This is a genomic window from Peijinzhouia sedimentorum (assembly GCF_049340005.1).
GTDB lineage: Bacteria > Bacteroidota > Bacteroidia > Cytophagales > Cyclobacteriaceae > CAXBDP01.
Window position 1 is genome coordinate 173,015 of record NZ_JBMPIY010000003.1, and the last position, 115,343, is coordinate 288,357.

A 115,343-nucleotide genomic window follows, 5' to 3' on the forward strand; every position below is an offset into this window, starting at 1 on the left:
GTGTATTTATTATTGCCGTCCTTATCCTGCCAAGTGTCTGTTTTCAATTTCCCTTCGATATATACTTTATCTCCTTTTTTCAGGTATTGTTCGGCAATTCCGGCCAAACCTTCCCATAGCTCAAGGCGATGCCATTCTGTAGTTTCCTTTTTTTCACCATTGCGGTCTTTATAACGTTCGGTGGTAGCGATGTTAAAATTTGCAACCTTGGTGCCAGTGTCCAATGTTCTTACTTCTGGGTCTGCTCCCAAATTCCCAATTAGGATTACTTTGTTTACTGCCATGATGGTTTAGATTTAAGTTAAAAATTGATTTAAAAAATTTTTGATCAATACAGGTTTTGGCAGAGATTCTATTTCATCTGTTGAAAAGAAGCCTGCATCTCCTAAAGGTTCCTTTAAAAGAGTTTCTTCATTTTCTATATCAACCAAAAAGAATTTGGCATAAATTACCTGATGTGACAAAACATGCTTTACCTCAGGCATTTCAGATTTAAATATAATGGAATTTTTAAATAAATCAGAGTTATTAGCATAGTTTTTTAAAGATTCTAAATCCATCCTATTATTTGCCTCTATCATTGGTAAGTCATATAACCCTTCCCAAATATCTCCCTTAGGTCTTTTATTCATATAAATATGACTCCCCTTCTGCCAAATAAAATAATGAAAATACCTATTTTTTACTTTCACTTTGTTTCGTTTCACAGGCAATTCCTTTTGCGCTAAGTTTTCATATGCAAAGCATCCTCCCGCAAAAGGGCATATGCCACAGAGTGGCTGATTAGGTTTACAATGCAGAGCACCAAACTCCATTATCGCTTGGTTAAAAAGGTCAGGATGTTCAGTTGAAATCAATCTTTTACATATCTCTCTAATCGTAGTTTGCGTACTATTTTCAGCTATATCATCGTAGATACCGAAAAATCTAGCAATCACCCTCATTACATTTCCATCAACTACAGCTACTGGTTCTTTAAAGGCAAAGGAAGCAATTGCAGCTGCAGTGTATGGACCAACACCTTTGAGTTTTATTAGCTCTTGATAGTTTTCAGGAAAATTATTCTTCAACTCATGGTGGATATGCTTTGCGCAGGCATGCAAATTTCTCGCTCTACTGTAATAACCTAATCCTTGCCATAGCCTCAGAACCTCATTTTCATCAGCTGTAGCCAATTTATCTATCGAGGGAAATTTTTCGACAAAGGCTTCATAGTAAGGCAAGCCTTGAGCAACACGTGTTTGTTGAAGAATAATTTCAGAAAGCCAAATTTTATATGGGTCTTTTGTGTTTCGCCAAGGTAAATCACGCTTATTTGCTAAATACCAGCCAATAAAAATGTCGGCAAAATCATTTTCTGCGATTTTTTTCATGCACGTTTTTAAATATATCTAGTGCTTCAAAGCTACATTTTTATCAAATAGTTTTTTAAAAAGCAAGCTTCATTGTACCTTTGCCCTCCCAAAATCCTTGGGTTTTAGTTTATTAGGAAATTTCAAACGAATAAAAGAAGTGACTAAAGCAGAAGTAATCGCAGAAATCGCAGAGAAAACAGGTGTAGACAAATCAGATGTTAGTACTACCGTAGAAGCATTTTTCTCTGTTGTAAAATCCTCTCTATCAAAAGGTGAAAACATTTATGTTAGAGGATTTGGTAGCTTTGTTAACAAGAAAAGAGCTAAGAAAATCGCTAGAAACATCTCCAAAAACACGGCAATTGTAATAGACGAACATTATGTTCCAAGTTTCAAGCCTTCAAAGGTTTTTGTTGAAAAAATCAAAAGCAGCAAATTGGTAAATTCTAACGGGAAGTAATTTTTTCGTCAGACGCTTAAAATCAAATGTCAAAATTTCAGCTAATTCTAATTGTCGCTTCAGTCGTTTTGGTGGCTATTATTTATAGTTTGCCAAAAGTAGTTGTTGACAACAAAGAAGATGCGGGAGGTAGACAAGCGAATGCTGTTGACCAAGAATTGGACATGGAGGCAGGTCTTAACATGCCTGCTCACATGTCGGATTTTACTGAAGAGGAAAAAGCAGAAATTGCAAAACTTCGCAATGAAGTTAGCAGTAGTGCTATAGCTTCAGAGATTAATAATGCTGCAAATCAATTGGCTGTTTTATATCAAAAGTATAGTCGTTTTGATAGTGCAGCTCATTATGCAGGAATCTTGGCTAACAATCAACCAACGGATGCAAATATAAAGCAGGCTGCCTTTTTGTATTTCGATGCATACAGCTTTTCTGTAGCACCCGAAAAAGTTAGATCAAATGCCGACAGGGCATCAGACTTATTAGGCAAAGTGCTTGAAAAAAATCCAGAGGACTTGGAATCAAAAACTAGACTTGGTCTTATACTCGTTAATTCGCCGCAGCCTATGCAGGGAATTATGATGGTAAGGGAAGTGTTAGAACAAGAGCCTGAGAATGAATTTGCTCTATTCAATATGGGATTACTTTCTATAGAATCGAGGCAATTTCCAAGGGCAGTGGAATACTTTGAGCGCTACCAAGCAGTGAATCCGGAAAATGAAGAAGGCCAACTTTATCTGGCAATTAGTTATCTTGAGTCCGGAAACAATGCAAAAGCCCTGGAAACCTTCAGCAGATTGAGGGAGAGGGTTTCTGACCCAGAAATGATCAGAACAATCGATCAATACACAGAGAGATTAAAATAATTTTTTAACAAAAACATTAATATTATGCCTTGCGGTAAAAAAAGAAAAAGACATAAGATTGCTACTCACAAAAGAAAGAAGCGTCTAAGAAAGAACAGACATAAGAAAAAATAATGCCTGATTTCGGGTATAAAACCGTGCTTTTTCTAAAGGCACGGTTTTACTGTTTTGCTCCAATTGGAGCACATATTTTTTCTATGTATCAATAAACCTTTACGACATTGAGTAGCGAACTAATAATTAATTCCGCTCAAGATGGATGTCGTATAGCCCTTTTAAAAGACAAAAGCTTAATTGAGTATCACTACGATAAAGACGAGGATCGTTTTACAGTAGGTGATATTTACCTTGGAACAGTCCGGAAAATAGTACCGGGACTAAATGCTGCCTTTATTGATATTGGATACGAAAAGGATGCCTTCCTCCATTATCAGGATTTAGGACCGCAGTTTAAGTCTTTGGTAAAATACACCAAATATGTACAAGGAAATAAAGATGCTACAGGCAAGCTAAATGGTTTCAAGACAGACCAAGACATAGATAAGCTGGGAAAAATTTCCCAAGTTTTATCAAAAGGTATGAGAATACCTGTTCAGGTAGTAAAAGAACCCATTTCAACAAAAGGACCACGACTTTCATGTGAGTTATCATTAGCGGGCAGGTACATGGTACTTGTGCCCTTTTCATCTGCTGTAAATATTTCAAAGAAAATATCGGAGCAGGCAGAAAGAAAAAGATTATCGCGCCTCATTTCATCCATTAAGCCAGAAGGCTTTGGTGTCATAATTAGAACTGTAGCTGAAAAAAAGGAGGTTGCTTTACTTGATAAAGACCTCAGACAACTACTTGAAAATTGGAACGAAGGTGTCGCTAAATTAAAAAAAGCACAGCCTAAGGATAAAATTATAGGCGAAATGGGACGTACATCCTCATTGCTGAGAGATGTATTGAACGAATCATTTGATAGTATTACTACAGATGATCAAAAAATTTATGATGAAGTAAAAGGGTTTATCCACAAAATTGCTCCTGACAAAGAAAAAATTGTCAAGATGTATACTGGAAAGACCAAAATTTTCGAACACCTCGGTGTCGAGAAACAACTCAAAACACTATTTGGTCAGACGGTAAGTTTGGCGGGAGGTGGGTATCTCATTATAGAACATACCGAAGCTCTCCATGTAATTGACGTCAATAGTGGAAATAAGTCAAACGCCGAAGCAGATCAGGAAGCAAATGCCTTGGCTATAAATATGCAAGCGGCCAATGAAGTCGCAAGGCAATTACGTCTAAGAGATATCGGCGGTATTATCGTTATCGATTTCATTGACATGAAGAAGCCTGAGAATAAGCGTAAGCTCTATGATCAGATGAAATTGGAGATGGAATCAGACAGGTCTAAGTTTACCATCCTCCCACTTACTAAGTTTGGGTTGATGCAGATTACTCGCCAAAGAGTAAGGCCTGAAATGAATATTACCACAAAAGAGCTTTGCGCTGCTTGTGGTGGTACTGGCAAAGTATCGGCAACTTTAGGAATTGCTGATCAACTTGAGCAACATTTAGAATACTTACTTCTCAAGCAAAATGAAAAGTCTGTTTCTGTAATTGTTCACCCTTATTTGTATTCATATTTTACCAAAGGTTTTCCTTCAAAAAGAACCCGTTGGTTTTTGAAATACAACAGATGGATACGAATAGTACAAGATTCATCGTTAGGCCTATCAGAATACAAATTCATCAACAAGTTTGGTGAAGAAGTTGAAATGCAGCTAGAGTCTGCTGAATAATGCGCAAAAATCTATTACTTTTTTTAATCATTGGAATGTCAGTTTCGGTTGCTTGCACTACCGAAACTGACCCCATTGATACCAGCAATGTAAGTCTCGATGTAGAAATAACGCGGTTGGAGAAAGATTTTTTTCAGCTTGAAACCCAAGAAGATATTCTCAATTTCCTTGTTACACACGAAGATGTCGCTACCCAATTTTTAGGATATACCCCAGATGACATCGAGTTAATTGAGCAATTACACAAGATGAGGTACGATCCTGCAATCGCTGAACTCTATGACGAAACCCAACGTGTTTTTGCAGACATGGATGGTTTTGAAAGCCAACTTGAAGAAGCTTTTAAGAGAATTAAAGTATTGTATCCCACATTTGAGCCACCAAAGGTATATACTATGATTACCGGAATGGGAAGTGACTTATTGGTTACAGACAGTTTGGTAGTTATAGGTCTTGATTTTTTCTTAGGCGAAGATGCCAAATTCCGCCCAATTGATGTCCCCAACTATATTCTCCAACGCTACAATAAGGAATATATCATTCCTGCCATTATCACGCTTATATCGGATAGATTCAATGAACTTGATCTCACTGAGAATACAATGCTCAGCGAAATGATTTCTTATGGAAAGGCATATTATTTCACTAAGCTGATATTACCAGCAGAACCTGATGCAAATATTATTGCCTACACCAGCGAGCAAGTAGCGGATATTAAAGAGAATGAAGGAGTAATCTGGGCACATTTTATTGATAAGCAGCTTCTGTATGAATCAAGCCATTTTGAGAAAAATAAATATATGGGCGAAAGACCTTTTGTTGCTGAAATAGGCAGAAGATGCCCTGGTAGAATTGGTGCTTGGCTTGGCTGGAAAATCGTAAATGCATACATGGCCAAAAACGAGACAGTCACTGTGCAAGAGTTGATGAATACTGAAAATAGCGAGTCAATATTTTCGAATTCTTCCTATCGTCCTGGCAAGTTTTGAATAAACTGTATACTTGCTTCTATTTGAAGCCTTCTATCAAATTTCTCTACTGCTAATCTTCTTGCATTCCTTTGTACCTCTTCAAGTCTGTTTGAGCTATTTAAGAATGGTTCAATCTTCTCAAAAAACTCTTCTGGGTGTTCGGAATTGTAGGCAAACCCACAATCATTTGCTTCTACTAAATCTTTCATCCAGCCATTGAAATTTAGGATAATTAATTTTGCAGCTGCCAACCCATCAAAAAGCTTATTGGGACTGCCAGTAGTTAAAATTGAATATGGCGCATATGAAACAAATGCGGCATCCGAAGCTTCCAAAAGCTCTTTTGCTCGCCATTTTGAGCTATGATCTATGAATTCGACATTATTTAGATTGAGTGATTTTGTTTTCTCCATCAGCTCTACTCTCTCAGATCCTTCTCCCATCAAAACAAACCTTATTTTGTCTGCCTTTTCCATAGCTATTGCAGCAACATCCAAAAGCATTTCCAAGCCATTAGCCCGACCCATAGCACCAATATAACCTATTTGAAAAATATCCACCTCGTCCTTTTTAACCTCCCGCTTACAATTAAAATATTCTACATCAGCAAAATTTGTAATCGTCGTTAATGGCTTTTTAATAGCGCCAAGTTTTTTGTGAATTGCCTCTTCAATTGATGAAGAAAGAGCTATTATACCAGCGGAATTTGTATAAATTCTTCTTTCTAAATTATACAACAAAGACTTTAAGACGGGATTTCGAATATAACCTAGTTCAATTGGTGCATCTGGCCATAAATCACCCACCTCCACGAGGAATGGTTTTTTCAATAACAAGCCCAATGCAGGCACAGAAAGTGGGGTAGTAATTAAATAAAATAAATCTGTTTTTGGAGAAAGTGATTTTGCAGTGGAATATGCTTTTCTGGCAAATATTCCAAATGACTTTACACGTCGCCAAAATTTAAATTGATTGTGATAGGGAACAGGCAAATAGATAACTTTGATACCATCAATAAAGAGCTCTTGATATTCAGGTTTATTCCAAGAGCTAATTACAGTGACTTCAAATTCTCTTTCAACAAGGCCTTTTGCTAAATACCATGAACGAATACCACCACCATCTTCAGGTGTTTTAAAATACTGATGGATAATGGTAATTCTCTTCATGTGCGAAAGATAAAAACAAAAAAGCGGGAGGTTATGCTAAAGTCCTCTGTTGCTTTTCGAAATACTTGCACATAAAACTCAACTTACAAGCCTTGCAATTGGGAGTCCGAGCTAAGCAGATATATCGGCCATGCAATATTAACCAATGGTGAGCTTTGGGAACGAGCTCTTTTGGTATATGCTTTACTAATTGCTTTTCTACTTCCAGGGGAGTTTTAGCTGTAAGTGGTACAAGCCCCATTCGTCGCGAAACACGATATACATGCGTATCTACAGCCATGGTTGGCTGATTATAAATAACAGATAAAATCACATTGGCGGTTTTGCGACCAACACCGGGCAATCGGATGAGATCTTCCATTCTACCGGGGACTTCACTTCCAAATTCGTCCACCAATAGTTTGGCCATTCCGATAATGTGCTTGGTCTTATTATTCGGGTAGCTAATAGACCGAATATAAGGAAACACCTCATCGAAGTGAGCAACAGCAAGAGACTCTGGGGTTGGAAATCTTTCTATTAAGGCTGGAGTGACCATATTCACTCGCTTGTCTGTACACTGAGCACTTAAAATTACGGCAATAAGGAGCTGATAAGAGTTGGCATAGACCAACTCTGTTTCAGGTTCCGGCATTTCGTTGGAAAAGTACTCGATCAGTGCTTTGTACCGATCTGATTTTCGCATTCTAATTCGTTTTTAAACCGAATGCAAGTTAGTATTTTTTGAATACGCTAAAATCGATTCCACACATCTATCAGACGGACTTGCGCTAAAATTTCTCAGACTACTCACAGCTGAAAGAGTTTCATTGTACTGATCGATCACCTCGTGATCAACCAATAGAGAAAGCTCTATTTGCTGGTTCTCCTCTGAGTTTGTTTCATCATAAATGTATCTGACAATGTCATTTTGGGTAGATGTTTTGATCATACGCTATATTATGTTTAACCATTTTTTTCTTTAAGTTAATCAGTGCATAGCGCATTCTTCCCAAGGCAGTGTTAATACTAACACCTGTGGATTCGGCAATTTCATGAAAGCTCATTTCCATATAATGGCGCATTACCAATACCTCCCGCTGCGTATCAGGCAACTCTTTGATAAAGCGTTTCAACATTGCATTAGTGTCATTTCGAATCTGAACATTCTCCCATGATTCCTCAGTAAATTCAAGTGTATTGAATACTGAAGAACCGTCCTCCATAATAATGGTAGGATAGCGTTTCGCTTTTCTAAAATGATCTATCGCAAGATTGTGAGCAATTCTTTGAACCCACGGCAAAAACTTGCCTTCTTCATTGTACCTTCCAGACTTAATGGTGTTAATCACCTTAATGAAGGTTTCCTGAAATAAATCTTCCGCTATGTACTGATCTTTTACAATCAGATAGATGGTGGTGAAAATTTTGTTCTTGTGGCGTTCAACCAGCTGAGCAAAAGCATCTTCGTTACCATTCTTGTAAAGCGCCAGCAGTTGGCTGTCGCTCAAACCATAATCTCTCATGTGTTTGTACTTTTAGTAAACGTAGAGCTTTATATCATATTGTCTGGTTTAGAGTGAGAAGTAAAAAAATTAAATAGGCTCAAATGTATCCTTTCAATGCATACTTGCAAAATTTTTTAAATGTTTTTTTGGAATACTTAATAAAAAAAATGCTTCTATACTGATTTCTGCAACATTATTAAGCAGTGGAAATCGGCGATACGCAAAAACTCTGCTGCAAAAAATGTGAAATAATATCCGAAACCATTTGCTAAAACGTATTTTTGTATCACAGTATGCTCGATTCAAAATTGGAACTAAAACCATTCGACCCGGAAGTAATAGACCCGAAAGAGTTTATTATTATCCATAAGGCTCGTGTCAATAATCTTAAAAATCTTTCTGTTGCCATTCCACGCAATAAGCTTGTGGTAATTACCGGGCTTTCGGGCTCAGGAAAATCCTCCTTGGCCTTTGATACGCTTTTTGCAGAAGGACAAAGAATGTATGTAGAAAGCCTAAGTGCCTATTCGAGACAATTCTTGGGCAGAATGCAAAAACCTGAAGTGGACTTTATAAGGGGTGTTTCACCTGCAATTGCTATTGAACAAAAGGTAAGTAATCGTAATCCTAGATCTACAGTGGGTACAAGCACGGAGATTTATGATTACCTCAAACTTCTTTTTGCACGAATTGGGATTACTTATTCTCCGAAATCTGGAGAGATAGTCAAAAAAGACTCCGTTGCAGATGTTGTCAATTTCCTACTGGAACATGAGCTTGGAACAAAGTTTTTGGTGCTTTGCGAATTAAAGCTTAGTAAGGAAAGAACCCTCAAAAAAGAACTTGAATTGCTTTTGCAAAAGGGCTTCTCTAGGGTGATGGTGAATGGAGAAGTTTCCTTTGTCGAAGATTTGCTTAATGAAAATCTAAAATTAGGCAAGAAGGATAGAATTGAAATTCTGATTGATAGAGGTGTTGTAAATAAGGAGGATGAAGATGCTATTTTTAGAACTTCGGATTCAATCCAAACAGCATTTTTCGAAGGAGAAGGTACATGCATCATCCTAATAGTTGATGGCAAGCAAAGAGTATTTTCAGACAAATTTGAGCTGGACGGAATTGTGTTTGAAGAACCAAGCGTAAATTTCTTTAGCTTCAACAATCCATATGGTGCATGCCAAACTTGCGAAGGTTTTGGTAAGGTGCTGGGAATAGATGAAGATTTGGTGATACCAGATAAGAGCCTAAGTATATATGAAGGCGCTGTATTGCCGTGGCGATCTGAATCATTTGCAAACTGGCAACAACCCTTAGTGAAGAATGGGATTCATTTTGACTTCCCAATTCATAGGCCATACAATGAGCTCACTTTGGAGCAACAAAGACTTGTATGGGATGGCAATAAGTATTTCGATGGTATAAATGCTTTCTTTGCCCATTTGGAGTCAAAAACACATAAGATCCAATATCGAGTATTGCTATCTAGATACAGAGGCCGAACTGTCTGCCCTGATTGTAGAGGAAGTAGGTTGAGAAAAGATGCTGCATTTGTTAAAATTGATGGGTATTCGATTACCGACTTGGTATTAAAGCCAATCGATAAGCTTGCAGAAATTTTTGACTCCTTAAATATCAACAAATTTCAAGAAAAGGTCGCGAAGAGAATTCTAACTGAAATAAAGAACCGTATTGGGTTTCTGGAGCAAGTTGGTTTGGGCTATCTTACATTAAATAGACTTACCTCCACTTTGTCTGGTGGAGAGTTTCAGCGTATTAAATTATCGACTTCCTTGGGTAGCGCACTTGTAGGATCCATGTATATTTTGGATGAGCCAAGCATTGGACTGCACCCTAGAGATACTGATAGACTTATTGGGGTCTTGAAGTCGCTAAGGGATATTGGCAATACGGTGATTGTGGTGGAGCATGAAGAAAAAGTAATGCATGCTGCGGATCAGATTATAGATATTGGGCCTGATGCCGGAAATCATGGTGGGAATTTGGTGTTTCAAGGGACAATGGATGAACTTAAAGCTTCATCCGCTTCATGGACTGCCAAATATCTAAATGGAACCGAGAAGATCCTCCCGCCATCCTCCCGCCGTCAATGGAAAGACGCTGTTATAATAAGAGGCGCTCGCGAGAATAATCTCAAAAGTATCGACGTTCAGTTTCCTTTAGACATCCTCACAGTGATTACTGGTGTAAGTGGTTCGGGCAAATCTACTTTGATCAAAAAGATCTTGCACCCTTCTATTGCTAAAATACTAGGTGTCGGAGCAGAAGCTACAGGCAAGTTTGATAAGCTGGAAGGTGATTATAAAAGAGTAAGTCAGATCGAATTTGTAGATCAAAACCCAATTGGCAAATCTTCCAGATCCAATCCTGTAACATATGTAAAAGCTTATGACGCAATTCGACAACTTTATGCTGAGCTACCTTTGAGCAAACAAAGAGCATATAAGCCTGCATTTTTCTCATTCAATGTAGATGGAGGGCGCTGTGAAGATTGCCAAGGTGAGGGAACAGTGAAAATCGAAATGCAATTCATGGCAGATATTTACCTCACATGCGAAAGTTGCAAGGGTAAGCGATTCAAATCCGAGATTTTGGATGTGGTGTATAATAACAAGAATATTTCTGAAGTATTGGAAATGACTGTTGATGAAGCACTCATCTTTTTTGTAGCTCAGCAGTCAATTATCAATAAACTGAAACCACTTCAAGATGTAGGTTTAGGGTATATTCGCTTGGGTCAATCTTCAAATTCTCTTTCTGGTGGTGAAGCCCAACGAGTGAAATTGGCTTCTTTCCTTGGCCGAAGTGGTAAAACAAGCAAAGATCATATACTATTTATATTCGATGAGCCAACTACCGGGCTGCATTTCCATGATATCAAAAAGCTATTGGGCGCTATAAATGCCTTAGTAGATCAGGGAAATTCAGCTATCATAATTGAACACAATATGGAGGTAATAAAATCTGCAGATTGGATAATAGACCTCGGCCCTGAAGGTGGGGAAGCGGGAGGGTATGTGGTTTTCGAAGGCACTCCCGACGAAATGATCAAAAGCGATAAGGGCTATACCTCAAGCTACCTTGCTGAAAATTGGCTATAAAAAAGGCTGTCCCAAATAGAGACAGCCCAAATATTTTCATCTTTTTAACCCCTTACTTTGTTAATTCTTTCCTACGAAGAATTGTTTCTACAAATTTTCTTTCATTGTCTGTATTGAAAATTCGAAAGGGCAAATAGATAAATTGTGCTTTAGATAAAACGAATAGAAAAGCATCCTTTTTGATTTCAGCTTTTTTGATTTTATCCCAAGTCACCGGCATCCCTTGTTTGGTATTCACCCAAATGATAATATCCTTACTGGTGATCTGATAGCTCAGTTTCTCAAATAGCATTTTGGTTTGCTCCATTTGGGTAACTCCGGCAAACTGAATAAGCCAAAACAACCAATAAAGCGCTAAAGCGATAAGAGCACCTATCCACCACCAATTAGATGGAACAACGAAAGTCATCGCGCAAATGGCGATAAAGATGAGCCATACCCACCATTGCTCTTTTAGAATATTCTTGAGACCTAATTTTATAAATGTGCTGGTTTCCAGCTTATATTTTTTCGTTTTAACGATCATTACAATTGTATTTAATTTCTTGCTCTTAAAAAGGCTTGCAAATATCCGATTTTAAAAGGAATTCAAGAAATAAATATTCGATTAAGAACCAACTGCTTTGAGGCTTAAATCTAAGCTCTTATATGAATGAGTAAGAGCACCAACCGAAATATAATCTACACCCGTTTCGGCTACTGCTTTAATATTGGCTTCGGTAATTCCACCAGATGCCTCGGTTTCAAACCTACCTCTTATCAATCCAACAGCCTCTAAAAGCATCTCAGGCTTCATATTATCTAAAAGGATTCTATGAACTCCACCCTCATCTAGCACTTCTTTTACTTCATTAATTGATCGAGTTTCAATTTCAATCCTTAAATCTTTGCCATGTTCTTTGAGGTAGGTCTTGGTAGCTCGTATAGCTTTTGATATCCCACCACAAAAATCAACATGATTATCTTTCAACAGTATCATATCAAATAAACCGAATCGGTGATTTACACCTCCACCAATAGCAACTGCCCACTTTTCAATCATTCTGAATCCAGGCGTAGTTTTGCGTGTATCCAAAAGCCTGGCTTTTGTATGATTTATCAATCGATTCAATTTGTAAGTATACGTGGCAATTGCACTCATTCTTTGCATGCAATTGAGCACCAATCGCTCTCCCGTTAAAATACTAGCGGCAGGACCTTCTACTAGAAATATCACTTCACCTTTACTCATTCTAGAGCCATCCTTTTTTAGGATTTGCACATTAAGTCTTGTGTCTAGTCTCTTAAAAATCATTTCGGCCAAATCTACCCCAGCCACGACGCCATCATCCTTGCAAAGTAAGCGAGCCATTTCATTGGCTCCTGGTGGTATAGAGGCTAAAGAAGTATGATCACCATCACCAATATCTTCCTTTAGAGCTAATTCGATAAAATCATTGATACCTTCTTGCGAAAGGTAAGGGAGTGTTTTCCAGTTCATTTACTTATTCTCGGCTGAAGTCTAAATTATAAATTTTATATATATCATTAACCTTACGCACTCGTACCAAAACTCTAAAATTCCCATTGGTCGAAGCATACTTTCCTATCACATATTGAAGACCATCTTTTGGGCCACCTTCGTGAATTATTTGAAAGCTAATTGGAGGATTCTTTTGAAAAAAATCTTTTAGGACGAACTCCGCTTGGGCGCTGCTGAAAGTCTGCTGATCCTTGTCAATGGTAATATCTACCCTATCATGGAGCATTTTAACCAATTCTTTGGAGTTGCCACTTTTTATCAGATTGCCCGCTTGAGTTAACACAGCATTTTGACCAATTGCATTTTGGGTGAATAGAAAACTTATGAGCAAAAAACTTGTTAGATATACTAAACTTCTATTGTGTAAATGCATAATTATGAGGTTTTTAAAATAATCATTTGTCTAAAACTGTGCCATTTGCAAAAAATGTCCTTAGAATCGAAAAACGAGCTATAAGTCAAATTTAATAAACGAGCTGTATCTTTGAAACATGAATAGGAAAGTATTACTTATGATTCTCGATGGCTGGGGAATAGCCAGCAATAAAAGTGTCTCCGCAATAGATGCAGCCAATACTCCATTTATAGATGGTCTATATGAAAAATACCCCAATAGCAAATTACAAGCTTCGGGATTATTCGTGGGCTTGCCAGATGGACAAATGGGAAATTCTGAGGTAGGTCACATGAATATTGGTGCTGGTCGCATAGTATATCAGGATCTGGTAAAAATAAATAAGTCTATTCAAGAAGGTGAAATTAGAAGTAATGCTGTACTGATAGATGCATTACATGAAGCGAAAAAACCTGGAAGAGCTTTACATCTGATGGGATTACTTTCCGATGGAGGCGTTCATTCGCATATAGACCATTTGATAGGGCTATGTAAAATTGCCGTTGAAAATCATATTGATCAAATTTTTATACATGCATTCACTGATGGGCGAGATACTGACCCAAAAGGCGGCTTACACTATATTCAAGAACTTGAACAAGCCATTGAAGGGACTCAGGTAAAAATTGCCTCGGTAGTAGGGCGCTACTATGCCATGGATAGAGACAAGCGCTGGGAAAGAGTGAAAATTGCATTCGATGCATTGTGCTTGTCCAATCCGCCCAAAGAAGAAGCTGTACTCAATTTGCAGCAAGCCATACAAGAGCAATATAATAAAGGAGTAACTGATGAATTTTTACCTGCTTTAATTCCTGTAGATATTAAAGGAAATCGAGTGGGTAATATAAGAGAGAATGATGTAGTGATATGCTTCAATTTCCGAACTGATAGAGGTAGGGAAATAACTGAAGTGCTCACGCAGAAAGATTTTCCAGAATTTGGAATGAAAACCCTCCCGCTACATTATGTTACCCTCACCCAGTACGATCATAGTTTTCGAAATGTCCATTCAATTTTCACTAAAGACGATCTGAAAAATACCTTGGGAGAAGTAGTAAGCAAAGCAGGAAGAAATCAAATTAGGATAGCAGAGACAGAAAAATATCCGCATGTGACCTTTTTCTTTTCTGGAGGTCGAGAAGTGCCTTTTGAAGGAGAAGAAAGAATAATGTGTCCTTCCCCAAAAGTAGCCACTTACGATCTGAAACCCGAAATGAGTGCAATGGATATTCGAGATGCAATCATTCCGAAATTGGAGCGGGAGGAAACAGATTTTATTTGCTTAAACTTTGCAAATCCAGATATGGTAGGGCATACAGGTGTATTTGAAGCTGCGGTAAAAGCTTGTGAGGTAGTGGACGCTTGCGCACAATCTGTGGTCGAAACTGCATTGGAACATAATTACTCAATCGTCATTATTGCAGACCATGGCAATTCTGACATGATGATAAACCCTGATGGCTCTCCAAATACAGCCCATACCACCAACCCCGTTCCATGCATTTTGCTTGATCGTGAATTCAATGGTAAATTGAATGATGGTAAATTGGGAGATTTGGCGCCAACTATACTTACCTTGATGGGTATTGAAATTCCCAATGAAATGACAGGAACCTGCTTGATATGATAAAATCCTTCTCTCTTATATTATTGTTTACTTTGGCGTTTCTGGCTTGCCAATCGCCTGATCCAAAAATCTCTTCTGCGGAAAAGGATTATCCAGATGTGCCAAACGCTATCCGAATAGCTATCCAAAACAACTTGGAAGAGCGAATGAAATTGGTGAAAAAAGTAAACACCAATGGAAGTATTGAAGAACAAATCATCCAAGCTGACAGTGCGACGTTCTATGAGGAAATGAGTCTTTTACTTCAGTATGATTTGAATAAACCTGCTTATCGTGGAGTTTTTAATATAGAAAAACACAATGATAGGGAAGGAAATAAAATAGTTGCCCTCACAGCAAAAGAATCAGAATCACCAAATATTATAAGTGCAGAGTTTACCTCCCGCAATAAGCAGCTCTTGCATGCCAAATGGATTGTCAAGGATCAAAACTATGTATATCATTCTGAGAGAGTGTTTGACATTTCCTTTGCTGAACTTAACAGCAAAATCATACTTGATAACTTTCAAATAGCTATTGGTCAAAAAATAATTGCGCAGGATAGTGTTTGGTACACAGTGGACTCCAAATTCTCAAAAGACTAGCTTATATCTTAAAAAAAGCTTCCAAAAAGCTCATATTCTCACCTTCGCCTTTTAGGATCATAATAGCACTGTTTGGTTGGAAAGTAAGCAACCTTTCGGCAACTGAACCAAGCAATACAGAAGCCGCACCAGATCTGCCTTTGGAGCCAAGAATTATCAAGTCAATGTTTTCTTCATTTGCCAACTCAGTAATTTTATCTGAAGGTCTTTTATCATCATCCAGAGTAAATATCTTATGTATTTTTACTCCTGAATTACTGTACGGTTTTAACATTTTTTCCATGTCCTTTTCGGCATGTCCTCGCATTATTTCAGAGAATTCTTCATAGGATTTTCCAGTTTTGTAGAAACCCTTTGGCACTATGAATACATTTTGGCAAAATAGTTCTGCTTTGGCCCTATCTGCTAAGTAAACTGCCTCTTTCACTGCCATCTCTGAGTGCTTAGAAAAATCTACCGCTACTTGAATTTTAGAAATCGATAGTCTACAATCTTCTGGCACAAATAACACAGAGAATTGAGATTTGTGGGTAAGCTGTCTAGCTGCATGTCCAGTACCTCTCAATGAATTTTTTCGACCTACAATCGTAAGATTGATGTTCTTTAGCTTACCAAGTTTTAGCAGTTCATCAGCCTTAGTTCCTTCCCTCACTAAAATTTGGCTATTAACTTCTTTCAAATTGAAATCAGACTTGGCAATCAGCTCTTCCATCTCCTTTTTGATGACTTCATCCACTGGCACATTCAAATCAGGATAGCGCGTTCTCACCTCATCAGAAACCTCGAGATTTTCAGCAATATTCACAAAATACATTGCTTCCACAGGAATTAGCTTAGTTAATAGGCTAGCATATTTGATAAGCACCTTATCCATTTTAGAAAAATCAAGTGCTATTAATATTCGTTTATTCTGACTCATGAGTTTGATTATTGAGCTAACAATTTTCTTCAAGTTAAGGAGAATTCCAAGTTCAATAAATGAATTTGGCGATTAAATACCTTAAATGGCAAAAGGATTATGTAATAATTGTGAATGAATGAGTATTGTAGGTAAATTTGCCTGAGCTAAGGAATTCTCAATTCATGGAAAACACAAAGGAAAACGGCGGGAGGGATTCCATTCTAACAAAGCTCCAAAGCAAATGGAAGTTGAAAAGCATTTTTCAAGTGGTGCTCGTGCTAATTGTATTTGCACTGACTGGACTAACTACTGTGACTGTGAAAGTATGGATTTACAATTTCTTTAATTTAAGTGATAATATGAGTTTAATTGGCCGAATTGGTTTTTTTATTCTCATCACTTTACCCACTTACCAAACTCTATTGCTATTGTACGGGTTTGTTTTTGGTCAATTCTCATTTTTCTGGCAAAAGGAAAAGTTGATGTTGGCTCAAATTAAATCTGCCTTTTCAAAAAATTAAGTAGCCTCAATGGCAAAAAAATCAAATAAGCTGTCCGATTCTGAAAAGCGCCCTGTAAATAAAGCTGCTTTAGGTAAATTAAGTAGGATATTCAATTACATGAAACCCTACATGGGTAAATTTGTCCTTGGGCTAGTTTTTCTACTTCTATCAAGTCTTACCTTACTAGCATTTCCAGAATTGGCAGGCAGGCTGGTGGATGCGGCTTCGGGTAATTCGGATTGGTACATAAATGATGTCAATCAAATTGCCCTTTTGTTATTGGGAGTTTTATTGGTGCAGAGTTTCTTTTCCTTTTTTCGAGTGTATTTGTTCGCCAGAGTGAGCGAAAGATCTATGGCCGATATAAGACTCGATTTGTACTCTCGTCTACTTTCCCTCCCACTTGGTTTTTATGATAAACGCAGGACTGGTGAACTATTTAGTAGAATTACTTCTGATGTTTCTCAACTTCAGGATACTTTTTCTATCACCTTAGCCGAGTTCCTCAGACAAATATTAACTCTCCTTGTTGGTGTATTTATTATTTTTTACACAACCCCTCAGCTTACTTTATTTATGTTGGCTACATTTCCAGTTATAGTAATTGTAGCATTCGTCTTCGGGAAGTTTATCCGATCTCTTTCTAAAAAGACGCAGGATGAATTGGCCGCAGCTAATGTGATTGTAGAGGAAACTTTAGTAAGCATACAAACGGTGAAGGCTTTCACAAGTGAGCTGTTTGAAACACGAAGGTACGATTCTGCATTGACCAAAGTGGTTAAAATCGCATTAAAAGCGGCAAACTATAGAGGAGCATTTATTTCATTTATCATTTTTGCGCTATTTGGTGGAATCGTTGGTGTGATGTGGTACGGGGCTTCATTAGTTTCGACTGGCGAGATAAGTGTGGGCAACCTATTGTCATTTATTCTATACACAACCTTTATTGGTGGCTCAATAGCTGGATTGGGAGATTTGTATGGTCAAATCCAAAAAGCCATTGGCGCATCGGAAAGAGTAATTGAGATTTTGGATGAAGAAGGCGAGGAGCTTGAGAAATCAGGTATGGAGGAAATAATTCCTTTGGAGGGTCGCATTCAATTCAATAATGTCAGGTTTACATACCCGACCAGAATGGATATAGAAGTACTTAAGGGCGTGGATTTGACGATTAACCAAGGGCAAAAAGTCGCCTTAGTTGGGCAAAGTGGAGCTGGCAAGTCAACCATAATGCAATTGTTGATGAAGTTTTATGTTCCCACATCAGGTGAAATTACTATAGATGGACATCAAATTAATGATTTACCAGTTTCTGCATACCGAAAAAACATTGGAATAGTGCCGCAGGAGGTATTGCTATTTGGAGGGAGCATCGGTGAAAATATTGCTTATGGAAAACCCGGTTCGAGTAAAGAGGAAATTGAAAAGGCAGCTGAAAAAGCATACGCTTTAGATTTTATCAATTCATTTCCTGAGGGCATGGACACCTTGGTAGGTGAGCGGGGGGTGAAATTGAGTGGGGGGCAGAGACAAAGAATTGCAATTGCCCGAGCTATTTTAAAAAATCCAAAAATATTAATCTTAGATGAAGCGACAAGTTCATTGGATGCAGAATCAGAATTTTTGGTTCAAAAGGCATTAGATGAATTGATGAAAAATAGAACAACCCTGATAATCGCCCATCGATTGGCAACTATCAGAAAAGTTGATAAAATCTATGTATTAGCCGATGGACAAGTAATTGAGGCAGGAACTCATGAAGAATTATCAAGAAATGATGAAGGTACATATAGCAATCTAGTGAGACTACAATTGCAATTAGACTGAAAATGCGTACCTTCAATACAGTATTTATATAGAAAATAAAATCAACTTAAACCCATTGAAGGAATTTTACTTCTTATTAAATTTGTCCAAAAGGTTTGTTTAAGTTGCATTTTGATTTAATTTTAACCTTTTAATACGTAACATCACAAATCACCATATTACTATGAGAAAAATTGCTACCACTTTTTTGGTTTTGATGGGTTTCTTGCAGGCCTATTCGCAAAACGTGCAATGGGCCAGCACCGTAATGGAAGCATCTTCTGAAAGGTCACTCGATTTTCAGAAAGATTATGCTCTAGGCAGACCCGGAATGATCCCTGACGGCAACACAGAACCAGTTTTCTGGAGCCCCGCAGGTGACAATAGCAAAGAATTTATTAAAGTTGGATTTGAAACTCCATTAGTTGTAAAACAAGTAATCATCAGCGAAACCATGAACGGCGGTTCTATTTCTGAGATTTACGGTTACGATGCTAATGGTAGAGAATACCCTTTAAGAAAGTATAATGCAATGTCACAAAATGGAAAGAAAATGACTGCGGCAACTATGCCAAGCGGTAGTTCTTTCGAAGTTTCTGCCATCAAGGTTGTTCTTGACGGCTCGAAAGTATCAGGCCAAAAAGGCATTGATGGCATTGGTATTACAAACTCTGCTAAAATAAGCTTTGCTCCAACTATGTTAGGTGACGGCGTAAATACTACAGATTACCACGAAATCAACCCAATCCTTACTCCTGACGGAAACAGACTTTACTTCAGTAGAAGAAACCACCCAGAAAACATTGGTGGTGTTACTGACCGTGTGGACATTTGGTATGCAGATCGTCAAGGTGATGACTGGGGACAAGCTGTTAACATTGGTGAACCAATGAACAACCCTGGCTTTAACTTTATCGCAGACGTAACTGTAGATGGCGAAGAAGTAATTCTTGGTAACGTTTATGGCAAAAAAGGTAACATGAAGTTTGGTGTTTCTCAAGGCGTGAAGTCTGAAGACGGAACTTATGGAGAACCTACAAAACTTGATATCATCAATTTCCATAACTATGATGAAGAATTTAACTTCACCATTAGCAAGAACAAGGAAACGATGATTATTTCATCTGACATGGACGAAACATTTGGAGGAAGAGATCTATACGTTTCGTTCTTGAAAGACAGAGAAAAAGGTACTTGGACTTATCCGATGAATTTAGATAGTGTTATTAACACTGAAGGTGATGAGGTAACTCCATATTTAGCTCAAGATAACGTTACTCTATATTTCACTTCTAATGGCCATGAAGGTTACGGAAATGGTGACGTTTACAAAACTACTAGACTTGATGATACTTGGACGAACTGGTCAGAACCAGAAAACTTAGGTCCATTTGTAAACAACCACCAAGAAAATGCATACTACATTCACCCAGAGTGGTCTGAGTATGGGTTCCTTGCAATCGGTGAAGATGGAGTAAATGCAGATATTTACACATTGAGACCAGAAGTTGCTGAAGATATTGCAATGGTTGAGGTTAAAGGTCGTGTATTGTCAAACTGTGATGCTAGCAAACCGCTTGGTGCGACTGTAACACTAACTGCAAATGGCAAAACTTACACTGCTCAGTCAGACGCTAACACTGGTGCTTATTCAGTATTAGTTGAGTCAGGTCATAACTATACTATCTCAACAAATGCTGAAGGTCATAAAGCATTCTCTGAAAGCTTAAATATTGAAGCTTCTGAAGTATTCAAAGAGATTAACAAAGATCTTTGCCCAGAACCTGAAATCATTATACTAAGCACTACTAAGATCCTATTCGACTTCGATAGATCTACTTTACGTCCTGAATCAAAAGAAGAACTTGACAGAACTTATGAGTACCTACAAGAAGCTAATGTATCTTACATAATCCTTGCTGGACATACTGATAGCACTGGTCCTGAAGTTTACAACATGGGCTTATCTGAAAGAAGAGCTAAAGCTGTTGTGGATTACTTAATTAGCAAAGGATTCTCTGCTGATAAGATCAGACCAGAATGGTATGGCGAAACTAAGCCAGTTGATACTAACGATACAAGAGAAGGTCGTCAGAACAACCGTAGAACTGAGATTACTATCTACAGATAATAAAGTAGAACTAAATATCATAATTAAAAAAGGAGGCTTCGGTCTCCTTTTTTATTTTTAGGTGAATGAAAATATTCTAAATTTGGTTAGTCATCTGAATTATATAATGCCCATTTACATGTCAAATCTAGCAGCAGAAGGATTATTGAAGAGTTTTAAATTAAGATTGACGCCTTGTAGACAAGAAGTGATATCCCTTTTTATCAATGTAGATTATGCATTGTCCAATTCTACTTTAGAAGATAAAGTTGGTAAAGATTATGACAGGGTAACTATTTATAGAACGCTCAGAACTTTTCTAGACAAAGGCATCATACATAAAGTCTTGGATGATGAAGGCACTCCAAAATACGCTCTTTGTAGGGAAGCTTGCGATACACATGATCATAATCATGATCACGTCCATTTCAAGTGCTTGGAATGTGGCGAAACTAATTGTATTGAGTCAGTTGTAATTCCAAAGTTAAATCTTCCAGAAGGATACCAATACAATGAGGCTAATGTATTGTTACAAGGTATTTGTAAGGACTGTAATTCATAGAGATCAAAAGAGAATTTCCTCAGGTTCTTCAAGTTTTGTAGCTGGGCTGCCTGGCCAAACCACCCCTGGCGGGAGGTCAATTTTTGGCCTATTTGGTAATTTTATGCCCCCATCTCCATCATCTGATCTACCATTCCCATTTGAGCCTCTTTTACGCATAAGCAAAAACATAAAGTACACCAGAATAAGGTAAACTACTCCACACAAAACCATATCGACAAAATACAGTGCCATACTCAATTATCAATTTCCCAAAAGATATAAAATTTCACCTAGTTAGAAAACGGCCTTAACTGAATTGTGTTCGAGCTAGTGCTGAAAGGCAAAGAAAATCAACCATACGACAACCAATATTGGTAGAAGTATAGGAATAGAAAATCTCAGTATGTAGCCAAAAAACGATGGCATTTTCACACCAACTTGTTCAGCTATGGATTTCACCATAAAGTTAGGGCCATTACCAATGTATGTCATTGCGCCAAAAAACACTGCCGCAATTGATATTGCTTTGAGCGAAAGAATACTATCCGGATATGCTCCTCCCGCAAAACCTCTTACTTGTGAAATCATATTGATATCGGCACCTTCGGCAGCCATTGATGCAGCTAAAAAGTTAAGATAAGTTGGTGCATTATCAAGAAAGCCTGACAATAAGCCCGTACCCCAATAAAGTGTATTGTGCGTTATTAGCGCCGCTCCACCTTCTGATTTTGCAAAATTTCCCACTAACTCCAAAGCTGGAAGCATTGTGGCAAATATTCCAATAAATATAAAAGCTACCTCACGAATTGGTTCGAAATTGAACTCATTGCCTTTATGAGCTTCCTTATTGGCATATTTCCATGAGAAGAATGCCACTGAAAGCATGATTATCTCTCTCAGAAAGGAGAATTTTTGTCCGTCATAGGCTATATAAGGAACCCCCTCAATAACATTTGGATCAAGGAAAACAGCTGCGATTACCACTGCAAGCCAAATGAAATTCCTCAGACCAATAATGGTTATTTTGTTGGTGAATTCTTCTACATCTTCTTCATCTTCCAGAGAAGCGGCCTTATTTCTCTTATCTATGAAATAGAAGATTCCTGCTAAGAAAAGACATACAAAAATCCAAGGAAATAAGTTATGCTCCAGAGTCCAGAAGAATGGAACACCCTTAAGAAAGCCTAGGAACAACGGAGGGTCACCGATCGGAGTTAATGAACCACCCACATTGGAAACCATGAAAATAAAGAAGATGATGTGATACGCTTGTATTCGTCCTTTGTTTAATCGAATAAAGGGTCTAATCAAAAGCATAGAAGCTCCGGTAGTACCAATCAAATTAGAAATAAGAGCCCCAATGAGTAATAGAGCAGTATTTGTAAGTGCTGTGGACTTTTTATCAACTTTAATGAGAATCCCTCCAGATGCTATAAACAAGGATGCTAATAGTGCTATAAACTGAACATATTCGGCAAGTGCATGAACGGGTCCGTGCGTATTATGAAGCCCATATAGATAATATATAATAACAATAGCACCTAACGAAACCGCAACAATAGGGTAGTTTTTGTGCCAGAAATGCTCATAAAATAAAGGCCCTGTGGCAATCATCAATAGCAGAATTACAAAAGGCAATACTGACCATAGTGGAGCTGAAGGATGCTCTGCCTCGTGGGGCTCAGCATGTACCTCAACAGCCTCCTGTTCTTGCGAATTAGAATCAATATTCTCAATAGTTACCATTGCGCTATTTGTATCCAAATCCGCAGCAAAGACGGAATTTGATATACCGAGTACGCAAATCAAAAATACTGTATAGATATATATGTGTAGATGATGCTTCAAAGGCATGAGGGTATCAGATTTAGTTTACCTGGTGCTTAATTTCAATTTCATGGTTAATATTATCAATTTCGATTAAAATCAGAATTAATATTTGATAATCTGATACCCTATTATACCAACTGCGATAAAGCTGATTCCAAAGAAGTCTTGATTAGTCCTTTATTCTCAGAATTTATAGAGTTTACTTTAGACAATGCAATAAAAACCGTTTGGCTCACATCCCTAAATATTGCTTCATCAGTAATTTCTATATCAGTATCTCCACTCATAAGATAAGCGAATACACGAGCCATACCACAATTGGCTATGAAATCTGGAATTACTGCTACGTGTTCATCAGCATATGAAGCAATAGGTCCAAAGAAAATTTCTTCATCATTAAACGGCACATTTGCTCCCGCGGATATTAATTCTAAACCTCCTGCAATAAGCTTGTTTAGATCATCCTTGCGAACAAGGCGGGAAGCAGCGGCTGGCACAAAAATTTGAGCCCCTAATTCCCAAGCCAACGAATTCATTTCATCAAAAGGAATCATCTTGTCCGCTCTCAACTTATTGCCATCACGATTCAAGAATAAGTTTGTAATTTCCTCAGCTGAAAATCCATCCTTATTAACCAAACCACCTTCTCTATCTATAATGCCTATGATTTTAACACCCGCCCTTGCTAAGTAATAAGCTGCTGCTGCTCCCACATTTCCCCAGCCTTGGATAAGAGCTGTTTTACCTTTATGATCATTTTCCCACAATTTATAATAGTGGAATATGGATTCAGCCACGCCGTATCCAGTTATCATATCGGCGATGGTATATTTGCGCTTTTGGTCTGGAGTAAAATTAGCATCTTCAATTACCTTTGAAACACCCTGTCTTAATTGTCCAATTTTATGGATTTTTAATCTCTCACTTGGGTTGAAGTGGCCATTTACTATTCCCTCTTGTGGATGCCAAAGTCCAAAATCTTCTGTAATTGGAATTACATCATGAATCTCGTCCACATTCATATCTCCACCAGTGCCGTAGTAATTCTTGAGCAGTGGAATTACAGCTTTGTACCAGCGAACTAAAACATCTCTTTTTCGTGGATCGGATGGATCGAAATTGATACCTGATTTTGCTCCTCCTATTGGTGGACCCGACACAGTGAATTTCACTTCCATGGTTTTAGCAAGTGCTTCAACCTCTTTACGATCAAGGCCTTTACGCATTCTAGTTCCGCCGCCAGCAGCACCACCACGTAGGGAATTTATTACAACCCAACCTACGGCCTCAGTTTCTGCATCGTGCCATTCAAATACAATTTCAGGACTTTTATTCTCAAATTTCTTTAATAGGTCTTTCATGGATTTTCTTTTCAAACCCGAAAATACTAAAATTAAAATAGAAGATTCCCGCAAATTTGACCTGATGAAGAATCGTTTTTGGCTCCCGTCACACTTGCCAAAGTATTGATCTGATTTTCAGCTCTCAACAATCCAAGGAAAGCAAAAATTAAGGCCTCCTTAAAATCTACTATTTCGGCAGACGGTATTTCTAAGGTGAAATTTTCACCTAAATAACCTTGAAGGGTAGTAATAAAAAATGCGTTATGCGTACCTCCTCCAGTTGAAAGAATTTTTCCTCCCGCTGCTTTCAGGTTCAGCAAGCCTTGAGCAATTTGATATGCACTATGATGCACCAAAGTATGCAATGTATCACTAGGGTTTGTTGGATAGGACTCAATCAAAGGCAATATTTGCTGTTCAAACCACTCTGATCCAAGACTTTTAGGATAGTCTTGTGAGTAGAAAGGCAAATTATTTAGCTGCTCAAATAAAGATTCGATTAGTTTTCCAGATTTTGCAATTTTTCCGTTTTCATCATACGTTTTTTTTGCCCATGAGCTCACATAGTTCAGCCCCATATTACATGGAGTCAAATCATAGGCTATTCTCCGTTCATTTACTTCGGTAGAGACGTTCGCAATACCGCCTAAGTTGAGGCAAAAGTCATATTCACCAAATAACAACTGATCTCCAATTGGCACTAACGGTGCTCCTTGGCCACCTTTTGCAACGTCCATAGAGCGAAAATCCGAAATTACAGGCAAACCCGACTCAACTGACAAATGGCTTGCAGAACCAATTTGCAAAGTAAGCCCTCGATTTGGCTGATGGAAAACTGTATGACCATGTGAGGCAACAAAATCTGCCTGCCTAGCTATGGATTGAGAAAATGCTGAGACTTGTTGCCCCATCCATTTTCCAAAATCAACATCAGCAATAGCAAGTTCAAAACCCGAAAGCTCTTTAGCCTTGCTTAAAAGATTTTTCCAACTTTCGGAATATGGAATAGTCTCAGCCTTTTCGATTTCAAAGTTCCATTTTCTATTTTCCTTCCAAAAATTACAACAGGCAACATCAAGCCCATCTAGAGAAGTGCCTGACATCAGTCCGATTATTTTCCAATGCTTGTTCATTTTAATGTTTTGAAGTTTTGTCTAAAAGGAACATATAAGAATTGCCAATATGTCGAAAAATAGGTCATAGATTAAGGATTGTTCTATATTTGAAATGATTTCCAAGTTTAAAATAAAAGCATTGATATGCAATTTGCCATTGATATTGGTAACACCCTTATTAAGATTGCAGCTTTTGAAGGCAAAGAATTAAGAAAGCGGGAGGAATATGGTTCGATTGAAGAATTAATTTCCTCGCTACCATCAAACTTCTCAACCTTTCCGAGCATCATAAGTAGCGTTAAGCAAATTCAACTTCATCCAATTTTTGAAAATTCATTACGTTTAAGCTATCAAACAGCGTTGCCGTTTGTGAATCTCTACCAAACTCGCGAAACATTGGGAATGGATCGAGTAGCTGCTATGGCTGGAGCTTTGGAATTGTTTCCAAACGAAAATGTTTTGGCAATTGATATTGGTACTTGCATTACATATGATATCTTGAATGAAGCTGGCGAATATATGGGAGGAATAATAAGTCCTGGATTGGAAATGCGGCTTAAGGCAATGAATAAATTTACAAGCTCCCTCCCGCTTGTTTCAAGTGATGACAATGCTGAATTCATTGGAAAAACAACCAAGACTTGCTTGCAAGCTGGCGCAAAGTTTGGTGTGGAGGCTGAGATTGAAGGCTTAATTAGCCGATTTAAAGAAGATTATCCTGATTTAAAGACAATTATATGTGGAGGTGGTGGTAAATTTTTTGAAAGAAGAAAGCAATCGTCCATCTTTGTGCTCCCAAATCTTGTGCTATTGGGATTGAACTGCATTTTATTATACAATGAATCTACGAAAAAGAGTTAACCTACTAGTTGTCCTCCTCTGCTCTATCACTTTGAGTTCACTTGCCCAAGGCTCCCGTTCTCCATATACTAATTTGGGAATTGGTGATATCCAAAAGGGGGCATTAATGAATAATGCTGGCATGGGAATGAAAGGCACAGCCAATGGTAGTTTCTTGTTTTTGAATACAGCTAACCCTGCCTTATTACCTTTGAATAATATTTTCACATTCGAATTTGGTGGCTTCATTGAAACTCGTTCAATCATGCAAGATACCTTGAGCGAAAATTACACTTCAGGAACATTCTCTCATGTTGCATTTGGCTTGCCAATAATACCTAGTAGGTGGACGATGAGTTTTGGTTTAAATCCCTATAGCACCGTAAATCATCGTGTTCGCAGAATTGGCTCCTTGGAAGGTTCATCTTTTCAGATAATCAATGATACGGAGTTGAAAGGCGGACTTAACGAAGTATATATTTCCAATGGAGTAAGAATAAATAAATATGTGTCCTTAGGGATTAAAGGCTCTTATCTATTTGGTACTAGACTTGAGGAAACTGAAACTAGGATTGCAGATGAGAACTCTCCGCTTTCTAATGTGACTACCAAGTTTTACGATCGCATCACCTATTCTGATGTTAATTTAACAGGAGCAGCAGCGTTTACTATTCCATTAGAAAATCAAAAGCAGATCATCATTGCTGGTACATATTCCTTTGATTCCGACGTAAATACCAATAAATTCACAAAGCTAGATCAAGTTCGTAGCAATGACGGGATAGTAATAAGTAGTGATACTATACTAACCAAACAGCCTGGCCATTTTGTGCTGCCTTCATCTATGAGCATTGGTGCTACATTTAGTAAGAGAGTTAACTATTTGGTGGGAGCTGAGTATCATGTATCAGATTGGTCACAGTATGCTACCGATAATCTATCCGCAGGAACTCTTGCACGCAGTTCATCCTTCGCCGTAGGAGGAGAGTACACTCCAAATGCAACAGCACTCAACAATTATTTGCTCCAAATGACCTACAGAGCTGGTTTTTCCTATGAGAATACGCCCTACATAGTGAATGGAAACCAGGTTCAGGAAGTTGGCATTAATTTTGGCTTATCTGCACCATTAAGATACAACAACCTAAGTCTTTCAATGAAAGTAGGTTCCCGCGGAAATACTGGGGGAAACATGATTTCTGAGAGGTTCTTTAAAATCGGACTTGGCATCACAGTAGGTGATGAAAGCTGGTTCTACAGAAGTAGGTTTAACTAATGGAAAGGAGACCTTTATGAACTTATTTGGAAAAATGTGGATGGCCATCATTGTATTGGCAATCTCAAACAACTTTGCCCAAGCGCAACAAGGCTGGAACTGGCCTGAGGATCCTAAGTTACGCGAACTTTCAAAAGAGAAATACATAGTTTCGAATGACTACAGAAAGTCAGGACAATATGATTTGGCAGTGCCGCCATTACATTGGCTATTGAAAAACACGCCAGATTTAAATAAATCCATTTATATAAGTGGAGTAAATATTTACTCAGAATTGGCAGATGTAGAAACTGATTCAGCTAGAAGACTTGTCTTGGCAGACTCAGTACTTATCCTTTACGATCTTAGAATTCAATATTATGGAGAAGAAGCGAGTGTTATAGATAGAAAAGCTATGGATGGATATAAGTACTTTAGAGAAGTACCCTCCCGCTATGCTTCCCTTATTGCTGATTTCGAAAGATCAATTGAGCTCAATGGTATAAATATGAATGATGGTAATACCTTCGCATATTTTGATATTGTGAAAAGAGCCAAAACTGAAAATGACCAATTTAGTGACGAAGAAATTATCGAAAAGTATGATTTTGTTACCTCTCTTATCAATGAGAAAATAGAGGCTGGTTACGATGCCGAAAAACTAGAAATGTTTAAAAATCAAATTGATGGTTTTCTAAACGATTTGATAACGATTGACTGCAATTTTATCCAAAATACCCTTGGACCAAAATTCGCTGCTAATCCAGATGATATCAAAACAGCTAAGCAGATTGTAATTTTCTCTTTACAAAACAAATGTGCGAGCGGTGAATTATTTATGACAGCTTCTCAGGCAGTGTTTGAAAAACAACCTGACTATGGAATTGCTAGGTTGCTCGCTGCAAAAAGCAAGCAAGATGGAGACTTTGAAACTGCCTCTAAGTTTTTTGCAGAAGCAGCAGGCTTAACAGAAGATAATTCTAAAAAAGCTGATAGCTATCTTGAGTTAGGTGACATCGCAGCACGTAGAGGAAGAAAACCTCAAGCAAGAGCTCATTATTACAAGGCACTTGAGCTAGATCCATCAAAAAGAGAGGCCTATACTTTTATAGGGAGTTTATACTATAGCAGTTTCAATCAGTGTGCAGGTAAAGTTGATTGGGTAGCAGATAGAGCAGTATATATTGCAGCCTATGAGATGTTCAAAAAAGGCGGTAATTCTAAGATGATGGCTATTATGCAAGAGCAATTTCCTTCTGCCGAGGAGTTATTTACTGGAGGATACTCAGTTGGAGATGAATTTAAAGTTGGCTGTTGGATCAACGAGACAGTAACATTACAGAAAAGATAATTTTTAAAATAATTACAAAAAGCGGTTAAATCTCCATTGATTTAACCGCCTTTTTTATATGAACAACCGCAACCTTACCCTTTTATTAGTATTCCTTATGGCTGTACTTTCGATTGCCTGCGAAAGAGAAGCAGTAAATATGGATGAGGTTGAGCCTTATGATGGCCCATGGCTTATTTCATACAATACCACTACATATTATAGCGATTCTGCGAAGGTTAGAGTCAAAATTACCTCCGATACCCAAGTGCAATTCGAAAATGGAGATGCAGAATATCCAGACGGCTTATTTCTAATATTTTATGAAAAAGACGGCACCCAATCCTCAACATTAAAAGCCAATAAAGGTTATTTCAACAAAAAAGAAGCTTTATATACAGTGGAAGATGATGTTGTAATAAACAGTATGGTAAAAAAGCAGATATTAAATACTGAATTGTTAAATTGGTTACCAAACGAACGAAGAATCTATACGGATCAATTTGTAACTATAGAAACAGAGGATGAAATACTGAAAGGAGAAGGCCTTGAAGCCCCGGAAGATTTCTCAACGTATAGAATATTAAGACCAACAGGTAGCTTTGCTGTAAAAAACTAATAATGAAACTTTTAGATGTTGTTATCTTTTCTCTCTGTGTAGTGCTTTTTATTATTGGTGTATGGGAAACAATCACTTTAGGACTAGGAAGTTCCTATTGGTTGTTTATGTTCTCCGTAGGTTTACTATTTTTGTATCAATTAAGAAAAATGAAACAACCTAAGAATACTGAAGACCCTCCTCCCAGTAAAAGCGGGAGGATAAAATCCAAAGGAGCTAAAAAGTAAGACTATGGCTACAATACCTTTGGTGATTATAATCCTTTGTCTACTATTATCCGCTCTTTTCTCGGGTATGGAAATAGCCTTTTTATCTGCTGATAAATTCAGAATCGAATTAGATAAAAAACAAGGCTCCTACTCCGCTAAAATTCTTTCGACATTCTATAAAGGCCCATCCAAATTCATCATTACCCTATTGGTGGGTAATAACATTACTATAGTAATCTATGGTATCTTCATGGCTTTAGTACTTGAGCCGGTGATCGTAGATTGGTTTTCATTCATGGATGATTCAGTAATGGTTGTTTTAATAATGCAAACAGCCATTTCAACAATTGTGGTATTGATATTTGGAGAATTCTTGCCAAAGAGCATTTCCTTAATCAACCCAAATGCAATACTTCAGGCATTTTCCATTCCACTTATGGCGATTGCTTTTCTGCTATATCCCATAGTGCAAACCATTAATTTTATCTCAAAAATCATCATTCAGAAAATCCTTCGCTCCGAATACTCAGAAGATCAACCTGTATTTGGACTTACTGACCTTAACAATTTTCTAAAACGCCACATTACCTCGACTGATACTGATAATAATGTGGAAGTAAGTACCAAGATTTTTAACAATGCGCTAGAGTTTAAAAAGATACGCGTGAGGGAATGTATGATCCCACGTACGGACATTGTAGCGATAGATATAGAAGATGGCATGCCGGCGCTTAAAAACGCCTTCTTCGATAGTGGTCATACTAAGATCGTCATTTTCAAAGAATCCATAGATGATATTATTGGTTTTTGTCATGCTTTGGCACTTTACAAAAAACCAACAGAAATTGAGGACATTCTTTCTCCAATTCTAATTGTACCTGAAACCATGCTTGCCAGTGAATTACTTATCCAATTTACAGCCGAACGCAAAAGTATTGCTTTGGTGGTAGATGAATTTGGTGGTACAGCAGGCTTGGTTACAATAGAAGATGTGATTGAGCAAATACTCGGTGAGATTCAAGATGAACATGATGCTGAAGACTGGATTGAAGAAAGAATTGACTTCAACAAATTTTTACTTAGTGCTCGTCATGAGATCGATTACCTCAATGAAAATTACAAATGGAACATCCCCGAAGGAGATTACGAAACCCTAGGTGGATTTATTTTAGCAATCACGGAAAATATTCCAACCCTTGGTGAAGTCATAATATCGCCTCCTTTTACCTTCACAATCATGGGAATGAACGATGCAAGGATTGATACAGTGAAGGTTACAATCGATGATAATTCATTAAAAGAGGATTAATAAAAAATCCATTTCCATTAAGTTTTGATTTTCAGTTATTCTCTACCTATTTTTGCGGTTCTTTAAAGAATAGAAGATGGGTTTAATCAACAAGATTCGCGAAAAGTCCGGTATAGCGGTAGGTATCATTGCCATAGGCTTAGGCCTGTTTGTAGTAGGTGGTGATATACTTTCACCTAATTCAACACTATTAGGTGGTGATCAAATGGTAGTTGGAGAAATTGCAGGCCGAGAAATCAGCTATCAAGAGTACGTCAACGAAATTGAGGAATACAAGTATAACTTCTCTGCTAATACAGGTAGAACACCTAGCGAGATTGATATGTACACTGTAAGGGAGCAAGCATGGCTTTCTCTCATTGCGAAGTATGCATTCCAAAAAGAATATGACAAATTAGGAATAGAAGTTACTGATGAAGAAATCATCGATATGGTTCAAGGCAATAATATCAGCCCTGAATTAATGCAGATGGCTACTAATCCAGAAACTGGCGAATTTGATAAAAGTTTTATCACAGGTTACCTTCAGAACCTCGCAAGCATGCCAGTAGATGCTCAAATGGCTTGGTATAATTTCGAAAGAAACTTAGGGCCTGGTAGACTCAGAGTAAAATACGACAAACTTTTAACTGATACTTACTTCGTTACTTCAGCAGAAGCTCGTAGAGAACACGTACTGCAAAATACTATTGCTGACGTAAAGTATCTTTATATCCCATATTATTCTGTAAGTGACTCTTTAGTATCGGTAACTGATGCTGAGCTTACTGCTTACATGAATGATAATCCTGAGAGATACAAAACTCCAGAAACAAGATCAATCGACTTTGTAACCTTCCCATTAGTAGCAAGTGCAAAAGATACTGCTATCTACCGTGAAGATATTATCGCTCTTCGTGACGAGTTAGCTACAACGGCAAATGACTCGACTTTTGCAAGAATAAACTCAGAAGGTTCATTGAATTATGGTAGCTACACTGAAGCTCAAGTACCTCAAACTCTTGTAGGTCTCGAACTTCAAGAAGGCGAGGTATACGGACCTTTTATATCAAACGGCTTTTTAGAAGTTCATAAAGTTTCAGAAGTTCAAACTGACGGAACCAAATCTGCGAAAGCTAGTCACATCCTTTTCAGAACAAACAATGGAGAAGATGCTGAAGCAAAACGTAGCGAAGCTGAAGAAGTGCTATCTCAATTAAGAGGCGGTGCTGATTTCGCAACATTGGCTAGAGAGTATTCAGATGATACATCTGGAGCACAAGGTGGAGATCTTGGATGGTTTAATGATGGTGGCATGATTGCACCTTTCAATGATGCTGTATTTGCTCAGTCAACCACTGGTCTAATACCAAGATTGATCGAAAGCGAATTCGGATTCCACATTATCAATGTAACTGAAGCTCCAACATCACTTAACTACAAAATAGCAAGTATACAAATCTCTATTGAGCCAACTGACGAAACTAGAGACAATGCTTTCCGTGATGCAGGTAGATTTACTGCCAACGTAGGAAACTATGATCAATTCAAGTCAATTGCTCAAGAAAACAATTATGCAGTTTATGAAGCTTTCGATATTACAAACTCTGATCGTAGTATTAATATCTTGAACAATGCTAGGGAGATTGTAAGATGGCTTTTCAATGACGCAAAAATTGGATCAATAAGTGAAGTATTCGAATTGGACAACCAATATGTAGTTGCTATCATGACAGGTAGAACAGACGAAGGTATTGTTCCATTAGAGTATGCTAGAGCAGATGTTGAGCAAAGAGTGAAGAATGAAAAGAAAACGAAAATCATCCAAGACAGACTTGCTAGCCTTTCTGGTACTTTGGAAGAAATTAGAGATACTTACGGTTCAGACGCTAGAACTGAAAGTAATGCTTCTTTAACCTTAAACGGAAATACATTAGGTCTATTTGGTTCAGCTCCTACTGCAATAGGTAAAGCCTTTGGACTAGATGCTGGCGAAAGAACAGCTCCTATCGGTGAAAGTAGTGGCGTATTTGTAATCGAAGTAAATAGCATAACAAATGCTCCTGAAATTACAGAATTGGGAATCTATGGTGACATACTTAGACAGAGATATCCAGATAGAGCTGGCTTTGCAATAAACGAAGCCATTCGAGAGTTCGCCGAGATCAAAGACTATAGATACAAATTCTTTTAATCATTCAAATCGGCCTTAGGGCCGATTTTTTTTTACCCCAAATTTCTGGTTATGCAAAGGCCCAAACCGTCCTTGGAAAGCTTAAAAGCCAAACTCGATGAACAAAGCTCCTTCCCAAGCCTTTACATGTTCAAATTCATCGTACCTAAAGAAAAGCTGAGTGAAGTGAAAATGCTTTTTCCAATGCACGATGTTTCCACAAAACCCTCATCAAAAGGTGCTTACGTAAGTCTTACCGTAAAAATAATGGCCAAATCCAGTGATGAAATCATATCAGTTTACAAAGAAGCTTGGAAAATTGAAGGAATTATTTCACTTTAAGGAAAAACCAAAAGACTATGTGGAAAGAAAAAGATAATAAACTGACAAGGACATTTGAATTTGAAAACTTTGTTGAAGCATTTGCCTTTATGACTAAAGTAGCATTTGCAGCTGAAGCACTTGGCCATCACCCTAACTGGAACAATGTGTATAATAAAGTTACGATTGAACTCACAACGCATGATGAAGGCAATACGATTACCGAAAAAGATCGTAAACTAGCCAAAGCAATTGACAAATTGTAAAATAGCAAATGTCAGAATCTAAAACTGCTTTATATCTTGTCCCTACACCTATAGGGAATATGGAAGATATCACCCTTCGCGCGATAAGAATTTTGCGGGAGGTTGATTTGATTTTGGCAGAAGACACACGCACCACAGGATTGCTCCTTCAAAAGCTTGAAATCAAAAATAAGCTTCATAGCTATCATAATTTCAATGAACATAAAGTCGTTCAAGGCATTGTCCAAAGGCTATTGAATGGAGAAGTCATGGCATTGGTTTCTGATGCTGGAACTCCCGCTATATCGGATCCTGGCTTTTTGTTAGTGCGCGAATGCCTCAAGAGCGATGTGAAGATTGAATGCCTTCCCGGCCCTACAGCATTTGTACCGGCACTAGTGAAATCCGGCTTAGCAGTAGATCGATTTACATTTGAAGGTTTCCTCCCGCATAAGAAAGGCCGTCAAACAAGGCTCAAGGAATTAGCTGATGAAAAGCGTACAATGATTTTTTACGAATCTCCACATCGTATTATCAAAAGTCTCGAGCAATTTACTGAGTATTTTGGTGAAGACCGACTTTGTTCTATTTCTCGAGAAATCAGTAAGTATTACGAGGAAACCGTGAATGGGACGGTAAAGGAAGTATTAGAGCATTTCAAAAACCATGACCCAAAGGGTGAGTTTGTGATGGTGATACAAGGCAAAAATTGATGCGTGCATTTATAAAATCCCTTTCCTTCAGTCCTTTTTACTTTGGCAAAATCAAAGGCATAGGATCCCTATTGATGATAAGTGCAGTCATTCTATTGCTCCTCTCTCTCTGGATGCATCCTTATTTTCTGTTTATCACTTTGGTGCCATTACTATTTTTTATCCTTTCTGAACGCACACCACTCAATAGTCTAAAAGAAGCTATACCGATGATGCTTCCCTTAGCTATTATATTCCTGATTTGGGCATTTTTCTTTAAAAAGTACTTTGACCTTCCTTGGTTAGCCTTTCCTATCAATTTCTTGGGAATGACGCTCGTTGTCTACTTTTCACACATTTCCTGGCGTATTGGAAAAAATACATCCGGCTACTTTGGGTTCGTGTTTTATTGGCTTGCATTTGAATACTTAATGCACAGCTACCTCCCGCAATATGCACAGCCTACTTTAGGCGAATTACTCGCAATTGAGACACAATTTCTCGGCTGGTATGTAGAGACTGGGACAATGGGTGGCACATTGTGGCTATTGGTTTCTAATCTATTGGCCTTCAAATTTTTTCAAGGCGATTTAAGCCTTTCACATCAAAAGCAAAAGAAGCTTTACGGCATATTGTTCATCCTAATTATCGCCATTCCTATAAGCATTGCGTATTTGTATTATTCTGAAAGTGGAGTAAGCTATTTGATCGCCGAAAGCCAAGATTTTGGTCAAGTAATAATCCCATCCGAGTGGAATGGGCAAGCAAGCAAATACAGTGAAAATGGCGATTTTATAGGGCTCATTGGCGCATGGATGGCGCTTTTTCTGGCAGCATCCATTTTGGTAAAAGAAAAGACTCGTCTAAAAATTCATGGAAAAAAATCTAAATGAAATCCTTGACCAAAGCTTAGTGGTAATTGAGCAAGCTGCTGATTTTATTTCGGCAGAATTCAAAACCATAAGCAAAGATCAAATTGAATACAAAGGCTTTAATGATTTGGTGTCTTATGTAGATAAAGGGGCCGAAAAGATATTGGTAGAAGGGCTCCGAAAAGTATTGCCTGAAGCAGGGATTTTGGCTGAGGAAGGTACAGGAAAGCAAGCAAACGAAAAATATACTTGGATAATCGATCCGGTAGATGGTACAACCAATTACCTCCACGGATTACCCATTTTTGCCATTAGTGTGGCATTAATGGAAAACGATCAGCCGATTATAGGAGTAGTCTATGAAATCAATAGGCGGGAGGTATTTACAGCAATCCTTGGTGGTGGTGCCTTTTGCAATGACAAACCTATTCATGTATCAAGCGCAAAGAATTTGGGTGAAAGTTTAATCGCCACAGGATTTCCATACTACGATTTCGGCAAAATGGAAAACTACCTGAGCATCCTCCATTCACTAATGAAAACTTCCCATGGATTGAGAAGACTTGGCAGCGCAGCAGTGGATTTGGTTTATGTTGCCTGTGGTAGATTCGAGGGCTTTTTCGAGTACAATCTCAAACCTTGGGACGTAGCCGCTGGGACATTAATCGTAAGAGAAGCGGGAGGAATGGTTACGGAGTTTGAAGGCGGAGATAATCCAATATTTGGCAAAGAAATCCTCGCTTCGAATGGCACCATTCATCAATCAATAATCGAAACTATCGCCCAACATTGGTAGTTAGGCCCATACTTTGGTGCCTTCCGTGCAGTTTTTGCACATTTCTATTTCAGTGCGCGAGCGAATAAGTGATTTGCGGAAATTATCATAAGCTGCGCTATGCCATATAGCTTTGAAGCTTTGGCCATCTACATTTCCCATTTCATGCTCAGCGTCCTTATCGAAACAGCAAGGCACTACTTTGCCATCCCAAGTAATGACACTCGAATGCCACATCTTCCAACAGTGGTTTAAAAGCTTGTTCTTTACTTCCCATTTGCCATTGGGTTTCTGCTTGTAGCGAGAATACTTATCAATTGTCGGAATTAAGTCAGAGCCATTTTCATAGTCATAAATCTGTGCGGTTTTGAATCCCACTTCATCCACTCCCAACTCTTTCGCCAATCGTTTCACATCTTCAATTTGATGCTCATTGGGTTTCACCACCAAAAACTGAAAAATGATATGAGGAGTAGTCGATTTCAACTCCTTTTTCCATTTAATTACATTTTTAGTGCCTTCAATCACTTTCTCCAATTTTCCTCCTACCCGATAGCTCTCATAGGTTTCCTGAGTTGTGCCATCGATGGATATAATCAATCTATCCAGTCCTGATTCCACTGTCTTCTTAGCCAAATGATCTTTGAGGTAATGAGCATTGGTGGATGTAGCAGTATAAATTCCTTTATCAGAAGCATATTTCACATTATCCAAAAACTTTGGATTGAGATATGGCTCTCCTTGAAAATATAAGATAAGGTAAATTAGTCTCGGCGCGAGCTCATCAATGGTCTTTTGAAAAAGCTCTTCTTGCGCCATGCCTGTGGGACGGGTAAAATTGCGCAATCCACTAGGGCATTCTGGGCATCTCAAATTACACGAGGTGGTCGGCTCGAATGACAAACTTATAGGCATTCCCATCGGCACAGGATTGCGTGTAATACGGCTATAAAAATAGCTTAGCAATACCTGAGCCGCGTTCCAAAGTCGGAGTATTGTCAGCTTTCTAGTAAAATTTAACCCGTCCTTTAAATTATTATTCACAATGAAAGTTATACTTGCAATGGTTCAAATCAAACTAATCTATTTCTTTCCGCCTCAATTGAGAATTATTTGTAATTTCATGCCTCTATGAATACACTATTAGGCTCCATTTTACTTCTATTCAGTTTCTTCCAAGGGGCATTGCCCCAGCTCACAACGGAGGCAACTGTAAGTGTAATCACTTGTGGCCCTGGTAATGAAGAAGCCTTTACAGCATATGGCCACACAGCCCTACGTATCAAAGATCCAAGATTGGGCTTCGATCGAGTGTACAATTACGGCACATTCGATTTTAATACACCAAACTTCTATGGAAAATTCGCCACAGGACGCTTAAATTATATGCTAAGCGTAAGTTCATTCGATCGATTTATAGCGGAATATCTCTATGAGGAAAGGTGGGTGAAGGAGCAAGTACTAGATCTCGATATCAATAAAAAGCAAGCTGTTTTTGCATTTTTGGAAAAAAACTACCTGCCAGAAAATAAGTTCTACCGATACGACTTCTTCTATGACAATTGCGCCACACGAGTAATCGACGCATTGATCGAAATATATGGCGATGGCTTAGTGCTAGACAGTGCCAATTATGAAGATATTACATTTCGGGAAATGATAGATCGCTATCAAGCTCCATTCCCTTGGGCAGACTTTGGTGTGGACTTGGCACTTGGTTCGGTAATCGATACCAAAATGAATTACATGGAATTCCGCTTTTTACCAGATTATGTTTTTAGCATGCTGGCAAATGGAACATACAATGGTGAGCCTTTAGTATTGCAAACCAAGGAATTGGGCTATCAAAAAGAAGATTTTCATTATCAAGCTTGGTTTAGCCCAGCTTTAATGATCGGTTTATTATTGGTAATAAGTATCCTATTTTCAATCAGAGATCTTCGTAGAAGAAAAACTTCCAAAGGATTTGATATTGCTTTATTCACAATCACAGGATTATTGGGGATACTTGTATTATGGCTATGGTTTGGCACTGCACATTCTGCTACTGCCAAAAATTACAATCTGCTATGGGCAAATCCATTTCATTTGATTGGTGCAATATTCCTCATTTTTAGCAAAAAGCTGAAAGATTGGGTTGCGAGCTACTTTTTGGGAATTACTTTACTTACGGCTATGACCTTAATTGGGGCAATTTTTATTCGTCAGCAATTTCACATATTGTTTTTTCCTTTGATGGTGATAGTAATGCTTAGGTCTTGGCTTATTTATTATCTTAAATCAAAGTCGGTAAAAGTTTAAGCTAATTCTCAACCATTTTCAGAAGTAAAGTCCCCATCCTCCCGCAATATTTGCCAGATTAACTCACTCTCAAAGCCTTTAGTTTGGGCAAAGCGTGCTGCCAGATTTCTCCGCTCATAATCACTTTTTCCTCTCAGCTTATCCCATTTCGATTGCAAAATCAATTTCAAACTTTCTAAGTACTTTTCCTCATCTATTGCTTGCATAGCCTTTTTCATACAGTAGTCTGAAATTTTATGCTGCTGCAATGCATGCTTTATTTTAATCCTCCCCCAAGACTTTACCCTAAATTTTCCTCCCGCAAAAGCTATTGCAAATCGCTCCTCATTTATGAAGCCTTCAACTATCAACTCACTGATAATTTCTTCAATATCAGAACTATATAAACCATGTTCAAACAATTTCTGCCGCACTTCATGTTGAGATCGCTCTTGATAGGCACAATATTTCATCATTTTTACCAAAGCTTGCCTGGGTGTGAGCTTCTTCTTTTTTCTTATTTCGTCGTCGTCAGAAAAACTTCCTATTGCCATTATTCTTCTACCTTTAAGCGGAATGCATTAATTTAGCTCAATATTCACAAAATAACCTATGCGCACCAAAATTATAGCCGGAAACTGGAAAATGAATAATGACTTCGACGCTGGATTGAAGCTGGCATCAGAAGTTTTTTATATGGTAAATGATGAAATAATCGACCCGAATATCAAAGTGATAATGGCTCCTCCATATATTCATTTAGAAGCTCTAAGTCGAAGAAAACCTATCAACCGAAAGCTGGCAATTGCCGCACAAAATTGCAGTGAACATAGTCATGGTGCATATACAGGTGAGGTATCTGCCGGGATGATTAAATCTACAGGGGCGGAGTATATAATTATAGGTCACAGCGAACGGAGAGCCTATCACAATGAAAGTAGTGGGCAATTGGCCAATAAAGTGAATCAAGCTCTAGGGCAAGAACTTACACCCATATTCTGCTGCGGAGAAGAATTATCCATCCGAGAAGCAAATACACATATAGAATTTGTGAAAAAGCAGATTGAAGAAGGGCTTTTTCATTTAGATGCTGAAAGCTTCAAACAAGTGGTAATTGCCTACGAACCTGTCTGGGCCATTGGCACTGGAAAAACAGCGAGCTCGGCACAAGCGCAGGAAATGCACGCCAATATTCGCGAGTGCATTGCCAAAAAATACGGTAAAGAAATAGCGGGAGGAATTTCCATACTTTATGGCGGCAGTTGCAATCCCGGCAATGCTGCAGAACTATTCGCACAAGCAGATGTAGATGGAGGGCTTATTGGCGGGGCTTCTCTCAAAAGCCGTGATTTTCTATCCATTGCCAAAGCCTTACAAAACTCATAATTCAAGATTAGCCCATTTAATCAGCCTATATGTACACCGAACTTACCTGCGATTGCAAAGAAGAGTATAAAGAAATAATCATGGCTGAACTGGCCGAAATAGGCTTCGATTCCTTTATGGACGATGAATTGGAAAGCTTCTTTTATGCCTATATCGAAACGGCAAATTATGATAAAAAAGCAGTAGAAGAGCTTTCACTTCGATACGCTCAGGCTGGTTTTGTATATACTTCCAAAGAAATAGCTAAGGAAAACTGGAACAGCGAATGGGAAAAAAACTATGATCCAATAGCTGTAGAAGATCAGGTTTTTATTCGTGCGCATTTCCATGAAGCGCAACCAAACTTCACACATGAAATTGTAATTACACCCAAAATGTCTTTCGGCACAGGGCACCATGCAACCACCTGGCAAATGGTGAAATTGCAATTGGATATCGACCACAAAGACAAAAGTGTACTAGATGTTGGCTGCGGAACGGGAATATTATCGATTATGGCGGCCAAATTAGGCGCTACGAAGGTTCGCGGCTTCGATATTGAAGAATGGGCCATTGAGAACAGTATTGAAAACGCAGAGAATAATGGCTTTCCAAGTATTCAATTCGAAATTGGGACTATGGAATCGCTAAATATTGATGGCATATACGACATCATTTTGGCAAATATCAATAAGCATGTACTCACCGCAGAAATACCAAGCTATGTGGATCATTTGAAGGCGGGAGGATATTTGTTGCTAAGTGGCATTTATGAGCATGATATTGCCGATATCGAAGCCATTTGCCATTCGGTGGGCTTGACCAAAGAGCAGCAAATTGTGAAAACCAATTGGGCGGCTTTGGTCTTTCGTAAATAATTGACAGATAATAATATCCTTGTCAGGATTAAGGTTGAATTGAAACCACTTACCTATCATTTGTCGTTGTGAGTTTGACTATCTTAGGTAATATGTCAAAAAGGATTTTCATAACGGTTTTATGCTCCCTCTTACTATCATTTTCTGGTTTCACTCAAGAAATCAAATTTGAGATAGTAGAAGGAGATACGGTATTTCTACCTCGTTTTGAATCCGAAAGAGATTCCTTATTCTTCTATTTTCCTGAGACATTTTCCCGCTTCATGGGCATGGCTCAACATCCCGCAGCAAGCCAAGCGGCTCGCGATCTCAATCGCCACTGGGATGCAGAGTTTGGAAAATTTACAGACGAGCAAAAGGAAATTCTCTTTGATATGACCTATTTAGCATGGAGCAAAAACTTCGAAGCTGCACCGGATTTGAGTGGATTTTTCAATCTCTTTTCAAGAATTCTTGATGAAGAATTTATCACCGAAGAACAGAGAGAAAATTTACTTTCCGTATCCTCCCGCCTTATTCAGCATAGCGATAGATACAAATGGAATCAATTTATCAATAGAGTTACTTCCTTTTTAGACGAACACGCACTCTTTTCTAGCACAGCAAATAGTCTTTACGTTTTTGAGCCGGAATTTACCATCCAATGGCAGGATGCAGGAATTGCCATGCTCGAACGTGATTTTGAAACCAATCCGCGCAATTTGCCCAACATTAAAAGTTGGACTGAGGAAAAACAAAAACTTTTAGGTGCAGCTGGCTCTCCAGTGATTAAAATCTTGCCAACCGATATGCTGATTGTGAAAGGCCAAGATTCTCTTCAAATATCAGAAACGGAAGGTACTTGGTATATTTTGGAAGATCTCTGGCATGGCAAAAATGGCGCTATTGACTGGCAAATAGCCGGCTATGAGCCTGAAATGGTTGTGAGCGAATTGATTACCTATGCTATGCGTACCAATTATCCGGAAATAATTGCTGAGAATACGCTCCTTCACTATCCTGAAAAATTACCGAAGACCGTGGAGGGTTCCTTTGTTTTCAGAACACTACGAACTCCAGAAGGCAGATTAGATTATCCACGATTTACCAGCTATGCAGATGACATCGAACTGATTATCCGCGCAGAAACAGATTTTATATATCGTGGTGGAATTGCCCTCAAAGCAAAGGAATTAAAAAGTAGCCTAGAGCCGGGTGAAAATGCAGAAGTGCTCATTTTTCGAGGTGCGGAATTAAGATTAAGAGCAACTTTGGGGGATGTAGTTTTCGAGGACTCTTTAGTCAATTCAACTAGTGGTAGAATGGTGATTTACCACTCTGGAGATTCTATTTATCATAACTCCATTCAGTTTCGCTACAAGCCATATCATTCTGAACTTACACTTGTAAAAGATCGCTCGGCATTCCAGCATTCGCCATTTGTTTCAAGCCATTTCAAAGTGGATGTTTTTGCTGATATGCTAAAGTGGAATACTGCTGAAGACAAGATTCATTTTCAAATATTGAGCGGGCGAGATGTAGTCCCAGCTGTAATCGAATCTCATGATTATTTTGATATAGCTACCTATAATAATCTAGGTGAGTTTTATCAATTCAATCCCTTGTTGGTAGCTGTTGGTCATGCTAGGGAAATCAACAATGCCACCGTTTCCATTTACGATCTAATTGCTAAAACTGGCCGAAGCAAAGAAGTAATCCACAATGCTATGATGAATTTGGCTACGGCCAACTTTGTAGAATATGACACTGAACTTGAACGAATCACTATTCTGCGCAAAGGTTTCCACTATGTCCTTTCTAGCCGACAACAAAAGGATTTTGATCGGATTTTGATCAAATCTATCACCAATGCAGGCTCAAATGTGATTCTGAATATTGGCACCAATGCAATGGATATTAATGGAGTTGAGAAGTTCTTTATCAGTGAGCAAAAGGGCATTTTCATCAAACCAAAGAACCAATCAGTATCAATTGCGGGCAATCGTGATATAGAATTCGATGGCGCCATGAATGCAGGGAACTATGAATTCAATGGCGAGGGAATCAAATTTAGCTACGATGAATTCAAAGTAGATTTACCTAAAATTGATTCTATAAACCTAACCGTAGCACAAGCACAAAATCCGAACGACTCAATTCCAGGACCGAAAACTGCGAGGGTAAATAATCAGCTAAGGCAGACTTCTGGCTCAATAATATTGGATAATCCCAAAAACAAGTCTGCCAGAAGTGGGTCGCCAGAATTTCCAGCTTTCTCGTCTGACGAAGGTTCTGTCATATACTTTTCTAATCCCGAGGTGCTCGGTGGCGCCTATGACGAAAGCATATATTTCGAAGTGCCTCCTTTCCGCATCGATAGTGCAAATAGCACTGATGCAAGTAATATGAAATTCGATGGCAGATTTATTGGTGGCAATATCATCGAAGATTTTGACGTAACTGTGGCTGTGCAGGCAGATAAATCTTTTGGCTTTATAAAAGATCTTGGTGCTGAAGGTTTAGCAATTTTCAATGGCAAAGCCAAAGTACTTGATCAGCTGAAAATGAGTAGTCTAGGTTTACAATCTGCTGGCAAAATGGATATATTCAATGGTGTGATGGCCTCCGATACATTCACAATCTTTATGGATTCAGTGATTGCCAACAACGTAAATTTCGATTTACCTTCTTATAAAAATGATGGTTTCTCTATTCCTGCAATAAAAGGATTGACCCAAAAAATGCTTTGGAATACAAGTGGAGATACATTGAGTATGGCAACAGATTCACTCAATTCCTTTTCGCTATTTGCTGATAAGGTGCAATTTGAAGGTGAAGTGGATATTACCAATCGTGGAACTTTTGCGGGAGGATTTTTGAAGATATCAGAAGGTGAAATTCTCTCAAGCTCTATGAGTATGGGTAGCGATTTTATCCGTGCTGATAGCGCTTCATTAGTGATAAATTCTGATGAAATAGATTTTCCACTTATGCGAGGAAACAACCTACAAGCTACTTTCCAAAATGGGAATAATGAGGTTGTTTTAAAACCAATGAATGGGATCTCAGAAATATTGGATTTCCCATTTACAGAAATGAAAACAGAAATGTCGGAAGCTGTATGGAATATTGATGACAATACAATTGATATTAAAAGTCCACTTGGCTTAGATGGAACCTCCCGCTTTGTTGCCTCACGTGCGGATGGTGATGATTTAGTAATTGATGCTGCTGGAGCCATTTATGACTTGAATACCAAGAAGATCCTTATTAGCGGAATAGCCAAAATACCTGTAGCAGATGCTTTTTTGATTCCTGAAGGCGGACTACTTTCCGTTGGTGATGGAGCAGATATCCGTACGTTCAAAAATGCCACCTTACTTCTTGATACTATTAACGAGTACCATAAAATCGTAAATGCAGATGTTACCATTCTTTCAAAAACCCGATTTGATGGTTCGGGATTTTATGAATATAAAAATGAAACTGGCAAAACTTTCAACATTAGATTCGACAATTTCGAATGGCGTAGCCAAAAGGATCAAAGAGGGGATCCTTCATTCTCTTACACCTTTGGCGCAGGCTATGTGAATGAAAAAGATGCCATGGAAATATCGCCGAAGGTTTTCTACAAAGGTGATGTGTTTATGTATGCATTCAAACCAGCCTTGGAAATGGACGGCTTCATCAAACTCGATTTGCAAACCTTCCCAGATAATAAGTCATGGATTGAGTATAAGTCGGATGGAGAAATGGCGGGAATTCAGATTGATCTTGATAAAAGCGTAACAGAATTTGGTACGCCCGTTTCCGCCGGCTTACATTTCGGGTTATCCAATATGTACGGCACTTTCATATCAGATAAGAAGGATCAGTTCGACCATGATTTGTTTAAGCCTAAAGGCCAAATGAGTTTTGATACCAAAACCAATGAATATGTCATTCGAGACGAAATGGCCTTTAACTCGATGGCATTAGCACAAACCTATTTTGCATTAAATGACCAAACAGCAGATATCCGCTGGGAAGGCCTCCATAACTTCACTGAAAAGGCCACTCCTATAAGTGTAATAGGCGCCGGAAAAGGAAAAGGAAATCTGAAAAATAATGAATACGAGCTGGAAGCTATGCTGCACCTCAACCTAAAAACACCAAAGACACTTTTGGATACTTTGGGCTTTGCGTTCAAGAGTGTGACTGAGTCGCAAGGATTACCTCCCGCTCTTTTGGATAGGACGGGTATATCTTACCAAGTGGCGCATCTTATTGGAGAGGTGGCAGCCAATAAATGGGAGCAAGGTTCTATTTTACAAGCTACTCCACTTTATGATGCTTCAGAGAAAATTGCTAGCGGAATGGTGCTCTCCAATGTGGAATTACGCTGGTCAGCGGATAAAAAGGCCTTTTACAGCTCCGGCCCAGTTGGTATTTCCCATTTCAATAGGCGTGAAATCAATGCTGAAGCTGAGGCTTATATTGAAATCAAAAAATCTGGATTTGGCGACATTGTAAATGTCTTAGTGCGATTGACTAATAATACTTGGGCATATTTCCGATTGGAGGACAATAGCTTGGTGGTGTATTCCTCTATACAAACTACCAATGAATATCTAGAGCATAATAGCAATTTGTATTCAGCAGCAGCGGGTGAACTAATATTTCAGCCAGGTGAGCTGAGAGATGCTAAAGCTTTTGTTGAATACTTTTTCAAAACTTATCGTGGTGGTGAAGAGCTGCCCACTTTGGATATGGATACCGCTGCCATCAAATCCGAAAAGAAGAAGAGTGGGTTTTGATTGATCGTGAGGAAAAGTCTGAAGCTGAATTTACAGAATTAGAAAATTTGCAAAATTGAAAAGGGCAAACTATACTCCCGAATTACCTAACAATGGAATAGCTTTCTAATATTTCCTTATCCTTATATTAATTAAATTGATAGAATTTTTGATTTTATGTAAAATATAAACTCATTCTGGTAATTCGTAAACTCCAACCTCTGGTCGGCATGATTTCCGGCAATTTAAAAATGAAAACCAACAATCCTCGCGCCACCTCTATCCTCCCACAATATTGATTGAGGGTTCCAATTAACTTATCTTTGTATTCTTCGTTGAAAAATTCTTATGCTTATATATATTTTTTGTGTTTTAGCTGCATACTTATTAGGCTCTATTCCAACATCCGTTTGGGTAGGCCGTATTTGGTTTGGTTTGGATATTCGAGAGCATGGTAGTGGCAATGCCGGTGCTACGAATACATTCCGCGTTTTAGGCAAAAAAGCAGGCATTTTTGTGATGCTGGTAGATATACTCAAAGGCTTGCTCGCAGCCACAGTTGCCTTAATTTTACTGAGACAAGGTATTATCGAAAGCGAAATGCTCATTTTGTGGAAACTAATTTTAGGTATTATTGCTATTATTGGACATATATTACCTGTATTTGCAGGCTTTAGAGGCGGTAAAGGTGTAGCAACTTTAGCAGGAATGATGATGGGCGTGCAATGGGAAATTACACTCATTTGCGTATTTATATTCCTTATTACACTTTTACTCAGCAATTACGTTTCGCTTAGCTCAATGGTGGCAAGTTTGAGTTTTCCACTACTTGTGGTGCTTGTTCCCGGCTTTCAGCAGGACAATCTAATACTACCTATATTTGGTTTTGCTTTATTTGTTGCGGTAGTTTTTACCCACAGAAAGAATATAAAACGCCTCATTCGAGGTGATGAAAATAAAACATATCTAATCAAAAAATAGCTTTTCACATGTCGGATCAAATCAAAAATTATATAGAAAGCAATCAAGACCGCTTTTTGGATGAACTTTTCGAATTGCTCAGAATTCCTTCTGTAAGTGCCGATGGCGCCTACAAAAATGACGTCATAAGAGCTGCTAAATTTGTAGAAAAAAGTTTATTGAAAGCCGGTGTAGATCATGTGGAAATATGTGAAACGGCTGGTTTTCCGATAGTATATGGTGAAAAAATAGTGGATCCTAACTTGCCAACCGTACTTGTATATGGCCACTATGATGTGCAACCTGCCGATCCACTTCACTTATGGGATACACCAGCATTTGAGCCTGAAATCCGAAATGGAAAAATCTTCGCTCGTGGCGCATGCGACGACAAAGGGCAGTTTTATATTCACATAAAAGCCTTTGAAACACTCTTGAAAAATGGCGGCCTTCCTTGCAATGTTAAGTTTATGATCGAAGGCGAGGAAGAAGTTGGCTCAAATAATCTCAACATATTTGTCAAAGAGAATAAAGAAAAGCTCAAAGCAGATGTAATTCTGATTTCTGACACGAGTATTTTTGCTATTGATTGCCCGTCGATTACAGTTGGCTTGCGCGGAATGAGTTACATCGAAGTAGAAGTTACTGGCCCAAATCGCGACCTTCATTCAGGTGTATATGGTGGCGCTGTGGCCAATCCAATCAATGTATTGGCTAGAATGATTGCCAGCTTGCAAGATGATGATAAGCGAATTACAATCCCAGGCTTTTACGACAAAGTAGTAGAGCTAACCAAAAGCGAAAGAGCGGCTCTCAATGCTGCACCAAGGGATGAAGAAGCCTACAAAAAAGAATTGAACGTAACTGCACTGGAAGGTGAAGCAGGCTATACAACACTAGAAAGAACCGGCGTAAGACCAACTTTGGATGTTAATGGCATTTGGGGCGGATATATCGGCGAAGGTGCCAAAACGGTTTTGCCATCGAAAGCGCATGCTAAAATTTCAATGAGATTGGTACCAAACCAAAGTCCAGAAGAGATTACAGAATTATTTATCAAGCATTTTAATGCCATTGCGCCTGATAGTGTAAAGGTAAAAGTCACTCCTCATCATGGTGGTGAACCCGCAGTAGTTTCTACCGATTCTAATGCTTACCGTGCGGCAAGTGCGGCATTTGCTGAGGCTTGGGGCAAAGAGCCAATTCCTACTAGAGAGGGTGGCAGCATTCCAATCGTTGCCTTATTCCAGCAGGAATTGGGACTCGATTCAATCCTGATGGGCTTTGGTTTAGACTCTGACGCAATACATTCACCAAATGAAAATTTTGGAGTGTATAATTTTGTGAAAGGAATTGAAACGGTAGCTTTATTCCACAAGCGATTTGCTGAAATGAATAAGTAATTCTCCGAACTTTTTCTTCCATAAATCCATTTATCTCAATATGTCACACTTACGGGTAGTTTTTTCCTCCTTATTGGTACTTCTTGCGCTAAGCAGTTTTGGACAAATCCAGCCTCCACCAAAATGGACGTATTCTTTTGATGCAAGTGAAGCCAAAGTTGGTGATGAAGTAGAGCTAATTTTCAAAGCAGATATTCCCCAAAATTGGTATATCTATTCTAATGACTTTGATAAGGACTTAGGGCCAACACTTACTACAGTGAAGCTGGAGTCACATCCTTCCTTCGAAATAATTGGTGAGCTTACTCCAATAGATCCAAGTCGCAAATATGACGAAGTATGGGCTGGTGAAATTAGCTATTTTATGGGCACTGGGGAGTTTCGCCAACGAATTCGGATCCTGCAAAGTGACGTAAAAATCAAAGGCAATATCGATTATCAGATGTGCATAGAAATGCCGAATGACAGTCGCTGTATTCCTTTCGATGAAGATTTTACCTTTCCAGCAATTAGCATTTCTGGAAGTGCCAGTGAGGAAACAGCTAGGGCGGGTGAAGCTGATTCTACAGAAAGTGAAGAGCAAATTACACCACCAGTAGTAGAAGAAAATTCACCAACTGAAGCCCGCCAAGCCATTCCGCTTGAGCCGATTGATGCAAATGGAAATACTGGTGAAATGAGCCTTTGGGCATTTATGGTTTTATGTTTTTTGGGTGGTATAGCCGCTTTACTCACTCCATGCGTCTATCCGATGATTCCGCTTACGGTGAGCTTTTTTACAGGCAAATCCAAATCACGCAGACAAGCACTGATTCAAGCATTTTTCTATGGCTTTTCTATTATTGCAATTTATACCATATCCGGTACCATTGTAGCCAAAGTGAGTGGGCCTGAGTTTGCGAATTGGCTCAGTACGCATTGGGTTCCAAATGTAGCCTTCTTCGCTATTTTCATCTTTTTTGCATTAGCATTTTTGGGAATGTTTGAAATAACGCTGCCAAGTAGCTGGGTAAATAATGCCGATAAGCAAGCAGATAAAGGTGGATATTATGGAACATTCTTTATGGCCTTCACTTTGGTATTGGTTTCCTTCTCGTGCACGGGACCTATCGTGGGCACTATCTTAGTAGAATCAGCGGGAGGGCTAGTCCTAAAGCCAATTTTAGGCATGTTTGCCTTCTCGATGGCCTTTGCTATTCCATTCACTTTATTTGCCATATTTCCAGAGTGGCTCAATAGCCTACCAAGGTCCGGTGGCTGGATGAACACCGTAAAAGTGGTACTTGGCTTCCTCGAGCTGGCTTTAGCATTTAAGTTTTTGAGTATTGCGGATCAGGTGTACCATTGGGGCATTTTGGATAGGGATATTTTCTTGGTTATTTGGATTGCTGTTTTTATTGGGCTTACTATTTATTTGTTTGGCTTTATACGCATGCCTCATGACGATAAAGTGGAAAAACTTGGCGTACCTAGACTATTATTAGCACTGACCAGCCTTGGTTTTGTTATCTACTTGATGCCAGGCTTATGGGGAGCACCACTCAAAGGATTGGCAGGTTACCTCCCGCCAATGAAAAGTAATATGTTTACTTTCGCAGGTGGAAATACCGCCTATACAGATGGCGAAAACCAGCTTTGCGATATTCCAAAATATGCTGATTTGTTTGAATTGCCACATGGACTGCAAGGCTATTTCGATTACGAACAAGCATTAGCTTGCGCCAGAACACAAGGCAAACCACTCTTTATTGACTTTACAGGACATGGCTGTGTAAACTGCCGTGAAATGGAAGCGCGCGTATGGTCCGATCCAGCAGTGCTCCAGAGACTGCGGGAGGATTTTGTGATTGTGGCATTGTATGTAGATGATAAAAGTACCTTGCCAGAAAACCAGTGGTACATAAGCGAATACGACAACAAAGAGAAGAAAACCATCGGCAAGCAAAATGCTGATTTCCAGATTACTCAGTTCAACAATAATGCGCAGCCTTATTACGTAATTCTCAACCACCAAGAAGAATTACTCATACAACCCAAAGCCTACGATTTGAATCCAGCCAATTTTGTGGCCTTCCTTGATCAGGCTAAAGCAAGTTTTGAATCGGGTAAATAGGGTTTTAATATTCTTTAAAATTATTTTATTGATCAAGCTAATTGATTTATATTTTCAGTATTAATAACGTAATAAGATCCTTAAGCACTTTACATCGAAATCAAATTATGTAGACCTCTTTGATATAAGAGATGCTTGGTGTTTTTATTTGGTAAAAGGTTTGGTTAAATTTTACTTAACAACTTGTCCAAGTTACTTTAAAACTCGAAGTGCGACTCCAATTGTATTCTAAAATTCTACGTATATACTTTTCGGGATCATGTCTAGCTAAACTTGAATAAAAAAGAGGACTATTTATTTCGAAGGTCATTTCATCGTGGCCATCAGATATTATGGCTACAAGGTAAATTTATACTTGTACCATGATTTTTATGTGGAGGTATTTTACAACCACAAGGAGGACAGGATAGAGAAAGTTTTAATCTTAGACCACAGCTGCACACGGATGAAATTTTATGCAGATCAGATTTCTCTTGGGAAAATAAGTCTAGAGAAGGGCTGATTTGAGCAATTGCTTGTGAAGGGAGATTACTTGAGGGATGACCAATCGCTGATCGTCATTTACAATTACAGCATGTGCCTTTTTCTTCTTTTCTTCATCGGGCATTTGGCGGGCAATTATGTTTTTCACATCTTCTGAGCTTCTATTCAGGTCACGCAAAAGCACTCTTCTTATACGGATTCGTTCTGGCGCATACACTGCCACAATGAAATCTAATTCTTTGTAGCTTCCCGATTCGTACATAAGTGCGGCTTCTTTCACCAAATATGGATGATTCGCATTTGCAGCTATCCATTGCTTACCATCTTCACCCACCCGCGGATGTACCAAACTGTTGATTAGCTCAGTCTTCTCAGGATTGGAAAAAACTTCGCTTGCAAGCCAAGGGCGATTCAATTTTCCATTTTCCAAATAAGCCTTATCTGAAAATGCATCTTTTATAGAATGGATCAATTCTGCGTCATTCTCCATCAACCATTTGGCGCGAGAATCGGCATCGTAAATGGGAACTCCCAGGAGGGAAAATATTTTGGTGACGATAGATTTACCAGAACCTATTCCGCCGGTGATGCCTACCAAGTATGGTTTACTCATTTCTTTCAAAAATTACTTCAATCTCGATAGGATCAATTTCAATTTCTCTGGCAAATCCAGGATAAGCAATCAGATATGGCCGTAATGTTGAATCTTCTTGATTTAAACGATCATAATCTAAACCAACTTCCCAAGGGAAAATAAGTGCTGATGGAAAGGAGTCTTTTGGCGCCTTATACTTCAGTTTCACAAATGTTCTACGAGGAAATATGGCAGGATTATCAGGGAAATTCAGCAAAGTTAACTTTACTTCTTGATCGAATATGCCAAATTCTATTAGCTCAATAGTTACTGTAACGGCTGAAGGTGAAAGCTGATAAAGATTACTCCCCAATGAACCCACCGAAACCTCCGTAACCAAATCTTTAGAAATATTCCTTTCAGAAATATCCAGCATCAATTCATCTGGAAGGGCATTTACATACGATAGAGGGCCAGTTACTTCAATCGAATCGGGCTCAATAAGAATTGGATTATTTACTTTGAAATTCTCGGCAAGAGATAATCTTAGTGTATCAACCGCCAATTTTAGCTTACGAGTACTAATTCGCTCTATATTGAGCATGATCGTATCTCTAAGCACCAAATTCAGTCGAGTTTCTCCAAGCCTTTCTGTAAGATCCGGATTCAAGCTTGAGCCCAAAATATACTTAGCCTCAACTGGATTACTTACTGGCACCACAATAGGATTCATCTCGAAGCCGAATGACTTACGCAGCAAGTCCCAACCACCGCCAGTTACCTCAATTGGGATTTCTTTTGGCAAAGGCTTGATCGGAACATAAAGACTATCATCAAAGGTAATTTGGAATGGATAGTTGATTCTTGTGGTGTAATTGCTTTTGTTCAAAGCATTAAAAAACCAAAAGGTGGTTGCCACTACTAAACATAGCACAATCACCTTCCAGCTATCCGTCTTTTTAGGAGTAAGAAGGCTACCTAGGAATTTCCAAAATGACCTTAGTACTCCCATGTATTATTTCTTTGCAGTATCCATGTATTGTTTACTTGAATCAAGCGAAATGGCTGATTTCTCAAACACCATTCTAGTTCCCTTATCTACTTCAAGTGTTACTGTTGTATCTTCAACAGTAAGGACTTTCCCATGTAGGCCGCCAATAGTCACTACCATTGCGCCTTTAGTCAGACTCTCAGAGAAGCTCTTTTGATCCTTTTGTTTTTTCTGCTGTGGGCGGATCATAAAGAAGTAAAATACTAGGATGATACCACCCCAAAGGAGTAATTGTCCCATCCAATCACCCCCACCCGCTTGCGCTAAAATAAATGCGTTCATTATAGATAGTTTATGCTCTTGGCTCTACGTAGCCTTTGATTGAAAGTCTTGAAATGCTAGGGTTTGTATTAGCAGTAATCGTAATGATTGGGTTCTGCTGGAATGGCTTACCTGAGCTGTTGAATTCTACTTGGATTTGACCTTTTCCACCCACAGGTATTGGAGTTTTGGAGAAAGAAGGTACAGTACATCCACAACTTGCAGTTGCATTTTGAATAATCAATGGAGACTCGCCCACATTTACGAATTCGAAAGTATGTCTTACAACTTCACCTTCAGGAACAGTTCCGAAATCGTATTCGGTTTGCTCAAATTTGAACAATGGAGCAGGACCCGTTTGGGCATTTTGTTGGCTAGTTACCTGATTGGTTTGTGGAATACGGCTTTCCATATTGATACCACGATTTTCAACTTCAGCCAACCTTCTTTCAAGATTAGTGACTCTTTGTTCGAGCTCAGAATTGTCTTGGCAGCCAAATGAAATGCCGACAAGTATTAAGCCTGCAATTAGGATTTTCGCTTTCATAGTTTAATGAATTGTTGATTAGAATTATTTTTTATTTTTCAGTTGTCCGATAAGGTCGTCTACATCGTCAAGCAATCTTTCCGCTTTTTCTTTTGCATCTGTGATTACTTTTTCGCTGTCTGTTTTTGCTTTGTTGAGCGGTTTCTGTTGTTGATCCATAAGTTCCTCAACAAGTTCTTCCAATTTCTTTTTGTATTTATCTAGTCTGTAAGACAGCTTGTCCCTTGTATTGGTGCCTTTGTCAGGTGCATATAAAATACCGACTGCTGCTCCAGTGGCTACACCCACTAGGAAGGCAAAGAATGTTCCGCTTGATTTACTCATTTTATATGTCTTTTATATTATTTATTATCAATTAAACCTCTGCCACTCTTTTTCAGAATTCCTTTCTCTTTCAGCTCAATTCCAACTGCATCCAGTACACCATTGATGAATTGCTTGCTCTTAGGAGTACTATACAATTTTGAAATTTCAATATATTCATTAATTGTCACTTTTACAGGAATCCCTGGAAAATTAAGCATTTCTGCAATAGCCATTGATATAATGATACGATCCATCATGGCAGTTCGTTCCACTTCCCAATTTTTAAGCAAATGTTCGAAATATTTCTCGTATTCTTGCTCCTTTTCTACACATTCGTCGAACAGTGTTTTGAGGAAAATATCGTCTTCTTCCCAGTTTGTGGAAAGCTCCATTACTTCAATCTGCTCAGACTCCAAGTCTAAATCTTTAATAGTCTTTTTTACCATACTTTTTACGATCTCTTTGTCTTCAGACCAGTTGAGCTCGTAACTTTCAAAGTAGGACTTGATACCATCGTATTTGAAGACAACCTCCCGCGCAATAGCCCAAAGTATGTCTTTGTCTTCTTCAGCTGTCGGGTTCGATTTGGAGATATATTCAAGGTATGAACTGTTCTTCTTCAATGCATCCTTATACCATTGCCACACCATTTCTGAATCTTGATTCCAATCTGCATGGTTTCTCAGAAGCACATTTGCAAAATTCTCATCTGCTTGAAAGGCTTTGATATAGCGATTTTCAACCAAATTGAATTGACCGGCATCAATCGGCGTTTCGAAAAAAACTTTTTGCTTACGTTTAAGCTCTTCGTCTGCTGCATTTGCAAACTCAACGATGAGGTTCAGGCTTTTCAAATAGGACTGAAATATCTTTTGGGTTTCGGCGATTAGCTCCTTGCGATGATGCTCTACATCTTTTTGAACTAACCCTCTGAAATGTGCCACAGCGTTGATTACGGCATCTTTAGCACGTTTTGGCGTATCCTCTGGAAAGGAAATTCGACTATTCTGAAAGTCGGTTTTGAAGATATTGACCGCTCCTTTTTGATAGACTTTTAGTAGTTCCATATCCTCAGGTTCGGCCGCAAGTAGATCGGGCTGCAACTCTTCTATGATATGATTGATAGCCAAGTTAAAATCAGACTGCTTACTTTGTTGATAAGCATAAACAGCCTGCATGGCTTTAATTCTAAGGGCTCTGCGATTTAGCATGAATTAAAAGAACGTTTTATCTAGGGTGCAAATTTACAAAACCTGAAGGGAATACTGGGATATATTCAGATTAAAAAAAAATCCCCCTTAAACTGAGACGAAAAAGGGGGAATTAATTCAAAATTTAAAAACTATCAGAAGGAAAGCTTTACTTTTCCCATATCGTTAATTCTCTTGTTTGCTAAGGCTATTGCAGCCTTTTGCGGGTTAATACCATCCTTTTCAGAAAGGTTGAGAATATCGGTACAAGTATCATAGATTTTCTCTGCTTGGCCATAGGCTCTGTCACGATTGTAATTGCCGAGGTATTCATTGTACACATTGATCAATCCTCCCGCATTTATTAGGAAATCTGGTGCGAAAATGATGTTGCGATCAACAAGCATATTACCATGCTTCTCTTCCTCATGTAATTGATTATTTGCAGCACCAGCTACGATATCACACTTCAATCTATCAATTGTATTGTCATTGATAATTGCACCCAAGGCACAAGGAGCAAAAATATCTGATTTCACATCATATATTTCATCCTGACCAACTATTGTTGCACCATACTCTTTAGCTACAAATTGTAAGCGATCCTGAAAAATATCGGTAACATAAACCTTTGCATTTTCCTTGGCAAGATACTCTACAAGATATTTACCTACTTGCCCAACTCCCTGTACAGCAATTGTTTTCCCCGTAAGACTATCACTTCCATACGCTTTTTTTGCAGCTGCTTTCATGCCCAAATATGTGCCGTAAGCCGTAACCGGAGATGGATCACCACCACCACCTAAAACTTGAGGAAGGCCAGTTACGTGGTCTGTTTCCATTCCAATATATTCCATGTCGCGAGTACTCATATTCACATCCTCAGCTGTGATATACCTACCACCAAGGCTTTCTACAAATCGACCAAAGCGACGCAAGAAAGCTTCCGTTTTCATTTTCGGATCGCCAATGATTACTGCTTTGCCACCGCCTAAGTTCAACCCAGATATTGCAGCTTTGAATGTCATACCACGACTCAGACGAAGCACATCTATCAAGGCGTCTTCTTCCTTTTCGTAATGCCACAGTCTTGTACCACCAAGCGCCGGACCAAGCACAGTATTATGAATGCCAATTAACGCACGCAAACCTGTAGGCTCATCGTAGCAATAAACCAATTGCTCATGACCCAATTTGCTGATTTCTTCGAAAGCGGAGATTTTTTTTACGCCTTCTATTTCATTTACTTCTATCATTATCGTCCTTTGTATAGTGGTTGAAATAAGATTACAGGGTGGCAGGAAAATTATATTTGGAAATACGACTCTCTAAGCCGCCACAAAAGTAGATTATTTTTCAAACTATTTCAATGCTATCCGTGTAATCAATAAATCCGTCTATCAAATTTTGACTCGTTTGTGAAAGAACTCAGCTACCTCAACAAATACTTATACAAGTACAAGCATCTTCTTTTGCTAGGGATTTTATTCGTTATCATCTCCAATGTATTTGCCATTATTCCAGCGCAGCTTGTACGTGATGCGATAGACCTAGTGCAAGAAAATCTTCAGTTGTATTTCGTATTCAATGGTTTTGAATTACAGTCGGATGTTTATACCAATATTGCAGGTGCAGTGCTTGTATATGCAATCCTTATGTTGGTGATGGCTCTATTGAGAGGAATTTTCCTGTTTTTGGTTCGTCAATCCCTTATTGTAATGTCACGCCATATTGAGTATGATTTGAAAAATGAAGTATTTGCTCATTATCAGCAATTACCCTTAAGTTTCTATAGAAAAAATAACACAGGCGACCTTATTGCAAGAATTTCGGAAGATGTAAGTAGAGTGAGAATGTACCTTGGCCCAGCCATTATGTATGGGCTCAATCTGATTTCACTATTCTTTATGGTGATTCCTTATATGCTTTCGGTGAACCCAAAACTCACTTTATACGCGCTTATCCCTCTGCCATTTCTATCTCTCAGCATTTACTTTGTCAACAATATTATGCAAAAGAGATCAGAGGAAATTCAACAGAGTTTATCTGGTTTGAGCACTTTTGTACAAGAGGCATTTTCAGGTATTCGGGTGATCAAATCATTTGTGCGGGAGGAAGATTCCTTAAATCAATTCGATAAAGCCAGTGAAGACTACAAAGAAAAATCGCTGAAACTCTCGCTTGTAAATTCTCTTTTTTTTCCGCTAATCTTGGCGCTTATTGGGTTGAGTGTGATTCTGACCGTATATATCGGCGGGGTTGAGGTAATCAATGGAAATATCACTTATGGAAACATCGCTGAATTTATCATTTATGTAAATATGCTTACATGGCCTGTGACATCACTAGGCTGGGTTACATCGATTGTTCAAAGAGCTGCTGCTTCGCAAAAAAGAATCAACGAATTTCTGAAAACGGAGAATCATATCACGTCCGAGCTTAATATTGAGCGGGAGGTAAAGGGAGCTATTAGCTTCCAAAATGTTTCATTGGTTTACCCGGATTCAGGAATTAAAGCACTCAATAATATTAGCTTTGAAATTGACGAAGGCGAGTCCATTGCAATTATTGGTACTACGGGTTCAGGCAAAAGCACTATTGCAAATCTAATTTGCCGCATGTATGATCCAAGCGAGGGCGAAATTTTGGTAGATGGCCAGTCTATTAAGGATTATTCATTACCATCGCTTCGTGGGCAGATTGGTTATGTGCCACAGGATGTCTTTTTGTTTTCAGATACCATCGCTAATAATATTGCATTTGGGAAGGATGATATCAGCAAGGATGAAGTTCTTCAGGCTTCAGAAAATGCCGATTTAGCAGAAAATATTTCTCGCTTTCCGAATGGCTATGAAACGCGTCTGGGTGAAAGAGGTATCACTTTATCGGGTGGACAAAAACAAAGAGTTAGTATCGCCAGAGCGATTGCGCGTGATCCTAAAATATTGGTCTTGGACGATTGTCTTTCTGCCGTTGACACCAAAACGGAAAACGCCATCTTGAATAGTCTTAAAGGCGTAATGCAGGATCGGACTACAATTATCATTTCGCACAGAGTATCTTCCGCCAAACTAGCAGACAAAATTGTGGTGCTTGATGATGGCCGCATCATCGAGCAAGGAACTCACAAACAGTTAATGAAGAAAAACGGAGCCTACCGAGAGTTGTATGAAAAGCAGCTGATGGCTGAGGATGAGGTTGGTGAAGTTTAAATTGAGAGAAATATAGTGCCTTAGAGTTTATAAAAACACTAAATAACTCTTAATCTGAGCTCCAGATTCTAAGTCAATCGATAATTACTTACAGACTGCCTAAAAACAAGCAGATTAAAGAGCAACTATTGAAAGTTATCCTATGCAAGAGGCTTTACTAAATATCAAATTTTAAGCTAGGGTGCTGCAATGTTGAAAACAGGTGCCTCCAAATCTAAAGGGAGGAATAACCTTATTCTCCCTGATGTAGATGGCCTTTTAGGCTTGAGGCAAATCGATAAAACCACCGGAAAAGGAATGGCCTGAATTGTACTCGATGACAAAAACCCTTCGTATGATTTTGATACGGTGAAAGGGATGATTTTCTCCAAGCCGTCCAAAATGTGTTGGTTTGCGATACCATGAATTAATTTCCAAGATACAATCCTATACATAAAGGCCGCCCGGTTTGGATGGCCATTTTTATGTTAAAGCCAAATTTTCCTACAGACAAGCATCCCATGGCTAATATCAGCTCTAAACTGATACCGAAATAAAGAACTAGGTCTAAGAAGAAGCGTGAATAACATACGTTAAAATAGACTAATATTTAGTTTATTTTTACTTTTTTTAAATAATGTCGATTTTTTATTAAAATTTTTGCGTCAATATTTTTGATATTTATTAATTATTTAATTAATTCATTAATATTTTAATCATTATTAAAATAAATCAGTACAATCATGAAAAAAAGAGTAAAAATTCTCGCATCCGCCTTCCTTTTTTTAGGCATTTCCTTCTTAACCTTTCAAACGTCTAAAGCTACCGTAACGGGTTATAGTGTGGTTGATTTCGGATCGGGTGAGTGGGCAATTTATCGCTGTACCCTAGGCCCAGAAGGTTGTCAATCTGTATTAGCAGATAACTGGCAAGTTCCGAGTCTGTGTAGTAACGACGGTACTACTCAATAAAAAATTACTTTTATGAAATATCTATTCATCATTTTCTTATTCTTTTTGACAAGCTGTAACAACTCGAATACTGAGTTGGTACAGCTTGTTTCGGACAGTGCGGTGGTTAAGCCACATGAGGATATATTTATCCATTGCCTTGCGCCTGATGGTTTTCACTTTGCCCAAGGAAAAGTTATCATTCTTAATAGTTGTGGGGATTATCCGCTCCAGATTATTGATTTGGCCAATGATAAAGAACATTGGGTGGGTAGTTTTGGCGATGGCCCCAATGAAATTGGTCATGCAGGAGGTATGCTTAGCTATGTTGATGAACCAAACTTATTAATCAAAGTAATTGATCAAAGAAAACAAAGTATTTTTCGAGTTATGGCTCAGGATGATGAATATTATCTACAAGAAGAAAAAAGTTTCCCAGCGGTGATTTCTGAGTATAATGACGTTATAGAGCTTGAGGATGGTAGCATTCTTTACAATCGACTTCAAGCGGAGTACAATATAGGTAAGTGGCTGCCTGGTGGGGAGGAATTATTTGTTATGGATTTTCAACCGGATATTGGTTATCCAGATGGAAGTGGGGATAGTTTTTGGCTTGCTGAAAAAGGAATGGCCTATTATAATAGCTTAATTGTAAACCCAAATAGCGGGAAAATTGTGCAAATTTTACGGATGTACCCCTATATGATCGCCTATGACGATCAATTGCAACTCATAGAAATAAAACAAACCGAAGGCAAAATTCCCCAGCTAGATTGGTCTCTTTCAGGCTCAAGAAAGTTTGAAGGCTTCCCTTTTCTTTCTTTAGAAGCGCAGGCAGGTTCAGACTATTTTTACGTTCTTAATCCAAGACTTATCTATCGCCCATTTTCTAAAGAAGAACCTATTGATCCATCGATCGACATCTACAATTGGGATATGGAAATGGTAGCTTCCTTGAAACTGGACAAACTCCTGAGAAATTTCACCATTGATTTCAAAAATAAAAAATTATACGGAGTTACTTTTGGTTCAGCAGATCAGGTCTTGGGAGAAGTAAGCATACCAACCTCCTTACATCCGTTCTTTTGATTCACCTTAAATTCTAAACCCCATGAAACGTTTACTCAAACTATTGATCCTAATGTTTTTATGCCAAATATCCTTCGCCAGCTTAGGACAAGCAGTAATGGATGAGTATATGCTAAAAAAAAGAGCCTCTGAATTGCAGGTTTGGAATGAATCGTCTCCCGGTGAAAGGACACCGAATGCACTCGCGGCTTTTCGTTTAAGTGCAGAAGGGTGGACAACTTATTTTTCTAATTGGTACCAATTAATTATAGCAGCCGGGATGGAGGATTACTACGATTCAAATGATTTTATAGTTAATTTCTATGTACTGGACGAAAGCTTTGAAAAATTACCCGAGGAGATGAGAAAGCGAATGATTGACCCAAAAAACAAGGAAAAAATTCAAAAATTCTTGAAACATTACCTATGCATAAGTAAACCCTATGAAACCTTTGTGGATTTCGCTGAGGTGGGTAATATAAATAATCTTAATGGCGAAAACATAAATATCAAATACCAGGTGGCCCCTGTTCCGGAAAGCGATAAACGCAGAAGTCTAAGTGATATAGCAATAAAAACAGCTACTGCGAATGGGATAAAAATTGGCATACATGGACGAAAAAACAACCAATTAAGCGTTATGCTCCTCGACTTTTTCCCCGGAACCCTTGATTACTTTAAATAAAGGCTGATCACAATCGCCGCACCAGCCTGTAAAAATCAATCATGGTAATGCGAAAAGCCTCCAAATCTAAAGAGAGGAATAACCTTATTCTCATTGATGAAAATGGCCTTGTCCTGTTTTCGACATAAAATTTTCTAGCTTACTAACATACTTAAAATCAGATATTTATAATTTTAACATTTTGAATTTGGGCACTGCAAGTTAATTTAGGTGGTGTTTATCAAAGAAAACAGGAACAGAAGTGGCTCCATTGACCAACCAAACCAAATTCTACTTTTGATTCTAAATCTGATATATCTTTTTGCTCAGTTTTTCCGCAGCCATAAAGGCTTACAGCAAATAGAATGATTAAGGCGATTCTAAAAAAATACTTCATAATTTGATTTGAGAACTATCCATTGTTCAAAGCAGATCTTTAAAATAGAAATAGCTATTTTTCATCTACTCAATAATTAAATTATTGATATAAAGCGCTTAAATCCTTTTGCTAAAATAATTTCCAATTTTGAAAAAGAATTTATCAAAATTTATAAACTATCTACTAAAGAACTTGCATATTAATTCATTAATTTATTTAACCTTCCTAAGTAAAGCTGAAATTTTAAGTAACATAGACCCAAATTTTCTATGCATCCTCATCAATTAAATATATCCTTTAAGTCAATTTTAGCATGTATCTTCCTATTAAGTTTCTTCTCTTGCTCTTCCAATTCTGATAATAGCATCAAGTATGAATTTGTGAAATCAGGCACTTTTCAGCTGGAAATTGACACATTAACTGGCGCAGACTATAGTTATATTAAAGTTGATAATCATCCAGAAATTGAAAAGAGGAAAATTTATCTCTTCAATAAAAAAATCAATAGGCTCTATACCTACAATGCCCAAAGCGGAAAAATTGAAAAGTGGGTTGATTTTCCTAGGGATGGACCAGAAGGCACCAGAAATGTATCAAGTTTTGCCCTTACTGATAGCGATACAATTTTGCTACTTTCCAACCAAAGGTCACTCCTTACGATTTATACTAAAGGCGCAAAATTCATTGACAGATTAGATTTTGGTCAACATGGATTTACCAATATTTTTGACCAACCTAGCCAAGATTTAGGATTAATAAACAACAAGGTAATCGCTAATATATCAGGAGACCGATTAGCTTATGAAAGTGGTGTTGAATATCCGCCGAGTTCCTTTTTAACCTATGACCTACAAGCTGATACCTTAGAAATCATACTCCCTTATCCGAAAATCTATGAAAAAGCTATCTGGGGATATAATTTGTCAATTATCATGAATTATTTCGATCATAATAGTCAACTTTTTTGGTATAGTTACCCTATTGATGATTCCGTTTATTCGCTTGATAAGGATTTTAATATTAAGTCCTACTATGCAGGCGTAAATCATGCTGATAGCAGAGTACCACTAACCAATCCTTCAGGCAAGCCTTCACCAAGTAGTATTGAGGAAATAAGAATTTTTTTTGGACAAATGGCTTATCATCAGGTATTCACGGATCGTACTGGGAATATCTACCAGAGTAATAAGAAAAGGAATTAGTGAAGAAGATTGGGAAAGCGATGATCCCATAAAATCAAGAGTACCCGAGTTTGAAATACTAATTGCCAATCAGGATAATGAAGTTTTAGGGGTATTTCCATTGGAACACAATACTTATCAAATGCTTTATCCTTTTGGTGATAAAATCCTCTCCTTAAGAAAAAGTGCTCAACAAGAATCTGAAAATCATATCACTTTTGATGTGTATGAGTTTAGGGAAAGCGCATTGTAATAAACTGAAAATTGGTGTTTAAAAATTCAATAAGCAACAATCACCCATTCATCCACCATACATCGCATAGTGCTCCTGTGTTGTTCCTATTGAACTTTTTAATTACAGGAAACGCCTCGCAGTATTTTTAAAATATACCAAAACATTATCTGCAGTTTATGATTGAAGAGATATTCATTATACTCCGAAACAGGAAAATAAACCAACCTCAAAATGCTTTCTACAAAAACTACTCACTGGAAAATCTAATTGGAAAGTCTGAAAGCCTTGCTCGAACAAGGCAATCCGCAAAACCTTTTTCTATAATCAATTAAGCGTAAAATATTCTGTTCTGTAACCGCTCCAAAATACGGTGATTTTATGGTGGACGACAGCTATGTATTTGAAGTGGGTGCTGCTTCCCAATCCAATGAACAAATCAGAGGCGTTCCCAATGCCTACTTGGCACTGGATATAGCGGGAGGAAACAACAACAGAATTCCTTTGTGGTTGTTTGGTATGCTGTATTGAGTGTGAGTCAAGCATAAATAGAAGGGTTTGATTTTATAATTTTATTACCTTCCTCTGACAGGCCAAAGCCTATTTGAGTTAAGCAAATAATGCTTAAAATCCCTTATATTTCATTAATAAGCATCTTGCTATTTAGTTAGGGACAATAGCCTCTATACCATAATCTGTTACAAGAATTTCAAATATTGTATTGATTGAACTGAAAATCTCTCATGCAAATTATGTTCTTAATTGTTAAACTAAATTTAATGTTTTAGATTGTAACTGATTAGGTGATTCATAGGAGTAGGAAGCGCAAAAAATTTAATATACAACTACAGTTGGAGAAGCAAACCCTGGTCTGGTGGTTTATTCTTTACCGATAAATTAACTAGCAAATAGATGAATACAGAAAAAACTGATTTCTCCATTCGCTCCTTAATAAAAACTCTGCTTTTTGGAGTACTAATCATCTCCTGCGATAATTCTTCATCAGAAACAAAATTTTCAAGGGAGGTCATAATCAATGAGAGAGCTGATTTCGAGAAAGTCAATATACAATTAAAAACTACTGTATTTGAACAATTCCTCAAGCCAACCAAAATCACTCATACAGATGATTATATTGTAGTGAGTGACCGTGCAACCCCAAAACTAATGCACTTGATTCGTAAGAGTGATTTAACATACCTTGGGCAGTTTGGTGGCATTGGCCAAGGCCCAAAAGAAGTTTCATTAGTTTTTGATTTTAAAAGACCATTAAGACCAAACGAAATTATTGTCAACTCTATTGGCGATAGGAGAATTGCCTTTTTTGATCTCTCAAATCCTAAAATTAAAGAAAGCAATGAATTAAACATTCAACCAGATAGCATCTTGCAATATGCTTTTATAAATTCTGAAATAGTATATTTTGAGTTTTCAAATCAGAATTCATTTATATCAACACCAATAACAAAAAAAGAAAAATTTCATGAAATTGATATCGCCTCTCATGAAACCGTAAATTCTTGGGGAACTTGGGAGGGTATGTTAGAAGATCCTAAAACACCATCCTCAATTACAATTAGTGTTTTCCAAGGTCAATTAAAAACAAATAAGATTAGATCAAAATTTGGATATGCTACCCTCTATTGGGATTTTATTGAAATTCTTGATTTAGATGACAATTCTTGGTTGAGGCTAGTTGGGCCAGACAATTTGGATCATAATTACTCCATAGATTATAGCCCAGGTTATCCAATGCATTCCATAGGAGAAGGGAACAAACTTGGCTATATTGATTTGTTTTTAGGATCTGAGTTGATTTTTGGCTTGTATAGTGGCATGCCAGATCGAGGAGCTCATGGAAGAGAGATAATTATCTTTGATTATAAAGGTAAGCCAGTTAAAATAATAGCGTTTGACAAGCCGGTTGATAGTTTCAATGTAGATGAAGCTAATCAGAAAATTTACTTACTTTCTAGAGAAGGTGAAAATACAGGAATTGGTGTTTATGATTATGATTTTTAAAAAAGCTCTATAACGTAAGATGAAGCACCACCTCAATATCAATTGGATATATTTAAAAAATTGAAAATCAACAACTTAAATATTTTATGGCTATTTCTAATATGTAGTACCATATTGACATGTAACAATCCAAGCAATGAAGACGAAAAACCCTTCACAAGAAAAGATATCACCAATAACTTTGCGCTCAAGGGTAAACAAATTTACTTTGAGGAAATATACTTTCCATCGCACATTACACAAACAAAGGATTTTATCGTTGTAAAGGACCGAAAGACAGATCCTGAACTTAATCTAATAAATAAACAAACACTTCAGTTTGTACGCCAAAAAGGGAAACAAGGAATGGGGCCTAAAGAAATCGGTCCTATATTTTCTTTTCTTCATTCCGATAATGATCAACAGATAATTGGTAAGTCATTGAGTCAAGGAAGGGTTGGTTTTTTCGATGCAAATAGTTCACAAATGGAGGCAGATTCAATAGTAGAATATTCAAAATATACAAATGAGTCTATTCTATTTGAAATAGAGTCAGATTCAACTCTAATTGGTGTTTCCTCTTATTTGCCAGAGAAGTTTATAAGGATAAACCTAAACCAACGAAAAGTAACAAAATCATGGGAAACGTGGGAGATGATGCTTGATGATCCCAGAGAAATTCCACTCCATGTTTATTCTTCCATATTTCAAGGTAGTTTTCGCACTAATAAGCACAGAAAGCGATTTGGTTATTCTACTCTATATATGGATTTGATTGAAATACTAGATACTCAAACTGACAAGATCCTAAGTATTAGAGGGCCAGATAATATAAAACATGAATTTGAAGTCGATTATTCAGCAGGCTATGGAATGCACTATATCCCTATGGATAAAATGACCTTTGGTTATGTTGATTTTCAATTTGGAGAAAACCTAATCTATGCCTTATATGCCAACCAACAGAGTCGACCAATGGGAAATGAGATTATTGTATTCGACTTTGAGGGAAATCCAATTTGTGCATTTCAATTAGATATCCCCTTACAATACCTAATTGTTGACGAAGTGAATGAAAAAATTTATGGCCTCAACAATTTTGATCAAGAGCCATGCATCGTTGAATACAAATACGATAAAAACGCAATTCAATAAGCAACAATTACCCCTTCATCCACTCATACATCGCATAGTGCTCCTGTGTCATTCCTATGGAGTCATATACTTTTTGGGCGGCGGTATTGGTTTTGTCTACATACAGGCGAAGTCCTCTTAGTTCGCTTTGCATCACATGTTCCTTAAGGTGAAGATACATCTGCTTAAAAACTCCTTGCCCTCTGAAGGCTGGCAACACATACACAGACTGTATCCACCAAACAGTGCCATTGCGCCAATCGCTCCATTCGTATGTAATCATCAATGAGGCCACTACATTTCCATCCTGCTCGGCTACATAGTACAAGCCCTTGTTACTATCTTCAAACACAGCTTTTACGCCGGCGGTCAGTACATCCTCCCGCAATTCCAACTTCTCAGTTTCCCAAGCCATTTTTTGTTGGAAATCAGCAATAATGCCTACTTCGGATTTATCAGCTCTACGTATTTTTAGTTTTACCATCGATTAATCAAAATTATTTTATTGCCCTTTCAAGGTCATCAAATTTACAGATCAAACGGGAACCTTCAAATTTCCCTATAAAAGCCTCCTCTTTTAATTAAAATAAGGCTATTTGCCCAATTGATTGTCTCTCATCGTTTCATTGCCCTGGATTTTTGCATATATTAAGCCCCAGAAAAGGAAAACATAAAAGGTCACTCAAAAAATTAACAGATGAACAAGAAAATAATAGGCGTGGTTGCCTGCTTAGCCGTGGTTGGGCTATGGTATTTTTTTGGCAATCCAGCTTCCTCAGATGAAGCTTCGGAGCTAAACGAATTGGAAACAGACATAATGGAAGCCTCTGTGGTGGAGAGCAATTTCATTTATGGTTTTGCGGAAAATGCTTATCATATAGTAGAAGGCACCATCAAGCGCAATCAAAATCTATCTCACATCCTTACCGAATACAATGTAAACTATAGCGTTATCGATCAGATCGCACGCAAGAGTAAGGATATATTCGATGTACGGAAACTCGCAGTTGACAAAAAATACATCCTCCTTTGCGATAAGGATTCCCTCAATGCCAAATACTTCATCTACGAACCCAACTCTACCGAATATGTAGTGTATGAGCTGGAAGGTGATTTGAATATAAATTACGAGGTAAAAGAAATTGAAACGGTGGTAAAAACCATCTCAGGCGTAATAAAGCCTAATTCATCGGTATATAATGTGATGCTTGAAGAAGGTGGAACAACAAAACTGGTGGATGATTTTGCTGATATTTATGGTTGGAAATTAGATTTTGGTTCGATCCAAAAAGACGATTACTTCCGTGTAGTATATGAAGAAATGCGGGTGGAAGGAGAAGTAATTGGAACGGGCCGAATTATCTCTGCTGAAATGAATCATTGGGGCTCACCTATGTATGCTTACAGCTACGACCAAGGAGATGGCGAAGACTATTTTGACGAAGAAGGCAATAGTTTAAAAAAGGCCTTTCTTCGCTATCCGGTAAACTTCAGTAGAATAAGCTCAAGATATAACCCACGCAGATTTCACCCTGTCGCCAAAGTATATAGAGCACACCTCGGCACCGACTTCGCAGCACCCACAGGCACACCTATCAAAGCTGCTGCTGATGGAGTGGTAGAAGCTGCGGCATACACTAGCGCCAATGGCAATTATGTCAAAATCAAACATAACGCAACGTATACCACAGGCTACCTCCACATGTCAAAACGTGCTGCCGGACTCAAAGCCGGTCAAAGAGTAAAACAAGGACAAGTAATTGGCTATGTAGGAAGCACTGGTTTAGCTACAGGTCCACACCTTTGCTATAGATTTTGGAAAAATGGCACTCAAATAGATGCGCTCAAAGTCGATCTCCCTCCTGAAAACCCCATTACTGCTGAGCATAAAGCAGAATATGAAAAATCCATGATTAGTCAAAGAGTTGCATTAGATGCAATCAAAGTAAAAACTGAAAAAGTAGCTATTGCATCAAATAAAAATTGACTTTAATTCCCTATATTTAAGGGTTTTATAAAAAAATTTTTAACCTCTGCTTTACTCAATTATGCTTGGAAAAAAAATCGCACTATTCGTATGTGTTATTTGTTTGTTCGTACAAAATAATGCCAATGCTCAGGAAGTTGGCTTGGTATTTAGTGGAGGAGGCGCAAAAGGTCTAGCGCACCTTGGAGTAATAAAAGCCTTCGAAGAAAATGAAATTCCAATCGACTATATCACGGGTACTTCGATGGGTGCCATCATTGGAGCGATGTATGCGGCAGGCTATTCTCCAGAGCAAATGGAGGAAATTGTTTACTCCCAAGATTTCCAGAATTGGGTGAAGGGAAAGGCTTTAGATGTCTACGATTTTTCAAGTATTCAAAAGCTGAATGATCCCTCGTGGGTGAGTATTGATGTCGCTTTAGACTCCGCCTTCAATGCTATTTTTAGTCCTAACCTTTCTAGCGATTTAGCCATCAATTTTGCTTTGATGGAGATGCTTGCTCCTGCATCGGTCAAGTCTCAAGAAAATTTCGATAATCTGATGGTGCCTCTACGGATAAATGCCGCAGATGTATTTACACAAAAGCAGATTATAATAGAAGGAGCTCCGCTGCATAAAGCTGCCCGCTCTTCCATGACGGTTCCATTCTTTTTTCGTCCCATACGAGTAGGCGATATGCTCCTATTTGATGGCGGCATGTACAATAACTTCCCTGTTGACGTAATGGAGCAGCAATTCAATCCAGAATATATTATTGGAGTGAATGTAGCAGTAAAAAAATACCAAGAATATCCTTATGGCAAAAACGACCGAAAACTGCTTAATCAAGATTTGATATTTATGTTTTTGGATAAGACTGACAGCACTGAAATGATTGGCAAAGGATTATTTCTAGAGCCAAACTTGGAAGGCTATTCTGCACTTGATTTTGACAAAGTACATGCACTTGTGGATAGTGGCTACAATGCAGCCATAAGAGCAATGCCTGAGATAAAGAGAAATGTTCAGACGCGACAAACCAAAACGGATATTATTAACAAGCGTAGAGAATTCAAAAATGGAACACCTTCTTTAGTAATAGACAAGGTAAACGTAGTTGGGTATAATAGAGCTCAAACAAAATACTTAAGTAAATTATTAACTGATGTATCAGGCAATCAGTCATCAATTGATGATGTACGGAAAGCATACTATCAATTATTGGCCAATGATATTTTCAAAGACATTGTACCAGACCTTAAGTACAATGAGCAAACGAAATTTTACGACTTTGAAATAGAAGGCACACCAAATGACCGTGTGAAAGTAGATGTTGGTGGCAATATTGGCTCAAAGCGAGTAAGTTCTCTCTATTTTGCTCTGCGCTACAGTAGCTTACAAAATACCCTAAATACCTATGGTGTCAATTTATATACTGGTCGATTCTACCAATCCGTAAGTATCAATGCTCGCAAAACCTTCTCCCCACGGTCGCTAGCTTATGTTGAGCCTATTTATACGTACAACCATTGGGATTATCTCAACTCAACTAATGTAGTGTTTGGCAAAAACCCTGTGGGAGCGCTCGATCAAGTAGATCAGTTTTTGGGTATCAATGCGGGAATCGCTATTGGAAATGACACACGCCTAACTAGCCGAATTGGCTATTTCAATAATAGCGACAGATTCAATAATGATTTAGGCTCTGCTAGAACGGATAGCTTGGATAGGTTCAAAATGACCGGCTTTAGAATTGGAGCGCAGCAATTGAACAATAGTTTCAATAGGAAGCAATACGCAAGCAAAGGCCGCAAATTAGAATACGGACTTGACTTATTCGTCGGTAACGAAACCTTAGAACCATTTGGAGCATTCGATGCTGGAGTGCAATTTGAAGAAACCAGCAGAAGTTGGGTGAGAGCTTCAATAAGTATGGAGCAGTTCTTTTTTGAAGATAGAAAAGTAAGAATTGGCTATATGGCTCAATGGGTACATTCCACCCAGCCAGCATTCTTCAGTTATGTTTCTAGTTTGGCCAATTCGCCTGGTTTTTATCCTCTGCAAGATAGCCGCACATTGTTTTTGACCAAATTTAGAGCGCCTGCGTTTGTAGCGGGAGGGATCAAAAATATCTATGAGCTTGGCAAAAACCTTGATTTTCGCTTAGAAGCGTATGGCTTTGTGCCTTACAGAACTATCGTTGAGCGCCCAAACAACCGTGCAGCTATTGATGCCGGCTTTAGCAAAATGCAGATAGCCGCTGCTGCAACTATGGTGTTTCATAGCCCGGTTGGCCCAATTGCACTTTCTTACAATCACTACGACGATCCATTCAATCAAAAAGGATTGTTCTTGCACATTGGGTATATCCTGTTCAATAGCCGCTCTTTGCAATAGCGTTTTAAAATATAGATTAGGGGCCGCCCAAAACTGTTCAAACATATTCTTTTCCCACAAGGAGGGAGAAGATTTGCGTAATTGCACAGAGAATTAATTTTCTCTGCGCACTCATGTGTCTTCTCCCTGTGGTATTATGCGTCTAATTTCTTCTTTTTTCAAAATCAGTCTGATTACAAATCCGCCTTATCCGTTTTCACATTTCAAATGTCAAACAGTTAGTGATGCCATTCCGAAAAATCACTTCTTTTACAAAAATCGATAGTTTAGATTAAGGATTATACCTGCATGTTGGGTATATACTCTTCAATAACCGTAATTTGCAACAGCACTCTAACTTTGTGGTTAAAAGCGGACTTATATAAGCATTCAAAAATATGATTAGCGCCAAGCAGTCCAAATCCTCCCGCTTCTTATTCAAAGACTTTTTGAAGCTGATCAGGCTGCCAAACTTACTTATCGTATTTCTTGCACAGTTTATGGCTGCCTATTTCTTAATTGATGCACATGGCACCTTACTAGCCTATTTTGCCGATACTCAACTTTGGTTGTTGATTATCTCTACACTGCTTATTACTGCTGCCGGCTATATCATCAACGATTATTACGATGTCAAAATTGACTTCATCAACAAACCAGACCGCGTACTTGTAGGGAATAGTTTCAAGCGAAGAGTTGCTCTTTTGTTACATTCTATATTCAATTTGGTGGCTGTGGCCATCGGTTTTGCCCTTAGCTACACCATCGGACTCATCAACTTGATTGCAACATTTTGCCTTTGGTTATATTCTAATCAACTCAAAAGATTACCACTAGTTGGTAATCTGATGGTGGCTATTCTTACTGGCGCATCCATAGCTTTGGTAGGAGTACTGTATGGAAAAAATGAGTTTTTGGTAAATACCTATGCGCTATTTTCGATGGGTATCACGCTCATCAGGGAGATCGTAAAAGACATGGAAGATTTGAAGGGCGACTCTACGCACGGTTGCAAAACCTTGCCTATTATCTGGGGTTATCGCAAAACGAAAAACCTCATTTACTTCATTTCATTTTTATTCGTGACAAGTCTGTTTTATCTAGCTACGCTCTTGGCCAACACTATTTTAATTTACTATTTCTTATTCCTATCTCCCGTTTTCATTTTTTTCATCTACAAGCTCTATTACGCCGATACAACCAAAGGATATCTATTTTTAAGTAATTACTGCAAAATGATTATGCTTTCTGGCATTTTAAGCATGATATTCTTTTAGGCTTATTACTTTTGCTACTCATTCTCGCCATTTCATGAAAAATATTGCTGTTTTTGCATCTGGTTCGGGCACCAATGCCCAAAATTTGATTGAGTATTTTCGGACGCATCCCACTATTCGGGTAAAGCTTGTAGTATGCAATAAACGTGATGCAGGAGTAATAGCTCGTGCAGAAAATTTGAATGTGCCAGTAAGCCTAATCAACAAAAATGAACTTGTAAGCGGTGAGGCATTATTAAGTACACTCAAGCAAAATCAAATAGATACTATTGTGCTTGCAGGCTTTCTTTTGCTTATTCCACCATATTTGGTACAGGCATTTCCCGATCGAATTATCAATATACATCCGGCACTTTTACCCAAATTTGGTGGCAAAGGAATGTATGGCGCCAAAGTGCATGAATCGGTAATTGCAACAGGCGAAATTGAGTCGGGCATCACCATTCATTTAGTGAATGAGCGATACGATGAAGGCACAATTCTCTTCCAAGCCAAATGTGAATTGGCATCAGATGAAACTCCGGATTCACTAGCGCAAAAAATACATGCCTTAGAGTACAAACATTACCCAAAAGTGATTGAAAATTACCTTCTAAACCAGCTATAATTTTCTACTTTTGTAAATCCAGAAAAACCTCGTCATGTCTTCAAAAAAAATTTCCTCAGCACTTATCTCTGTTTTTTATAAAGATGGACTTGCTCCATTAGTTGAATTACTTAACAGTCAAGGCGTTACCATTTACTCTACGGGTGGTACCCAAAGTTTCATCGAAAGTTTAGGCATTACCGTAGTTCCGGTAGAAGATCTTACCGAGTATCCATCCATTTTTGGCGGGAGGGTAAAAACGCTCCATCCCAAAATATTTGGTGGTATTCTTCATCGCAGGGATAATGAATCGGATTTACAACAAGCTGCGGAATATCAAATTCCAGCAATTGATTTGGTCATTGTAGATTTATATCCATTCGAAGAAACCGTAGCAAGTGGTGCCTCAGAAAGCGAGATTATTGAGAAAATTGACATTGGAGGTATTTCTCTTATTCGTGCTGCTGCTAAAAACTTCAAAGACACGCTAATTGTATCACATCGTGATCAATATGAAAACACACTTGCCCTTCTCACGGAAGGAAATGGTGAAACTACTTTAGCACAGCGTCAGCGTTTTGCGGCAGAAGCATTTAATATCAGCTCACATTACGACACGGCCATCTTCCAGTATTTTAACAGAATTCAGAACATATCTTCGTTCAAACAAAGTATTCGCGAAGGGAAATCATTGAGATATGGCGAAAATCCACACCAGCAGGGCGTGTTTTTTGGTCCATTGGATGAAATGTTCACACAGCTTAATGGCAAGGAACTGTCGTACAATAATTTAGTAGATGTAGATGCAGCCGTGAATCTAATAGAGGAGTTTGAGGGCGAAAAAGCATTTGCCATTTTGAAACACACAAATGCATGCGGTTGCGCCATTGGTAACACCGTAGCTGATGCTTATAAAAAAGCCTTCGAAGCAGATACCATTTCTGCGTTTGGGGGCGTTCTGATAAGCAATAGTACAATTGACTTGGAAGCTGCGGAAGCCATGAATTCCTTGTTTTTCGAAATCCTAATTGCTCCCGACTTTACGGAAGAGGCTATTGAGCTTTTGAAAACCAAGAAAAACAGAATTCTGCTTAAGCAACTTAAGGGTCTAGAAGGGAAAGTGATGTTCAAAAACCTACTTAATGGAGTAATTCAACAGGACAGGGATTTGAAGACAGATGCCGCGGCTGATTTGAAAACAGTAACTAATAGAGCTCCTTCGAACCAAGAAATTGAGTCGATGGTATTTGCTTCCAAAGTTGCTAAACATACCAAGTCAAATACTATCGTGCTTGCAATCGATGGCCAATTATTGGCAAGTGGAGTAGGGCAAACCTCCCGCGTAGATGCTTTGAAGCAAGCCATAGACAAAGCGAAGGCTTTTAATTTGAGCTTAGATGGAGCTGTGATGGCGTCAGATGCTTTTTTCCCTTTTCCAGATTGTGTTGAAATTGCACATAAGGCGGGAATCAAAGCGGTGATACAGCCAGGAGGCTCAATTCGCGATCAGGATTCGATAGACTACTGCGACCAAAATGGCATGGCCATGGTGGTAACAGGAACAAGACACTTTAAACACTAATTAAATTCTTTAATTAGCTCGTTTAGAGCCAATTTTATTATTAATTTTCTAACTTGACAAACACAACATTCACCTTGCAAATAGGGAGCTTTTTATAAATGGGAATTTTTGATTTTTTCACCAGCGATATTGCAATTGACTTAGGTACAGCAAATACGCTTATTATATATAAAGATAAAGTGGTGGTAGATGAGCCATCCATTATTGCTATTGATAAAACCACAAATAAGGTAATTGCAATTGGCCATCAAGCCATGCAAATGCACGAAAAAACGCATGAGAATATAAAAACTATTCGGCCATTGAAAGATGGTGTAATTGCGGATTTCCACGCTGCAGAACATATGATTCGTGGTATGATCAAAATGATCCATGGAAAAGGTGGCAGTATGCTGCCAAAATCTCACCGCATGGTGATATGTATTCCATCGGGCATTACTGAAGTTGAAAAACGTGCTGTGCGTGACTCCGCTGAGCATGCTGGTGCCAAAGAAGTATATATGATTCACGAGCCTATTGCCGCAGCATTGGGCATAGGTATTGACATTGAGCAACCAATCGGTTCCATGATTGTGGATATCGGAGGTGGTACAACAGAAATCGCTGTAATTGCGCTTTCTGGTATTGTCTGCGATCAGTCTATACGAGTGGCGGGCGACACCTTCAATAGAGATATATTGGACTACATGCGTCGCCAACATAATTTGTTGATAGGAGAGAGATCTGCCGAGAAAATCAAAATATCAGTTGGCTCTGCTCTTACGGAATTGGACGAGCCTCCAGAAGATTACGAGATACGCGGGAGGGATTTGATGACAGGTATTCCAAAGGTTATTAAAATCTCTTATTCTGAGATTGCTTTTGCTTTAGATAAATCAGTTTCCAAAATCGAAGAAGCCGTGCTCAAAGCATTGGAGATTTCTCCACCAGAGTTGTCTGCCGATATTTACGACAATGGAATTCACCTAACAGGTGGTGGTGCCATGCTTCGTGGACTAGACAAAAGACTTGCCATGAAAACCAAATTGCCAATACACATTGCAGAAGATCCGCTAAGGGCTGTGGTGAGAGGCACTGGACTTTCATTGAAAAACTTAGATAATTTTAAATCAGTATTGATGTCCTAAGCTAATACATGCGAACCCTACTCCTATTTATTTTCAGGATTCGGGCCTTCCTTTTATTTGTGGCCTTTGAAGCCCTTTGCTTCTGGTTAATTTTTACGAACAACCCTTATCAAAGTGCCGCTTTCTTCAATTCCTCAAACGAGATGGCGGCTACCTTGCTAAGTTACTCCAGCGATGCTACAGAGTACCTAAACTTAGCTGAGCAAAATCAGATATTGAATCAAGAAAATGCGATCCTTAAAGCGAAGCTTGCCAATATTGAACTGCTCTCGGATATCAATAAGGACACAACTATCCTGTCGGGCTTTGGACTGAGCGATTCGGTATATTATTATATTCCCGCTAAGGTGATAAACCAAAGCCTCCGCAATACACAAAATTACCTTACTATCGATAAGGGTTCTAATCACGGTATTGAGGAAGGAATGGGCGTAATTAGTAGCGATGGTGTTGTGGGCAGAGTCAAAGTTGTTGGTAGGAATTTCTCTACCATCACCTCAGTGTTGCATAGAGAAGTACTTACTTCATCAGTAATTCAAAGCAATAATAGCATCGGTAGCGTGCAATGGAGCGGCCAAGACCCTACAATTGCAAAGCTACTATATATCCCGAGGCATATAATTATCACTCCAGGCGATGCAGTGGTTACTTCTGGCTTTAGCACCGTTTATCCTCCCGCCATTCCAGTGGGTAATATTATCGACAAAGAAATTCGTGGTGATGCAACTTATTACGATATCAATATTCGCTTAAGCACAGATTTTACAAGCCTCAAATGGGTTTATGTGATTGGCAATAAAATGAAAGTGGAAAAAGATTCAATAGAAAATATAACTCTCGACATTAGTGAGCAATAGAATACTTGTAGGTCAGATCGCCAATTTCCTGCTATTCATACTTCTGCAAGTATTGATATTCAAAAACATGTCCTTGTTTGGTGTTGCTTTCGTATTTCCGTATTTAGTTTTTCTACTACTCGTTCCATTGGAGGCATCTTCCATTCTAATGGTTCTTTTAGGTTTTGCGGCAGGATTGGTAGTAGATATTTTTTATGATACACTAGGAATTCATGCTGCTGCATCTGTGTTGCTTGGATATGTGCGAGCAGGCTGGCTTCGTATTATAACTCCAGCGGGAGGTTACGAAACCGTAACCATTCCCAAAGTACAAGACACTGGCCTTTCGTGGTTTTTGGCGTATGCTTTCCCATTGATTTTTGTACATCAATTGGCTATATTTTATCTTGAAGCAGGAGGTTTTACCTTTTGGTGGATCACGCTTAACAAGGTTTTTTGGAGCACATTGCTCACAGGAACATTGGTAATTTTATTGCAATATCTATTTTTTAGTAAAAAGAAATTATAATGAATGATAATCGTAAATTCCTCATTCAAGGATTCTTTGTCTTGGTTGGGCTTATATTTATTATTCGTCTGTTTATGCTTCAAGTAGTTGACAAAAACTATAAGGCAATGGCAGATAGTAACGTAATACAGCGGGTGGATGAATTCCCTTACCGTGGACTTATGTTCGATCGCAATGGCGAATTACTTGTCATTAATAATCCTGTTTTTGATTTAATGGTAACGCCCCTTGAAGTAAATAAGCTTGATACTGCTTTCTTTTGCGAATTAGTAAAAATAGATCGTGAAACCTTCGACACCAAAATGAAGGAAGCGAAAGAATATTCACGTTTGAAGCCCTCCGTTTTTATCAAACAGCTTCCTCTTGAAGAATTTGCTCGCATACAAGATTACTTGGTTGATTTTCCCGGCTTCTTTATCAATGCCCGTTCGGTACGCTCCTATCCACATAATGTAATGTCACATGGACTTGGTTACTTGGCCGAAATCGACCGACAAAGATTGGATAGAGACACCACAAAATATTACAAAAAGGCCGATTATGTAGGAATGAGCGGCCTAGAATATAGCTATGAAGATGTGCTGCGAGGTAAGCGCGGAGTCAAATTCAAATTGGTAAACGTGCGTGGAGTTGACAAAGGCTCATTCAAGCAAGGTGAATTTGATACACTTCCATTTCCAGGTGATAATATTCAAACCACTTTAGACCTCGAATTACAAGTCTATGCAGAAAAGCTAATGGAGGGAAAAATTGGTAGCATTGTAGCCTTGGAACCAGGAACAGGAGAAATCCTCTCGATGGTATCCGCTCCTACTTATGATCCAAATTTGCTTTCTGGCAGAGCATTCGGCAATAATTATATGGATCTCTTAAATGATTCATTAAAGCCATTATTCAATAGACCTATTATGGCGGATGTCTATCCTCCGGGCTCAATTTTCAAAATGTTTCAAGGGCTTGTAGCCATGGAAGAAGGAGTGATAACTCCAGACACTAGAATATTTTGCAATAGAGGAATCATCGCCTGCCATGGCTCTCATACCAATGAAGATTTAGCAGGTGCAATCAAGCATTCCTGCAATCCCTATTTCCATCAAGTATTCCGCCTGATTGTAAACCAAAATGAATCTAGCAATACCTACAAGGACACAGAAATTGGTCTTGAAAAATGGAGAAACCATATGCTAAGTTTTGGTCTTGGTCAGCCATTGGGTGTGGATTTGCCAAATGAAAAAGCGGGAAGGTTGCCTGGCCCAGGATTATACAATCGAATTTATGGTGAAGGCCGTTGGAGATTTTCTACCATTTACTCGCTTAGTATCGGCCAAGGTGAGTTAGGCGTATCTCCAATGCAAATGGCAAATTTGGCAGCTATATTAGCCAATAGAGGTTATTACTACACCCCGCACATGGTAAAAGGCATCGGAGAGGATAATTTTGTGCCTGAAGAATTTACCACACCACATTACACAACTGTGAGCGCAGAGCATTACGAAACGGTAATCGACGCAATGTGGCGAGTTGTCAATGAGGATGGTGGAACAGGTTTTCGTGCACGAATTGAAGGTGTAGAAGTTTGCGGCAAAACAGGAACAAGCCAAAACCCAAGAGGAGAGGATCACTCAGTTTTTATCGCCTTTGCACCAAGAGAAAATCCAAAAATTGCTGTATCGGTATATGTAGAAAATTCCGGGCAAGGAGCAAGAGCTGCCGCCTCGATTGCTGGCTTAGTGATTGAAAAATATCTCAAAAGAGAAGTCACTAGAAAGAATATAGAAGAGTACGCATTGGCAAATCATTTTATCTATTGAGTTGAGACGGGAAGCAAAAATAACAGGCAAAATAGATTGGCTCATAATATTCATTTATGCTGCATTGGTAATGATGGGCTGGCTAAATATCTATGCCGCAGTGTACGATCCAGAAAATTTCAAAAGTATTTTTGACTTAGAAACTGACTCAGGAAAGCAACTTCTTTGGATTGGGACTTCCGTAATTTTGATCATTTTTATTATGGTGATGGATTTCCGCTTTTGGGACTCCTTCTCTATTATATTGTATGGTGCTATAATACTTATGCTCCTTGGGGTACTCATATTTGGGCGGGAGGTTAATGGCGCCAAAGCATGGTTCGAAGTAGGGAGTTTTAGATTACAACCTGCGGAGTTCTCAAAGTTTATCACGGCATTAGTTTTAGCCCGATTCCTGCAGCGATCAGATAAAAAAGTGGGTGAGTTTAAGAACTTGTCCATTATTGCCATGATTATTGGTGCTCCACTGTTTCTAATTTTCCTACAACCCGATCCTGGTACCGCCTTGGTTTTTGCTGCCTTTTTTATCGTATTATATAGAGAAGGACTTACTCCAGTTCCGTTTATTTTGGGATTATCTAGCGGCGTACTATTTATTCTCACGCTGATTGTTCCACAAATTTATATGGTCATTGGTGCCATCATTTTGGCGATAATTGTAATTTCGCTTGGACAAAAATCTTGGCAGAGATTCATAGGAGTCATTGGCACTTTGGCTTTTGTATTGATCATCATATTTAGTGTGGATTACTTGATGAACGAATCCACTATCCTTAAACCTCACCACAAAAACCGGGTAATGGTACTGGTAGATCCAAATATCGACCCCCTAGGAGTAGGCTGGAATGTGACGCAATCGAAAATCGCTATTGGATCAGGTGGCTTCTTTGGCAAAGGATTCCTAGATGGTACACAAACCAAGTTCAACTTTGTGCCTGCACAAAGTACCGATTTTATCTTTTGCACCATTGGAGAAGAGCATGGTTGGTTTGGTAGCTTTGTTTTGGTGGGCTTATTCATCACTCTATTACTTCGAGTAGTATATATTGCCGAGCGACAAAAATCCCGATTTGCTAGAATTTACGGCTATTCCGTAGCCTCTATTCTATTTATGCACTTTGCGCTCAATATCGCCATGACCATTGGCTTATTCCCAGTTATCGGGATTCCTTTACCCTTCTTTAGCTATGGAGGTTCATCGCTTTGGGCATTCACCATTTTGCTTTTCCTTCTTATTAAAATAGATTCGCATCGACTAGATGTATTTGGAAGATGAGCCAAAACTATACTTTGCAGCAACTTGCACTGCGCAATGGGCAAGATCGAGAAGAAGTATGGGTTGCTTATCAGGGTGTGATTTATGATGTTTCATTCTCGCGACTTTGGCGCAATGGCAAACATTATGAACATTGGGCAGGGCAGGATTTAACAATCGAACTCAAAGATGCGCCGCATACGCAAAAGGTATTTGAGCGATGTAGCATTGTAGGAAAATTAATTGAAGAGAAAAAAGGATGATTTTAATTGCAGATAGCGGCTCTACCAAAACTGATTGGCGACTAATTGACGATAATGGCCAAATTAGCCAAAATACTTCCAAGGGTTTGAATCCCTATTTTTGGACTGATGAAGAAATGGAAGTTGAAATCAGTGCATCCTTAGCTGGGTGGACAAATGAAGCTATCCAGAAAATCTACTTTTATGGAGCTGGACTAGGTAGCGAAGAACAACGCTTAAGAGTGAAAAATGTCCTTGAGCGAGTTTTTCCAAATTGCAAATCTTTTGCATGTGACCACGATTTGCTTGGCGCAGCAAGAGGCGCAAGTGGTCGTAACGCTGGTATAGTTTGTATCATCGGTACTGGCGCAAATGCTTGCCTGTACAATGGTGAATCGATTGACAAAGAAGCTGTATCTCCTGGCTATATTTTAGGAGATGAAGGTAGCGGCTCATGGTTTGGTAAAATGCTGATCCAAGCCTACCTGCGCAATGAAATGCCGGCAACAGAAATGCAAGCATTCAAAAGTACCTACACATTTTCTGATGCAGAAATTCTATCTAAAATCTACTCCCAAGCTCGTCCAAATCAGTTCCTGGCTAGTTTTATGCCATTCTTACTGGAGAGAAAAAACCAAGCTTGGATCTATCAATTCTTGGCAAATGGCTTCTCCCAATTTATAGAGAAGTACGTGCAACCACTGGAAGCATCACCTAACCTCCCGCTTCATTTTGTAGGTGGGGTGGCTTGGAGTTGTCAAGAGATTTTAACTGACCTTCTTCGGAAAAAAGGCCTTTCCACTGGTCGCTTTTTACAAAGTCCAATTGCTGGCCTCAGCCTTTATCATCAAGAAGAATTACTATGAAAAGCATCACTGAATCGGATTCTATTTATACAGATTTAGAAAAAAAATCTGTAGCAGAACTATTGAGAGGCATAAATGAAGAAGATAAAAAAGTGCCTTTGGCGGTAGAAAAAGTAATTCCACAAATCAGCTTATTGATAGAGAAGATTGTAGAAAAGATGAAATTGGGCGGGCGACTATTCTACATTGGCGCAGGAACAAGCGGGAGGTTGGGTGTAGTAGATGCTTCTGAATGTCCGCCAACTTATGGAGTGCCTCATGACTTAGTTGTAGGATTAATTGCGGGAGGAGATGTGGCAATTCGCAAATCTGTAGAACATGCGGAAGACGACACTGAGCAAGGCTGGAAAGATTTGCAATCGCATGACTTTGGGAAAAACGACTGCCTTGTAGGAATCGCTGCCTCTGGTCGCACTCCATATGTTATTGGTGCTGTGCAGAAAGCTCGCGAGAATGGAAGTGTAACCGGTTGTATTACCTGCAATAGTGGCTCAGCATTAGCAGCAGCAGCGGAATTCCCCATCGAGGTAATTGTTGGGCCCGAGTTTGTAACCGGCAGCACAAGGATGAAAAGTGGAACTGCGCAAAAGTTGGTGCTCAATATGATCTCCACCGCCACGATGATTCAACTTGGCAGGGTAAAAGGAAACAAAATGGTGGACATGCAGCTTAGTAATGAAAAATTGAAAAATAGAGGATTGGAAATGCTAATGGCAGAAACTGGTTTAGATGCGATGGAAGCGAAAAAACTCCTAAACACACACGGCTCTGTTCGCAAAGCAATGGATGCTTTTCAGAATAATGCATGAAATTGAACCATATTATCGCTGGCTAGAATTTTATCATCCCTATCAGGATGAGCAGTCGCCTTACTATGGCGAGCCAGAAGATAAAATATACTTTACCTCCGCTGTTTATAATTACCTGATCCATCCCGACTGGGATTCATTTGGTTCAGAAACGCTCTACATCAAAATCCTTTACGCCAATTACGGCAATGGCTATATGATTTTAGAAATGATAGGAGAGTGGAACGATGCCTTACACAATGATATCATGTACCTGAAAAGGGAAATTATTGATCATTTTGTCCCATTAGGCATCAATAAATTTATTCTAGTTGGTGAGAGTGTATTCAACTATCACGGAGATGAGGATGACTACTACGAAGAATGGTACAACGACGTAGAAGATGGCTGGATAGTGGCAATAGGATTTCAAGATTATATTTACAAGGAATGGGAGCGCTTCCATTTAGATTATTACATCCATTATGGAGGCACATTGGAGATTGAGAATTGGCGCACCTTAAAGCCGAACCTGCTTTGCGAATTGGTGGATAAATTGATTATTCGTCGTTTGAATTAAGGAATAGGAAAGCATCTAATCCACCTTAATCACCTCTGGAATAAGGTATTTTCTGCCATTGCTCAAGTTGAGGCAAAGCGCTCTGGTTCTTCTGCTTGCTTCCTTTTTGTAGGGTGTTCCTCTAAAGTGAAAGTCCTCTCCCGGAAGTACCTCATACAGAAATTTACCTCCCGCATTTTCATCAAATTTCATCAAGGCATGGAGCATCCTTGGATCTGCGCCGGTAGATGCTTTCGGATTTCGCATATGCAATTTCAACACTCGTAATAGGTCGGCTGGAAAAACCGCTTCATTCATCACCGGCTCCATCAAATGCTGAAAACTCCTTTTCCACTGTATACCATGTGGACTTACCGTATTGCCAAATGCCGCATACACTCGCCAATGCGCAATTTCATGCACATAGGTAATCAAAAATTGAAATGGGTTTAATCCCTCATTTACAGATATTTGTGGTATTCTATCTCGGCTATCTATGCGGAAATCCCCCCATTTGGTTTTGCGATTGCTAGCTACCTTAAAATAAAAAGGAGCCTCTTTCCAAAGATTAAAACTGTAATCCAATGCCGCCTGTGGTACTCGATTTTCTAGTCTTTTTCTTATTCGAAGCTCCTGATTCAATGTGTCTTATTTTTGTCTGAAAACTAATGCAAGTGGTACACCTTTCAAGTCAAAATGATCTCTCAACCTATTTTCAAGGTAACGCTCATAAGGCTCTTTGATGTATTGCGGTAAGTTACAGAAAAATGCAAAAGTTGGTGACTTTGTGGGCAACTGAGTGATGTATTTTATACGAATATATTTTCCTTTATAAGCGGGAGGTGGATATCGCTCAATCTCCTTCAGCATTACTTCATTCAGTTTGGATGTAGGTATTTTGGTAGATTTATTTTTATAAACCTCCGCTACTAATTCCACTGCTTGGAATATACGCTGCTTGGTAAGTACTGAAGTGAAAATAACAGGAATATAAGCGTATATGCCCAATTTATCCATTATTTCCTTTTTCATGTTATCCATGGTTTTATGGTCTTTTTCCACCAAATCCCACTTATTCACCATTAATACAATACCTCTACGATGCTTGATTACCTGCTGTATAATGGTAAGATCTTGCGCCTCGATGCCTACAGAGCCATCAATCATCACAATACATACATCCGCACTTTCCATGGCTTTCATAGATCGTAGCACAGAGTAAAACTCAATATCTTCCTTTACCTTTTTCTTCTTACGAATACCGGCAGTATCCACAAGGATAAAATCCTGTCCGAATAGCTTATACCTACTTTCGATGGAATCGCGGGTGGTTCCTGCTAAGTCGGTAACGATGCTGCGCTCTTTACCCAATAGGGCATTCAAAAAAGAAGATTTACCTACATTTGGCTTACCCAAAACGGCAATCCTCGGAATGCCTTCTTCAGGATCTTCAATGCCATCATCTTCGAAATGCTTCACAGCTTCATCAAGTAATTCACCCGTACCACTTCCACTTATAGAAGCAATTGGAAAAACATCACCGATATTGAGCCCATAAAATTCGCCAATCATGTGCAAGCGCTCCGTATTATCAGTTTTGTTCGCTGCAATCAAAATTGGCTTTTTGGTGCCACGCAACTCATTGGCAAATTCTTGGTCAAGGCCTGTTAAGCCTTCAAAAGTATCTACTACAAACACAATAACATTGGCTTCTTCTATTGCCAATTTCACTTGCTTGCGGATTTCCTCTTCAAATATATCGTCAGAGCCACTTACATATCCACCTGTGTCAATCACGGTAAAGTGCTTACCATTCCATTCGCCATAGCCATAGTGACGATCTCTCGTTACACCAGCTTGGTTGTCCATAATGGCTTTCCGCTCTTCTACTAGTCTGTTAAATAGGGTGGATTTACCTACGTTGGGTCTGCCAACGATTGCAATTACATTTGCCATAATTCTAAATTTTATTGATAACCAAATCTCTTTAGTTGGTTATCATTCTTTCTCCAGTCGGGTTCTACCCGTACATATTGCTCCAAATACACTTTTTTACCAAAAAATGCTTCCATTTCGAGGCGAGCTTCCGTTCCTGTCTTTTTCAAGGCAGATCCTTTGTCACCAATCAAAATGGCTCTTTGGGTCCTTCTTTCCACATATATTTCGGCCAATATGCGGATAATAGTTTCTTCCTCTTTGAAAGAAGTAATTACAACTTCACAGCTATAAGGTACTTCTTTTTTATAATTCAAAAATATCTTCTCTCTTAAGATTTCCGCTGCAAAGAATCGCTCTGTTTTATCCGTGAGTTCATCCTTGGGGAAATAGGCTGGGTGCTCTGGCAGTAATTCCAGCAGGGTTTCATACACAGTATCCACATTTGCTTTGAGCATAGCTGATACTGGGATGATTTTATGCGGATTCAATTTCTCCTGAAATTTCTCAATCAATTCATTTACACGATTGTCTTTATCGAGATCAATTTTATTGATCACCACAATGATCGGCACTCCAGTAGCTTTAATGGATTCTAGAATTTGCTCTTCAGGTTCAGTTTCGTAAAGATCGGCTACATATAGAATGATATCGGCATCTTCCAATGCTTCGTACACGTATCCCAACATCGATTTTTGCAAACTGTACTTAGGATCAAGGATACCAGGAGTGTCCGAATAAACGATTTGAAAGTCATCACCGCCAATAATACCCATAATCCGATGGCGGGTGGTTTGTGCTTTGCTGCTGATAATGGAAAGCCTTTCACCTACCAGACTATTCATCAGGGTAGATTTGCCCACATTGGGATAACCAATAATGGAAACAAAGCCTGCTTTATGTGATTTTGTCTCAGTCATAATTAAATTTCATGCAAAGATACTTGATTTTAAATTCTAATCCCTTACCTTTGTCATCCTTTAAGACACATCGCGGGATGGAGCAGTTGGTAGCTCGTCGGGCTCATAACCCGAAGGTCGCTGGTTCGAGTCCAGCTCCCGCTACTAAAAACCCTCTTTACACAACGTAGAGAGGGTTTTTCTTTTTTAGGTCGTCGGATTCGGGGATAGTTTGAGTTTTTTTTCATTAAAAAGTGGATGATCAAGCTTTCAAGAAATTGGGAAGCTTCCTTTGTGGACAAACATTTTGCAGCTTGCTTCCATTTGTCAAATAGCAGGCTTACAATTTAAGGTAATTGTGTTATTTTTCAGTTTCAAGAGATCAGATTAAATTTATGAAAAAGACCATCATCCTCAGTGCTCTTTCATTCCTGTGCATATTGACCATTCAAGCCCAGGAGATACAAGAAACTTTAAAAAATTACCAATTCAGAAATGTAGGGCCTTTAAGAGGTGGGCGTGTAACTGCCGTTGCAGGAGTAGCCGATATACCTTCGACCTTTTACATGGGCGCAACTGGTGGAGGAGTCTGGAAGACCACGAATTACGGTCATTCTTGGTTCAATGTATCTGATGGATATTTTTCAACCCCATCTATTGGTGCTATTTCAGTATACCAAAAAGATCCCAATGTTGTTTATGTGGGAACAGGTTCCGATGGTTTAAGATCCAATGTAATTACGGGTAAAGGAATTTACCGAACCGATGATGCCGGCAAAACCTGGGATTTCATCGGTTTGGAAGAAACCGGTCAGATTGGTGCTGTGGAGATCCACCCGGATAATCCGAATGTGGTATATGTAGCTGCAATTGGACAAGCCTTTGGAAAAAACAAAGAGCGGGGGGTGTATAAAACCATCAATGGTGGTCAAACTTGGGATAAGGTACTTTATCACTCCGACAGTGTGGGTTTCTCAGATTTGGAACTGGCTCCTGATGATCCGAATACCATTTACGCAGGTGCCTGGAGAGCTGAAAGAACCCCTTGGACTATTATAAGCGGATCATCTGAGGGTGGTATTTATAAATCAACCGATGGTGGTGCAACCTGGGCCAAGTTAACCAATGGTTTACCGGATAAGCTTATAGGTAAAATTGATTTTGCGGTTTCTGCAGCTAATCCAGATCGTGTGTATGCCAATATTGAAGCTTCAGATGATCAAGGAGGGCTCTATCGATCAGACGATAGAGGAGCTACTTGGGAATTTATTTCCGACAATAGTAACTTAACCAACAGACCTTTTTACTACACCAACATTTATGCTAATCCAAAAAATGCCGATGTAATATATAACTCTGCATTAAGATTTTTAAAATCAACCGACGGGGGTGAGACTTGGCGCAATATTTCAACACCGCACGGTGATAACCATGATTTGTGGATCAACCCCAACGACACCTCTATCTGGATCCAAAGCAACGATGGTGGAGCGAATATTACATTCACCAATGGTGAAACCTGGTCCACACAGTTTAATCAACCTACAGCAGAATTATATACCGTAGAGGTTGATGACCAATACCCTTATTGGCTATATGCAGGTCAGCAAGATAATTCAAGCACGATAGCAGTGCCAAGCATGCCTACTCAAAGTGTGCAAATAGGAAGTAATGCTTTTATCATCAATACTGGTGGTTGCGAAACAGGCCCAGCTGTACCTAAGCCAGGCGACCCAAACATTGTTTACTCCGCTTGTAAAGGCAGGTTTATGGTATTTGATAAGAGAACCGGGCAAGAACTTCAATATTATGTGGGTGCCACCAATATATATGGTCATAATCCAAAAGACCTTAAATTCAGATTTCAAAGAGTTGCCCCCATTCATGTTTCACCGCATGATCCTGATGTAGTTTACCATGCTTCCCAGTACCTTCACAAGACTACCGATGACGGTAAGACCTGGGAAATTATTTCCCCCGACCTCACGGCTTTCGATCCTGAATTTCAAGTTGTTTCAGGTTCACCAATTACTAGAGATGTTACGGGAGAAGAGTACTACAGTACCATCTATGCCATCAGGGAATCAACAATTCAAAAAGGCTTGATTTGGGTAGGCGCCAATGACGGGCCAGTCCATGTGACCAAAGATGGTGGGCAGAATTGGACCAATGTCACTCCCAATATGCCTAAGGGAGGAAGGGTAGATGCGGTAGAGCCCTCTCCACACAACCCTGCCAAGGCCTATGTGTCTGTTTTAAGAAACCAATTAGATAATGATTACCGTCCGTATATCTACAAAACAGAAGATTATGGACAAACCTGGGAGCTATTGACGCTAGGAGATAATGGATTACCTGCCGATTACCCAACACGGGTGGTCAGAGAGGATCCTGTCAAAGAAGGGGTACTATATGCAGGAACGGAGTTTGGATTATTTATCTCTTTCAATGATGGAAAAAATTGGCATGCCTTCAATAATAACCTCCCCGTTACACCTATCACGGATATCAAGATTCACAGAGATGATCTTGTCATGTCTACCATGGGTAGAGGGTTTTGGATTTTAGATAACATTATTAGCCTAAGAGCTTTAGCAGAGGTGAAGGATGAGCAGGCACATTTGTTTGATATTAAAGAAGGTGTTAGGAATAGACTTTATGCTAGGAGTGAACAGAATGGGCCTGAGTACCCGAGAATGGGTGTCACCATCGATTATTACATCAAGGATGAAAAAGAGAAAGTACAGTTGGATATTCTGGATGATCAAGGCCGAGTGGTAAGGACATTTGTAACTGGGCGTCCTGATCCGGAAGTAAATACCGAAAGAGATATGTCAACGGAATTTTCCAATCCACCGGCAGCAGGAGGGCTTCCTGGACAGAAAGGGTTCAATAGGTACAGCTGGAATATGCGTCATGCAGGAGGCTGGAACTCAAACCCAGAGAGAGCCTACATGGGCAATGGCCCAATGGTGTCTACCGGAACCTTTAAGGCTCGATTGACGGTAGGAAATATGGTGCTGGAGAAGCCTTTTGAGGTCGTATTAGATCCTAGGGTTACCTTGGTTTCAGATGCGGATGTAAAGGAACAAGAGAAGCTGGCACTGCAGATTCAATCGTTCTCAGATGAGGTTTCCAAGTTAATGGCTAAAATTGATGAAGAACGCAAAAACCTTGAGAATCGCCTTGATCTGGAAAAGGTAAATAGAAGAGATATCAGTAGGAAGGAACAACTGGATGAGCTTTACTATAAACTAGCAACCCCACCAGGTACATACATGGAACCTATGTTGAGTGCACAAACGGGTTACCTATCAAGTATGCTCGGCCAGGCCGATCAAAAACCTGGCAAGGATGCTTATGAGCGTTTCGAAGAGTTGAAGCTACGATTTGAGTCCATTAAAGCAGCGTATGAAGAACTTCAGGAGTAAATTCCTTACTTAACCCAAAGAATTAATTTATTCAATAAGACCCGCAAGGTTTCAGAAACCTTGCGGGTCTTTTAATTTTCAACTGAGCGACATTTGTATAGTCCTACACCAGATAAAAAGGTTATTAATATTTTAAAGGTCTGTTCTTCTTCAATTGTCCTCCCTTCCATCAACAATTCCAACCAATCACCCAAACCAGTCAACGTTATTTAGGCATTCACAATTCACAACCCATCACCTCCATCAACCATCCTCTATTCTCCATCAACTTCTTCCTCAACCGTTAACTCTCAGCAAATAAATTGAAATTTCAGTGCCTTCTCCTACTTTGCTGTGGACTTTCATTTTGCCATCGAGCTTTTGGATAAACTCATTGCAGATGAGGAGACCAATTCCAGTACCCTTTTCTCCATGGGTGCCTTTGGTGCTTTGGCGATTATCCCATTGAAACATTTTTTCTGATACCGAAGGTGGAATACCCACTCCCGTATCAATTACTTTGATTATAACATGCTCATCCATGCTTTTTACTTTCACACTTACCCTCCCGCTTTCTGTAAACTTGAGGCTATTCTGGACCAAATTCCTTAAAACGAACTCCAGCATATCAGAGTCAGCCTTTACTACTAATCCTTTTTCACCTTCTATCAATAGCTCAATATTCTTCATTTTGGCTGTAGCCATTTGCGCTTTTACCACCTTTTCCAAAAGACCATCCAGATTTACTGGCTCAAGATTTAGTGCTTTTCCTTCGCGCTGACTAATACCCCACTTCTGCAAATTGGTAAGTAGCTCGGCAGAAGTTGTTAGTACAGATTTAAGTTCAGGAGCATTTTCGGCATACTCCTCCAAAGTCAATAAGCCAGAAGTATATAGCTCTATCAATCCCAAACCATTATTGATAGAATTACGCAAATCGTGGCCTATTATAGACAGCAAACGCGCATTTATGGCATTTAACTGATTGATTTTCTTATTGTTATTCTTAATTTCCACATATGCATTGCCAAGGTCTTTGAGTTTGAGTCTAAGTTCCAGCAATTTCATCACTTGCTTTGACAATACATTTAAGCTGAACAATTGCTCTTCAGTCAACTCACGAGGCACTGTGTCGATTACGCACAAGGTTCCAAGTTTATGGCCATTGGGTGTCATTAGTGGCATGCCAGCATAGAATCTGACATTTGGGTCTTCAACTACATAGGGATTGTCATGAAAACGCTCATCTGTTGTTGCATCTTTCACAATCATTGGATTGTCTTGATTGATGGCATGTGCACAAAATGCGTGATTTCGGCTGGTTTCATCTCCTTCCATTCCTACAGCAGCTTTAAACCATTGCCTCTCAGCGTCTACAAGAGTAATTAAAGAAATCGGCGCATTACAAATATTGGATGCAAGCTTTACCAGATCATCAAACTCAGATTCACGAGGAGAGTCAAGTATATCGTACTTAAACAACTCCATCAAGCGCTCATCTTCATTTTCTGGGATTTCTGGATATATCATAAGAAATTATCGTAAAGCTTTACTTTATTAAAAAAATTTGAATTGCCTTTTCTTTGAAACGGAAAAATCTCCAATGATATCTAATAAGCTAATTACACGCCAACAAATGACTATTTGTTATTAATCCAAGTAGATATTTTTTGAATGGCAAATTCGGCGGAAGATAAAATAGGCCAAAAAAACTGAAATACATGCGGCATTCCATTCCAAGGGTCAAATTCAATATTTACACCTGCGTAATTGAGCTTTTCCACCAGTAATTTATTTTCATCAAAAAGTAGATCTGCAGATCCTGCTTGAATAAAAGCGGGAGGTAATCCTGACAGATCTGCGAATAATGGAGAGACAAATGAGTTTTTGTTGTTGGCCGAAGCTATATACAAAGCTGCAGAAGTCTTTAGTCTCTTTGCAGAAAGGATGGGGTCTTTGAAATTTGCTTTTTGGTACACAGCTCCATCGCAGGTCAAATCCACCCAGGGAGCGAGTAATATCAAGCCTTGCACTTGATTATTCTCTTCCTTTAGCTTCAAGGAAGCCGCCAAAGCTAATCCACCACCCGCTGAATCTCCAGCTAGAAAAATTTTTGCATTTGGGTACTTCAGCCGGCAGCCATCTATGGCATTGAGGGCATCGTCTAATGCATGTGGAAAGGGAAATTCAGGCGCAAGTTTATAATCTACCATTATCACTTCGCATTCACTTTCCAGAGCAATTTTGGCAGTAAGATGCCGGTGAGTTTGGGCAGAACCTGCTACATAGGCACCTCCGTGAAAGTATATTATGATTTTTCCTTCTTGCAAATTATTCGGAACGGCTCGCTCACATTTCACGCCATTTGCAGCAAAATTGTAGAGCGTTACTCCATCGGGTACAGAAAAGCGGGAGGCGACGGTTTGCATTTTCTTTCTAGAGTTTAGATAATCCTCCTTCTTGAAAATGGATGCCCATTTGAGAAGCCACAAATAAGCTTTTAATCCTCCCGCATTCATTGCATTTATCGTTTGGTATTTCGTGGAGGTCTTCCTTTTCCTCCGCCCTTAAAATTTCTACTAGATCCTGTTCTCGGCATTTTCTTATAATCTTCCATCGATATATAAGCCGGACCTTCGCCCAAACTTTCAGGCAATTTTATCTTTTTAATTTCCCGTTCAATCAGTGATTCAATTTTATGGAAATTGCCTAATTCCTTAGGATTCACAAATGTGAAAGCAACACCACCCGCATTAGAACCACGAGAGGTTCGGCCAATTCGGTGAATATAATCTTCGGCATCGGAAGGAAGATTATAATTGATTACCAGTTCTATACCATCAATATCTATCCCACGCGAAACGATATCTGTAGCCACCAAAACATTTGTCGTTCTATTACGGAAATTGTTCATCACTTTTTCCCGCTCAGTTTGCTCCAAGTCCGAATGCATTGATTGCACCTTAAGTGAAAGGCCTTGCAATTCCTTCTCAATTTCTTTCACCTCCGACTTTTTGGAGCAGAATATAATCACACTTTTAAGTGGTTTGGACTGCAAAAGATGCTTTATCAATTTCACCTTTTGCATATCGTGCACCATAAATGCCCCTTGGAAAATTCCTGCGGCAGGCTGCGATATGGCAATGTTGATTTGCTCTGGATTGTTGAGCACCTGCGCCGAAAGTTCACGAATACGTGGAGGCATAGTAGCAGAAAACAACAAAGTTTGACGCTCCTTAGGAATTGCGCTTATAATCTTGTTGATATCGTCCATAAAACCCATGTCCAGCATTTTGTCGGCCTCATCCAATATGAGCGTTTGCAATTGCTGCACTTTTACATAGCCAAGGTTGAGGTGGGAGATAAGTTTACCTGGAGTGGCAATTATCACGTCGGTGCCAGAAGTAAGTGCTTTCTTTTGTACATCGAATCCTGCTCCATCTCCTCCACCATATATTGCAGCTGAACTCAAGCCTGCAAAGTATGCAAAACCTTGAAAAGCAGTATCTATCTGCAATGCAAGCTCACGAGTAGGAGCAATGATTAATGCTCCAATTTGGTTTTCTTGTACTGGATTGCTGAGTAGTCTGGACATCACCGGCAATAGGTAAGCTGCTGTTTTGCCAGTACCCGTTTGGGCAATCCCTATCAAATCTTTTCCTTCTAATATAAGCGGAATCGCTTGTTGTTGAATTGGGGTGGGTTTTTCAAATCCCATTGCATCAAGCCCTTCGAATATTTTATCATCCAGCTTGAAGTCTTTAAATTTCAATTCCATTTATTATCTCCTTAATATTTCTATATGTTTGTCTTATTTAACTAAATGAAAGTGATTACGTTTACTTTGCATTTACCAACACCAAAATCCACATGCACAAATTTATACTTTCTTCCCTACTGTTTTGTATTAGTTTCTGGGCAGGCGCACAGGAAATGTCTTTCGAAGAGTACAATCCTGTTTCTACCCTAAAAGTACCTGAAAATCTTGTAAAAAAGGCAAAATATCCTTTTGTTGATATTCACGGTCACCAATGGCGCATGGCAACACAAAATCTGGATGAGCTTACTGCCCAAATGGATGAGCTCAATTTGGCTGTGATGATAAATTTAAGTGCTGGCAGTGGAAAACCACTGGCCGATGCTTACGAAAATGTAAAAAATAATGCCCCAGACAGGTTTATCCTTTTTGCGAATATACGGTTTGAGGGGATAGACGAGCCCAATTGGGGAGAGCGCACAGCCGAACAATTGGAGCGAGATCATGGATATGGAGCAAGAGGGCTTAAAATATTTAAAAGCTTAGGCTTTTCTGTAGAAGACGCTTCCGGTAAAAGGGTGGCTGTGGATGATCCAAGGCTTGATCCAATATGGGCTAAATGCGGCGAACTGAATATGCCTGTTCTTATCCATACCGCGGATCCCAAGTCCTTTTGGGATCCGATGGATGCCGATAATGAAAGATGGCTTGAACTGAAAACCCATCCAAACCGAAAAAGAGATGCTGATAATCCTGTGCCATTTGAGCAATTAATTCAAGAGCAACACAATGTTTTCAAAAAGCATCCCAACACAAAGTTTATTAATGCCCATATGGGTTGGTACCCGAACGACTTGGCACACTTAGGCAAACTGCTCGACGAGATGCCCAACATGTATGTGGAGATAGGAGCTGTTATCGCCGAACTAGGCCGACAGCCACGCTTTGCCCATGACTTCTTCGTGAAATACCAAGATCGTATTCTCTTTGGTAAGGACTCTTGGGTGCCTGAGGAATTTCCAACCTATTTTAGAGTACTGGAAAGTGCCGATGAATATTTCCCTTACCACAAAAAGTACCACGCTTTCTGGGCGATGTATGGTATGGACTTACCTGATGAAGTTCTCAAAAAGGTGTATTACAAAAACGCTTTGAGTTTGCTTCCAGATATCGATCGTAGCTTGTTTCCGGATTGAGGGATGGAGAAGGGAGGACAGTTGACGGTTGGCAGTTGAATTTTTCTTTGCGATCTTTTGCGTCTTCCCTCTGTGGTATTTGTGTTTAATTTTTTCATTGGAGACACGAGTTAAAAACTGGCGCCAGTGTCGTGTTTAATTTACCATCAGTCGGATTACAAATCCAATTTATCGGGAGTTCGACATTGCAAATGTCGAACATGTGGTCTTTGTGTTAAAATTATTCCTTTCTAAAAAGTAAACAGAAAGTAGAAAAACAGAATAAGCCAAAGAACATCCATGAAATGCCACCAAATGCTGAGCATTTCTAGACGGATTTTCTCGTATGGTGTGGTCAAATAAATAAGGCTGGCAACAGGATCGGATTGCTTGCGAGCTACTTTTAAATACAAGAATCCCAGAAATAACAAACCACCCACCAAGTGCACCAAATGCAAACCTGAAATCACATAGATATAAGCACCAGATCGCTCGCCAACAAAGCCAATACCCGCCAAATCTAATTCCTGCCAGCCAATAAACTGACTTGCCGCAAATGCCAACCCAAGTATAAGTGTATAAGCCAAACTGCGTTTTACCTCCTGCAAATCGTCATTCAAATACGCCGGCATAGCTCGTGCAAGCATAAAACTCGAAAGCAAAATAGTAAACGCACTAACAATAAATGATTTGGGAAAAGCAATGGTATTAAATCTATTAGCTTCAAGCATAGAAAGCGTAAAGGCCAATATCATAAAGAAGAAAATAAGACTACTTCCGACAACGCTCAAGATAATAAGCATTTTATGCGGATGCATCTTTTCAACCTTTTGCCATCTACTTAAACTGCTGGTATTTTCTTCCACATCTGCGCCTTTCATGTTACAGGAATATGAAGCTTAAACATTATGTGAGCACTATGGTTCATCTTTCATTCTCAATTTATCATTGAAATTTAAAGACGCTTTAATGCCGTGTACCAAAGGTAATCTTTACTTTTGCACCTGAATAGAATCACCGCTTTGGAAAAAAACGAATTTCTCTCTTTCTATCAACAAGATCCGCTCACGCTTACTCTTAGGGAAACCCTTGCCCAATCCAGTCCACAAAGCATTCGTATTGAGGGACTTTCGGGAAGTATGGATTCAGTAATTGCTGCTACAGTTCACCTACTTAGTCCACGAAGTACGCTATATGTATTGCACGATAGAGAGCAAGCCGTATATTTTCAAAACGACCTGCAAAATCTTCTTGACGATAAAGATGTGATGCTATTTCCCACTTCTTATCGCAAGCCATACTCCTACGAGGAAATAGAAAATGCGAATATTCTACAGCGCTCGGAAGTGGTAAGCAGGATGACATCTAGTAAAAAGCCAATGCTCATTGTGAGTTATCCCGAGGCACTTAGCGAAAAGGTGGTAAACAAGCGAAGTCTCACCGATAACACTTTCACTGCGAAAGTTGGCGAAAAAATAGATCTGAATTTCTTTACCGAATTACTGGAAACTTACGATTTCGAAAGAACTGACTTTGTATACGAGCCAGGTCAATATTCTATCCGTGGTGGCATTGTGGACGTGTTTAGCTTTTCAGATGATTTGCCTTATCGAATTGAGCTTTTCGGCAATGAGATTGAAAGCATTAGAAGTTTCGAACCCAATAGCCAACTTTCGAGAGATAACCTCCCGCTTATTACCCTGTTGCCCAATATGCAAACAAAGCTACTTATGGAGCAACGGGAGTCCTTTTTCGACTTTTTTCCAGACTCATCAGCTGTATGGATCAAAGATTTGGAGCAATGTTATGATGTCATTTCCAAGAATTTCGAAAAAGTAAAGCAGCATTTCGAGAATCTGGTAAAAGATAGTGGTAGTCCGAATTTGATGCTGAAACCGAATGAGCTTTTCGAAACCAGAGAAAGCTTCGAGCAAGCATTATTCAAAAAACATTTGGTAGAATTTGGTTCTAGATTTCAGCTGCCAAATGCACATAAACTCCAATACCATTCATTTCCACAGCCTTCATTCAATAAGAATTTTAATCTGCTGAAGGATGATTTGGAAGAAAAGCGCTCAAGAAATTATCTCTGTCTAATGGTGTCGGAGCAAGCGAGACAGCTGGATAGAATCGTGTCCATATTCGAGGAAATTGATCCTAACCTAAAGTTTCACACGCTATCACTAGGATTGCGGGAGGGATTTATAGACGAGAATCTTAAAATCGCCTGCTATACGGATCATCAGATTTTCGAGAGATACCATCGAGCCAAAACAAAGGAGAAGTTTTCCAAAAACAAGGCAATGACCTTGAAGGAGCTACAAACGCTACAAGCCGGTGATTATGTAACACACATCGACTATGGCATTGGGCGATTTGCAGGGATGGAAAAGGTGGAAACTAATGGCAAAACGCAAGAAGCGGTGCGCATTGTGTATCGTGATAATGATTTGTTATTTGTAAGTATTCACTCCCTCCACAAACTCGCCCGCTATACTGGCCAAGAAGGCACACCACCAGTAATGAGCAAACTGGGTTCGCCTGAATGGGAAAACAAGAAAAAGAAGGTAAAGAAAAAGGTTAAAGACATCGCCCAAAAGCTGATTCAACTCTATGCCAAGCGCAAGGCTACCGCAGGATTTGCCTTTTCCAAAGATGGTGTGATGCAGGCAGAGTTGGAGTCTTCCTTTATCTATGAAGATACGCCCGACCAAGCCACCGCAACGCAGGATGTGAAAAACGATATGGAGCAAGCCCACCCGATGGATAGGCTAGTGTGTGGAGATGTAGGCTTTGGCAAAACGGAAGTAGCCATTCGGGCAGCCTTCAAAGCGGTGGTAGATGGCAAGCAAGTTGCCGTACTCGTGCCTACTACGATTTTGGCTATGCAGCATCATCGCACTTTTACGGAGCGATTGAGCAATTTCGCCGTCACTATCGATTATATCAATCGTTTTAAAAGTACGGCGAGTATCAAAGAATCGGTAAAAAAGCTACAAGAAGGCAAGATTGATATCATCATCGGCACACACCGAATTGTGAGCAAGGATATCAAATTCAAAAATTTAGGCTTGTTAATCATAGATGAGGAACAGAAGTTTGGTGTTGCCGTAAAGGAAAAACTTAAGGAAATGCGTGTGAATGTAGATGTACTTACACTCACTGCCACGCCTATTCCACGAACATTGCATTTTTCTCTAATGGGCGCTCGAGATCTTAGTGTTATTTCCACTCCGCCACCAAATAGGCAAGCTGTAACTACCAAAATTTATACTTACAACGAGGAGGTAATTCGTGATGCTGTAAAAGAGGAATTGGACAGAAATGGTCAGGTTTTCTTTGTACACAACAGAGTAAGTGATATTGAGCAAATGGCGAATATCATATTACGCTTAGTTCCGGATGCGAAAATTACTGTTGCCCATGGACAAATGGATGGTGCCAAATTGGAAAAAGTCATGGCTTCCTTTATTGAAGGTGATTATGACGTACTCGTTTCTACCAATATTATCGAATCTGGATTGGATATTCCGAATGCCAATACCATCATAATCAATAGAGCACATATGTTTGGCTTATCCGACGTACACCAAATGCGCGGGAGGGTGGGTCGCTCCAACAAAAAGGCCTATTGCTATTTATTGGCTCCTCCCGCTTCCACACTTACCAATGAAGCCCGTAAAAGACTCCAAACCTTGGAGGAATTCAGTGAGCTGGGCGATGGTTTTAAAGTAGCCATGCGCGATCTTGATATTCGTGGAGCAGGAAATTTACTCGGAGGTGAACAAAGCGGATTTATCAACGATCTTGGCTTCGAAACCTACCATAAAGTGCTGGAAGAAACCGTGCAGGAATTGAAAGAAACTGAATTTAAAGACCTGTTCAAAAATAGCTTGATCGAAGCTGCCAAGAAAATTGTAACTGATTGCAGCATCGAAACAGATTTGGAATTAATCATTCCTGAGAGCTATGTAGGCAATATATCGGAGCGTCTGAGATTGTATTCAAGCTTAGACAGCATCAAAAATGAACAAGAATTAGCCGACTTTATCAGCTCGCTACGCGACAGATTTGGTCCATTACCGGATACAGTTGAAAGTCTAATCGAAACAGTACGCCTACGCTGGAAAGCTGAATTGCTAGGAATTGAGAAACTCCAACTGAAGAATGGCAACCTAAAAGCCTATTTCCTAGACGCCAAAAACGAAGCCTATTACAAATCTGATGTCTTTGGCAAAGTACTCACCTATGTGCAAATGCACCCAAGAAACTGCAAACTTCGCGACGTCAAAGGCAAACTAATCCTTAGCATTCAAAATGTAAACGAAGTAAGCCAAGCCATGGCCTTGCTGGATGCGATGGGAGGGAATTGATGTATGAGGAAGCTGGTAGAAGAATCGATTAAACCGTGATTCAAAAAAATGCGACAGATGATCGTGAAAATATATCGTCCTCGCTGAGCTGAAATAAAAAAGCCGATTCGAACAATAAGCCCAATCATTGCTGTTGTATTTGTATTGGTTGGCTAAATAAGCCTGTGTAATTTGCACGTCCAAAATCAAGATATTTTTATGAATCCATTATTAGATACATTTTCTACACCTTTCGAAACACCTCCATTTCACCTTATAAAAACAGAGCACTATTTACCCGCATTGCACAAAGCAATCGCCGAAGCAAAGCAAGAAATTGAAAGCATAAAAACGCGGGAGGAAGAAGCTACATTTAAAAATACTATTGAAGCCCTTGAGCAAACTGGCGAGAGAGTAAACCGTATCGCCGAAATATTCTTCAACCTAAACGAAGCTGAAACCAGCGAAGAAATGCAGGCTTTGGCTCAGGAGTTTTCTCCAATTTTGTCCGATTACGGCAATGATGTGTTGTTGGATGCTGATCTGTTTGCCAGAGTAAAAGCTGTTTGGGATAATAAAGCGAACTTCAATTTAGACAAAGAAGAGAGCAAACTGCTAGAGAAATCCTACAAATCATTTGTGCGAAATGGAGCACTACTCGATGAAATGGGTAAAACCAGACTCCGCAACATCGATAAGGAATTGGGAAAAGCTTCATTGACTTTCGGTGAGCATTTGCTGGCCGAAACCAATAGCTATCAATTGGTGATAGAAGATGAGGAAACCCTAAGTGGATTGCCTGAAAGTGCATTAGAAACAGCGGCGGTTACTGCTGAAGAATTAGGACATGCTGGAAAATGGGTCTTTACATTACATTTCCCAAGTTATATGGCTGTAACTACCTATGCAGATGACCGTGAATTGCGTGAGAGAATAGTAAAAGCCTATGCAAGCCGTGCAAGCCAAGGCGATGAAATGGACAATTCTGAACTAGTAAATAAGATTGTAGCTCTACGTCACGAAAGAGCGCAATTGCTAGGATATAATAATCATGCGCATTTTGTATTGGAAGAACGCATGGCTGGAGATGCCTCCAAAGTAACTTCATTCCTCAATAATTTGTTGGATGCCTCATTGCCAGTAGCGAAAAGGGAGCTGGAAGAATTGCAAGAATTTGCCAAGAGCATAGGTGGTCCGGCCAAACTAGAGCGCTGGGATATTGCCTATTATGCCGAAAAACTGAAAAAGGAACGCTACGAGGTAGATGATGAAATGCTTAAGCCTTTCTTCCAATTAGAGAAAGTGATCAATGGAGTCTTCGCTGTAGCAAATAAGCTTTATGACATCTCATTTATAGAAGACACGACTATTCCGAAATACCATAAGGATGTAATTACCTATAGAGTGGAAGATGGCAATGGAAGACATATTGCAGTATTCTATGCAGACTTCTTCCCTCGTGCTGGCAAGCGCAATGGCGCTTGGATGACAAGTTTCCGTGGACAAAGTATTCGCAATGGAAAAGAGCAAAGGCCATTGGTTTCTATCGTCTGTAATTTCACTAAGCCAGGCAAAACCACACCTTCCTTGCTTACTTTCAATGAAGTAACAACGCTATTCCATGAGTTTGGGCATGCGCTTCATGGAATGCTGGCTGAAGGAAAATACGAAAGCCTTACGGGCACGAGTGTGTATTGGGATTTTGTGGAACTGCCTTCCCAGATTATGGAAAATTGGGTTTTCGAAAAAGAATGCCTTGATCTATTTGCCAAACATTATGAAACTGACGAGAAAATCTCCGAGGAGCTGATAGAGCGAATAAAGAAAAGTGCAAACTTTATGGAAGGCTACCAAACGCTCCGTCAGATTAGTTTTGCACTACTCGATATGGCTTATCATGGAGAGATCCCTGGCAATATTGCTGATATCAAAGCTTTTGAGCAGGAGATAATGGGTAAAGTGAGTTTGGTGCCATCTATTCCAAACACCTCTTTTAGCACTTCTTTTGGCCATATATTCCAAGGTGGATATTCATCTGGCTACTATAGCTACAAGTGGGCGGAAGTTTTGGATGCTGATGCTTTCGAATACTTCAAGGAAAAAGGAATTTTCAATAAAGATGTTGCTAATGCTTTCAAAAAATTTGTGCTTTCGGCAGGAGGAGTGGAACACCCTATGGAGCTATACAAAAAGTTTAGAGGCCGAGAAGCAGATCCAAAAGCGCTTTTGAGAAGAGCTGGATTGGTAGAAGCTTAAATGTTTGTCAATAATTTTAATGAAGCCATTTGCCTTGGTAAAGAACCAATTAGCATATACTTTTTCACTATTTTACTGAAATTGAAAACCTTGCCCTTATATTTGCGCTTCGAAATTAAAAGACAACCCTATAAATCCAAATTCAATGATTATTGGTATCCCAAAGGAAATTAAGAATAACGAAAACCGCGTGGGTGCTACTCCAGCGGGCGTGAAGGAATTCATCAAAAGAGGCCATACAGTATATGTGCAATCTACTGCTGGCGAAGGAAGTGGTTTTACAGATCAGGACTATGTAGAGGCTGGTGCAATGCTTTTACCTACTATGGAAGAAGTATATAACGTCGCGGATATGATCGTGAAAGTGAAGGAGCCTATTGCGGTAGAATACCCACTTATCAAGAAAGATCAATTAGTATTCACATATTTCCACTTTGCTTCTAGTGAGCCACTTACTAAAGCAATGATCGAATCAGGTGCCGTTTGCTTGGCATACGAAACAGTAGAAAGACCGGATCGTTCTTTGCCTTTGCTAGTTCCTATGTCAGAAGTTGCCGGTAGAATGTCCATCCAAAAAGGTGCAAATTACCTTGAAAAACCATTGCAAGGACGTGGTATTTTGCTTGGTGGTGTACCAGGTGTATTACCAGCCAAAGTAATTGTACTTGGTGGTGGTGTAGTAGGCACTAATGCAGCTAAAATGGCCGCCGGCCTAGGTGCATCTGTTATTATGATGGACGTGAACTTACAGCGTCTTCGCTATTTAGATGATGTAATGCCTGCTAATGTTAGAACAATGATGTCTAACGAATATAATATCAGAGAGCAAATCAAAACTGCAGATTTGATTATTGGCGCAGTACTTATTCCAGGTGCCAAAGCTCCACATTTGCTTACTAGAGATATGCTTAAGCTTATGCGCCCAGGAACTGTCGTGGTGGACGTAGCTGTAGATCAAGGAGGCTGTATCGAAACTTGTAAGCCAACTACGCACGAAAATCCAACTTATATAATCGATGATGTAGTTCACTATTGCGTGGCTAATATGCCAGGCGCTGTGCCTTACACTTCTACACTTGCTTTGACTAATGCTACTTTGCCTTATGCATTGCAATTGGCTGAGAAAGGCTGGAAAAAAGCTTGTCAGGATAATAAAGAGCTAGAGCTTGGTCTTAACGTGGTAAATGGAGATATCGTTTACAAAGGCGTATCAGAAGCTTTTGATTTACCTTATGTGCCAGTATCTAAATACTTAGCTTAAAATAGAATTTTCTTTTTCATAATTAAAAATGCCCTTTAGCAAATGCTGAGGGCATTTTTTATGTCATTTTATACTCCTCCCGCGTTTTCTCCCATTGCTCAAGCAGCGGATCCATCTTTCTAAACCACCAACTCGGTACTAAACAAAGCAGTATCATCGCCGGATAACCCGATGGCAATTGTGGACTTTCATCGTGATGAGCCAATACCTGATAGCGTTTACTTGCATAAGTATGATGATCAGAATGTCTTTGTAAATGGAATAAAAATAGATTGCTGATGAGATGATTGGCATTCCAGGAATGAAGTGGATTTACTCTTTCATATCGGCCATTCTCTTTTTTTCGTCGTAAAATTCCGTAATGTTCAATATAATTTACCTGCTCTAACAAGGTGAATGCTAATATACTTTGGACAAAAAACAGTGCAGGAATTTGCCATACAAACTCACCAAACCATAGGGAAAAGACTAGAGTAATAGAACCTATAAAAAGAAGCGGGAGGATACTGTACCATAGCATCATATTGGTCCTACTCCATAATTTCAAATTTGCCTTTTGTAGTCGAGCTTTTTCTAATTCCCAAGCACTTTGCCAGCCGCCAATCACCGAGCGAAACCAAAACTGATAGAAAGTTTCCCTTTTGTGCGAAGTCGCCGGGTCTTCCAAAGTGGCCACGCGCACATGATGTCCTCTATTATGCTCAATATGAAAATGCATGTAGCAGACCATCATATACAGCAACTGGGCGGCAAATCGCTCTAGTTTGCTGGACTTATGACCCAATTCATGTCCTACTGTAATACCAATGCCGCCGGTAACCAACGCCAGACCTAAAACAAAACCAGGCAAATAAATTGGTGCAATAGCATTGATAGCAACTAAGTAAAAAGCATATAGCAAAATACCCAACTGAACAACTACCCACAATAATGTCAATGCTTTAAAATATCGATCCTTATTGAGGCTTTCGAATACTTCGTCGGAAACATTTTGCGAATCGGCACCAATGAAATAATCAAGGATTGGAATGAAAACGAATACAAAAACGGGTGTGAGATAGTGCCAAAAACTACCTAACCACACGCCAAGGCACCACAGTATCGGTACTAGAAATGCCAAGAGAAATCCGATTTTCTTTAACTTACTCATAGATTATGAGCAAGATATAAAACTAAACCGAGAGTTTAATTAATGTGCGCGGGAAAAATTTCTATTGCTTGCCAACGTTGGCTTTCGGATTCTTTGCCAAATACAAAATGGGTAAGTCCATTGCTCAGAACGAGGAAATCTGGATTGAGCGTTTTGGCATAAACCATCGCTTGATGCAATGTATTTTCGTCTATTCTAACAGAAGGAGCTTTACATTCACACAGTAGAAAATACCCTCCCGCCTTATTATGCACGAGTATATCTGAGCGCTTGGCTTGTTTATTATATCTCAAACCACTTTCTACCGAAATCAATCCTTTTGGATATTTCAGATGATCTATAAAAAAGGCTAACAAATGTTGCCGCACCCATTCTTCGGGCGTTAGGGTCAGATATTTTTTTCGAATTCTATCAAATATCAAGACTTTCTCTTCTTCCTTCTTAATTTTACAATCGACTTCGGGTAGATTAAGCTTGATCATGGCTTAAAATTAACCCAAAAATTTATCCTTTTGCAGGAGCTTGGATGAATGGCTGATGAAAGAAGAAAAATAGATAGCTCCATCACAAAACGAACAGAATATGAAGACAAAAAAGGAAATAGTTGACAACTGGCTTCCCAGATACACTGGGGTGCCATTAGATAAATTTGGCGAGTATATTTTGCTTACCAATTTTCACAATTACATCGAATTGTTTGCACAGAAATTTGGCGTAGAGGTAAATGGCAGAGATAAGCCTATGCAATCTGCCACTGCAGAAAACATTACGATCATCAATTTTGGGATGGGTAGTGCAATGGCTGCTACTGTGATGGATCTGCTTTCTGCAATCAAACCTAGAGCCGCCCTATTTTTAGGAAAATGCGGGGGGTTGAAAAAGAAGACTGAAATTGGAGATTTGATATTGCCAATTGCAGCTATTAGAGGAGAAGGTACCAGCAACGATTACCTACCACCGGAAGTACCAGCTTTGCCTTCATTTAGATTGCAAAGAGCCGTTTCCTCTATGATCAAAAAGCACGAGAAGGATTACTTTACAGGTACAGTATATACCACCAATCGCCGAGTGTGGGAGCATGATGCTGAGTTTAAAAGTTACCTCCGCGAGATTCGTGCAATGGCTGTGGATATGGAAACAGCTACAATATTCTCCGTAGGCTTTGTAAATGAAATCCCGCATGGAGCTTTGCTATTGGTATCGGACAATCCGATGATACCAGAAGGAGTAAAAACCGATGAAAGCGACAAAAAAGTAACTTCAAGTTTTGTAAACACGCATTTGGAGATTGGTATTGATGCCTTGAAAGAATTACGTGACTCTGGCGAATCGGTGAAACACCTTCGCTTTGAATAGATAAACAAAAGGACAAAAAAATAGGCTATCTCGAATCGAGATAGCCTATTTTTATATACTGAGTTCAAATTAGTTCATAGGAGGGAGCATCACTTTGTCAATAACGTGTACTACACCATTTGTCGCTTCGATATCAGCCGTGGTTACTGTAGCACCTGAGATACTAACTTTTCCGTCCCAAATCTTTACTTCCACTTCTGCACCTTGCACTGTCTTCGCTTTTTGTCCGTTTGACAAATCACTTGACATGATTTTACCTGGTACTACGTGGTAAGTCAATACTGCCACTAATTGCGCCTTGTTTTCTGGCTTCAATAAGTTTTCCACAGTTCCTTCCGGCAATGCTGCAAATGCTTCATTGGTTGGAGCGAATACTGTGAATGGACCATCACCTTTCAATACATCTACCAAATCTCCAGCTTTTACAGCTGCAACTAGTGTAGAAAGGAAATCCGTTGCAACAGCTAAATCAACGATATCGTTGTCAACTGCTTTTGCTTTCTTGATGCCATCATTGGCAAATACGATTGTTGAAGCAAACAACAACAATGCTACTAGGGATAATACTTTGTTTTTCATGATCTTATTAATTTTAGTTTAGGGCTTCTTAACAGGATGTTTGTTGAATGGTTTGAATAATTTTAAAAAAATTTTATTATGTCTCATTAAAGCCATTTGCTGATATGAATTTTGATAGCTATTTTATTCTGCTAAAAATCAATAATTTATAACATTAGAAAATTTGCTTTTGGAATTGTGCTTTCTGTCCGCGTAATATTTTTAAATTCAATTTTTCTGATATTTATGGTCTGATAGGTTGGGGTATTGGATTACAAATCCACATTATCATGTTTTCGGAATTACAAATCCCGAATAGGGGGTTTGTAGAGACGTAGCGTGCTACGTCTCTACCGGGTTTGGGTTTCATGGCATTAAAAACAGTGAAATAATAAATTTCCCTCCCACAATTTTATGTTTGGAATTAAAGCAAATGGCATCTACTTATTAAATGAATTAGAAGCTTATCTTTGCGCATTATTTGGCAGAAAATTGGCATAAGAAATGCTAATTGCCCGATGGAAAAATCCCGTTAAATTTGCAGCTGAAATGAAAATGAATAAAATGAAAAGTACTTTACTTGCTTGTCTATTAGTAGTTACTGGTTTTGGATTTACTTCTTGCGAACAAAAACAAGAAGAGCAGCAAACTGAAGTCGTAAAGAATTCGGCAATGAAAGAAGAGCTGCCATCCCTCAATGATGTGTTAAAGGAAGAAAGTAATATCAAAACCTTCCTCGTAGCATTGGACTCTGCGAAAATGTCATGGGTATTGCGTCAGGACACTGATGCTTACATATTGTTTGCGCCAACGGATGAGGCATTTGCGCTCTTAGGTGAAGAGGCTGTAGCCAATTTGTTGTTACCGGAAAATAGAACCACGCTTTTCAATTTGGTACGCAACCATATCGTAAAAGGTAGAGTGCCTTCTTCTATGATGACTGGCGGAATGTCTGCCGAAACTGAAAGCCGTACCAAACTTGTCTTCGAAAGATCTGAAGATGGAACCAAAACCGTGAATGGAGCCAACTTCGTGAAAACAGATATTGAAGGTAGTAATGGTATTGTGCATATTATCGATAGAGTAATCGAATAAGCCCATTCCATAAAGTACCAAAAAGCAAAGCTGAACAGAGTGATTTTTTCGGCTTTGTTGTTTAATAGCATTGTTGGCTACTCTAAGCTTAAAACGTGAGATTAGATTTGAGTTTAAATAAACAAAAAATCAATTGATCTCTTTCATCATTTGTCAATTTATTAGCAATAGCCTTCATCTGAGCAGAATACTCATTCTCCCCGTATTTCTTAATGTTGGCCAATATTTCCTCTTTACTTGTATTTAGGGCATTTACATAACCTATCCCTAAATAATCTTCAGTTGAGTTTCCCAACACAAACATTGGTATTGCCCTAGTGAAGGTCATATCGTTTACTAAATCACTGTAGCTAAACTCATAGCTTTTCCCTGTTGAAAAATCCTTAACAAATTTTTTATTAGCATCCTTTTTTAGAGAGAAAAAAGCAAACCCGTTTTCATATTCCGTGTAAGACCTACGTCTAGAATAAGAATTTGCCTTTTCCATAAATTCCCTGATCGTGTATGGATCGACAGGATATTCCCTTTTGAGCGCTTCTAATTGTTGATAGTCTGGAGTTGGAACTTTCCTCCAAACTTCGGTTTTTGTAGCTCCTACATTATAGATATTTTCATTGTACGATTCTTGAAAAGTAGTCTTATCCTTAAATTCTGTAAAATCTACATGAACCTTGAAAAATTGACCATGAGATTGATCTAATGCTTCATATTTTACCTTAAAGGTATTATCAGTAATGACAAGATTTTTTTTATCATTCTGTGTGAAAACATAACCACTATTGGGAAGGCGGGCTATTCTAAGACCTATAAAATCAAGTTCAGAAGTACGTAACAATTTCCCATTTGAAGCATCATAATGCATAATTTTGCTACGGTTACTATCTAAGACAAGGGCTTCCTTACCATCATGACTTACAGTAAAACCCATCAGAATACTATACTTATCTGGGCCTTCACCATAATCATCAATTGTATATAAGTACTTTCCATCAATACCAAATACAAATATTCTTCTGGTTCCAAAGCTATCTAAAAGAAAAATTCGATTCCCCTTGATCTTAACATTACTAATCTCTTCGAAAAACATATCCTCAGGAAAATCCAATAGTAGGATTTTCTCCATCTCATAGATATCGGAAAGTCGAGTTTCTTTGATTAGTGTGGTGCTGTCTGGGTCAAAGTTTGAAAAGATAAATTTTTGAGTGGTATTAGTAATATCCTTACCTACTGTTATAGAGCAGGAAAATATGATTAAGATAAAAATGGATAAAGCTAATTGTTTCATACTAAACAGTTTAATGCTAAGAATAACTGAATTAATATGCAAATTTTTATCTAAATATTATTTTATTAGATAAAACAGATTGCATTTAGGGAAGTCAAAATAATTAAAGCTATAACTGATAAAGTGGTTTTATATTATATCAAACTGATATAGAGGAGAAAATAATTTTTCTTTACTAAGCAGAATATTACTAAACAAAGCATCAGCCAATCTCTCTACAAACAAAAACACCCTAAAAGCCAGCGCTCCTAGGGTGTTTGTCAGTATTAATTTGGGTATAGAAATCAGATTACAAAAGGATACTTATTTTTCTCGATCATATAATCTGCAATTTCTCTTCTTAGCTCTTTGGCATTGATGGCGTCCATTTTGGTAAATCTCTTCAAGCCCATCAATAGTACTTTTTGCTCGTCGCCTTTGGTAAATGCCGCAATCGCTTCTTTGCCTGCTTTGTGTACCTTTTCTACGGCTTCAAACAAATACACTTGAGCCATACTTACATAATGCTTAGCAGCTTCTTCGCCTTTCAGCTCAATCAATTTCTCAGAGCGTAATAAAGTAGATTCTGCTGCATATATTTCGATCATCAAATCAGCTAGGTTTAGCATAATCTCTTGCTCATCTTCTATACGATCTGATAGTGCTTGAGCGGCCTTTCCGCCAATCATCAAGAAGGCTTTTTTCAAGTTTTTGATTACTTCTTTCTCCTTAGCAAAAGCAACTGAAGCATCTGGACTTGCAAATGAAGGTACAGAAATCAATTCCTTACCTACTGCCATTGCTGGCGTCATGATATCCAACTCGCCTTTCATGGCTCTACGCAATACCATGCCTACCATCAGCATACGGTTAATTTCGTTGGTTCCTTCGTAGATTCTTGCAATTCTACTATCGCGGTAGGCTCTTTCCATTGGCGCATCGGCCGAAAAGCCCATACCACCATATATCTGCACGCCTTCGTCCACTACATAATCCAGCACTTCCGAGCCATGTACTTTGCTGATTGCTGCTTCGATCGCAAATTGCTCTACACCTTTCAGCTTGGCTTCATTTACTTCCATTCCTTCGGCAATCAATGCATCTGTTTTATCCTCGATATCCTGTCCTGCACGGTAGCTCAATGATTCACTGGCATAAGTACGAATGGCCATTTGCGCAAGCTTATGCTTCATCGCGCCAAAGCTTGAAATGGATTTGCCAAATTGCTTACGCTCATTAGCATAGTTTACCGCCAAGCTTATCACACTTCTACATCCGCCCAATACGCCAGCACCTAATTTTACTCTACCAATATTGAGGATATTCACGGCAATCTTAAATCCATTCTGGCGATCGCTCAGCATGTTTTCTACCGGTACCTTACAATCGTTGAAGAATACTTGACGAGTAGATGAGCCTTTAATGCCCATTTTCTTTTCTTCCTCATTCATGGTAATGCCACCGAATGACTTCTCTACGATAAATGCCGTCAAGTTTTTATCATCTTCAATTTTGGCAAATACTATAAAGATATCGGCAAAACCACCGTTGGATATCCACATTTTCTGGCCTGTGATCAGGTAATGCTTGCCATCATCGCTTAGTACTGCTTTGGTTTTACCAGAGTTGGCATCCGAGCCTGCGTCAGGTTCGGTAAGGCAATAGCAAGCAGCCCATTTGCCAGTGGCTAGCATTGGCAAATACTTGGTTTTCTGCTCTTCGGTGCCATAAAATAAGATTGGTAAAGTACCAATGCCCGTATGCGCACCATAAGTAGTAGAGAATGAACCCGCCGAGCCAATTACATCTGCAATAAGCATGGAGGTATTGAAACTCATGCCCAATCCACCATATTCCTCAGGTACTGAAATACCCAATAAACCTAGTTCGCCGGCCTTTTTCAAAATGCTAGGTACCAAATCAGGCTCTTTCATGCTGTCGATCCTATCGGCAAGAGGCATAATTTCCGTATCGATAAAATCTTGACAGGCGCTTGCCATCATTCTTTGCTCCTCGTTGAATTGCTCTGGAATAAAGATTTCATTTGCTTCTGTTTCGCGGATAAGAAATTCTCCTCCTTGAATTGCTTTGTTGCTTGTAATTGTTGCCATTGTTGTATGACTGTTAATGATAAATTTTGATTTTTGAAAAAGCGGGAGGATTTAGCTCAATAGCTCATAAATACCCGCAACACCTTGGCCACCACCTACACAGGCTGTCACCATTCCATATTTTTGCTTACGTCTTCTCATTTCGTTGAAAAGCTGTACCGATAACTTCGCACCAGAGCAACCCAGTGGGTGACCCAATGCAATCGCTCCACCATTTACATTGATGATATCTGGATTCAGACCAAGTTCTTTGATTACAGCCAATGACTGTGTAGCGAATGCTTCGTTCAACTCAATCTGATCTATATCACCTATTTTCAAACCTGTTTGCTTCAATACTTTTGGAATAGCAGCTACCGGCCCAATGCCCATAATGCGTGGATTAACACCCGCTGCAGTATAGCCTACGAGTCTGGCAATGGGTTCGAGTTTTAGCTCTTTCACCATTCTTTCGGACATCACCATTACGAATGCAGCACCATCGGAAGTCTGCGAGGAATTACCTGCGGTTACGATTCCTCCCGCTGCAAATGCAGGTCGCAATGAGCCAAGCACTTCCATCGAAGTATCAGCTCTTGGGCCTTCATCGGTATCTACCACAAAACTTCTATTTTTCTTTTTGCCATTGGCATCTACATAGGTTTCTTCTACCGTTATCGGCACTATATCTTCCTTGAATCTACCTTCATTGATTGCTGCAATGGCTTTTTGATGGGAGTTGTAAGAAAACTGATCGGCTTCTTCTCTGCCGATGTTGAAATCCTTAGCAACTTCCTCAGCTGTAAGACCCATACCTAGATAGTAATCTGGGTGCTTTTCGGCGATTTTCCAGTTAAGGGCTGTCTTGTAACCCATTACAGGCACTAGGGACATGGATTCCGTACCTCCCGCTATGATACAATCTGCCATACCTGCTTTGATCTTGGCAGTAGCTATAGCGATCGTTTCAAGTCCAGATCCGCAATATCTATTTACAATCATTCCCGGTACTTCTATCGGCAAGGATAATAAAGAGATCATTCTACCCATTTGCATACCTTGCTCTGCTTCCGGTACTGCATTTCCCACGATCAGATCGTCCACTCTGCTTGGGTCAAAATCTTTGATGGAGCCCACCAAATGTTTGATTACATCAGCGGCCAAATCATCCGGTCTCATAAATCTGAAACCGCCCTTCTTGGCTTTTCCTACTGCTGTTCTATAACCTGCTACTATATATGCTTCCATTTTATTTTAATTTTTTGATTCAACATTTGAGCTTACGATACATTAATTGCGAAGTGGCTTGCCCTTGAATAATATGCTGTGAATACGCTCCAGCGTTTTAGGCTCTCCACACAGGCTAAGGAATGCCTCGCGCTCAAGCTCAATAAGGTATTGCTCGGATACAAGAGTGGCTTCACTCAAATCGCCGCCGTTCATTACCCATGATAATTTCTGAGCTACTTTTGCATCATGCTCAGAGATGTATTTTCCATAAAGCATGCCTGCAATACCTGCTTGGAACAAAGCTAGACCCGTTTTGCCTTGTACTTTGATGTCCGTACGCATGGTTGGCTGTGTATAGCCGGCATTGTACAATTCAAGCACTTTGGCTTTAGCGTCGGTGATTACTCTTTTGCGATTGAGGGTAATTTCGTCGGTACTTCTTAAGTAGCCTAGATTTCTTACCTCTGCTGCTGATGTGCCTACTTTGGCAGTAGCAATATTCATAAAGTACTCCTGTAATCTGTTCAGCTCAGGGTCGCCGGTTTTGTAGGAGTCAGATGCTCTAAGCGTCATTTCTTTGGAGCCTGCTCCTGCTGGAATTAGACCTACGCCAAACTCCACCAAACCCATATAGGTTTCAGCATGTGCTTGTACTGCATCGCAATGCATGGACAACTCACAACCGCCACCTAATGCCAAACCCGAAGGCGCAGCCACTACTGGGATGGATGAGAATCTCGCACGCATCATCGTTTGCTGAAACTGTGCAATCATCAAATCTACTTCGTCGAATTCCTGCTCGCTAGCATACATAAATAGCATGGCCAAATTGGCTCCTGCTGAGAAATTCGCTCCATCGTTACCAATTACAAGGCCTTTATAATTCTTCTCGGCCATGGCAATCGCGGTGTTAATTCCTTCTATTACTTCACCGCCAATAGAATTCATTTTGGTATGGAATTCCAAACCTAGAACTTCATCGCCTAGGTCATAAACTGAAGCGCCATCGTTGCCCCATACTTTATTGGTTTTCTTAAGGTTATCAAGGATGATAAGGCCTTCAGTACCTGGAATTACTTTGTAAGATTTGCTAGTGATGTCATAATACTTCTTTTTGCCATCTTCCACTTTGTAGAATGATTCGGCTCCACTTGCCAGCATTTCCTGCACCCATGCCGCTGGTTTTTGTCCAGCCTCTTCCATTTTCTTGGCTGTTTCGGCTACGCCTAGCAGATCCCAAGTTTCGAATGGACCAAGTTCCCAGCCGAAGCCAGCACATACCGCCTGATCTATTCTGAAAAGCTCATCGGCGATTTCTGGAATACGGAATGAGCAATATCGGAATGCATCGTAAAAAGTCGTGCGGTAGAATTCGCCTGCCTTATCGTCGAAGTTTACAAGGAATGGAATTCTCTTTTTCAGATCGTCAATTTCTTTGGAAGCTTCAAGAGCTTTGAATTTAGGCTTTTCTGCAAGTTTGTATTCGTATGTGTTGAAATCTACTTCATAGAGGGTTTTGCTTCCATCCTTGCCCTTTTCCATTTTGAAATAGCCTTGCTTGGTTTTGTCTCCCCACCATTTGCGATCGTGCATTTCTTTCACAATTCCCGGAAGCTTAAACATCTCACGAGATTCATCGTGTTGTAGACCTTGGTAAAGATTGTTGGCTACGTTTACCGTAGTATCCAAACCAACAACATCCATCGTACGGAAAGTCGCTGATTTTGCTCTACCTATTACTGGGCCAGTTAGTTTATCCACTTCGGAAACAGTAAGACCCATTTTCTCGATGGTATGCATTGCCGACATGATGGCGTAAATGCCGATTCTGTTTGCGATAAATGCGGGAGTATCTTTACAAAGAACAGTTTCCTTTCCTAAAAAGAGATCTCCATAATGCATTAAGAAATCAATGATTTTTGGATCCGTTTTCGGACCTGGAATAATTTCTAACAAGCGTAAATAACGCGGGGGGTTAAAAAAGTGCGTTCCACAGAAGTTGCTTTGGAAATCATCACTTCTGCCTTCACACATTAGCTGCATTGGGATACCTGAAGTATTTGAGGTAATAAGCGTGCCCGGCTTGCGGAATTTCTCTACTTTATCAAAGATGATTTTCTTAATATCTAATCGCTCTACGACTACTTCAATAATCCAATCTACATCGGCAATGCCTTTCATGTCATCATCAAGATTGCCTGTTTTGATAAGTGAGGCTGCCTTTTCCTCATACACTGGCGAAGGCTTAGATTTTACCGCAGTCATCAAGGCTTCATTTACGATCCTATTTCTGACAGCTGGGTGATCCAATGTTAGACCCTTTTTAGTCTCTGCATCATTCAATTCCTTAGGTGGGATGTCAAGGAGCAATACCTTCACTCCAATATTAGCGAAGTGTAAGGCAATTCGGGAGCCCATTACTCCGGATCCTAATACGGCTACATGTTTTATCGATCTCATCATGAGTTAATTAGATTTTATAATTCTTTTTTAGCTATTAATTTCACTTAGTACTGATTTGGGTTTGAAGATTCGATCCTCATCCACTATTCGGAATATGTCCTGAATCACTTCAAAGAAGACTTTTAGCTTTTCTGGATCAATGTTTTCCGTGATATACTTATTGAAAGTGATCACAGTATGTCTAGATAAGTCTCTCTTCTTTTTACCTTTCTCCGTAAGATAAATCCGCACCGAACGGCCATCTTTTGCATCTGGCTGTTTATAGATCATGCCTTTTTCTTCCATTGTCTTGAGCATTCTAGTCAAGCTTCTAGACTCAAGGCCTAACAATGGAGCAATCTTGGTAGCAGGCGTTCCTTCTTTGGAATCGATATTCAAAAGCACAAAGCCAATGGACATGGTGAAATCATACTGCGCTGCCTGTTGGTTGTACATGCGTGATATGGCATGCCAAGCAGACTTAATATGGAAATCAATGGTTTCTTCGCGCTTCATTTTCAAGTATTTCAAACAAATTTAGAAAAATTTGTTATGCATGCATACTATTTCACGAAAAAATAAACTGATAGTTTGAATTTTTTTTCTGAAGCGTCTTTTTTAGGCTTTTATTAGCTTATCAATGGGCTGCTATTCGCGAGCATGGAGATTTTTTTGATACTCATATTTTGTGTTGTGGACGCACGCGATATGCTGGCGTGTTTGGCTAAAGCCTAGTTAAATGAAAATTTCTTCCCCCAGATAAATCTGGAGGCTATTCATTATCTTCAAATCTTTAATGCATTGAGTTTGTAATTGCCCTGGATCATTTAATCATATGAATAGAATTGAATAGGAATGGGGCTTTAGCCCATTCTGTAAAAGCCAAAAATGGAAATTGGCTTTAGCCAAATAAGAGCTTTGGTTAGAGAGAAGTTTAAAACCTATCTAATTCATCAATATCGTAATCAGAGCCTTTGCCATATTTCACTAAATCGAAAAGCTGATATGTTTCTAGAGAGTTAAGATCTTTGAGAAGGAAATTATCATTATACAATCTAGACAACACTTCGAACTCAAATCTTTCTGAGTAATTGATTAGATAGTACTTTTTGCCAACGCGTATGGCATTAAAAGAAATGGGCATATTTTATTTAAATCTGGAAAGAAACAAAACGTCCTTAAGCTATACAAAGAAACCTCGTAGATTTATCGAAGGCAAATCAAATACTATTAAATTACCTGTCAATTTAAGGAGCTTCTATATATACATTTCTTCAATTTCTCTATTGTATTTATCTTCCACAATTCGTCTCTTCAATTTCATAGTTGGCGTCAGTTCACCAGTCTCAATTCCCCAAGAAGTATCCATCAAAGTGAATTTCTTAATCTGCTCCCAACTTCCAAATAGCTTGTTGTATTTGTCCACTGCCTCTTGATAGCGATCAATCACCTTTTGATTTTTGATCATTTCTGCATCTGTAGAATAAGGTATATTTTGATTTTTGCACCAATCTTTTAATGCTTCGAAGTTAGGAACAATCAAAGCTGAAGGAAAACGTCGATTATCACCAACCACACAAAGCTGATCGATAAACATGCTTTCCTTGAATTTATTTTCCATCACTTGAGGAGCAAGATATTTACCACCAGAGGTTTTGAACATCTCTTTTTTCCGATCCGTGATTTTCAAATATTTACCATCGATTAATGTACCGATATCCCCTGTATGGAACCAACCGTTTTTGATTACTTCATCGGTCAATTCAGGCTGCTTATAATAGCCCATCATTACGTTTGGACCTTTTACAAGGATTTCGCCATCATCAGCAATTTTAACTTCTACATCTTTTACTAAAGTACCCACACATCCAATTCTGATTCCTTCGTGTGTTGGAATGGAAGCAGTAACTACTGGAGAAGTTTCTGTTAATCCATAACCTTCGCAAATCTTGATTTCTGCTGCCCAAAATACCCTTGCAAGACGAGGTTGAAGTGCCGAAGCTCCAGAATTGATTGAAACTATCTCGCCTCCCAATGCCTCCCGCCATTTACTAAAGATTATTTTGCGAGCTAAGCCCAATTGCTTGTTGTACCACCAACCTTGATTTTGATTGGGTTCATATTTCAATCCTAAGTTCAAAGCCCAAAAGAAGAGTGTTTTCTTAATTCCTGTGAGTTCATAGCCTTTAGAAACTATTTTATCATATATTTTCTCTAATAGTCGAGGTACGGTATTGAATAAATGCGGCTTAATTTCTTGAATATTTGCAGCAATTGACTCTAAGTTTTCCGCATAGTAAATGCTAATGCCCAAATATGTGAAGTAATAGAATCCGGTGCGCTCATAAATATGGCAAAGTGGCAAAAAGCTAATAGCTCTTGACTGTCCTGGCACTACTCTAGGCTCCATAGAAGCACGCTCTGCGACGGAAACAGTATTGCTAAATACATTGGTGTGGCTAAGCATTACGCCCTTTGGCCGGCCTGTGGTGCCCGAAGTATAGATGATGGTCATCAGTTCTTCAGGATTGATAGTTGCCTTAATAGCTTCCAATGCACTTATATCTTTTCCTTTGCCGAGATCTAAAACCTCCCGCCAATTTTTGGCTCCTGAAACATTATCGAAAGTGTATATATCTTGAATATTACAGCCTTTGGCGCCTTCATTTGCTTTTTTATACAGCTCTTCATTTCCAACAAATACAAGTTTGGTTTCAGAATGGTTGAAAATATAATTGTAGTCATCTACCGTAATAGTAGGATACATGGGCACACTAATGGCACCAATTTGCTGTACCGCCAAATCAATGAAATTCCATTCAGGACGATTGTCGGAGATAATGGCAACTTTATCTTCTTTACCAATTCCTATTTGCTGCAGGCCAAGACTCATTTCATTAACAATGTGGATTACATCATCTGTAGAATAATGCACCCATTTGCCATCTTGCTTGGCAGAAATTGCGTGGTCTAAGTTATAGTTTTCTTTTTGTAAGGTAAGGAGATCAAAGAGTCTACTTGGATTCATAATAATTTCATTAAGTCTTCAATTTATAAAATAAGACTTAATAATTATTAATTGTTTGCCAAATTTTGTACTGATTGTACGCGCTTATAAGGAGGTATTCGTATCACCACGCAAAAATCTAAATCTGCGGCGGACATCCTCTACATAAAGACTTGAAGGATAATCGCGTAAAAATCGCTGATAGGTCTCCATTGCTTTGGTGTAATCCTCTAATTGCTCCTCATAGATTTTCCCCAATTGAAACAGGGCGTCGTCTGCCAAAATATCGTCGGGATATAAATCAAGAATTGAATTGAGATTTAGAATAGCGTTTTCGAAATCTCCTCTTTCGAGTAGAATTTTACTTTTCAATAGATAGCTCTCATCTTCGATTGGGTGATTTGGATAGGCTTCCAGTAAACTATCCAATAAATGTAATGACCTGTCCTTTTGATTGGAGAAATAGGCCAAATCTGCTTTGGAATAAATATTTAGCGCTGCATAGGTAGAATCATAATCCATGTTGTCGCTAATAAGCAGACTCAAATCTAAGGCATCGTTTGCAATCTCGCGGGTGGTGGCTTCTTTCAATATGTCTAGGTGACTTTTAGAAAGTTCGAAATCTCCTCTGTAGAATGAGAGTTTGGCATTTTTCAGTTTTGCTTCGAAACCGATATTCTCACTTCTATTTGCTTTTTCTACTTGCGAATAAAGCAAGGATGATTCCCACGGTTCTCCATGAATTACAAGTATGTCTCCCAATTCTATTTTGGCTTTGGCTGTTATGTTTTTGGAAGCGGATTCGAAACGTAATACTTGTTCTAAAAAGTAAATCGCGCTATCCAATTCATCTAGGTAATAAGCATGGAGCTTGGACTTATTGATCATAGCTTCAAAGCTTATATTATTGTAGCCAATTTCCTTGATTAATTGGTTGTAATCAGCCATTAAACTCTTAAGCTGATTGGTAGCTACTGGAAATTTATTTTTGATCGAATTCTCTTTAGACTGGATTAGGTATAATCTGGCCATCAAGTAATTTTGCTTGGAGGTAAATTCATCTACATAAAACTGGAAGAATTTCTCTGCATGTTCATATTCTTCATTTTGGTAGGCAATCACACCCGTTTCGAAAACTTTGGAATCTTCCTTTTGAAAACGACGGTCGAATGCACGAGCTTGGATAAAAGCTTGAGTGAAATCTTTCATTTGCACATTCACCCAAATT

The 115,343-nt window shown here is 39.0% G+C and carries 102 protein-coding genes and 1 tRNA gene (2 of these 103 running past the window's edge); 61 read left to right on the plus strand and 42 right to left on the minus strand.

Going from position 1 to position 115,343, the window contains the following annotated elements; genetic code table 11:
* Together ACOXY8_RS06320 and mutY are read right to left on the minus strand one after the other, a co-directional pair.
* A protein-coding gene (locus ACOXY8_RS06320) for a single-stranded DNA-binding protein (RefSeq protein WP_458330712.1) crosses the window boundary here: on the minus strand, positions 1–284 show its 5' portion. Its footprint begins 97 nt before the window's first position; the window shows 284 of its 381 coding nt (coding positions 1–284); it begins with the start codon at positions 282–284; its stop codon lies off the left edge, out of view.
* 12 nt (positions 285–296) lie between these two features.
* Positions 297–1,373: an A/G-specific adenine glycosylase gene (gene mutY / locus ACOXY8_RS06325; RefSeq protein ID WP_458330713.1), complete on the minus strand. Its 1,077-nt coding sequence runs from the start codon at positions 1,371–1,373 to the stop codon at positions 297–299.
* 139 nt (positions 1,374–1,512) lie between these two features.
* Between mutY and ACOXY8_RS06330 the strand changes: the two genes are divergently transcribed.
* The 4 genes from ACOXY8_RS06330 to gldB all read left to right on the plus strand — a co-directional run bounded on the left by ACOXY8_RS06330 (position 1,513) and on the right by gldB (position 5,457).
* Positions 1,513–1,815 (plus strand): HU family DNA-binding protein, encoded by a 303-nt coding sequence (locus tag ACOXY8_RS06330; protein ID WP_458330714.1) that lies wholly within the window; start codon positions 1,513–1,515, stop codon positions 1,813–1,815.
* Positions 1,816–1,841: 26 nt separating this feature from the next.
* Positions 1,842–2,678 carry a tetratricopeptide repeat protein gene (locus ACOXY8_RS06335; RefSeq protein WP_458330715.1) on the plus strand — a complete coding sequence of 279 codons (837 nt, stop codon included), beginning with the start codon at positions 1,842–1,844 and terminating at the stop codon, positions 2,676–2,678.
* 221 nt (positions 2,679–2,899) lie between these two features.
* A complete protein-coding gene (locus ACOXY8_RS06340) occupies positions 2,900–4,468 on the plus strand; it encodes an Rne/Rng family ribonuclease (protein WP_458330716.1) in 1,569 nt (522 codons plus the stop codon).
* 35 nt (positions 4,469–4,503) lie between these two features.
* Positions 4,504–5,457, plus strand: coding sequence for a gliding motility lipoprotein GldB (gene gldB / locus ACOXY8_RS06345; protein ID WP_458330717.1), 954 nt, complete (start codon positions 4,504–4,506; stop codon positions 5,455–5,457).
* On the opposite strand, the gene ACOXY8_RS06350 is transcribed toward gldB, so the two are convergent.
* Genes ACOXY8_RS06350 through ACOXY8_RS06365 form a run of 4 tightly spaced genes read right to left on the minus strand, consistent with a single transcriptional unit; the run spans position 5,436 to position 8,113 of the window.
* Positions 5,436–6,608: a glycosyltransferase family 4 protein gene (locus ACOXY8_RS06350; RefSeq protein ID WP_458330718.1), complete on the minus strand. Its 1,173-nt coding sequence runs from the start codon at positions 6,606–6,608 to the stop codon at positions 5,436–5,438. The two genes, gldB and ACOXY8_RS06350, sit on opposite strands and share 22 nt — an antisense overlap.
* 31 nt (positions 6,609–6,639) lie before the next feature.
* A complete protein-coding gene (gene nth, locus ACOXY8_RS06355; RefSeq protein WP_458330719.1) occupies positions 6,640–7,293 on the minus strand; it encodes an endonuclease III in 654 nt (217 codons plus the stop codon).
* A 12-nt stretch (positions 7,294–7,305) separates the two neighbouring features.
* Positions 7,306–7,539 carry a hypothetical protein gene (locus ACOXY8_RS06360; RefSeq protein ID WP_458330720.1) on the minus strand — a complete coding sequence of 78 codons (234 nt, stop codon included), beginning with the start codon at positions 7,537–7,539 and terminating at the stop codon, positions 7,306–7,308.
* Positions 7,514–8,113 (minus strand): RNA polymerase sigma factor, encoded by a 600-nt coding sequence (locus ACOXY8_RS06365; protein WP_458330721.1) that lies wholly within the window; start codon positions 8,111–8,113, stop codon positions 7,514–7,516. The genes ACOXY8_RS06360 and ACOXY8_RS06365 overlap by 26 nt, the downstream gene beginning before the upstream one ends.
* Before the next feature lie 275 nt (positions 8,114–8,388).
* On the opposite strand from ACOXY8_RS06365, the gene uvrA reads away from it, so the two are divergent.
* On the plus strand, positions 8,389–11,214 hold the full coding sequence (gene uvrA / locus ACOXY8_RS06370) for an excinuclease ABC subunit UvrA (protein WP_458330722.1): 2,826 nt from the start codon (positions 8,389–8,391) through the stop codon (positions 11,212–11,214).
* A 52-nt stretch (positions 11,215–11,266) separates the two neighbouring features.
* On the opposite strand, the gene ACOXY8_RS06375 is transcribed toward uvrA, so the two are convergent.
* The 3 genes from ACOXY8_RS06375 to ACOXY8_RS06385 form a co-directional block, all read right to left on the minus strand.
* Complete coding sequence (locus ACOXY8_RS06375) at positions 11,267–11,740, minus strand: YcxB family protein (RefSeq protein ID WP_458330723.1); 474 nt, start codon at positions 11,738–11,740, stop codon at positions 11,267–11,269.
* Between the two features lie 81 nt (positions 11,741–11,821).
* The gene (nadC, locus tag ACOXY8_RS06380; RefSeq protein ID WP_458330724.1) at positions 11,822–12,694 is read right to left on the minus strand and encodes a carboxylating nicotinate-nucleotide diphosphorylase; all 873 of its coding nucleotides are present in this window, start codon (positions 12,692–12,694) and stop codon (positions 11,822–11,824) included.
* A 4-nt stretch (positions 12,695–12,698) separates the two neighbouring features.
* On the minus strand, positions 12,699–13,109 hold the full coding sequence (locus ACOXY8_RS06385) for a DUF4783 domain-containing protein (protein WP_458330725.1): 411 nt from the start codon (positions 13,107–13,109) through the stop codon (positions 12,699–12,701).
* Positions 13,110–13,227: 118 nt separating this feature from the next.
* Here ACOXY8_RS06385 and gpmI point away from each other — a divergent pair, with 118 nt between their 5' ends.
* Together gpmI and ACOXY8_RS06395 are read left to right on the plus strand one after the other, a co-directional pair.
* Entirely contained in the window at positions 13,228–14,757 is a 1,530-nt protein-coding gene (gene gpmI, locus ACOXY8_RS06390; RefSeq protein ID WP_458330726.1) for a 2,3-bisphosphoglycerate-independent phosphoglycerate mutase, read from the plus strand.
* Complete coding sequence (locus ACOXY8_RS06395; protein ID WP_458330727.1) at positions 14,754–15,341, plus strand: hypothetical protein; 588 nt, start codon at positions 14,754–14,756, stop codon at positions 15,339–15,341. The genes gpmI and ACOXY8_RS06395 overlap by 4 nt, the downstream gene beginning before the upstream one ends.
* 1 nt (position 15,342) lies before the next feature.
* Here the strand turns inward: ACOXY8_RS06395 and ACOXY8_RS06400 are convergent, their stop codons facing one another.
* Positions 15,343–16,260 carry a universal stress protein gene (locus tag ACOXY8_RS06400; protein ID WP_458330728.1) on the minus strand — a complete coding sequence of 306 codons (918 nt, stop codon included), beginning with the start codon at positions 16,258–16,260 and terminating at the stop codon, positions 15,343–15,345.
* Between the two features lie 164 nt (positions 16,261–16,424).
* Here ACOXY8_RS06400 and ACOXY8_RS06405 point away from each other — a divergent pair, with 164 nt between their 5' ends.
* The 4 genes from ACOXY8_RS06405 to ACOXY8_RS06420 all read left to right on the plus strand — a co-directional run bounded on the left by ACOXY8_RS06405 (position 16,425) and on the right by ACOXY8_RS06420 (position 21,223).
* A complete protein-coding gene (locus tag ACOXY8_RS06405) occupies positions 16,425–16,763 on the plus strand; it encodes a DUF6787 family protein (RefSeq protein ID WP_458330729.1) in 339 nt (112 codons plus the stop codon).
* Between the two features lie 9 nt (positions 16,764–16,772).
* Positions 16,773–18,572: an ABC transporter ATP-binding protein gene (locus ACOXY8_RS06410; protein WP_458330730.1), complete on the plus strand. Its 1,800-nt coding sequence runs from the start codon at positions 16,773–16,775 to the stop codon at positions 18,570–18,572.
* A gap of 163 nt (positions 18,573–18,735) precedes the next feature.
* Complete coding sequence (locus ACOXY8_RS06415; protein ID WP_458330731.1) at positions 18,736–20,682, plus strand: OmpA family protein; 1,947 nt, start codon at positions 18,736–18,738, stop codon at positions 20,680–20,682.
* A 118-nt stretch (positions 20,683–20,800) separates the two neighbouring features.
* Positions 20,801–21,223 carry a Fur family transcriptional regulator gene (locus ACOXY8_RS06420; RefSeq protein WP_458330732.1) on the plus strand — a complete coding sequence of 141 codons (423 nt, stop codon included), beginning with the start codon at positions 20,801–20,803 and terminating at the stop codon, positions 21,221–21,223.
* Positions 21,224–21,226: 3 nt separating this feature from the next.
* Here ACOXY8_RS06420 and ACOXY8_RS06425 read toward each other — a convergent pair whose 3' ends face one another.
* The 4 genes from ACOXY8_RS06425 to ACOXY8_RS06440 form a co-directional block, all read right to left on the minus strand.
* A complete protein-coding gene (locus ACOXY8_RS06425; protein WP_458330733.1) occupies positions 21,227–21,457 on the minus strand; it encodes a hypothetical protein in 231 nt (76 codons plus the stop codon).
* Between the two features lie 75 nt (positions 21,458–21,532).
* On the minus strand, positions 21,533–23,059 hold the full coding sequence (locus ACOXY8_RS06430; RefSeq protein ID WP_458330734.1) for a sodium:proton antiporter: 1,527 nt from the start codon (positions 23,057–23,059) through the stop codon (positions 21,533–21,535).
* 104 nt (positions 23,060–23,163) lie between these two features.
* On the minus strand, positions 23,164–24,396 hold the full coding sequence (locus ACOXY8_RS06435; RefSeq protein WP_458330735.1) for a Glu/Leu/Phe/Val dehydrogenase dimerization domain-containing protein: 1,233 nt from the start codon (positions 24,394–24,396) through the stop codon (positions 23,164–23,166).
* Between the two features lie 32 nt (positions 24,397–24,428).
* Entirely contained in the window at positions 24,429–25,511 is a 1,083-nt protein-coding gene (locus ACOXY8_RS06440) for an anhydro-N-acetylmuramic acid kinase (RefSeq protein WP_458330736.1), read from the minus strand.
* A gap of 126 nt (positions 25,512–25,637) precedes the next feature.
* Here ACOXY8_RS06440 and ACOXY8_RS06445 point away from each other — a divergent pair, with 126 nt between their 5' ends.
* The 12 genes from ACOXY8_RS06445 (at position 25,638) to ACOXY8_RS06500 (ending at position 36,133) form a co-directional block, all read left to right on the plus strand.
* Positions 25,638–26,354 (plus strand): type III pantothenate kinase, encoded by a 717-nt coding sequence (locus tag ACOXY8_RS06445; protein WP_458330737.1) that lies wholly within the window; start codon positions 25,638–25,640, stop codon positions 26,352–26,354.
* Positions 26,332–27,609: a hypothetical protein gene (locus ACOXY8_RS06450; RefSeq protein WP_458330738.1), complete on the plus strand. Its 1,278-nt coding sequence runs from the start codon at positions 26,332–26,334 to the stop codon at positions 27,607–27,609. Before ACOXY8_RS06445 ends, ACOXY8_RS06450 begins: the two co-directional genes overlap by 23 nt.
* The gene (locus ACOXY8_RS06455) at positions 27,575–28,939 is read left to right on the plus strand and encodes a tetratricopeptide repeat protein (RefSeq protein ID WP_458330739.1); all 1,365 of its coding nucleotides are present in this window, start codon (positions 27,575–27,577) and stop codon (positions 28,937–28,939) included. The genes ACOXY8_RS06450 and ACOXY8_RS06455 overlap by 35 nt, the downstream gene beginning before the upstream one ends.
* 58 nt (positions 28,940–28,997) lie before the next feature.
* The gene (gene lptC / locus ACOXY8_RS06460; protein WP_458330740.1) at positions 28,998–29,537 is read left to right on the plus strand and encodes an LPS export ABC transporter periplasmic protein LptC; all 540 of its coding nucleotides are present in this window, start codon (positions 28,998–29,000) and stop codon (positions 29,535–29,537) included.
* Positions 29,538–29,539: 2 nt separating this feature from the next.
* On the plus strand, positions 29,540–29,764 hold the full coding sequence (locus ACOXY8_RS06465) for a hypothetical protein (RefSeq protein ID WP_458330741.1): 225 nt from the start codon (positions 29,540–29,542) through the stop codon (positions 29,762–29,764).
* 4 nt (positions 29,765–29,768) lie between these two features.
* Entirely contained in the window at positions 29,769–31,055 is a 1,287-nt protein-coding gene (locus ACOXY8_RS06470; RefSeq protein WP_458330742.1) for a hemolysin family protein, read from the plus strand.
* 76 nt (positions 31,056–31,131) lie between these two features.
* A complete protein-coding gene (locus ACOXY8_RS06475) occupies positions 31,132–33,228 on the plus strand; it encodes a peptidylprolyl isomerase (RefSeq protein WP_458330743.1) in 2,097 nt (698 codons plus the stop codon).
* Between the two features lie 51 nt (positions 33,229–33,279).
* Positions 33,280–33,549, plus strand: a complete 270-nt coding sequence (locus ACOXY8_RS06480) for a DUF493 family protein (RefSeq protein ID WP_458330744.1) — start codon at positions 33,280–33,282, stop codon at positions 33,547–33,549.
* Positions 33,550–33,566: 17 nt separating this feature from the next.
* A complete protein-coding gene (locus ACOXY8_RS06485) occupies positions 33,567–33,794 on the plus strand; it encodes a 4a-hydroxytetrahydrobiopterin dehydratase (RefSeq protein ID WP_458330745.1) in 228 nt (75 codons plus the stop codon).
* Between the two features lie 8 nt (positions 33,795–33,802).
* Positions 33,803–34,486 carry a 16S rRNA (cytidine(1402)-2'-O)-methyltransferase gene (gene rsmI, locus ACOXY8_RS06490; protein WP_458330746.1) on the plus strand — a complete coding sequence of 228 codons (684 nt, stop codon included), beginning with the start codon at positions 33,803–33,805 and terminating at the stop codon, positions 34,484–34,486.
* A complete protein-coding gene (locus tag ACOXY8_RS06495; RefSeq protein ID WP_458330747.1) occupies positions 34,486–35,358 on the plus strand; it encodes a hypothetical protein in 873 nt (290 codons plus the stop codon). Before rsmI ends, ACOXY8_RS06495 begins: the two co-directional genes overlap by 1 nt.
* Entirely contained in the window at positions 35,339–36,133 is a 795-nt protein-coding gene (locus tag ACOXY8_RS06500) for an inositol monophosphatase family protein (RefSeq protein WP_458330748.1), read from the plus strand. The genes ACOXY8_RS06495 and ACOXY8_RS06500 overlap by 20 nt, the downstream gene beginning before the upstream one ends.
* Here the strand turns inward: ACOXY8_RS06500 and ACOXY8_RS06505 are convergent, their stop codons facing one another.
* Positions 36,134–37,156, minus strand: a complete 1,023-nt coding sequence (locus ACOXY8_RS06505) for an SPASM domain-containing protein (RefSeq protein WP_458330749.1) — start codon at positions 37,154–37,156, stop codon at positions 36,134–36,136. It abuts the gene before it with no gap.
* A gap of 87 nt (positions 37,157–37,243) precedes the next feature.
* Here ACOXY8_RS06505 and ACOXY8_RS06510 point away from each other — a divergent pair, with 87 nt between their 5' ends.
* The gene (locus ACOXY8_RS06510) at positions 37,244–38,413 is read left to right on the plus strand and encodes a lipoprotein N-acyltransferase Lnb domain-containing protein (RefSeq protein ID WP_458330750.1); all 1,170 of its coding nucleotides are present in this window, start codon (positions 37,244–37,246) and stop codon (positions 38,411–38,413) included.
* A gap of 8 nt (positions 38,414–38,421) precedes the next feature.
* Here the strand turns inward: ACOXY8_RS06510 and ACOXY8_RS06515 are convergent, their stop codons facing one another.
* Positions 38,422–38,946, minus strand: a complete 525-nt coding sequence (locus tag ACOXY8_RS06515) for a regulatory protein RecX (protein ID WP_458330751.1) — start codon at positions 38,944–38,946, stop codon at positions 38,422–38,424.
* A 58-nt stretch (positions 38,947–39,004) separates the two neighbouring features.
* Here ACOXY8_RS06515 and tpiA point away from each other — a divergent pair, with 58 nt between their 5' ends.
* The 6 genes from tpiA to ACOXY8_RS06545 all read left to right on the plus strand — a co-directional run bounded on the left by tpiA (position 39,005) and on the right by ACOXY8_RS06545 (position 49,865).
* On the plus strand, positions 39,005–39,778 hold the full coding sequence (gene tpiA / locus ACOXY8_RS06520; protein WP_458330752.1) for a triose-phosphate isomerase: 774 nt from the start codon (positions 39,005–39,007) through the stop codon (positions 39,776–39,778).
* Between the two features lie 29 nt (positions 39,779–39,807).
* Positions 39,808–40,635 (plus strand): 50S ribosomal protein L11 methyltransferase, encoded by an 828-nt coding sequence (prmA, locus tag ACOXY8_RS06525; protein ID WP_458330753.1) that lies wholly within the window; start codon positions 39,808–39,810, stop codon positions 40,633–40,635.
* Between the two features lie 92 nt (positions 40,636–40,727).
* The gene (locus ACOXY8_RS06530) at positions 40,728–45,410 is read left to right on the plus strand and encodes a hypothetical protein (RefSeq protein ID WP_458330754.1); all 4,683 of its coding nucleotides are present in this window, start codon (positions 40,728–40,730) and stop codon (positions 45,408–45,410) included.
* 327 nt (positions 45,411–45,737) lie between these two features.
* Positions 45,738–46,370, plus strand: a complete 633-nt coding sequence (gene plsY / locus ACOXY8_RS06535; protein ID WP_458330755.1) for a glycerol-3-phosphate 1-O-acyltransferase PlsY — start codon at positions 45,738–45,740, stop codon at positions 46,368–46,370.
* Positions 46,371–46,378: 8 nt separating this feature from the next.
* Positions 46,379–47,752 (plus strand): dipeptidase, encoded by a 1,374-nt coding sequence (locus ACOXY8_RS06540; RefSeq protein WP_458330756.1) that lies wholly within the window; start codon positions 46,379–46,381, stop codon positions 47,750–47,752.
* Positions 47,753–47,792: 40 nt separating this feature from the next.
* Positions 47,793–49,865, plus strand: coding sequence for a cytochrome c biogenesis protein CcdA (locus ACOXY8_RS06545; protein WP_458330757.1), 2,073 nt, complete (start codon positions 47,793–47,795; stop codon positions 49,863–49,865).
* Positions 49,866–50,352: 487 nt separating this feature from the next.
* On the opposite strand, the gene coaE is transcribed toward ACOXY8_RS06545, so the two are convergent.
* The 7 genes from coaE to ACOXY8_RS06580 form a co-directional block, all read right to left on the minus strand.
* The gene (coaE, locus tag ACOXY8_RS06550; RefSeq protein WP_458330758.1) at positions 50,353–50,961 is read right to left on the minus strand and encodes a dephospho-CoA kinase; all 609 of its coding nucleotides are present in this window, start codon (positions 50,959–50,961) and stop codon (positions 50,353–50,355) included.
* The gene (locus tag ACOXY8_RS06555) at positions 50,954–51,934 is read right to left on the minus strand and encodes a hypothetical protein (protein WP_458330759.1); all 981 of its coding nucleotides are present in this window, start codon (positions 51,932–51,934) and stop codon (positions 50,954–50,956) included. The genes coaE and ACOXY8_RS06555 overlap by 8 nt, the downstream gene beginning before the upstream one ends.
* 3 nt (positions 51,935–51,937) lie before the next feature.
* Positions 51,938–52,255, minus strand: coding sequence for a preprotein translocase subunit YajC (gene yajC, locus ACOXY8_RS06560; protein ID WP_458330760.1), 318 nt, complete (start codon positions 52,253–52,255; stop codon positions 51,938–51,940).
* Positions 52,256–52,265: 10 nt separating this feature from the next.
* Positions 52,266–52,781, minus strand: a complete 516-nt coding sequence (locus ACOXY8_RS06565; RefSeq protein WP_458330761.1) for a DUF1573 domain-containing protein — start codon at positions 52,779–52,781, stop codon at positions 52,266–52,268.
* Positions 52,782–52,805: 24 nt separating this feature from the next.
* Complete coding sequence (locus ACOXY8_RS06570; protein ID WP_458330762.1) at positions 52,806–53,105, minus strand: YtxH domain-containing protein; 300 nt, start codon at positions 53,103–53,105, stop codon at positions 52,806–52,808.
* Between the two features lie 17 nt (positions 53,106–53,122).
* Positions 53,123–54,298, minus strand: a complete 1,176-nt coding sequence (nusB, locus tag ACOXY8_RS06575) for a transcription antitermination factor NusB (RefSeq protein ID WP_458330763.1) — start codon at positions 54,296–54,298, stop codon at positions 53,123–53,125.
* Between the two features lie 134 nt (positions 54,299–54,432).
* Positions 54,433–55,533, minus strand: coding sequence for a Glu/Leu/Phe/Val family dehydrogenase (locus ACOXY8_RS06580; protein WP_458330764.1), 1,101 nt, complete (start codon positions 55,531–55,533; stop codon positions 54,433–54,435).
* A 162-nt stretch (positions 55,534–55,695) separates the two neighbouring features.
* Between ACOXY8_RS06580 and ACOXY8_RS06585 the strand changes: the two genes are divergently transcribed.
* The 9 genes from ACOXY8_RS06585 (at position 55,696) to ACOXY8_RS06625 (ending at position 65,098) form a co-directional block, all read left to right on the plus strand.
* Positions 55,696–57,489, plus strand: a complete 1,794-nt coding sequence (locus ACOXY8_RS06585) for an ABC transporter ATP-binding protein (RefSeq protein WP_458330765.1) — start codon at positions 55,696–55,698, stop codon at positions 57,487–57,489.
* A gap of 722 nt (positions 57,490–58,211) precedes the next feature.
* Positions 58,212–58,439, plus strand: coding sequence for a hypothetical protein (locus ACOXY8_RS06590; RefSeq protein ID WP_458330766.1), 228 nt, complete (start codon positions 58,212–58,214; stop codon positions 58,437–58,439).
* A gap of 12 nt (positions 58,440–58,451) precedes the next feature.
* Entirely contained in the window at positions 58,452–59,507 is a 1,056-nt protein-coding gene (locus ACOXY8_RS06595) for a hypothetical protein (RefSeq protein ID WP_458330767.1), read from the plus strand.
* Between the two features lie 22 nt (positions 59,508–59,529).
* Positions 59,530–60,171: a hypothetical protein gene (locus ACOXY8_RS06600; RefSeq protein WP_458330768.1), complete on the plus strand. Its 642-nt coding sequence runs from the start codon at positions 59,530–59,532 to the stop codon at positions 60,169–60,171.
* Between the two features lie 738 nt (positions 60,172–60,909).
* Positions 60,910–61,731 carry a DUF4221 family protein gene (locus tag ACOXY8_RS06605; RefSeq protein WP_458330769.1) on the plus strand — a complete coding sequence of 274 codons (822 nt, stop codon included), beginning with the start codon at positions 60,910–60,912 and terminating at the stop codon, positions 61,729–61,731.
* Positions 61,655–61,963: a hypothetical protein gene (locus ACOXY8_RS06610; RefSeq protein ID WP_458330770.1), complete on the plus strand. Its 309-nt coding sequence runs from the start codon at positions 61,655–61,657 to the stop codon at positions 61,961–61,963. The genes ACOXY8_RS06605 and ACOXY8_RS06610 overlap by 77 nt, the downstream gene beginning before the upstream one ends.
* Before the next feature lie 360 nt (positions 61,964–62,323).
* On the plus strand, positions 62,324–62,473 hold the full coding sequence (locus tag ACOXY8_RS06615; RefSeq protein WP_458330771.1) for an AAA family ATPase: 150 nt from the start codon (positions 62,324–62,326) through the stop codon (positions 62,471–62,473).
* 381 nt (positions 62,474–62,854) lie between these two features.
* Positions 62,855–63,964 carry a BF3164 family lipoprotein gene (locus ACOXY8_RS06620; RefSeq protein ID WP_458330772.1) on the plus strand — a complete coding sequence of 370 codons (1,110 nt, stop codon included), beginning with the start codon at positions 62,855–62,857 and terminating at the stop codon, positions 63,962–63,964.
* Between the two features lie 114 nt (positions 63,965–64,078).
* On the plus strand, positions 64,079–65,098 hold the full coding sequence (locus ACOXY8_RS06625; RefSeq protein ID WP_458330773.1) for a BF3164 family lipoprotein: 1,020 nt from the start codon (positions 64,079–64,081) through the stop codon (positions 65,096–65,098).
* Between the two features lie 7 nt (positions 65,099–65,105).
* On the opposite strand, the gene ACOXY8_RS06630 is transcribed toward ACOXY8_RS06625, so the two are convergent.
* Entirely contained in the window at positions 65,106–65,561 is a 456-nt protein-coding gene (locus ACOXY8_RS06630; RefSeq protein WP_458330774.1) for a GNAT family N-acetyltransferase, read from the minus strand.
* Between the two features lie 213 nt (positions 65,562–65,774).
* On the opposite strand from ACOXY8_RS06630, the gene ACOXY8_RS06635 reads away from it, so the two are divergent.
* The 14 genes from ACOXY8_RS06635 (at position 65,775) to ACOXY8_RS06700 (ending at position 80,899) form a co-directional block, all read left to right on the plus strand.
* Positions 65,775–67,064 carry a peptidoglycan DD-metalloendopeptidase family protein gene (locus ACOXY8_RS06635; protein ID WP_458330775.1) on the plus strand — a complete coding sequence of 430 codons (1,290 nt, stop codon included), beginning with the start codon at positions 65,775–65,777 and terminating at the stop codon, positions 67,062–67,064.
* Positions 67,065–67,125: 61 nt separating this feature from the next.
* A complete protein-coding gene (locus ACOXY8_RS06640; RefSeq protein ID WP_458330776.1) occupies positions 67,126–69,441 on the plus strand; it encodes a patatin-like phospholipase family protein in 2,316 nt (771 codons plus the stop codon).
* Positions 69,442–69,818: 377 nt separating this feature from the next.
* Positions 69,819–70,697 carry a geranylgeranylglycerol-phosphate geranylgeranyltransferase gene (locus ACOXY8_RS06645; protein ID WP_458330777.1) on the plus strand — a complete coding sequence of 293 codons (879 nt, stop codon included), beginning with the start codon at positions 69,819–69,821 and terminating at the stop codon, positions 70,695–70,697.
* A gap of 34 nt (positions 70,698–70,731) precedes the next feature.
* Positions 70,732–71,304, plus strand: a complete 573-nt coding sequence (purN, locus tag ACOXY8_RS06650) for a phosphoribosylglycinamide formyltransferase (RefSeq protein WP_458330778.1) — start codon at positions 70,732–70,734, stop codon at positions 71,302–71,304.
* Between the two features lie 34 nt (positions 71,305–71,338).
* On the plus strand, positions 71,339–72,865 hold the full coding sequence (gene purH / locus ACOXY8_RS06655; protein WP_458330779.1) for a bifunctional phosphoribosylaminoimidazolecarboxamide formyltransferase/IMP cyclohydrolase: 1,527 nt from the start codon (positions 71,339–71,341) through the stop codon (positions 72,863–72,865).
* Between the two features lie 98 nt (positions 72,866–72,963).
* Positions 72,964–73,992 carry a rod shape-determining protein gene (locus tag ACOXY8_RS06660; protein ID WP_458330780.1) on the plus strand — a complete coding sequence of 343 codons (1,029 nt, stop codon included), beginning with the start codon at positions 72,964–72,966 and terminating at the stop codon, positions 73,990–73,992.
* A gap of 8 nt (positions 73,993–74,000) precedes the next feature.
* Positions 74,001–74,849, plus strand: coding sequence for a rod shape-determining protein MreC (gene mreC, locus ACOXY8_RS06665; protein ID WP_458330781.1), 849 nt, complete (start codon positions 74,001–74,003; stop codon positions 74,847–74,849).
* Positions 74,839–75,357, plus strand: coding sequence for a Rod shape-determining protein MreD (locus tag ACOXY8_RS06670; protein ID WP_458330782.1), 519 nt, complete (start codon positions 74,839–74,841; stop codon positions 75,355–75,357). Before mreC ends, ACOXY8_RS06670 begins: the two co-directional genes overlap by 11 nt.
* Entirely contained in the window at positions 75,357–77,168 is a 1,812-nt protein-coding gene (gene mrdA, locus ACOXY8_RS06675; protein ID WP_458330783.1) for a penicillin-binding protein 2, read from the plus strand. Before ACOXY8_RS06670 ends, mrdA begins: the two co-directional genes overlap by 1 nt.
* A 1-nt stretch (position 77,169) precedes the next feature.
* Positions 77,170–78,444 carry a rod shape-determining protein RodA gene (gene rodA, locus ACOXY8_RS06680; RefSeq protein WP_458330784.1) on the plus strand — a complete coding sequence of 425 codons (1,275 nt, stop codon included), beginning with the start codon at positions 77,170–77,172 and terminating at the stop codon, positions 78,442–78,444.
* Positions 78,441–78,686, plus strand: coding sequence for a cytochrome b5 domain-containing protein (locus tag ACOXY8_RS06685; protein WP_458330785.1), 246 nt, complete (start codon positions 78,441–78,443; stop codon positions 78,684–78,686). Before rodA ends, ACOXY8_RS06685 begins: the two co-directional genes overlap by 4 nt.
* On the plus strand, positions 78,683–79,531 hold the full coding sequence (locus tag ACOXY8_RS06690; RefSeq protein ID WP_458330786.1) for a BadF/BadG/BcrA/BcrD ATPase family protein: 849 nt from the start codon (positions 78,683–78,685) through the stop codon (positions 79,529–79,531). Before ACOXY8_RS06685 ends, ACOXY8_RS06690 begins: the two co-directional genes overlap by 4 nt.
* A complete protein-coding gene (murQ, locus tag ACOXY8_RS06695) occupies positions 79,528–80,340 on the plus strand; it encodes an N-acetylmuramic acid 6-phosphate etherase (protein WP_458330787.1) in 813 nt (270 codons plus the stop codon). Before ACOXY8_RS06690 ends, murQ begins: the two co-directional genes overlap by 4 nt.
* Positions 80,333–80,899 (plus strand): hypothetical protein, encoded by a 567-nt coding sequence (locus tag ACOXY8_RS06700; RefSeq protein ID WP_458330788.1) that lies wholly within the window; start codon positions 80,333–80,335, stop codon positions 80,897–80,899. The genes murQ and ACOXY8_RS06700 overlap by 8 nt, the downstream gene beginning before the upstream one ends.
* Before the next feature lie 15 nt (positions 80,900–80,914).
* On the opposite strand, the gene ACOXY8_RS06705 is transcribed toward ACOXY8_RS06700, so the two are convergent.
* Genes ACOXY8_RS06705 through era form a run of 3 tightly spaced genes read right to left on the minus strand, consistent with a single transcriptional unit; the run spans position 80,915 to position 83,733 of the window.
* Positions 80,915–81,520 carry a transcription elongation protein SprT gene (locus ACOXY8_RS06705; RefSeq protein WP_458330789.1) on the minus strand — a complete coding sequence of 202 codons (606 nt, stop codon included), beginning with the start codon at positions 81,518–81,520 and terminating at the stop codon, positions 80,915–80,917.
* A gap of 6 nt (positions 81,521–81,526) precedes the next feature.
* Positions 81,527–82,834, minus strand: coding sequence for a ribosome biogenesis GTPase Der (gene der, locus ACOXY8_RS06710; RefSeq protein WP_458330790.1), 1,308 nt, complete (start codon positions 82,832–82,834; stop codon positions 81,527–81,529).
* 11 nt (positions 82,835–82,845) lie between these two features.
* Complete coding sequence (era, locus tag ACOXY8_RS06715) at positions 82,846–83,733, minus strand: GTPase Era (RefSeq protein ID WP_458330791.1); 888 nt, start codon at positions 83,731–83,733, stop codon at positions 82,846–82,848.
* Between the two features lie 71 nt (positions 83,734–83,804).
* Between era and ACOXY8_RS06720 the strand changes: the two genes are divergently transcribed.
* Together ACOXY8_RS06720 and ACOXY8_RS06725 are read left to right on the plus strand one after the other, a co-directional pair.
* Positions 83,805–83,877 (plus strand) — tRNA-Met (locus ACOXY8_RS06720).
* A gap of 230 nt (positions 83,878–84,107) precedes the next feature.
* Complete coding sequence (locus ACOXY8_RS06725) at positions 84,108–87,143, plus strand: WD40/YVTN/BNR-like repeat-containing protein (protein WP_458330792.1); 3,036 nt, start codon at positions 84,108–84,110, stop codon at positions 87,141–87,143.
* A 276-nt stretch (positions 87,144–87,419) separates the two neighbouring features.
* Here ACOXY8_RS06725 and ACOXY8_RS06730 read toward each other — a convergent pair whose 3' ends face one another.
* From ACOXY8_RS06730 to ACOXY8_RS06740, 3 genes are all read right to left on the minus strand, one after another.
* Positions 87,420–88,652: a GAF domain-containing sensor histidine kinase gene (locus tag ACOXY8_RS06730; RefSeq protein WP_458330793.1), complete on the minus strand. Its 1,233-nt coding sequence runs from the start codon at positions 88,650–88,652 to the stop codon at positions 87,420–87,422.
* A gap of 110 nt (positions 88,653–88,762) precedes the next feature.
* Positions 88,763–89,641 carry an alpha/beta hydrolase gene (locus ACOXY8_RS06735; RefSeq protein WP_458330794.1) on the minus strand — a complete coding sequence of 293 codons (879 nt, stop codon included), beginning with the start codon at positions 89,639–89,641 and terminating at the stop codon, positions 88,763–88,765.
* A gap of 5 nt (positions 89,642–89,646) precedes the next feature.
* Positions 89,647–90,900 (minus strand): DEAD/DEAH box helicase, encoded by a 1,254-nt coding sequence (locus tag ACOXY8_RS06740; RefSeq protein ID WP_458330795.1) that lies wholly within the window; start codon positions 90,898–90,900, stop codon positions 89,647–89,649.
* A 92-nt stretch (positions 90,901–90,992) separates the two neighbouring features.
* On the opposite strand from ACOXY8_RS06740, the gene ACOXY8_RS06745 reads away from it, so the two are divergent.
* The gene (locus ACOXY8_RS06745) at positions 90,993–92,075 is read left to right on the plus strand and encodes an amidohydrolase family protein (protein ID WP_458330796.1); all 1,083 of its coding nucleotides are present in this window, start codon (positions 90,993–90,995) and stop codon (positions 92,073–92,075) included.
* 230 nt (positions 92,076–92,305) lie between these two features.
* On the opposite strand, the gene ACOXY8_RS06750 is transcribed toward ACOXY8_RS06745, so the two are convergent.
* Positions 92,306–92,935 carry a cytochrome c oxidase subunit 3 gene (locus ACOXY8_RS06750; protein WP_458330797.1) on the minus strand — a complete coding sequence of 210 codons (630 nt, stop codon included), beginning with the start codon at positions 92,933–92,935 and terminating at the stop codon, positions 92,306–92,308.
* A gap of 141 nt (positions 92,936–93,076) precedes the next feature.
* Here ACOXY8_RS06750 and mfd point away from each other — a divergent pair, with 141 nt between their 5' ends.
* The 3 genes from mfd to ald all read left to right on the plus strand — a co-directional run bounded on the left by mfd (position 93,077) and on the right by ald (position 99,923).
* The gene (mfd, locus tag ACOXY8_RS06755; protein ID WP_458330798.1) at positions 93,077–96,427 is read left to right on the plus strand and encodes a transcription-repair coupling factor; all 3,351 of its coding nucleotides are present in this window, start codon (positions 93,077–93,079) and stop codon (positions 96,425–96,427) included.
* Positions 96,428–96,625: 198 nt separating this feature from the next.
* The gene (locus tag ACOXY8_RS06760) at positions 96,626–98,662 is read left to right on the plus strand and encodes a M3 family metallopeptidase (RefSeq protein ID WP_458330799.1); all 2,037 of its coding nucleotides are present in this window, start codon (positions 96,626–96,628) and stop codon (positions 98,660–98,662) included.
* Between the two features lie 145 nt (positions 98,663–98,807).
* A complete protein-coding gene (gene ald / locus ACOXY8_RS06765) occupies positions 98,808–99,923 on the plus strand; it encodes an alanine dehydrogenase (protein WP_458330800.1) in 1,116 nt (371 codons plus the stop codon).
* 58 nt (positions 99,924–99,981) lie between these two features.
* Here ald and ACOXY8_RS06770 read toward each other — a convergent pair whose 3' ends face one another.
* Positions 99,982–101,073, minus strand: coding sequence for an alkane 1-monooxygenase (locus tag ACOXY8_RS06770; RefSeq protein ID WP_458330801.1), 1,092 nt, complete (start codon positions 101,071–101,073; stop codon positions 99,982–99,984).
* Positions 101,074–101,108: 35 nt separating this feature from the next.
* Positions 101,109–101,555: a type I restriction enzyme HsdR N-terminal domain-containing protein gene (locus ACOXY8_RS06775; RefSeq protein ID WP_458330802.1), complete on the minus strand. Its 447-nt coding sequence runs from the start codon at positions 101,553–101,555 to the stop codon at positions 101,109–101,111.
* Between the two features lie 100 nt (positions 101,556–101,655).
* On the opposite strand from ACOXY8_RS06775, the gene ACOXY8_RS06780 reads away from it, so the two are divergent.
* The gene (locus ACOXY8_RS06780; RefSeq protein WP_458330803.1) at positions 101,656–102,429 is read left to right on the plus strand and encodes an AMP nucleosidase; all 774 of its coding nucleotides are present in this window, start codon (positions 101,656–101,658) and stop codon (positions 102,427–102,429) included.
* A 69-nt stretch (positions 102,430–102,498) separates the two neighbouring features.
* Here the strand turns inward: ACOXY8_RS06780 and ACOXY8_RS06785 are convergent, their stop codons facing one another.
* Entirely contained in the window at positions 102,499–103,008 is a 510-nt protein-coding gene (locus tag ACOXY8_RS06785; protein WP_458330804.1) for a fasciclin domain-containing protein, read from the minus strand.
* Between the two features lie 528 nt (positions 103,009–103,536).
* Here ACOXY8_RS06785 and ACOXY8_RS06790 point away from each other — a divergent pair.
* Positions 103,537–104,082, plus strand: coding sequence for a fasciclin domain-containing protein (locus ACOXY8_RS06790; protein ID WP_458330805.1), 546 nt, complete (start codon positions 103,537–103,539; stop codon positions 104,080–104,082).
* Positions 104,083–104,170: 88 nt separating this feature from the next.
* Here the strand turns inward: ACOXY8_RS06790 and ACOXY8_RS06795 are convergent, their stop codons facing one another.
* From ACOXY8_RS06795 to ACOXY8_RS06830, 8 genes are all read right to left on the minus strand, one after another.
* A complete protein-coding gene (locus ACOXY8_RS06795) occupies positions 104,171–105,367 on the minus strand; it encodes a 6-bladed beta-propeller (RefSeq protein ID WP_458330806.1) in 1,197 nt (398 codons plus the stop codon).
* 284 nt (positions 105,368–105,651) lie between these two features.
* Entirely contained in the window at positions 105,652–107,457 is a 1,806-nt protein-coding gene (locus tag ACOXY8_RS06800; RefSeq protein ID WP_458330807.1) for an acyl-CoA dehydrogenase family protein, read from the minus strand.
* A 51-nt stretch (positions 107,458–107,508) separates the two neighbouring features.
* Positions 107,509–108,684 (minus strand): thiolase family protein, encoded by a 1,176-nt coding sequence (locus ACOXY8_RS06805; RefSeq protein WP_458330808.1) that lies wholly within the window; start codon positions 108,682–108,684, stop codon positions 107,509–107,511.
* Between the two features lie 42 nt (positions 108,685–108,726).
* Positions 108,727–111,129 (minus strand): 3-hydroxyacyl-CoA dehydrogenase/enoyl-CoA hydratase family protein, encoded by a 2,403-nt coding sequence (locus ACOXY8_RS06810; RefSeq protein ID WP_458330809.1) that lies wholly within the window; start codon positions 111,127–111,129, stop codon positions 108,727–108,729.
* A gap of 27 nt (positions 111,130–111,156) precedes the next feature.
* Positions 111,157–111,624 carry a MarR family winged helix-turn-helix transcriptional regulator gene (locus tag ACOXY8_RS06815; RefSeq protein WP_458330810.1) on the minus strand — a complete coding sequence of 156 codons (468 nt, stop codon included), beginning with the start codon at positions 111,622–111,624 and terminating at the stop codon, positions 111,157–111,159.
* 418 nt (positions 111,625–112,042) lie between these two features.
* On the minus strand, positions 112,043–112,252 hold the full coding sequence (locus ACOXY8_RS06820) for a hypothetical protein (RefSeq protein ID WP_458330811.1): 210 nt from the start codon (positions 112,250–112,252) through the stop codon (positions 112,043–112,045).
* A 114-nt stretch (positions 112,253–112,366) separates the two neighbouring features.
* Positions 112,367–114,136, minus strand: a complete 1,770-nt coding sequence (locus ACOXY8_RS06825; protein WP_458330812.1) for an AMP-dependent synthetase/ligase — start codon at positions 114,134–114,136, stop codon at positions 112,367–112,369.
* Between the two features lie 84 nt (positions 114,137–114,220).
* Positions 114,221–115,343, minus strand: the 3' portion of a protein-coding gene (locus ACOXY8_RS06830) for a tetratricopeptide repeat protein (RefSeq protein ID WP_458330813.1). It continues 692 nt past the right edge of the window; 1,123 of the gene's 1,815 nt are visible here — the last part of the coding sequence; the start codon falls outside the window, past its right edge; it ends in the stop codon at positions 114,221–114,223.

Excerpts from the sequence above, each read along its gene's own strand:
- ACOXY8_RS06630 (WP_458330774.1), bottom strand. The coding sequence starts at position 65,561 with ATGGTAAAACTAAAAATACGTAGAGCTGATAAATCCGAAGTAGGCATT.
- ACOXY8_RS06595 (WP_458330767.1), top strand. The coding sequence starts at position 58,452 with ATGAAATATCTATTCATCATTTTCTTATTCTTTTTGACAAGCTGTAAC.
- ald (WP_458330800.1), top strand. The coding sequence starts at position 98,808 with ATGATTATTGGTATCCCAAAGGAAATTAAGAATAACGAAAACCGCGTG.
- ACOXY8_RS06545 (WP_458330757.1), top strand. The coding sequence starts at position 47,793 with ATGTCACACTTACGGGTAGTTTTTTCCTCCTTATTGGTACTTCTTGCG.
- ACOXY8_RS06435 (WP_458330735.1), bottom strand. The coding sequence starts at position 24,396 with ATGAAAGACCTATTAAAGAAATTTGAGAATAAAAGTCCTGAAATTGTA.
- ACOXY8_RS06470 (WP_458330742.1), top strand. The coding sequence starts at position 29,769 with ATGGCTACAATACCTTTGGTGATTATAATCCTTTGTCTACTATTATCC.
- ACOXY8_RS06540 (WP_458330756.1), top strand. The coding sequence starts at position 46,379 with ATGTCGGATCAAATCAAAAATTATATAGAAAGCAATCAAGACCGCTTT.
- mutY (WP_458330713.1), bottom strand. The coding sequence starts at position 1,373 with ATGAAAAAAATCGCAGAAAATGATTTTGCCGACATTTTTATTGGCTGG.
- era (WP_458330791.1), bottom strand. The coding sequence starts at position 83,733 with ATGACTGAGACAAAATCACATAAAGCAGGCTTTGTTTCCATTATTGGT.
- ACOXY8_RS06375 (WP_458330723.1), bottom strand. The coding sequence starts at position 11,740 with ATGATCGTTAAAACGAAAAAATATAAGCTGGAAACCAGCACATTTATA.
- purH (WP_458330779.1), top strand. The coding sequence starts at position 71,339 with ATGTCTTCAAAAAAAATTTCCTCAGCACTTATCTCTGTTTTTTATAAA.
- ACOXY8_RS06640 (WP_458330776.1), top strand. The coding sequence starts at position 67,126 with ATGCTTGGAAAAAAAATCGCACTATTCGTATGTGTTATTTGTTTGTTC.
- uvrA (WP_458330722.1), top strand. The coding sequence starts at position 8,389 with ATGCTCGATTCAAAATTGGAACTAAAACCATTCGACCCGGAAGTAATA.
- ACOXY8_RS06735 (WP_458330794.1), bottom strand. The coding sequence starts at position 89,641 with ATGAATGCGGGAGGATTAAAAGCTTATTTGTGGCTTCTCAAATGGGCA.
- ACOXY8_RS06530 (WP_458330754.1), top strand. The coding sequence starts at position 40,728 with ATGTCAAAAAGGATTTTCATAACGGTTTTATGCTCCCTCTTACTATCA.
- ACOXY8_RS06360 (WP_458330720.1), bottom strand. The coding sequence starts at position 7,539 with ATGATCAAAACATCTACCCAAAATGACATTGTCAGATACATTTATGAT.
- ACOXY8_RS06775 (WP_458330802.1), bottom strand. The coding sequence starts at position 101,555 with ATGATCAAGCTTAATCTACCCGAAGTCGATTGTAAAATTAAGAAGGAA.
- mrdA (WP_458330783.1), top strand. The coding sequence starts at position 75,357 with ATGAATGATAATCGTAAATTCCTCATTCAAGGATTCTTTGTCTTGGTT.
- ACOXY8_RS06480 (WP_458330744.1), top strand. The coding sequence starts at position 33,280 with ATGCAAAGGCCCAAACCGTCCTTGGAAAGCTTAAAAGCCAAACTCGAT.
- yajC (WP_458330760.1), bottom strand. The coding sequence starts at position 52,255 with ATGAACGCATTTATTTTAGCGCAAGCGGGTGGGGGTGATTGGATGGGA.
- nth (WP_458330719.1), bottom strand. The coding sequence starts at position 7,293 with ATGCGAAAATCAGATCGGTACAAAGCACTGATCGAGTACTTTTCCAAC.
- ACOXY8_RS06685 (WP_458330785.1), top strand. The coding sequence starts at position 78,441 with ATGAGCCAAAACTATACTTTGCAGCAACTTGCACTGCGCAATGGGCAA.
- plsY (WP_458330755.1), top strand. The coding sequence starts at position 45,738 with ATGCTTATATATATTTTTTGTGTTTTAGCTGCATACTTATTAGGCTCT.
- mreC (WP_458330781.1), top strand. The coding sequence starts at position 74,001 with ATGCGAACCCTACTCCTATTTATTTTCAGGATTCGGGCCTTCCTTTTA.
- gpmI (WP_458330726.1), top strand. The coding sequence starts at position 13,228 with ATGAATAGGAAAGTATTACTTATGATTCTCGATGGCTGGGGAATAGCC.
- der (WP_458330790.1), bottom strand. The coding sequence starts at position 82,834 with ATGGCAAATGTAATTGCAATCGTTGGCAGACCCAACGTAGGTAAATCC.
- ACOXY8_RS06570 (WP_458330762.1), bottom strand. The coding sequence starts at position 53,105 with ATGAGTAAATCAAGCGGAACATTCTTTGCCTTCCTAGTGGGTGTAGCC.
- ACOXY8_RS06405 (WP_458330729.1), top strand. The coding sequence starts at position 16,425 with ATGGAAAACACAAAGGAAAACGGCGGGAGGGATTCCATTCTAACAAAG.
- ACOXY8_RS06485 (WP_458330745.1), top strand. The coding sequence starts at position 33,567 with ATGTGGAAAGAAAAAGATAATAAACTGACAAGGACATTTGAATTTGAA.
- ACOXY8_RS06795 (WP_458330806.1), bottom strand. The coding sequence starts at position 105,367 with ATGAAACAATTAGCTTTATCCATTTTTATCTTAATCATATTTTCCTGC.
- ACOXY8_RS06515 (WP_458330751.1), bottom strand. The coding sequence starts at position 38,946 with ATGGCAATAGGAAGTTTTTCTGACGACGACGAAATAAGAAAAAAGAAG.
- ACOXY8_RS06590 (WP_458330766.1), top strand. The coding sequence starts at position 58,212 with ATGAAAAAAAGAGTAAAAATTCTCGCATCCGCCTTCCTTTTTTTAGGC.
- prmA (WP_458330753.1), top strand. The coding sequence starts at position 39,808 with ATGTACACCGAACTTACCTGCGATTGCAAAGAAGAGTATAAAGAAATA.
- ACOXY8_RS06645 (WP_458330777.1), top strand. The coding sequence starts at position 69,819 with ATGATTAGCGCCAAGCAGTCCAAATCCTCCCGCTTCTTATTCAAAGAC.
- ACOXY8_RS06635 (WP_458330775.1), top strand. The coding sequence starts at position 65,775 with ATGAACAAGAAAATAATAGGCGTGGTTGCCTGCTTAGCCGTGGTTGGG.
- ACOXY8_RS06600 (WP_458330768.1), top strand. The coding sequence starts at position 59,530 with ATGAAACGTTTACTCAAACTATTGATCCTAATGTTTTTATGCCAAATA.
- ACOXY8_RS06445 (WP_458330737.1), top strand. The coding sequence starts at position 25,638 with ATGCAATTTGCCATTGATATTGGTAACACCCTTATTAAGATTGCAGCT.
- ACOXY8_RS06725 (WP_458330792.1), top strand. The coding sequence starts at position 84,108 with ATGAAAAAGACCATCATCCTCAGTGCTCTTTCATTCCTGTGCATATTG.
- ACOXY8_RS06365 (WP_458330721.1), bottom strand. The coding sequence starts at position 8,113 with ATGAGAGATTATGGTTTGAGCGACAGCCAACTGCTGGCGCTTTACAAG.
- ACOXY8_RS06420 (WP_458330732.1), top strand. The coding sequence starts at position 20,801 with ATGTCAAATCTAGCAGCAGAAGGATTATTGAAGAGTTTTAAATTAAGA.
- ACOXY8_RS06475 (WP_458330743.1), top strand. The coding sequence starts at position 31,132 with ATGGGTTTAATCAACAAGATTCGCGAAAAGTCCGGTATAGCGGTAGGT.
- ACOXY8_RS06410 (WP_458330730.1), top strand. The coding sequence starts at position 16,773 with ATGGCAAAAAAATCAAATAAGCTGTCCGATTCTGAAAAGCGCCCTGTA.
- rsmI (WP_458330746.1), top strand. The coding sequence starts at position 33,803 with ATGTCAGAATCTAAAACTGCTTTATATCTTGTCCCTACACCTATAGGG.
- ACOXY8_RS06565 (WP_458330761.1), bottom strand. The coding sequence starts at position 52,781 with ATGAAAGCGAAAATCCTAATTGCAGGCTTAATACTTGTCGGCATTTCA.
- ACOXY8_RS06580 (WP_458330764.1), bottom strand. The coding sequence starts at position 55,533 with ATGATAGAAGTAAATGAAATAGAAGGCGTAAAAAAAATCTCCGCTTTC.
- purN (WP_458330778.1), top strand. The coding sequence starts at position 70,732 with ATGAAAAATATTGCTGTTTTTGCATCTGGTTCGGGCACCAATGCCCAA.
- ACOXY8_RS06790 (WP_458330805.1), top strand. The coding sequence starts at position 103,537 with ATGAAAATGAATAAAATGAAAAGTACTTTACTTGCTTGTCTATTAGTA.
- ACOXY8_RS06770 (WP_458330801.1), bottom strand. The coding sequence starts at position 101,073 with ATGAGTAAGTTAAAGAAAATCGGATTTCTCTTGGCATTTCTAGTACCG.
- coaE (WP_458330758.1), bottom strand. The coding sequence starts at position 50,961 with ATGAGTAAACCATACTTGGTAGGCATCACCGGCGGAATAGGTTCTGGT.
- ACOXY8_RS06455 (WP_458330739.1), top strand. The coding sequence starts at position 27,575 with ATGAAAGCTGGTTCTACAGAAGTAGGTTTAACTAATGGAAAGGAGACC.
- ACOXY8_RS06750 (WP_458330797.1), bottom strand. The coding sequence starts at position 92,935 with ATGAAAGGCGCAGATGTGGAAGAAAATACCAGCAGTTTAAGTAGATGG.
- ACOXY8_RS06660 (WP_458330780.1), top strand. The coding sequence starts at position 72,964 with ATGGGAATTTTTGATTTTTTCACCAGCGATATTGCAATTGACTTAGGT.
- ACOXY8_RS06810 (WP_458330809.1), bottom strand. The coding sequence starts at position 111,129 with ATGATGAGATCGATAAAACATGTAGCCGTATTAGGATCCGGAGTAATG.
- ACOXY8_RS06740 (WP_458330795.1), bottom strand. The coding sequence starts at position 90,900 with ATGGAATTGAAATTTAAAGACTTCAAGCTGGATGATAAAATATTCGAA.
- ACOXY8_RS06730 (WP_458330793.1), bottom strand. The coding sequence starts at position 88,652 with ATGATATATCCAGAAATCCCAGAAAATGAAGATGAGCGCTTGATGGAG.
- ACOXY8_RS06450 (WP_458330738.1), top strand. The coding sequence starts at position 26,332 with ATGAATCTACGAAAAAGAGTTAACCTACTAGTTGTCCTCCTCTGCTCT.
- ACOXY8_RS06425 (WP_458330733.1), bottom strand. The coding sequence starts at position 21,457 with ATGGCACTGTATTTTGTCGATATGGTTTTGTGTGGAGTAGTTTACCTT.
- nusB (WP_458330763.1), bottom strand. The coding sequence starts at position 54,298 with ATGCTAAATCGCAGAGCCCTTAGAATTAAAGCCATGCAGGCTGTTTAT.
- ACOXY8_RS06500 (WP_458330748.1), top strand. The coding sequence starts at position 35,339 with ATGGAAAAAAATCTAAATGAAATCCTTGACCAAAGCTTAGTGGTAATT.
- ACOXY8_RS06800 (WP_458330807.1), bottom strand. The coding sequence starts at position 107,457 with ATGGCAACAATTACAAGCAACAAAGCAATTCAAGGAGGAGAATTTCTT.
- lptC (WP_458330740.1), top strand. The coding sequence starts at position 28,998 with ATGAACAACCGCAACCTTACCCTTTTATTAGTATTCCTTATGGCTGTA.
- ACOXY8_RS06615 (WP_458330771.1), top strand. The coding sequence starts at position 62,324 with ATGGTGGACGACAGCTATGTATTTGAAGTGGGTGCTGCTTCCCAATCC.
- ACOXY8_RS06510 (WP_458330750.1), top strand. The coding sequence starts at position 37,244 with ATGAATACACTATTAGGCTCCATTTTACTTCTATTCAGTTTCTTCCAA.
- ACOXY8_RS06760 (WP_458330799.1), top strand. The coding sequence starts at position 96,626 with ATGAATCCATTATTAGATACATTTTCTACACCTTTCGAAACACCTCCA.
- ACOXY8_RS06745 (WP_458330796.1), top strand. The coding sequence starts at position 90,993 with ATGCACAAATTTATACTTTCTTCCCTACTGTTTTGTATTAGTTTCTGG.
- ACOXY8_RS06395 (WP_458330727.1), top strand. The coding sequence starts at position 14,754 with ATGATAAAATCCTTCTCTCTTATATTATTGTTTACTTTGGCGTTTCTG.
- murQ (WP_458330787.1), top strand. The coding sequence starts at position 79,528 with ATGAAAAGCATCACTGAATCGGATTCTATTTATACAGATTTAGAAAAA.
- ACOXY8_RS06780 (WP_458330803.1), top strand. The coding sequence starts at position 101,656 with ATGAAGACAAAAAAGGAAATAGTTGACAACTGGCTTCCCAGATACACT.
- ACOXY8_RS06820 (WP_458330811.1), bottom strand. The coding sequence starts at position 112,252 with ATGCCCATTTCTTTTAATGCCATACGCGTTGGCAAAAAGTACTATCTA.
- ACOXY8_RS06700 (WP_458330788.1), top strand. The coding sequence starts at position 80,333 with ATGCATGAAATTGAACCATATTATCGCTGGCTAGAATTTTATCATCCC.
- ACOXY8_RS06785 (WP_458330804.1), bottom strand. The coding sequence starts at position 103,008 with ATGAAAAACAAAGTATTATCCCTAGTAGCATTGTTGTTGTTTGCTTCA.
- ACOXY8_RS06400 (WP_458330728.1), bottom strand. The coding sequence starts at position 16,260 with ATGAGTCAGAATAAACGAATATTAATAGCACTTGATTTTTCTAAAATG.
- ACOXY8_RS06555 (WP_458330759.1), bottom strand. The coding sequence starts at position 51,934 with ATGGGAGTACTAAGGTCATTTTGGAAATTCCTAGGTAGCCTTCTTACT.
- nadC (WP_458330724.1), bottom strand. The coding sequence starts at position 12,694 with ATGAACTGGAAAACACTCCCTTACCTTTCGCAAGAAGGTATCAATGAT.
- ACOXY8_RS06335 (WP_458330715.1), top strand. The coding sequence starts at position 1,842 with ATGTCAAAATTTCAGCTAATTCTAATTGTCGCTTCAGTCGTTTTGGTG.
- ACOXY8_RS06430 (WP_458330734.1), bottom strand. The coding sequence starts at position 23,059 with ATGCCTTTGAAGCATCATCTACACATATATATCTATACAGTATTTTTG.
- ACOXY8_RS06350 (WP_458330718.1), bottom strand. The coding sequence starts at position 6,608 with ATGAAGAGAATTACCATTATCCATCAGTATTTTAAAACACCTGAAGAT.
- ACOXY8_RS06465 (WP_458330741.1), top strand. The coding sequence starts at position 29,540 with ATGAAACTTTTAGATGTTGTTATCTTTTCTCTCTGTGTAGTGCTTTTT.
- ACOXY8_RS06690 (WP_458330786.1), top strand. The coding sequence starts at position 78,683 with ATGATTTTAATTGCAGATAGCGGCTCTACCAAAACTGATTGGCGACTA.
- ACOXY8_RS06495 (WP_458330747.1), top strand. The coding sequence starts at position 34,486 with ATGCGTGCATTTATAAAATCCCTTTCCTTCAGTCCTTTTTACTTTGGC.
- ACOXY8_RS06440 (WP_458330736.1), bottom strand. The coding sequence starts at position 25,511 with ATGAACAAGCATTGGAAAATAATCGGACTGATGTCAGGCACTTCTCTA.
- ACOXY8_RS06825 (WP_458330812.1), bottom strand. The coding sequence starts at position 114,136 with ATGAATCCAAGTAGACTCTTTGATCTCCTTACCTTACAAAAAGAAAAC.
- ACOXY8_RS06385 (WP_458330725.1), bottom strand. The coding sequence starts at position 13,109 with ATGCATTTACACAATAGAAGTTTAGTATATCTAACAAGTTTTTTGCTC.
- ACOXY8_RS06415 (WP_458330731.1), top strand. The coding sequence starts at position 18,736 with ATGAGAAAAATTGCTACCACTTTTTTGGTTTTGATGGGTTTCTTGCAG.
- gldB (WP_458330717.1), top strand. The coding sequence starts at position 4,504 with ATGTCAGTTTCGGTTGCTTGCACTACCGAAACTGACCCCATTGATACC.
- tpiA (WP_458330752.1), top strand. The coding sequence starts at position 39,005 with ATGCGCACCAAAATTATAGCCGGAAACTGGAAAATGAATAATGACTTC.
- ACOXY8_RS06620 (WP_458330772.1), top strand. The coding sequence starts at position 62,855 with ATGAATACAGAAAAAACTGATTTCTCCATTCGCTCCTTAATAAAAACT.
- ACOXY8_RS06815 (WP_458330810.1), bottom strand. The coding sequence starts at position 111,624 with ATGAAGCGCGAAGAAACCATTGATTTCCATATTAAGTCTGCTTGGCAT.
- ACOXY8_RS06805 (WP_458330808.1), bottom strand. The coding sequence starts at position 108,684 with ATGGAAGCATATATAGTAGCAGGTTATAGAACAGCAGTAGGAAAAGCC.